Source organism: Winogradskyella schleiferi (assembly GCF_013394655.1).
GTDB classification, from domain to species: Bacteria; Bacteroidota; Bacteroidia; order Flavobacteriales; family Flavobacteriaceae; genus Winogradskyella; species Winogradskyella schleiferi.
Genome location: NZ_CP053351.1, coordinates 634,388 through 749,730, shown reverse-complemented (window position 1 = coordinate 749,730; position 115,343 = coordinate 634,388). Strand labels below are relative to the sequence as shown.

The following is a 115,343-nucleotide window of genomic DNA, read 5'->3' as shown; positions in this document are numbered from 1 at the left end:
TTCGACAACATTAACCAATCATAAGCTAACACTAGAAATAACGTCAAATCCGGCTTGGTATGCCGTTCAAGCTTTACCATATTTAATGGAATATCCTTATGACTGCAATGAGCAAACATTTTCACGTTATTATGCGAATGCTCTGGCGCAACATATTGTAAAATCGAATCCTAAAATTGAAGCGGTTTTTAAGCAATGGAAATCGACGGATGCTTTACTTTCTAATTTAGAAAAGAATCAAGAATTAAAATCATTATTGATTCAAGAAACGCCTTGGTTACGTAATGCTGAATCTGAAACGGAACAGAAAAAACGTATCGCTTTATTATTCGACCTTAATAAGATGACTAATGAATTGCAATCTGCTCTTAGAAAACTGCGAAACAATCAGCATAGTTCTGGCGCTTGGCCTTGGTTCAATGGCGGACGCGATAATCGATTTATCACACAGCATATCATTGCTGGTTTTGGGCATCTCAAACAACTAAATGTTAGACAAGACCCTGTTGAAGGCTTTTCTGAAAACCAAATGATTCAAAATGCATTACAATATTTAGATACCGAATTCGTACAAGAATATAAAGACCTCAGAAAGTACAATAAGAATGCAGATTTAAGCAAAGACCATCTATCGCATACGCAACTGCATTATTTATACACACGAAGTTTTTATCCCGAACATACGCCTTCTAAAGAAGTGAAAAAAATAATGGATTATTACCAAACACAGATTCAAAAGTATTGGTTAAGACGTTCATTATACGATAAAGGATTAATGGCATTGACCATGCACAGAATGGCTGATGCCAAAACAGCAGCTAAAATCGTAAACTCCCTAAAAGAAACCAGTATTACGTCTGAAGAACTAGGAATGTACTGGAAAAACAACACCAACTCTTGGTATTGGTACCAAGCACCAATTGAAACCCAAGCCTTGATGGTTGAAGTGTTTTCGGAAGTTGGTAATGTCATACAGAGCGACCTGTCCGAAGAAGCAAAAACGAAGGCGGAAGCGAATAATCTCAAAGACATCGACAACCTAAAAATCTGGTTGTTAAAGAATAAACAAACCAATAGTTGGAAAACAACCAAAGCAACTTCTGAAGCCGTTTACGCCTTGTTATTACAAGGAAGTGATTGGCTCAGCGTTACAGAACAAGTGGAAGTAAAAGTTGGCAATGAAACCATTTCGCCTTCGACATTAGATAACGTAAAAGTGGAAGCTGGAACAGGTTATTATAAAACCTCATGGAATGGTTCAGAAATTACACCAGAGAAAGCTGATGTTACCATCACTAAAACCATGCCTGCCGGCAGGCAGAAAGGTGGAGGCATTGCTTGGGGAGCCTTGTACTGGCAATATTTTGAAGATTTAGATAACATCACTTCGGCAGACACACCTTTAAAATTAAGCAAGAAACTATTCATAAAATCGAACACGGCTAATGGCGAAGAAATCACCGAAATCACTTCAAATTCAATATTAAAAGTTGGCGATTTAATTAGGGTTAGAATTGAATTGAGAACCGATAGAACCATGGAATTTGTACATCTTAAAGATATGCGAGCTGCAGGTTTAGAGCCTATAAATGTATTATCGCAATACAAATGGCAAGATGGTTTGGGCTATTACGAAAGTACCAAAGATGCAGCCACTAACTTTTTTATGGACTATTTACCAAAAGGGGTTTATGTTTTTGAATATGATTTACGCGTGAACAATGCAGGAGACATGAGCAATGGCATTAGCACCATTCAGAGTATGTATGCACCGGAATTTAGTAGTCATAGTGAGGGGATTCGAATTTCTGTAGATTGATTTATCTCTTGAAAAAAGAAATTATTCTCTAGAGGTAATTCTATAACTAAACACTGCAAATTTCTCGCAAAGGCGCAAAAGGAGCAAAGGATAAAGCAGACTAAAAAATGTAAACCTAAAAATTTGAAATTATTACGGTTTAATTTTCATTTTTTACTGAAAACTGAGACTGAGACTGAGAACTAAAATTTACATTCCAGTACGTATCGCCTCCACAGGATCCAATCTAGAGGCTTTCATTGCTGGTACAACTCCGGAAATCAGACCTATAATCGAGGAAATAAAAAATCCGAGAAACATATTTTGAGCAGATAGTACAAAAGTGAAATCTTCAGTAAGGTTACTTCCTATTATCGTGCCTATCCAAACTAAAAACAGACCTACTACACCGCCTACGATAGCCAAAATCACAGCTTCAAATAAAAATTGAAACAGGATAAATTTATTCTTTGCCCCTAATGATTTCTGAATCCCAATAAGATTGGTACGTTCTTTCACACTCACAAACATAATGTTGGCAATTCCAAAACCGCCTACCAATAAAGAAAAACCACTTATTATCCAACCAATTAAATTCAAACTGTCAATAATCGTATCTATCAAATCTTGTAATCCTGAAATAACACTAATAAAAAAAGTATCTATTTCGTCCGGTTTCAAACCTCTTTTAGTCCGCATTATTTGAACAACTTCAGCTTTTAAACCTGCAATATCAGCATCTTTTTCTGGTTTGATAATAACAATATATTTCATATTTGGATTATTATCACCATACCTATTCCTCACATAATTCGCAGGTAGAAAAATAGACACATCGTTACTATCGCCAAACAAACCTGAACCTTCTTTTTTAACCACACCAATGACCGTAAACTTCTGGCCGAAGAGCCTCACCTTTTTACCTATCGGCTCAAACTCTCCAAAAAGTGATTTAGCGATTTCCGATCCAATTACCACTACAGGCCGACCAGAATTAGATTCAGATTCATTGTAAAAACGACCTTTTTCAAATTCCAAAACTTGAATATCAGCAAATTCATGAGAGACCACTACGGTATTGACACTGCTTACCAATTCAGATTCATACCTAATATTTTCGCGCTTCACAAATAATTGTAATGCTACGTGTTCTGCTTCAGACAATGAAGCATCTAGAGTTTTGTATTCGTTATAAGTTATTTCATCAAAAGTCTCCCTTTGCCAACGTGGCACATCAGTTGGGCCAAACGGCATATTTGCCAAGTACATAGTATTACTATCTAAATTACTTAACTTACCTTGAATAGTTTGATCGAGAGAATCGACTGCTGCCAAAACAGCAATAATAGAAAATATACCAACCGTTACACCTAAAAGCGACAAGAATGTCCTGAGTTTATTAGTACGAAGCGCATTTAAAGCGAATGAAAAACTCTCTTTCAGTAAACGTAAATAGACCAGCATGCAAAGGTTGTTTTAAAACAATTTAAATATAGGACGTTTTCAACAATTTATTGTTACAAAAAACTTAAAGAAACTGGTTTCAGCACCAATAATTCTTTTTGAATATGCGTATTTTTGCACCATCAAAAACACAACACAACATTATGAGCAACAAAACCATTTCATCGGCACTAATATCGGTATTTAGTAAAGATGGATTAGCACCAATCGTTAAAAAATTAAACGACCTCAACGTTACCATTTATTCTACAGGTGGCACAGAAAAATTCATCAAGGATTTAGGAGTTGATGTCATACCAGTAGAAGACGTAACCTCTTATCCATCAATTCTTGGAGGCCGTGTAAAAACCTTGCATCCTAAAGTTTTTGGAGGTATTCTGAATCGTCAAAATCACGATGGCGATGTTGCTGAATTAAAAGAGTTCGACATTCCACAAATTGATGTAGTTATTGTGGATTTATATCCTTTTGAAAAAACTGTAGCTTCTGGAGCAAGCAACCAAGATATTATTGAAAAAATTGATATTGGAGGTATTTCCTTGATTAGAGCGGCCGCTAAAAATTATGCAGATGTAACTTGTGTCTCTTCGGTTGACGATTATGCTGAGTTTTTGGAATTATTGGAAACCAAAAATGGTGAAACTTCTGAAGCCGATAGAAAACAATTTGCTGCAAAAGCATTTAATGTATCATCGCATTACGATTCTGCAATATTTAATTACTTCAACAAGAATCATGAAATTCCTACTTTAAAAATTTCGGAAAACAATGGGAAAGTGTTGCGTTATGGCGAAAATCCACATCAAAAAGGGTTTTTCTTCGGAGATTTTGATGCCATTTTTACAAAACTTCATGGTAAGGAATTAAGCTATAATAACCTTTTGGATGTTGATGCCGCTGTTAATTTAATGCTGGAATTTAAAAACGACGCACCAACGTTTGCCGTTTTAAAACATAATAATGCTTGCGGTTTGGCTCAGCGCGACACGTTACACCAAGCTTACGTAGATGCCTTAGCTGGCGATCCAGTTTCAGCTTTTGGTGGCGTTTTAATAAGTAATTCCGAAATTGATTTGGCAACCGCTGAAGAAATACATAAACTATTCTGTGAAGTGGTTATCGCACCATCGTTTTCTGCTGAAGCATTAGAAGTTCTGAAAGGAAAGAAAAACAGAATCCTTTTAATCCTGAAAGATATAGAGATGCCAAAAACCAATGTAAGAAGTTGTTTAAATGGTGTTCTAGTTCAAGATAGAAATAACGTAACAGATACACTTGAAGGTTTAAAATCAGTTACAAAAACCACAGCATCTTCGAGTGAATTAGACGATTTAATTTTCGCTTCAAAAATTTGCAAACACACAAAATCCAATACCATTGTTTTAGCAAAGAACAAGCAATTGTGTGCCAGTGGCACAGGACAAACAAGTCGTGTTGATGCCTTAAACCAAGCGATTCACAAAGCGAAATCGTTCAATTTTGATTTAAATGGAGCCGTTATGGCGAGTGATGCATTTTTTCCATTTCCGGATTGTGTAGAAATTGCGGACAATGCTGGAATTACGGCTGTCATTCAACCTGGAGGTTCCATAAAAGATGAATTAAGTATTAATTATTGTAACGAGAATAATCTTGCGATGGTTTTTACAGGAACGCGTCATTTTAAACATTAAAATTAGATACTAGACCGCTTCACTTTTAGAAGCAAGAATCAAGACTTAATACGGAGTTTTTTTAAAATCAAATAAAAAACAAAAATAATCAATCAATAAACATCTTTAAATGTAGAAATAACGTATATTTTACTACTTTTACAGATAGTCTTAAAAAGAAGACTGAAATAACCCAAATAATTAAGAACAGCATATGGGATTTTTTGATTTCCTAACGGAAGAAATAGCCATAGATTTAGGAACCGCAAATACACTGATAATCCACAACGACAAGGTTGTTGTTGACAATCCATCGATAGTAGCAAGAGACCGCATTAGCGGAAAAATCATAGCCGTTGGTAAAGAAGCCAACATGATGCAAGGAAAAACGCACGAAAACATCAAAACCATTCGTCCATTAAAAGATGGCGTAATTGCAGATTTTGATGCTTCGGAGCAAATGATAAGCATGTTTATTAAAAACATTCCTGCGCTAAAGAAGAAATTCTTTAATCCTGCTTTGCGAATGGTCGTTTGTATTCCTTCTGGAATTACTGAAGTAGAAATGCGAGCGGTAAAAGAATCTTGTGAGCGTGTTAATGGTAAAGAGGTTTATTTAATCCATGAACCAATGGCAGCGGCAATAGGTATTGGAGTGGATATTATGCAACCAAAAGGAAACATGATTGTTGACATTGGAGGTGGTACTACCGAAATCGCCGTAATTGCTCTTGGTGGTATTGTTTGTGACAAATCTGTAAAAGTTGCAGGTGATGTATTTACAAATGATATTATCTATTACATGAGAACACAGCATAACTTATATGTTGGAGATAGAACAGCTGAAAAAATTAAAATCCAAATAGGAGCTGCAACTGAAGATTTAGAATTACCTCCAGAGGACATGAGTGTTCAAGGTCGTGATTTGTTAACGGGAAAACCGAAACAAGTTCAAATTTCGTTCCGTGAAATTGCTAAAGCTTTAGATAAATCCATTTTACGTATTGAAGATTCTGTAATGGAAACCTTATCGCAAACGCCTCCTGAATTAGCAGCAGATATTTATAACACCGGAATTTATTTAGCTGGTGGTGGATCTATGTTAAGAGGTTTAGATAAACGACTTTCCCAAAAAACAGATCTTCCCGTTTATATTGCTGAAGATCCATTAAGAGCTGTTGTAAGAGGTACAGGAATTGTACTTAAAAACTTACCTAAATACAAAAGCGTATTGATTAAATAAGCCGTAAATAATGCAACAAATTTTTAATTTTGTTATTAGAAACAAAACCTTTCTGTTGTTTTTATTGCTTTTTAGTATTGCCTTAGCTTTAACGATTCAATCGCATACTTATCACAGGAGTAAATTTATAAATTCCGCCAATTTTTTAACTGGTGGTGTTTATGGAACTATGAATTCCGTGGATCAATATTTTAATTTAAAAACGGAGAATGATATTCTCGCTAAAGAAAACAAACGTTTAAGAGAACAGCTCTTGAATATAAATACGACAGCAGATTCCTCGTATATCGACACAACATATTCCAAATCAAAATATCGAATTACAACGGCAGAAGTCTATAAAAATAGTTACTCGCTTACCAATAATTACCTTACACTAAACAAAGGTAAAAACGATAGTATAAAACGAGATTTTGGCGTTATGACTTCCAATGGAATTATTGGAATTATTGATAATACGTCCAAGAATTATGCAACGGTTTTATCTATTTTAAATACAAGAAGCCGCATCAATGCCAAAATAAAAGCCACCAACCATATTGGGTCTTTAAAGTGGAATGGCGAATCTCCAATCTATGTACAGCTTGAAGATGTTTCTCAATTTGCACCAGTAAAAGTTGGTGATACCATTCAAACAGGTGGCGAATCTTCAATTTTCCCAAAAGGTATTGGTATTGGAACTATTGATAGTTTTGAAACCGATATTGGTGGAGACACATATACCATTCAAGTGAAATTATTTAACGACATGACCAATGTAGGAACGGTTTATATCTTAGAAAATTTAGATAAAAACGAAATTCAAGATTTAGAAAACAGCACAGATGAATAGTGTTGCAGGTCTAAATATCGTTCGGTTTGTGTTACTACTTTTAGTACAAGTAATGATATGCAACCATATTGACTTATTTGGTTATATCAATCCCTATATTTATATCATATTTATTTTCCTATTTCCGATAAAGGAAGAACGACTTGTGTTGTTATTGGTTAGTTTTTTATTAGGTATGCTGGTGGATATGTTTTCCGATTCTGGAGGCGTCCATGCGGCAGCGGCAGTAAGTCTAGCCTATGCAAGACCAATTCTTCTAAAAAATTCGTTCGGTATGCAGTACGAGCATCAAAGTATAAAATTTCGTAACACTGATATGGGTAGTTTAATTACTTACATTTCATTGGGTACGGTAATTCATCATTTGGTATTGTTTTCATTAGAAATTTTTAACATTTCCAATATACTTTTAATCATTCAAAAAACGTTATTTTCTAGTATTTTCACTATAATACTTAGTGTATTGATTATAATTCTATTTAGCCGAAATAAAAAATGAGAAAATTATTACTCTTATCTACTGTAGTTCTTGTAGGTCTTGTTTTTATTGCGCGTCTATTTTACTTACAAGTTTACAACAGCTCAGCTTACGATATTTTTGAAGATACTGCGATTAGAAAAGTGTACAACTATCCTAAACGTGGTTATGTGTATGACAGGAATGGTAAACTTTTGGTTGCCAATCAACCGTCATATGATGTGATGGTCATTCCCAGGGAAGTTGTTCCTTTAGATTCATCACAAATAGATGAGTTCTGCAAATTATTGAAAATTACCACAGAAGACTACCATAAAAAATTAGCAAGAGCAACCAATTATTCGCCAAGACTACCGTCTCCTTTTGTGCCGCAGCTTTCAAAAACGGATTATGCGGTGCTTCAAGAGAAAATGCGAAAATTTGAAGGATTTTATATTCAAAAACGATCGCTTCGATCATACCAAACCAGTATTGGCGCAAATGTATTAGGCGATCTTGGCGAAGTTAATCGTAGAACTATTAAAAGTCAGCCTTATTACAAATTAGGCGATTTAATTGGTAAGCAAGGGGTTGAAAAAACTTACGAAGAGGTTTTGCGAGGGGTAAAAGGGATAAAATTTATTCAGAAAGATCGATTCAATAAAAATATCGGACCGTATAAAGATGGTGTCTTTGATACTTTACCTAAACCCGGAAAAGACATTACCTTAACTATTGATTCAGAACTTCAGGCCTATGGTGAATTATTAATGAGGCACAAACGCGGAGGTATGGTTGCCATAGATCCTCAAAGTGGTGAAATTTTAGCCATGGTCACTGGCCCAAGTTACAACCCTAATTTATTGGTTGGACGAGAGCGAAACAAAAATTTTTCTAGCTTATTCTTAGATAAAGTTAACAAACCCACTTTCGACAGAGGCTTACAGGCACAATATCCGCCAGGATCGCCATTCAAAGTTATAAATGCATTAATTGGTTTACAAGAAGGCGTGGTTGACACCCATGATAAGTTTACTTGTAGAATGGGCTACTATTATGGTAGTCAAAAATTAACGGGTTGCCACCATCATAGAAGTCCTGCAGATATGAATTTAGGCATTGCACAATCTTGTAACGCTTATTTTGTCAATGTCTACCGTCGTATCATTGACAAATATGACGATGCAGGAAAAGGCATGAACATTTGGGCAGATCATGCTAAAAGTTTTGGACTCGGCAACTTTTTGAATAACGATTTGTCCGTAGGACAACCAGGACGAATTCCTAATGGCGACTACTACGATAGAGCATACGGTGACAATCGTTGGGGTTCTACTTATATTGTCTCTAATGCCATTGGACAAGGCGAAGTCGAGGCTACACCAATCCAGTTAGCAAATATGGCTGCGGCTATTGGCAATCGTGGTTACTATTACACACCGCATATTATTAAAGATATTGAAGACGATACAATTCCGAAGAAATATAAAACACCAAAATATACAACCATAGATAAACGTCATTTTGAACCTGTGGTACAAGGGATGTTTGACGTTTACAATAAAGGAACTGCAGAATACCTACAAGTTCCAGGCATTGAAATCTGTGGAAAAACAGGTACTGCCGAAAACTTCGTAAAAATTGATAGTGTAAAAACCCAACTTACAGATCATTCTATTTTTGTGGCTTTTGCGCCTAAGGATAATCCAAGAATCGCCATTGCCGTTTTTGTAGAAAACGGTTATTGGGGAAGTCGGTTTGCCGGTAAAATGGCAAGTCTAATGATTGAAAAACACATTAAAGGAGAAATAACAAGAACCGACTTAGAACGATGGATTCTAACTCATAGCTTGGAAAATGAATATAAAAAACCGTATTCAGGCGAACCTTTTAAAATTAATGGTGAAACATCGCTTCAGGTTATTGAAAATTATGCCATCGAGGATGAATCCGGCAACATGATTCAAAATGAATCTGACCAGCAAAATTTTAAAAATTAATGTTGAGAGAAAATCATAGAGGTTTTAAATTCGATTGGATTACCATTGTACTATTTCTACTGTTAGTTGCTTTTGGTTATCTCAATATTTTATCAGCCTCTCATGTTGGCGAAGTCACAAGTTATTTTGATACCTCTCAATTATATGGCAAGCATTTAATTTTTGTTGGCCTAACCTTTGTCCTTATTGTACTTATTCTTTCTGTTGAAGCCAAATTTTATGAGCGATTTGCAAGTTTGATCTATTTAGTTGCCATGTTGGCATTGATTGGCTTATTCATTTTTGGAAAGGACGTTAATGGTGCACGCTCTTGGTATGGCATTGGCAGTATGACCATTCAACCGAGCGAATTTGCAAAGTTTGCTACAGCTTTGGCAGTTGCTAAATACGTCAGTGACCTTCAGACTAATATGACCACTATTAAGGATCAAATTAGAGTTGCTGCTATTATATTTATTCCTGCTTTATTGATTTTACTCCAGAATGACGCTGGAAGTACCATCGTATATTTAGCTTTTTTCTTTGTCTTTTATCGTGAAGGTTTGCAACAAATCTATTTGATTATTGCCTTATCATTAATCGTTCTCGCTGTTCTAGGTCTAAAATTTGGCGTAGTAATTACAGCATTAGTTGCTGCAGTTATTATCGCAAGTGTTTACTTTATGCGGAAGAAAAAGCGTGGATCTATACTGCAATATATAGCAGTTCTTTTAGTTTCTGTTTGCTTTGCTTATGGCGTGAAGCTCTTTTATGAACATGGTCTTAAAACCCATCAACAAAATAGAATTAGCCTTTGGTTACGTTTAGAAAAAGATCCTGCAAAACTAGAACGCATGAAAAAAGCGGAAGCCTACAATCTTATTCAATCGGAACAAGCCATTAGCTCTGGTGGTGTTTCAGGAAAAGGTTTTTTACAGGGCACAAGAACAACGGGAAAATTTGTACCAGAACAGCATACCGATTACATTTTTAGCACAGTAGGCGAAGAATGGGGGTTTTTAGGCACAAGCTTTGTAGTGCTCATATTTGTACTTCTTATTGTTCGGATTCTATATTTGGCCGAAGCCCAAAAGTCACAATTCAGTCGGGTTTACGGTTATGGCGTCGCTTCGATTTTGTTTATCCATTTTACCATTAATATTGGGATGGTCATGGGCTTGATTCCGACAGTTGGTATTCCATTACCGTTTTTTAGTTATGGTGGTTCAGGACTTTGGGGATTTACTATCTTACTGTTTATTTTTGTAAAATTGGATAGTAATAAGATTAACGAGTGGTAATGAATAGACTTAAGATCGCTTCGCTTTTAGAGGTTAGAGTATAGACTTCATTTTTTCGAAAAAATTCTGGTCTGCGTGCAACAGCATCCTGCAAGGTTTTATTTGTAACCTTGCAGGTTAGGAATTCCATAATTATTTTAAACTGGACAAACTAGCTTGAATCGTTTCAATCTTAGCTAAAGCATCTGCTTCTTTCTTTTTCTCGGAAGCCACGACTTGTTCTGGTGCACCAGCAACAAATCGTTCGTTAGATAATTTCTTTTGTACCGATTTCAAGAAACCTTCTGTATAATTTAATTCTTCAGTTAACTTTTTAATTTCAGCCTCCACATCAATACTGCCTTCCATAGGAATAAAATATTCGTTCGATTTTACTCTGAATGTTAATGCACCTTCAACAGCTTCTTTAACATATTCATAGCTTTCAAGGTGGCCTAATTTTGAAATAACCTCATCAAAGGTATTGGCAGCATTTTCATTATTTACAACCGAAAACCCAATAGCATCCTTAAACGCAATATTCTTTTGTTTTCTAATATTTCTAATTCCTGAAATAACTTCGGAAGCGAACTCAAATTCTGAAATCAAAGTTTCATTTATTGGTTTTGCTTCTGGCCATTTGGCTATTATTAAAGCGTCTTTAGGTGAGCGTTCTTTAATATATTGCCAAATATCTTCCGTTAAGAATGGCATAAATGGATGAACGATCTTTAAGTTATCTTCAAAAATCGACATTACCTTTTCATATGTTGTTCTGTCAATGGGTTGCTGGTAAGCTGGTTTTACCATTTCTAACATCCAACCACAAAAGTCATCATAAATTAACTTGTAAATAGACATTAAAGCGTCACTTAATCTGTATTTGCTAAAATGATCTTCTATTTCTACCAAAACGGATTGAAACTTGGCTTCGTACCATTCTATCGCTATTTTGCTAGAATTAGGCTGCTCAATATCTGCAACTTCCCATAGGTTGGTTAATTGAAAAGCATTCCAAATTTTATTTCCAAAACCTCTTCCTTGCTGGCAAAGTGCTTCATCAAACATTAAATCATTTCCAGCTGCAGAACTTAATAATAATCCTACTCTTACGCCATCTGCAGTATATTCTTCAATAAGTTTTAAAGCATCTGGTGAATTCCCTAAAGACTTAGACATTTTTCGTCTCTGTTTATCTCTAACTAATCCCGTTAAATAAACATTTTTAAATGGTTTTTCGTCTCTGTATTCGTAACCCGCAATAATCATACGTGCCACCCAAAAGAATAAAATATCTGGTCCAGTCACTAAATCGTTGGTAGGATAATAATACTTTATTTCCTCATTTTCAGGATTACGGATACCATCGAAAACACTCATTGGCCAAAGCCAAGATGAAAACCATGTGTCTAACGCATCAGAATCTTGGGTTAAGTCATCAGATGTCAATTGTTCGTTGTTTGAAGCTGTTCTTGCTAATTCTACTGCTTTTTCAATGGATTCCGCAACGACAAAATCTTCCTTCCCATCACCATAGAAGTACGCAGGAATCTGTTGTCCCCAAAGTAATTGACGTGAAATATTCCAATCACGAATATTCTCCATCCAGTGACGATAGGTGTTTTCAAATTTCTTTGGAAAAAGTTTTATATCTCCAGTTTTTAAAACGGCATCAATGGCTGGTTTTGCCAAATCTTCCATTTTCAAAAACCATTGGTCACTTAATCTTGGTTCGATTACGGCTTTTGTTCGTTCTGAAGTTCCTACTTTATTAATATGGTTTTCAGTCTTCACTAAAATACCTGCTTCTTCCAATTCTTTTACAATACCTTTTCTAACTACAAAACGGTCTTGTCCTTCGTAGTGCATCCCATAACTATTCAAACTTGCGTCGTCATTAAAAATATCAACGACTTCGAGTTTGTGTTTATCGCCTAAAACTTTATCATTTTCATCATGCGCAGGCGTAACTTTTAGGCAACCTGTACCAAACTCAACATCTACGTATTCATCTTCAATAATAGGCACAACTCTTCCACAAATAGGTACAATGGCTTTTTTGCCTCTTAAATGAGTAAAACGTTCATCGTTTGGATTGATACATATAGCAGTATCTCCAAATATGGTCTCAGGCCTAGTAGTAGCAATGGTTAATTTTTGATTACTTCCTTCAACCTTATATTCTAAATAATAGAGTAAACCTTGTTTTTCAACATGGATCACTTCTTCATCAGATAAGGTAGTTTTTGCTTCCGGATCCCAATTAACCATCCGGTAACCTCTGTAAATCAAGCCCTTGTTGTATAAATCCACAAATACCTTAATTACGGCTTCAGACATTTCGTCATCCATGGTGAATTTGGTTCTGTCCCAGTCACATGAACAACCCAATTTTTTAAGTTGTTCCAGGATAACGCCACCGTATTCTTCTGTCCATTCCCAAGCATGCTCTAAAAATTCCTCGCGTGATAAATCATTTTTATCAATACCTTCTGCTTTCAACTTTGCAACTACTTTCGCTTCCGTAGCAATGGAGGCATGATCTGTACCAGGCACCCAACACGCATTTTTCCCCAATAAACGAGCACGTCTAATCAATACATCTTGGATGGTATTGTTCAACATGTGTCCCATGTGCAAAACACCTGTGACGTTTGGAGGCGGAATTACAATGGTATAAGGCTCTCTCTCGTCTGGCGTAGAATGAAAGTAATTGTGCTGCATCCAATAGTCGTACCACTTATTTTCTACTGACGTTGCATTATATTTAGATGGAATTTCCATATTTTGGTATTGTTTTTGTAATGTAACTGACAAAAGTACTTATAATTCCTTTTTTGAAAAATTATTAGTGTAAGAATATAGGTTGTAAAACCATAAAATCTGTTAAATGGAATGTATTACGTCTAATAAATTTTGATGGGAACGAAAAAGTAACTAGTTTTGAATAATCAATTTTAAATTAAAAATGATGAAAAATTTAATTGCAGTTTTATTTGTAGGACTAATGAGTTTTGGTTCTTTTGCTCAAGAGAAAGTAGCAAAAATAGAGTTTAAAACCGATGTTATTGACTATGGTACTATTGAAAAAGGTGCTGATGGTGTTAGAACATTTGAGTTTACCAATACGGGTAATGCGCCTTTAGTTATCTCTAACGTAAAATCGACTTGCGGTTGTACAGTACCTAAGAAGCCAGATGGTCCAATTATGCCAGGCGAAACAGGTGAGATTGAAGTAAAGTACGATACTAAGCGTGTTAATCCAATTAGAAAAACAATTACTGTGTTTTCAAATGCTGAAACACCAACCGTAGCCTTAAAAATAAAAGGTTTAGTGGTTGATTCTAATAAGTCCAGTGTTTTAGAGAAGAAAGAAAAAAGTATGATTGAGCAATAGATCTCAGTACAACTTTATGATAATGATGAGCTCTCAATTTGAGGGCTTATTTTTTTCGAATACATTATCAAGACTAAATTTAAATGTTTTTTCTTCCCCTTCACGTTCTATGGTCATTCTAATCTTTTTCCCTGTTTTATCATAAAGGATGGTATTGATTTCAAACAATTTATAATTGTAAGCTGGTTTACCGTTTATAGTAATTAAAACATCCCCTTTTCGCAAACCTGAGACATATGCATTAGAAGACATTCTAATTTCAACAATCCTATAGACAGGTTTAAGGGACATTCTAAAATTTATGGAACGACTTATTTGAACGGAAATATCACCATCTGTATAACCAGTGTTTGGCGATTTTGTCTTAATTTCCTCTTTAACAAACATATTTCCGTTATACTCTAGAACAATACCACTATTATTATACGAAAACGGCTCTTTAAATAATTTATTCTTTTTTATATATAACTTCTTATTGGTATAATCAAAAAAGGTATTAAACCTTTTTAAAATACCTCCTCCTATACTACCATTTCTATCTCTGTAAACTTTAGCTATATCTAAGGACAACGAATCTGGAAACGCAACATTGGCACCAATCAAATCAAAAACATTTAGTTTAAAGTTATTCACTTTAGACCTTTTCCCATAAATGGAACCACTCAAGCCTTTCCCTAAGTAGTCGTCAAAAATTAGATTTGATTTGGGTTTTAATCCCATTTTCTCATTTTCAAACAACCACAACGCATCGCTACTACCTGTATCAATAAGTAGTTTAACAGGTGTTTCTATTGTATCAATAGTTACTTTAGCATCTAAATAAGATTTTTTATTATGAATATGAATTGGAAGCGTTTTCCATTTTTTTGAAGATTTTGGTTGAAAACTATTGGGTTTATGCAATCTAATATACTTTGAACTATATTTAATTTCTACTACAAATCCTTTAAATATATCGTAACCAATAAGGCCATGCACTAAAACTCCTAGTCTTGGAGTAAAATTAATATCACTATCAAAAACCACATACATATCTTGGTTAAACCCAACGGCATCTCCAAGTTTTAATCTATTTTGACTAGTCTTTATTGCTTTTAACTTACCGTCACCACCCAAACCATGTAGATAAAATGTTTTAGTTGCTTTTAAATCTAGCGAATCATTTTCAGATAAATTGAACAAAATCGGTTTACTAACTCCAGTATCTAAAACAAAAGACAACATTACACCATTTACTTCTAACGGTATAATCATTAAATTACTAGCCAGTTGAAAATCAATTTTTTCACTGCTATTTTCTTTCATTAGAAAATCGCTTTGAGCTTGCGTAATACAACAACATATACTAAAAAAAACTAAAATGATATGTCTACGAAATATTTTCAATGCTTTAAATATTTTCAAATAAGTTACGAATCTTTAGCAGACAATATATTTTAAATCCTCATTTTTAAATAAATTTTAAGACCTTAGCATTTTAAAAAATACAACAAATGCCAAAAATTTCAAACAAGGGTAACAACATGCCAGAATCGCCAATTAGAAAATTGGTACCATATGCTGAAGAAGCACATAAACAAGGCAAAAATATATATTATCTAAATATTGGTCAGCCAGATATAAAAACACCACAAGTGGCTCTCGATGCTATTAAAAATCAGAACCTTGAGACTATAGCCTATAGCCGATCTGAAGGTGCGGAAAGTTATAGAATAAAAATTGCTGAATATTATAAGCGTAATTCCATTAATGTAACCCACAATGACATCATTGTTACTACAGGAGGAAGTGAGGCGCTTTTATTCGCCTTTGGAAGTATTATGGACGAAGGTGATGAAATCATCATTCCTGAACCATTTTACGCCAATTATAATGGATTTTCGAATGCATCTGGCGTGAATGTGGTGCCTGTGATTTCTAAAATTGAGGATAACTTTGCATTACCTCCAATCGAAGAATTCGAAAAACTTATTACTCCAAAAACCAAAGCAATTTTAATTTGTAACCCAGGAAATCCCACTGGCTATTTATATTCTAAAGCCGAAATTAAGAAATTAGCAGCTATTGTAAAAAAACACGATTTGTTTTTAATTGCAGACGAAGTTTACAGGGAATTTATTTACGATGGCATTGAACATTACTCCATTTTGCAAGAACCTGGATTAGAAGAACATGCCATTGTCATCGATTCGGTCTCCAAACGTTACAGTATGTGTGGCGCACGAATTGGCTATTTGGTTTCTAAAAATAAAGCGGTCATAAAGACAGCTTTAAAATTTGCCCAAGCAAGATTGAGTCCTCCAACACTAGCACAAATTGCAAGTGAAGCGGCTTTAGAAACGCCGCAAAGTTATTTTGATGATGTAAAGGCAGAATACGTCAAACGTAGAAACACTCTTATTTCAGCATTGGAAAAAATTGAAGGTGTAAAAGTGGCCAAACCCAATGGTGCTTTTTACTGTATTGCAGAATTACCAGTAAAAAATTCAGATGATTTTGCCAAATGGCTATTAGAATCATTTGATTATAATAATGATACGGTCATGGTGGCTCCTGCGGCTGGCTTCTACTCCACACCTGGTGTTGGATTAAACCAAATACGTATTGCTTATGTCTTAAACGAAGAAAGTTTAAAAATTTCGGTAAAAATATTAGAAGAAGCTTTAAAAGTATATAAAGACTAATGACCATAATTAACCATGCCTCAATAAAACCGTTTAATACTTTTGGTATTGAGGCTAAAGCACAATCCTATTGTGATGTAACTTCCATTACAACCCTAAAAAGTCTTTTGAAGGAGTATCATGATAAGCCTCTATTTGTGTTAGGTGGCGGAAGCAATATGTTGTTAACTAAAGATATCGAGGCTTTGGTGCTTCATATTAATTTAAAAGGTATTGAAGTTGTTAGCGAAACAGAAAACACAGTTGTTATAAAGGCCATGGCAGGCGAAAACTGGCACAACTTTGTCCTTTGGTGTTTGCAGCACAACTATGGAGGTGTTGAAAATTTATCTTTAATTCCTGGCAATATTGGTACGGCGCCTATTCAGAATATTGGTGCTTACGGCGTGGAGTTGAAAGATATTTTTGTCAGTTGTGAAGCGATAAACATAGAAAATCAAGCTTTAAGAACGTTTTCTAAACCGGATTGTAATTTTGGGTATCGAGAATCTATCTTCAAACAAGATCTGAAGGGCCAATATATCATTACAAGTGTCAAACTTGAACTGACTAAAGCTAATCATCAGTTACGTACCAATTATGGTGTTATAAAAAACGAATTGGAATCCAATGGCATTGAAAACCCAACCATCCAAGATATTTCGGATGCCGTAATCGCCATTAGACAAAGTAAATTACCAGACCCAAAAGAGATTGGGAATAGTGGCAGTTTTTTTAAGAATCCAATAATTACGGTAGAAGAATTCCGAGAATTAGAGCGGAATTTCCCAGCCGTCCCTTCCTATAAATTATCAGAAGAAGCTGTCAAAGTACCTGCAGGTTGGCTTATTGAAAAGGCAGGTTTTAAAGGCAAGCGCTTTAAAGATTATGGTGTACACAATAAACAAGCCTTGGTTTTAGTTAATTACGGTAATGCCAATGGAAAAGAAATTTTTGAATTGGCGCAATTAATACAAAATACAGTAAAACGATTATTTAATATCACTATTGAAACTGAAGTTAATATCATATAAAACAAAAGTCACAATGTAGATTGTGACTTTTGTGTTTAGAACAATTTTTTTTTGAAAATGCTATTAATCAACCTCTTACGAAGATAAAACTATTCTAATATTTTATATTGAGCACCATTATATGGTGTATTTAAGTATATTTACGTTCACAATTCAATTTTGGACGTTTTAAAAATAAAAAAATAAGATTTTAACAGTTTGAGTATTACACCTACAGAACAAAAAATCATCGACTATCTTCAGAAGGGAGATAAACGTGCGCTAAATTTACTTTACGAAAATTATTCGAACAGTCTTTATGGTGTAATCTTAAAAATTACAGTCAATGAGGAAGTCGCACAGGATGCCTTACAGGAAACTTTTATTAAGGTATGGAAAAACGCTTCAAAATACGATGCCTCTAAGGCAAAACTCTTTACATGGCTCTTTCGTATTGCAAGAAATACAGCCATAGATAAACTACGGAGTTTTAATAATCGTTACCATAAAGAAATCCAAATTGATAATTCTAACGTATATATCTTACCAACTACAAATTTTAACCAAGATGTCATGGACATCAAAGAGCATGTTGGGAAACTAGAAGAAAAATATCAAATTGTGTTAGATGCTTTGTTTTTTCAAGGCATGACACAACAAGAAGCCAGCGACGAATTAGATATTCCACTTGGCACTATTAAATCTAGATTAAAAATAGGATTACGTGAACTTAAAAAAGTTTACAATCCATAAAATATTTGATCATGGAAAATAAATTACAAATCTTTTTAAAATCCAACCTACTTAATAAGTATCTGGTTGGAGACACATCTTTGGAAGAAACTAAAGAGGTGGAACACTTTATTTCTAAGTATCCAGAAGTTGCTCAAGCTTATGAAAAACTTCAGGAAAATTTAGAAATTGTCACAAAAGCAGGAGCTGTTGATGTACCAAACCATATTTTAAACGACATTTTAGAAGCCTTAGAAGACACTAATGACACTAAAGTGATTCAATTGGTACAGAAAAGAAAGACCTCCTGGTTTAGCATAGCTGCTAGTGCTGCCGCTGTATTATTTGCTGCAACATCGTTTATGCTTTATCAAAAAAATGTAGAGTTGAATAATGAAAATAATGTTGTCGTGGAAGAAATTTTTGATCTACGAAGCGATATTGAAAATAACAATTCTAAGTTAGACGAGTTATCTAAAGAACTATTAAAGCTTAACAATCCTGATGCTAAGAAATATGTTTTCAATGGCAACGAACGTGCGAAGGACTTAAAAACAGTAGCATACATTAATCCGGTTGAAAAAACGTCAATGATTGATGTCATTACATTACCTCAATTACCAAAAGAGCAGCAATATCAAATTTGGGCTGAGCTGCAAGACCGTATGGTTAATTTGGGTATTTTGGATGAATCTGATCGTAAGTTGAAACAAATTCCATATATGGAAGATGCATTGGCATTGAGTATTAAAATTGGTACAAAAGGCGACAATGCAAACGAAAATGATACTGAGGTTGCAGAAATTTCTTTAAAAGAAGAATAAGACTTTACTAAATACACATTTAATTAATCCAAAAAGAGGCGTAATAATTTATTATTGCGCCTCTTTCATTTAAGGTCTTTTCTGAAATCCTAATCTTTTGAAAACAAAGTTTTGTGAATTAAACCACCTGCAATTGCTCCTGCAATTGGTGCCACCCAAAATAACCAAACTTGCGATAAATATGAACCATCCGCGTATAAAGCCTGACTTAAAGAGCGTGCAGGATTTACAGATGTATTTGTAATAGGAATACTAATTAAGTGAATAAGCACCAAGGCCAAACCAATAGCAATTCCTGCAAAACCTTTAGGCGCTTTAGGATAAGTACTTCCTAAAATAACCAATAAAAAAAATGCTGTTAAAATAAACTCTGCAATTAACGCAGAAACCATACTATAACCATCTGGAGATAATTCGCCATAACCGTTTGCTGCAAAACCTCCAACGCCTTCATATCCAGATTTTCCTGATACAATAAGATATAATACACCTGCTGCCGCAATAGCACCAATCACTTGAGCAATAATATAACCTAGTAGGTCTTTTGCTTCAAATTGTCCACCAGCCCATAATCCAACGGAGACTGCAGGATTAAAATGCGCACCAGAAACATGGCCAACTGCGTAAGCCATTGTTAATACTGTCAGACCAAAAGCTAAAGCAACGCCTACAAATCCAATTCCTAAATCTGGAATTCCAGCAGCAAAAATAGCACTACCACAACCTCCAAATACAAGCCAAAACGTTCCGAAGAACTCTGCAAATAATTTTTTCATAATTGATTAATTAGTTAATAATAAATTGATTAATACCAATAAGACACAGAATCAATGAGTTAGGTCACAACAAAATTGATTAGAAAATAAATGTAAAAACATTATCTTTGCATTAAATTTTAGTGTTCAAATGAAATTACTATTACTTACATTGGGATTATTAGCTTTAGCGGTCGGAGGAATTGCTATAAAAATTTGGGCTAAAAAAGATGGTAAATTTGCAGGTACTTGTGCGAGCCAAAACCCAATGCTCAACAAAGAAGGAGAATCTTGTGGTTTTTGTGGAAAAACACCAGACCAATACAAAGACTGCAATGAACCTCAACATTCATAGACGTTAATGACACTTCCCATAATACTATTTTATGCATTTATTGCAGTTGTTAGTATTCAAATTATTTATTATCTGAGTTTTTTATTTTCTTTTGGCAGCAAAAGGGCGGAAACGCATTTAAAAAAACAAATACCAATTTCCGTAATTATCTGTGCTAAAAATGAAGCAGAAAATTTAAAGAAAAACCTTCCTTTCATATTAAATCAAGCTTATTCTAATTTCGAAATAGTATTGGTCAACGACAGTTCGTTTGATGATACCTTAGAGGTTATGAAGGATTTTTCATCCATACATAATAACGTCAAACTTGTTGATGTAAAAGTTAGCGAAGCATTTTGGGGAAATAAAAAATATGCACTTACACTGGGCATAAAAGCTTCCAAAAATGATTTCTTGGTTTTTACTGATGCCGATTGTGTACCTAACTCTGAACATTGGTTAGCCCATTTAAGTGGAAATTTCTCTAATGAAAAATCAATAATTTTGGGTTATGGCGCCTATGCCAAAAAGAAGTTTTCATTGTTAAACAAACTCATTCGTTTTGAGACTGTAATGACTGCTATGCAATATTTTTCCTATGCACAAGTGGGATTAACGTATATGGGAGTTGGTCGTAACCTGGCTTATAGAAAAGAATTGTTCTTTAACAATAGTGGCTTCAATAATCACATGTCTATAAAGTCTGGCGATGATGATCTATTCATTAACGAAGTAGCCAATGCATCAAACACAGCGTTGTGTTTTACAAAAGACAGTTTTACGGTTTCTGAGCCAAAATCCTCATTTAAAGCATGGATACTTCAAAAAAGAAGACATATTAGTACTGCTCCATTTTATAAAATGAAGCATAAACTTTTATTGGGTTTATTTTACACGACCCAATTATTATTTTGGATACTCGCAATTTCACTCTTAATTATAGGATTCACATGGTATTGGGTTGTGGCATTGATCAGCTTAAGGTTTATAATCCAATGGCTATGTTTCGGGTTTACAGCTAAAAAACTCGAAGAAACTGACCTCATTATTCTCACACCAATTTTAGAATTATTTTTAATTAGTTTACAATTAAGTATCTTTATTGCTAATCTAATATCTAAACCAAAACATTGGAAGTAAAAGACGCCATTAACAAAGCCATAAAAAAAGAACAAAGCGCGTTTAATTTTCTTCTCGATACTTTTTGGAACGATGTATATGCATTTCAGCTCAAACGAACACTGAACGAAAATGACGCTGAAGACATCACGATTCAAACATTTTCAAAAGCCTTTGACAAGATTGACACCTATAACGACGCTTATAAATTTAAGACGTGGCTGATTACGATTTCAAAAAATATTCATATTGATTTAATTCGAAAACAGAAAAAATTAATCAAAAACACTTCTAAAGATAATAATGATAATTTCTTTGATATCGTTGATGATTCACCAACACCTGAAGATAAAATTATTACTGAACAAAATCTCGCCAATCTTTTGCGAGATGTAAAAAAACTGAAACCACATTACCAAGAGGTGATCAATCTAAGATATTTTCAAGAATTGAGCTACAAGGAAATTTCCGAAGAACTTAATGAACCTATCAATAACGTGAAAGTGAAATTGTTGAGAGCCAAAAAACTATTGGCTGAAATTATTACGAAAGCTTGATCTTTTCATCTATAAATTAATCCATTCTTCATCAGTATTGAAAACAACTAATATTTCGTAATAGTCATACTGCATTTCAACAAACAAATTTCATTTTTTACTTTGTATCTTTGCTTTCAGAAATTAAAAACGGCATGGAAACCAAAGTAGCTTCAAATATTTTACCCGAACGTAAACCGAAATGGTTACGCGTAAAATTACCTACTGGAAAAAAATATACGGAACTTAGAACCTTAGTAGACAAGTACAAATTAAACACCATTTGCACCTCTGGAAGTTGTCCAAACATGGGAGAATGTTGGGGAGAAGGCACGGCAACTTTTATGATTTTAGGAAACGTCTGTACACGTTCTTGCGGATTTTGTGGCGTAAAAACAGGACGACCAGAAACGGTGGATTGGGACGAGCCAGAAAAAGTAGGACGTTCTATAAAATTGATGCAGATTAAACACGCTGTGTTAACAAGTGTAGATCGCGATGACCTGAAAGATATGGGAAGCATTATGTGGGCAGAAACCGTAAAAGCCGTAAGACGTATGAATCCTGAAACAACCCTTGAAACATTAATTCCAGATTTTCAAGGCATAGAAAAGCATATTGACCGAATTATAGATGTAGCACCAGAAGTCGTTTCACACAATATTGAAACCGTAAGACGTTTAACAAGAGAAGTTAGAATACAAGCCCAGTATGATCGCAGTATGGGCGTTTTAAAGTATTTAAAAGCTCAAGGACAGCGCAGAACCAAATCTGGAATTATGCTAGGACTTGGCGAAGAGCGCGAGGAAGTGATTGAAACCCTTCACGATTTAAGAGCGAATGACGTCGATGTGGTTACGATAGGCCAATATCTGCAACCAAGTAAAAAACACTTACCTGTGAAACAATTTATCAATCCAGACCAGTTTGATGAATACAAAGAAATTGGACTGGATTTAGGCTTCAGACATGTTGAAAGTAGTGCTTTAGTAAGGTCGTCTTACAAAGCCCAAAAACACATTAATTAATGATATCTGTTGCTATTAACGGCTTTGGCAGAATTGGTCGTCGTGTTTTCAGATTAGCATTATCTCATCCACAAATTCAAATTGTTGCCATCAATGATTTGGCTGATGCTAAAACTTTAAGTCATTTACTTAAATATGACAGCATTCATGGCGTCTTACAAGATTCCGTTTCTTATGATGAGAACCATATCATAGTGAATGGTGTTTCCATTCCTTTATATAGACAATCGCATCCAAAAAGTATTGATTGGTCTAAAACCCAACCCGATTTTGTTATAGAATCTACAGGAAAATTCAAAACAAGAGCAGAGCTTCAACACCATATCACTAATGGTGCTAAAAAGGTAATTCTGTCTGTTCCTGCTTTAGAAGATGATATTAAAACGATTGTTTTAGGTGTTAACGACACCATTTTGGATGGTACAGAAACGATTATATCCAATGCTTCCTGTACCACTAACAATGCAGCACCGATGATTGCGTTAATTAAAGCACATTTCGGCATAAAGCAAGCTTATATTACAACCATTCATTCCTATACTACAGATCAAAGTTTGCACGATCAACCGCATAAAGATCTAAGACGTGCAAGAGCTGCTGGTCAATCCATTGTGCCTACAACCACTGGTGCGGCTAAAGCACTTACTAAAATTTTCCCAGACCTCTCAGATGTTATTGGCGGTTGTGGTATTAGAGTTCCTGTTGCGAATGGGTCTTTAACGGATATTACAATCAATGTGAAAACGCCAACATCGATAGAAAAAGTGAATTCACTTTTTAAATATGCTGCCAAAAATGAATTAAAAGGTATTCTTGAATATACCGAAGATCCAATTGTATCCATTGATATTGTTGGGAATCCACACTCTTGTGTTTTTGATTCGCAGATGACTTCAGTAATCGGTAATATGGTAAAAATTGTAGGCTGGTACGATAACGAGACAGGTTATAGCTCAAGAATTTTAGATTTAATTTGCAATTAATCGGACAAATTACCACTTTTATCGAATAAATAATTATATTTGCTTTAATTAAATGGAGCTGAATGTCCCGAATCAAATATCACATATTTGTTTTTTTAGCATGTTTTTGTAGTCTTATTTTTGCGCAACAAGATGGCGTTGAGGATAAAGAGATGCTTACATTGAGACTAAATGAGCATCTCAATCAAGCTAAATTAGACAGCGAACGCGGTAATTATTATAATGCTTTAGACAACTTTGATAAAGCACTGGAAGTTGCTGAAAAAATTGATGACAAACCCAATCAAGGTAAAATTCACACTAAAATGGCTAAGGTTCAATTTTTAGTTGGAGAGGAGGACCAAGCCAATATTTCATTAACCAAAGCCATTCAGATTCAACGTAAAAATGATGATTACGCTAATCTCGCTATTACCTATAACATAAAAGGTGTTATTCACAGCACTAAGGAAGAATACGAAAATGCACTCGGCTATTTCAAATCAGCGAACAACCTTTTTGAACAAGAAGATTTAGAAGAATACACTTCTGAAGTTAGCCTGAATAAAGCCAAAGTATTTATCGCACAAGAACGCTATGAAGAAGCAAAAGCCCAGCTTGAAAAAACCATAATTGTTGCGAAAAAACACGACCAGGATCGTCGTCTAAGCAGTGCTTTGATAGAAAGCGGGAAAGTATATTGTGCTATAAATAATCCTGACATGGCGTTATCACAAACCGAAGAGGGTCTGTCTATAGCACAAACCAATAATATATTGGAAAATGTTAATGAAGCTTTCGTGACCTTAAGCGATATCCACGAAAAAAATGGAGATTATAAAAGGTCTTTTGAGTATATAAAAAAGCACATCCATTTATCCGATTCCATTTTAAACATTAAGCGAGAGAACTTGCCTCAAGGGATTTCTGGACTCTCGATTAATAAATACAAGGATGCCGAAAATGCCCAATTGAAAGCTCAAATTGATGAAGTAACCGCAGAAAGTGCGTTTACGAGAATTACAACCATCCTAAGTATCGCATTGATTACCATATTGTCCTTATTGACGTTATCGCTATATAAGAACAACAATATCAGGCTGAACACCAACACCATGCTTCATAAAAAGAACGATGAACTTATTGTCGCAAAAGAGAAAGCAGAATTGGCCTCTAAAACAAAAGCAAATTTCTTATCGACCGTAACCCATGAGCTGCGCACACCTTTATATGCGGTAACCGGACTTACAAATATGCTATTGGATGAAGACCCAAAGGAACATCAAATTCCACATTTGAAATCATTAAAGTTTTCTGGAGACTACCTGCTTACTTTTATTAACGATATCCTACAAATCAATAAAATTGAAGCTAATAAAGTTGAATTGGATCCAGAAAATTTCAACCTTAAAAATAAATTAGAAAATGTGATTTCGGCACTTAGCAATTCTGCAAAAGACCAAGACACAAAAATTCACTTTGATTATGAAAACGGATTGCCAGAAACATTTGTTGGCGACCAATTAAAGATTTCCCAAATCTTAATTAACTTACTTGGAAATGCTATTAAATTCACAAAAGATGGAGACATCTGGGTTAGAGCGTACAAAATTGACCAAAAGGACAATAAGTACAACCTTCGCTTTGAGATTGAAGATAATGGCATTGGTATTACAAAAGAAAAACAAGACCAAATGTTCGACAGTTTCTCCCAAGGCTCTGTCCAAATTAACCGTAAATATGGCGGAACTGGTCTAGGTCTTTCGATTGTAAAGGGATTAATTCAAATTCTAAAAGGTAAAATTTACTTAAAGAGTGAGCTTGGTAAAGGCTCAACGTTCTTTTTCGAAATTCCATTAGAATATGATGAAGACTCTGAAAAACCTGTAGTAGAAGAAGTTAAAAAAGTTAATAAGATGGAAAGTTTGGATTTAAGTAACGTTAAAATTCTTATTGTAGAAGACAACAAAATCAATCAAATGATCACTAAAAAGATTCTTAACAAAATGGATCTGTATTGTGATGTGGTTGATAATGGTGAAGCTGCAGTAGAACAAGTAAAAGAAGTGGCTTACGATGTTGTGTTAATGGACATCCATATGCCAGGAATCAGTGGATTAGAAGCCACAAAAATCATTAGAACCTTCGATAAAGATCTGACTATTTTTGCGTTGACCGCTGTAACCTTAGAAGACAAAATGCACGAGTTTGGTGAAGCTGGTTTTGATGATATTATATCCAAGCCATTCAAACAAGAGGATTTTGAAGATAAATTACATGCGGCACTTTCTGGAGAAAAAATAGTGTCTAGCTTCTTTAATTAACGAATGCTTTAACCGCAGCACCAAATTGTGCTGTTTTATCTATTTTGATTTGAATAGGTAAATAATACAATTTATCTTTTAACTCTTCATGATCCGACAAACGCACATAATCCTTTTCCGTCGTAATGAGCAATGATTTTGAAGCTAAGGTTTCAATATCCGAAATTCTAAAACTATAATGATCGCTATATTCCAAGTGATCGAATTCCAATTCTTTTTCCGCTAAGAAATCCACCAATGGCTTGGCATTGGCAATTCCTGTTACTAACGTAAACTTAGGAAGCTTGTTCAAATCCAATTCATCAAATGCAGATATTACATTAGGAGCATAATCCACATAGCTAAAAAATAGCTGTTGATGGTTTTTTAATTTTATTTTTGAAGCAATCTTTTGCTTTTCAACTTCAGAAATCGTTTTACTACATTTTGTAACCACAATCAAATTGGCTCGTTTGGCTCCAGAACGAGGTTCGCGTAAATTTCCAGTTGGTAAAACAATATCTTTATAATAGAGGTTATTATATGCGGTCAACAGAATATTAAATCCTGCTTTTACTTTTCTATGTTGAAAGGCATCATCTAACAAAATAACTTCGGGTTGTGGTGATAAACGCCTAAGTTCGGCAATACCATTTTGCCGATCGCCATCAACTGCAACGGTAAGTGCTTTAAATTTTCTATAAAACTGGAAAGGTTCGTCGCCAATGGTGTCTGCAGTCGCATTTTCATCCGCCAATATAAAACCTTGGGTTACTCTTTTATAACCTCTGCTTAATGTGGCGATATCTTTTTCGTCTTTTAAAAGTCGAATTAAATACTCAATCATCGGTGTTTTACCTGTGCCACCAGTACTGAGATTTCCAACACAGATTACAGGAAAATCATAAGATTTGGACGATTTAATTCCAGCATTATATAACCAATTCCGTAACCAAGTGATCACGTAATAAATCGGTACAATAGGAAACAATATGATTCTGATAAAGTTCACAACGACTAAATTATATTATTTTTGAACAAATATACACTTATGATCATACAAGACGTAATTAATCATTTGCACAACTTAGCGCCTTTGGCTTATGCTGAAGATTTTGACAATGTTGGTCTTTTAGTTGGCGATAAAAATGAGACCGTTTCCGGAATTCTGGTTACTTTGGACACACTTGAAGCCGTTGTAGATGAAGCTATTGAAAACAATTGCAACCTTATCGTAAGTTTCCATCCTATTATATTTTCAGGTTTAAAAAAGTTAACAGGAAAAACTTATGTGGAGCGTGTGGTCATAAAAGCGATAAAATATAATATTGCTATTTTTTCAATTCATACCGCTTTAGACAATGCGCTACAAGGTGTGAATTCTATCATATGCGACCAATTAGGGTTAACCAATAAGAAAATTTTAATTCCACAATCTGGAACCATTAAAAAGCTACAAACCTATGTTCCAAAACCAAATGCCGAAGCTTTGAGAACGGCTTTATTCGAAGCTGGTGCTGGAAGTATCGGTAATTACGAATCTTGTAGTTTTAATGTTGAAGGCAAAGGCACGTATTTAGGCAATGAAGATTCCAACCCTGTAATTGGACAAAAAGGGAAATTACATACCGAAGCTGAAACCGCTATTTCTGTCACTTTCAAAAAACATCTGGAATCAAAAGTCTTAAAAGCATTGTTCGACGCACATCCATATGAGGAAGTTGCTTATGAAATTTCAACTTTAGAAAATAACAATCAACATATTGGAATAGGCATGATTGGTGAACTTGAAAATGCCATGGAAACCGAAGATTGCCTTAAGCTAATTAAAACCAAAATGAATACGGAATGTATAAGACATTCAAAATCCTTAAATAAACCTATAAAACGAATTGCGGTATTAGGTGGCTCAGGTAGTTTTGCTATTTCTGCCGCAAAAGCCGCTAATGCTGACCTCTTGGTTACTGCAGATTTAAAATATCACGACTTTTTCAGTGCAGAAAATGCTATTGTTTTAGCCGATATTGGACATTATGAAAGCGAACAGTTCACAAAATCGTTTTTAGTAGACTATCTCTCGAAAAAAATTACTAATTTTGCAATCATTTTATCAAAGACAAATACAAATCCGATAAAGTATTTATAATTATGGCAAAAAAAGCTGAAGTTTCTGTTGAAGAGCGATTAAGAGCACTATATGATTTACAATTAATTGACTCTAGAGTAGATGAAATAAGAAATGTCAGAGGCGAGCTTCCTTTAGAAGTTAGAGATTTAGAAGACGAAGTTGAAGGACTTAACTTAAGAATGGAAAAGCTAAATGATAGCTTAACTATTATTGATGACGAGATTAAAGGAAAGAAAAACTTAATCGAAGAAGCCAAAAATTTAATCAAAAAATACAGTGAGCAGCAAAAGAATGTTAGAAATAACAGGGAATACAACTCATTGACTAAAGAAGTTGAATTTCAGGAACTGGAAATTCAATTAGCAGAAAAACACATTAAGGAATTTAAGGCGCAAATAGAGCAGAAAAAAGAAGTGATTTCTGAAACTAAAGACCGCTTAAAAGATCGTAATGCACATTTAAAGCATAAAAAAGGAGAACTTAACGAAATTTTGAAGGAAACTGAAAAAGAAGAGGAAGCCCTTTTAAGTAAGTCTGACGATTTTCAGAAAAAAATTGACGAGCGTTTAGTTAAGGCTTACCATAGAATTAGAAACAATGTTAAAAATGGTTTAGCTGTTGTTGCTATAGAACGTGGTGCTTCTGGAGGCTCTTTCTTTACGATTCCACCTCAAGTACAAGTAGAAATTGCGTCTCGTAAAAAAGTAATTACCGATGAGCATAGTGGTCGTATCTTAGTTGATGCAGCTTTAGCTGAAGAGGAAAAAACAAAAATGGAAAAATTATTTGCTAAATTGAGCAAATAAAAATTCAATACATCATAAATTCTGAGCCCTTGCAAATGCAAGGGCTTTTTTTATTTAAGATAAATTTAGAATAATTAGATTTAAGGTATTGTATCTTATTACGACTACAGGAAAAGAAAACTCAGGGTTTCAGTTGACGAGATCCTAAAAAAAATTCAGGATACAATGAAAAAGTTATTAAGCATTTTAGCCATTACCTTATTTTTTAGTTGCCATAACCAAGCACAGACCAACCCAGAACAACAAGCTGTTATAAACGCAGAACCTGTTGCTGTGCCTTTAAATGATGGAAAAGCAAAAGCCTATTTTGCAAGTGGCTGTTTTTGGTGCGTTGAAGCAATTTACGAAAGTGTAAAAGGCGTTGATGAAGTTATAAGCGGTTATTCAGGCGGACACACTAAAAATCCTACTTACGAATCCAGCAACACAGGCATAACAGGACATGCCGAAGCTGTAGAAGTCATTTACGATCCTGAAGTGGTCAATTTTAAGAGCTTAGTTGATGTGTATTTTGGTTCTCAAAATCCAACTCAAGTCAATGGTCAAGGTCCTGACAATGGTTCACAATACGGCTCTATTATTTTTTATCAAAACGATGAACAAAAGAAAATCATTGAAGATAAAAAAGCAGCTTTAGCCAAAGAATTGGATGCGACCATTGCTGCTGAAGTATATCCTTTTCAAAAGTTTTGGGTTGCAGAAGATTACCATCAAAATTATGAAAGACTGCATCCAAACCAAGGTTATATTAGAAATGTATCGGTTCCTAGATTGAATAGATTTAAAGCTAAGTTTCCTGAGTTGTTGAAAGAAGACGAAAAGCATTAAATTAGTTCGTTATCCTGCGAAGTTTCAAAACCTTGTAGGTAGTCCTGTTTTTCCTTCAAGACCTACGTGGTTTTTGAAACCTTTCAGGTCAAAGCCGAGTGGTTAAAGGGACTTCAATTTATTTGCCTTCAACTCAAAAATCATAGGAAACAATTGGTTCTTCATTTTATACATTCCTGATTCGGTTTTAATTAAATCCGGAAACACATCATAGGGACTTTCATCATATTCATTGAGATATTCAATTTGTAATCCCGCTTCAATAAGTGAATTTACAACTTCGCTCAAACCATGATTCCAGCCATATTCCTTACTTATCATTTTTGATGCTTGATTGGCATAAGTGCCTTCATATTCATCATAAATCACATCCTCTTGGTTATAATGGTATTTCATTTTGACTTTTCCATGCTCATAATCAAACATCCAAGCAATAGGATGAAACTCTACAATATAAAATGTACCACCAACTTTCAAGCGCTCTGAAATCATTTTTGCCCAAGGTTTCAAATCTGGTAACCAACCAATGGTTCCATAACTCGTAAATACAATATCGAAGGTTTCAGAAATATGTTTTGAGGTGTCTAAAACATTACAACAAATAAACTCAGCATCGCACTGTAATTCAGAATTTAATTGTTTCGCCAGCTTTATGCCTTCATCACTCAAATCCACACCAACGCACTTGGCTCCCAATCTACTCCAACTCAAGGTATCTTGACCAAAATGACATTGTAAATGCAACAATGACTTGCCTTTTACATTTCCTAATGCTTTTAATTCATAAGGCATCAATGAAGTTTTTCCAGTTTTAAAAGCCTCTAGATTATACATGTCACTTTGTGCATGTATAGCCACTTTTTTGTTCCAAGTGGCTTTATTAACTTCAAAATAATTAGCGTGATCTTCCATTTTATTCTAATTTAGTTCCTTCTCATCGTGATCCCAATAGCTATCGGGAAGTATGGGATTAAATTTGAACGTAATTTAAACAACTTTTTAATATGCAATCTTTATATATAAGTCTGATATGCCTTTTACTAGTTTCAGCATGTAAATCTGATAAGTCAGAAACAACAAAAACAATAATCACAGATAAATCCAAAGAATTAACTGTAGCTGAAAAAATTGCCTATTCGCATGGTTTTGAAAATTGGAAGAACGTTGAAGAAGTACAATTTACCTTTAAAGTCGATAGAGATACCATAAAAGGAAAAGGAAGATCTTGGGTCTGGAACCCAAAAGATGAGAAGGTACAAATGGAATCAGACGAAACTACGGTTGCTTATGTGAGAAACAAAATGGACAGTACGGACATCTCAACCGACAGTGCGTTTATCAATGACAAATTCTGGTTGTTAGTGCCCTTTCAATTGGTTTGGGATACCTCAGCAACCATTTCTGAATCCAAAAAAGCAGAAGCTCCAATTAGCAAAACTAATATGAACATGATAACGTTGACCTATCCAAAGGAAGGTGGCTACACACCTGGCGATGCTTATGACATTTTTTATGATAATGATTATATAATTAAAGAATGGGTTTTTAGAAAAGGAAATGCTGAAAAGCCAACTATGGTAACGACTTTCGAAAATTATAAAAATTACAATGGTATCAAAATCGCCACTGATCACAAAATGGAAGGTGGCAACTGGAATCTAAATTTTACAGATGTCAGTATTACTTTGGACGACGAGAAATAAGACCGTATTTTTACGACCTATAATGTAAGATTCACGTTTTAACTAAAACGTATAGCTTACATTTTCCGCCTTTTGGCGTCTATATATTCGAAGCACTTTATCTGTAAAGTTAGAGTGCTTTTTTTTGGTTATTAATGAAATTTTACAAAAATGTTTAAAGTTTTCGCATATCAACAGCTATGGTAAACGTAATCGAAGTCCCTACACCTACCTCGCTTTCCAGCTCTAACGTTCCACCAAGCATCTCAACATAAGCTTTTGAAATAGAAAGTCCTATTCCTGATCCATGAAGTCCTAATTTATTATCTATATCGACTTGATAAAAGGGATTAAAAATGGTCTCTTTTTTATCCTTAGGAATACCTGCTCCTGTATCCTTAATTTTGAATATAAGAAGAGAAGCACTGCTATTGAAACTACAAATGATGCTAATTTTATCACCGCTAGATGTGTATTTTACCGCATTTTTCAGCAAATGCTTTAACACATCAATTAATTTTTCGCTATCAGAAAAAATATGACTATGTTTTTCCTGAATGAAATTATTCAAAGTAAACTCAACGTTTTTTAATTCTGTTTCACTTAAAAACAAGTTATAAATAGCATTAATACTATTATTAACATTGAATACCGATGTTCTTACCTTCATCAGACCTGTTTCTATTTTAGAGATATTTAAAATATTAGTAATAACATCTAATAGCTCATTACCATTGCTTTCAATAATTTTCACAAATTCCTGATATTCTTCATCTTCAATATGGTACGATTTTAACAGTTCGGCACTTCCTAAAATCCCATACATCGGTGTTCTAATCTCATGACTCATATTAGTTAGAAATGCTGATTTTAAACTATCTGATTCCTCGGCTTGCTCTTTAGCGATGATAACATTTCTATGTTTTTCTAAAAGCTCATCTTGAAGTTGATTTTCTTTTAATAACGCGTTATGCATGCGATCTACTAAAAATGAAACTGATAATACGGTAAGCAAACCAAAAAGAATATTATTTATAAAAACAATAAATAATATTTCTATAGATGACACCGATAAAATCTGGAAATTTATCCACTCCAAATAAGCAATAAGCAATAGTAGTCCATAAAACACAGCCGAAATTAACACACAATTAATACCGGCTCTTTTACCACTATATAAGGTTATTAAAACACTTATCATAAAGAGCAAGATCGTACCGTTGCCATTAAGGCCTAAATCAATTATCAAAGCAAAAGATAGCAATATCAAATTGGCAGAAAATATAGTTTTCTTTGTTTTTAAATGCATTTTACGATTAAAAACTAAGAAAAACATGACCAAAATAGCAATAGTATCAATATAGAAAACAAACCATTTATCTAGAGCAATGGCTATGCTAGCACTCGGTATGTAAGATAATAAACTTAAAGCAAGCGTCAATATTAAAATAGAGGTAAACAGTTTATCTCTAAAATATGTTAAGTTCTCCCTATCAGTCTTAATGGTAAAACCGCTATACTCGTAATACCATTTGAGATAAGATTTCCATAATTTATTTAACATACAAAAAACAATTTTTGATTATAAAGTACGCAAAAAGATCTATTCAAAACTATTTAATTCTCATTTATTCTGGCATTATTTCTGAATTATTCGATTAACCGTAATTTCATATAAATATGCTATTTTTGTTACAAACCGAAAAACCTTTTATATTGTCCAATTATAAACCAGGTCTTGATTACGCAAAACAACTAGACCAATTAGACGAATTATCTCACTATAGAAACCAGTTTCATATTCCAAAGGATAAAAACGGAAATGAACTCATATACCTCTGTGGAAACTCATTGGGCTTGCAACCAAAATCAACCAAGTCATACATTAATCAAGAACTAGAAGATTGGGCTAACCTTGGTGTTGAAGGACATACAGACGCCAAAAACCCTTGGTTGCCTTATCATGAATTTTTAACAGAAGCTACAGCGAATTTAGTTGGCGCAAAACCCATTGAAGTCGTAACAATGAATTCATTAACTGCGAATCTTCATTTTATGATGGTTTCATTTTACAAACCAACTGAGAAGCACTATAAAATCCTGATTGAACATGATGCTTTTCCTTCCGATAAATATGCGGTAGAATCGCAATTAAGACATCATGGCTTTGATGACAAGGACGGTTTAATCCTTTGGGAACCTAGAAAAGACGAAGAATTATTACGCTATGAGGATTTAGAGTCTATTCTTGAAACACAAGGCCATGAGATTGCCCTCATTATGATTGGAGGTGTGAATTATTATACGGGTCAGTTTTTTGATTTGAAACGTATTACCGATCTTGGACACCGATACGATTGTAAAGTGGGTTTTGATTGCGCGCATGGTGCAGGAAATGTTAATTTAGACTTACACAACTCTGGAGCAGATTTTGCCGTTTGGTGCACTTATAAATATATGAATTCAGGGCCAGGGAGTTTATCTGGATGTTTTGTCCACGAAAGGCATGCTTACGATAAAAATCTCAACCGATTCACGGGTTGGTGGAGTCATAACAAGGCCACACGTTTTAATATGCGACATGAATTTGATGTGTTGCCAGGAGCCGAAGGGTGGCAATTGAGCAATCCACCTATTCTATCTATGGCTGCGATTAAAGCATCATTGGATATGTTCAATGACGTTGGGATTGAAAAACTGATAGAAAAATCGAAAAAACTAACCGGTTATTTTGAATATCTATTGAAAGGTTTGGGTGATGACACCATCCGAATCATCACACCGGAGAATCCTAATGAACGTGGTTGCCAATTATCGATTCAAGTGTTGAAAGCAGACAAATCATTACACGATAAATTAACTGAAGCAGGAGTGATAAGTGATTGGCGAGAACCAGACGTTATTAGATGTGCACCTGTACCTTTATATAATTCGTTTGAGGATGTTTATTTGATGGTTGATAGGTTAAAGCAAATCCTGAAAAAGCCTTCCCTACCCCTTCCTGAGAAAGGGCACTGAGAACGCAATTAATATTCTCGATTTTCAATACTTTTAAGATTCAAAAAGAACAACAGTCCCTTCCTTTAATTAATGGAACTAGCTTCTACAACATAAAAAATTATTAGTTTACGAAATGAATAATAACAAAATTACCCATAACAGTGAGAAAGTCTTCCCCATTGGGGAAGATTTAGAAGGGGCTCGGGCTCAAAACATACTAATAATTGGAGCAGGACTCTGCGGAAGCCTACTAGCACTAAGACTGGGCCAAAGAGGTTTTAACGTAAGCGTTTACGAAATGCGACCAGACTTGAGAACCACAGATATATCTGCTGGTCGTTCCATAAACCTGGCACTTTCAGACCGAGGAATCAAAGCTATGAAACTTGTCGGCATAGAAGACAAAGTGAAAGCATTATGCATTCCTATGAACGGTAGAATGCTTCACGATAAAGAAGGTAACACCTTTTTATCCAATTACAGCGGAAGGGACTACGAATACATCAATTCAATTTCCAGAGGCGAATTAAACGCTTTGTTATTGACCGAAGCCGAAAAGCACGACAATGTTACCATCCATTTTAACAAAAAATGTAAATCTGTTGATTTTGAAAAGACCACAGCATTATTCCAAGATCACGACTCCAAAGATGAATTTATAGAAGATGCAGATTGTATCATTGCCACCGATGGCGCAGGTTCTGCTCTACGAAAAAGTTACTATTTAGGCAAAAAATTCTTGTTCAGTTTTTCTCAAGATTTTTTAAGCCATGGTTATAAAGAACTAAGCATTCTTCCAACCGAATCTGGTGATTACAAGACCTACAAAAACGCCTTACATATTTGGCCAAGAAGTAGTTTTATGCTCATTGCCTTACCAAATTTAGATGGCAGTTTTACAGTTACTTTGTTTTTAAGTTTTGATGAAGGCGAATACAATTTCAATAATTTAACAACACCAGAATTGGTCACAGAATTCTTCCAAAAAGAATTTCCGGATGCCTTGGAAATAATGCCAAATCTTGTTAAAGATTTCTTTGAAAATCCGACAGCAGCTTTAGGCACCGTCAAATGTTCGCCTTGGCATTATAAAGGAAATACGCTTTTGATGGGAGATGCTGCTCACGCTATTGTGCCATTTTATGGTCAAGGCATGAACGCTTCGTTTGAAGATATTGTTGAATTCGATAAAGTCCTCGATCAAAATTTAGAAAGCCTACCTGACGGCGAGGCAGGTTGGGAAGCCACATTTAAAACTTACGAAAAAAACCGAAAAAATGATACCGATGCCATTGCCGATTTAGCGGTTGACAATTTCCATGAAATGAAAGGTCATGTATCCAATCCTATTTTTCAAGAAAAGCGAAAAATTGAAATGGCTTTAGAAAAAGAATTTCCAAATGAGTATGCATCAAAATATAGTTTGGTTACCTTTAATGAAAACATTGGTTATAGACATGCTATGCTCAAAGGTAGAGCACAAGACAAGGCTATTTTGAACATGTTAACTGACAAAATAATTTCATCAGAAGATGATTTAAAAGACATTTTAGAAAAAGTAAAAGCGGAAACTGAAGCAATTTTGGAAGATGATAGAATTGCTGGGCTCTAAAGCCTAACCTTTCCAAAGAAAGGGAACTAGGAGCATTTTAAATAAAATAATAATAACAAAATTCTCATTTCGCCCAAGTGAGAGTTCCTTCCCTTCCTGTGCTGAGCGCAGCCGAAGTATGGGAAGGCTAGGATGGGCTTTTTTCACATGAATAACGTAACACCAAGAGGAGCATATCCACACGTAAAACAAGTTGGCGATTTTATTTTCGTTTCAGGCACCAGTTCCCGAAGACCAGACAATTCTATTGCAGGCGTTGATATCATAGATGAAATGGGAACAAAACGTTTAAATGCCTATACACAGACCCAAGAAGTATTAAAAAATATTGAAAAAAACTTAGCCAAAGTTGGCGCAAGTTTAAAAGATGTGGTTGATGTCACTTCCTTTTTAGTAAATATGAATGACTTTGCAGATTACAATAAAGCTTATGCTGAGTTTTTCGAAAAAGAAACTGGACCAACAAGAACAACGGTTGCTGTACACCAATTGCCGCATCCTGATTTGGTGGTTGAGATAAAGGTTATAGCTTTTAAGAAAAAAGAATAAAGAAGCAGGAGCAAAGACGCATTAAGGTTGTATTTTGTAACTTGTTTAATTCTCAAAAGCCTTTAATGATAATATTATAAAACCTCACAAGCTTTTCAAACCTTTGAGGCCTAAAATAACTAAATATTCGTGAATTCGTGGCAATTATTCAAAACTACATAAACGGAAACTTCCATAATCCAATTAAAAATAATTGGATAGACAATTACAACCCTTCCAATGGAGAAGTGTACGGACAAATTCCTAATTCAACAAAAGAAGATGTTGAAAAAGCATACAGTGCTGCCAAATCAGCCTTTCCCTCTTGGCGCAAAACCACAATCGAAGAACGCAGTCGCATCTTAATTAAAATTTCAGAATTACTAGAAGCCAACTTAGACCGTTTAGCAGAAGCCGAAAGCAAAGACAACGGCAAACCTATCAATTTAGCAAAAGCAGTTGATATTCCTAGAGCTGCAAGTAATTTTCGTTTTTTCGGAAATGCTATTACCCAATTCGCTAGTGAAAGTCATGAAAGTGTAGGACAACAAGCTATCAATTATACCTTACGTCAACCGATTGGCGTCGTTGGTTGTATAAGCCCTTGGAACCTTCCACTCTATTTATTTACTTGGAAAATTGCGCCTGCGCTTGTTGCTGGAAATTGCGTAGTTGCAAAACCTAGCGAAGTCACACCAATGACGGCTTATTTATTAGGCGAAATTTGTAACGAAGCTGGTTTACCTAAAGGCGTATTGAATATCGTTCATGGATTAGGAACAACCACAGGGCACGCCATTATTGAACATCCAGATATTAAAGCAATTTCGTTTACAGGCGGGACAGCAACAGGTGCGCATATTGCAAAAGTCGCCGCACCAATGTTCAAAAAACTATCCTTGGAATTGGGTGGGAAAAACCCGAATATCATTTTTGCTGATTGCGATTATCAGGATATGTTAGCCACTACGGTACGTTCGTCATTTGCTAATCAAGGTCAGATTTGCTTATGTGGAAGCCGTATTTTTGTTGAAGCTTCTATTTATAATCAATTCAAAAAAGATTTTGTTGAAAAAGTAAAAGCGTTAAAAGTTGGACATCCTTCAAATGAAGATACGAATATAGGAGCATTAGTGTCCCAACCACATTTGGAAAAAGTAAAAGAATACATTCAAATCGCCAAAGACGAAAACGGCATTGTTTTATGCGGTGGAAATGAGGTCAAGATAAAAGGATACGAAAACGGTTATTACTTAGAACCTACTGTAATCGAAGTTCCTAATAATGAATGCCGAGTGAACCAAGAAGAAATTTTTGGACCAGTAGTGACTATTATGCCTTTCAAATCAGAAGATGACGTTTTAGAAATGGCAAACAAAGTAAAATACGGTTTATCCGCAACGCTTTGGACGAATGATTTAAAACGTACCATGAAAATGAGTAACGAACTACAAGCTGGCATAGTTTGGGTAAATACTTGGATGATGCGCGATTTAAGAACGCCTTTTGGTGGCGTAAAAGCATCTGGAGTTGGCAGAGAAGGTGGATTTGAAGCTTTGCGGTTTTTCACAGAAGCTAAGAATGTTTGTATAAAGTATTAATCCAATTCCTGCGAATGCAGGAATCTCATAAATTGAAAAGAAATTATTAATCATACGTTTTACTGAAATTTCTTCAGTGAGACTTAAAAAAGATTCCTGCCTTCGCAGGAAATATTATGGATTTACATCTAAACAACAAATACGCACTAGTCTGCGGAAGCACAGCAGGAATAGGAAAAGCAACAGCCATAGCATTGGCTCAAGAAGGTACAATAGTAACCTTAGTTGCTAGAAATGAGGACAAACTTATAGCAACATTAGCTGAATTGCCTCAACAAAGACAACACGATTATATTGTGGCTGATTTTTCAAATCCTGATGACTTAAAAACTAAAGTTTCAGATTATATATCAAAACATCATGGCTTTCATATTTTAGTTAATAATACTGGTGGCCCTGCAGGTGGTCCCATATTTTCCGCTAAAGTTGAAGAGTTTGAATCGGCTTTCACACAACATCTAAAATGCAATCATGTTTTGGCCCAAACCGTCGTACCATTTATGAAAGAAGAAGGTTATGGCAGAATTGTAAATGTTATTTCAACCTCTGTAAAACAGCCTTTAGATGGACTTGGAGTTAGCAATACCATTAGAGGGGCTGTCGCCAATTGGAGTAAGACTTTAGCAAATGAATTAGGGCAATTCGGGATAACGGTAAACAACGTTTTACCAGGAGCTACAGGAACAGAACGCTTAACGCAAATTATTAAAAATAAATCCGCTAAGTCTGGTCATACGGAAGAAGCATCTGCCAATGCCATGAAAAATGCCGTACCTGCTAAACGTTTTGCAAAACCTGAGGAACTCGCAGATGCCATTACATTTTTGGCTAGTGAACGTGCAAGCTATATCAACGGAATTAATCTTCCAGTTGATGGAGGAAGGACGAAGAGTTTGTAAAAAAAGCCCACCCTAGCCTTCTCATACTTCGGCTGCGCTCAGAACAGGAAGGGAAGGAACAATTACGTAAAAAATGTATTATATTTATAACAAATTAATTTTCTAATTAAACTCAAATTCCCGCACTGAGTTTTCCCCTTTTGGGGAAATAAAAGGGGCTTTTTATCATGAGCAAATTATATCCTCCCATAAATTTTAAAGAATGGATTGAAGACAACCGTCATTTACTAAAGCCACCCGTTGGCAATAAAGTGGTTTGGAAAGATGGTGATTTTATTGTTATGGTCGTTGGTGGACCTAACAGTAGAAAAGATTACCACTACAATGAAACGCCTGAATTTTTCTATCAGATCGAAGGAAATATGATTTTAAAAGTCATTGAAAATGGCGAACCTAAAGACATTCATATTAATGAAGGTGACATTTTCTTATTACCTCCTAAAGTTCCACATTCTCCGCAACGAGGCGCATATACCGTAGGGTTGGTTATTGAATATCCTAGAGAAAAAGGTGTAAAAGATGCCTTGGTTTGGTTCTGTGAGAATTGTACTACCAAACTCTATGAAGAAGATTTTACCGTAGAAAATATTGAAACCGATATGCCTGTAATTTTTGATAAATACTATGGCGACAAGGATAAACGCAAATGCCCTAATTGTGGAGCGGTAATGGAACCGCCGAAGAAGGTAAAAGTAGAGTAAAAGCTACTTCTAATTTCCCCAAAAGGGAAAAACGAAGCTCTAATTAAAAAAAAATAGGCTTTCGCAGACATGTCAAACGAGATGCTTTGACCTCGATTAGCATAACAACTATGAATTAAAAATCCTTATAATTCCCAAAAGGGAAATATTATAGATTAAACTATGAAAGACAACGCTAAGAGTTCTTCCCACTTGGGAAAGTCAGAAGGGGCTCGTAAACTAAGAATAAACGGCCATTCGCATCTTCTTCCCTATCCTGAAGAAATTCCTGAATTTATGAAAGATAAAGGAATTTTCTGGGTTGATAAAGATCGCAAATTCATGCTTCAGAAGGATTGGAACAGACCCATTACAGATTCTAGTTTTTTCTTGGATGAAAAATTAGCTTGGATGGAGCATTTTAAAATTGACCATGCGGTTGTTTTAAATTTATCTCAACTCTATGGAAATGGATTGCGCCTGGAAGAAATGAAACAAGCTTTGCGTTTTCAAAATGATTTTAATGCACGTATCCAACATGAAAATCCGAGCAAATTTACTTGTGGCTTTGTGGTTCATCCTGGTTTTGTCAGAGGCGCCTGTTGGGAAATTGAGCGCTGTGTAGAAGTCTTAGGTATGCAACTGTTATGTTTACCCACGCATTATATGGATACTATTGGGACATGGCGTTGTATTTTTGATGAAGAAAACGAACCTATTTTTGAATTGGCAGACAAGTATAATCTCGCTGTAGAAATTCATCCTTATGATGGTGAAAAATTTATAAAACTAGAAAATACCTCTTGGCGTTTTCACTTAATATGGATGTTGGCACAATGCGCAGATGCTTACCATTTTTTAACTTTAAATGGTTATTACGAAAAGTATAAAAACATGCGTGTTTGTTTTGCTCATGGTGGTCAATTAGCACAAATTAATTTAGGACGACGTATTCAAGGATTTGACGGACGCGCAGATCTGTTTGAAGGAAAAAGCCATCCAAGAAAAGCAGTTGGACATAAAAACATATTCTTTGACACCTTAGTACACGATACTGGCGGATTGGAATTACTGATTAGAAACCAAGGTTCCAAACAAGTCATAATGGGATTGGATGATCCCTATCCACTTGGTGAAATGGAAAGCGAAAAGCAATCGTCTTATCCTGGTAAAATTCTAGACCTCGCTGCTGAGCGAAACATAATAACAGAATCCGAACGTAATGCCATTTGGGAAGATAATGTTATTCAATGGTTATGTGGAGATGATGAAGCTGCCAAAGAAAAATTAATTTCTCGAATCACATCTTAAAACCTTTCTAACCAAATATTATTTCTATATTTAAAGTCAAATCAACTACTATAATTATGAAAAAAATTTGAGGTTACTTGGCTGTTATTGGTATTGCGCTAATCGTATTACCATACTTTGGACTAACTATTATGTTTTTGGGTAAGATTGATGAATTAGGAGTATCCGCAGCTTGGGCAATAAAAATAGGTCTTATTGTTTTAGGCGCTATTCTATTCTTCATGGGTAAATCTGCTGAAACGAAAGAAACAGAACTAGAATTGCCGAAAGAAAATACTGCAGAATAACATAAAATTCATTTTTTATAAATAATTGACAATATGCATTTCTTGCCTGAAGATTTAGACAACTATGTTATTGCACATTCTGAACAAGAACCAGAATTGTTGCAACAGTTGACTAGAGAAACCTACCAGAAAGTATTACAACCTATTATGCTCAGTGGACCATATCAAGGTCGTGTGTTAAGCATGATATCCAAATTGGTTCGTCCGAAATCAATTTTAGAATTAGGAACCTTTACCGGCTATTCTACATTGTGCTTAGCTGAAGGACTGGAAAAAAATGGAGCGTTGCACACTATTGATATCAATGAAGAATTAGTGAATTTTCAAAGAAAGTATTTTGATCAATCTAGTTTTGGAAAGCAAATTATTCAACACACAGGAAGTGCATTGGATATTATTCCTAAATTAAACTTAACATTCGATCTTGTCTTTATAGATGCTGACAAACCTAACTATTCTAATTACTTCCATTTAATAATTGAGAAATTGAATGAAGGTGGTATCATATTATCAGACAACGTGCTATGGCACGGAAAAGTTGTGGGACCCTTGGATGAAAAAGATAAATCCACTAAAGCCGTTTTAGATTACAATACGCTTCTTAAAAATGATGAACGCATTGAAACCGTTCTTTTACCCATAAGAGATGGCCTGACTATTAGCAGGAAAAAATAAAAACCAAATCAAATAGTTGAGATTATAAGGGATAAAATGAAAGAAATTCTACTTTCTTAAAAATCAGAAATCATTTGTTCCTTTTCAACGAGCCTGTAAAGTCTTCAAGATCGTCCTTTACTTTATTGATTTCATCTTGAATGTTTTTGGTAGTATCCTTATCAAGGATATTATTTTCCTTGGCACTTTTCGTTACCTCATTCTTAATATCATTGGTCGCATCTTTTATTTGACGCATCCCTTTACCTAAACCACGAGCAATTTCGGGCAATTTATCGGCACCAAAAACTAATACAACAATAAATAATACAAAGATTATTTCTGTGGCTCCTATGAATAATAATGTTAGTTGATGTATCACGATGCAAATATAAAGTGAGTTTATTAAATAATACCAATTCTAATTTAAAATAAAAAAAGCCGACTTAAAAAAAATCGGCTATATTATTATTGAACTTCCAAGTTTAATCTTTTATGTTACTCTTAAACCTATCAAATTGACTTTCCTTAACCTCTTTTGGCCACGAATTATTAGACGTATCTATATCGGCAGTTTCCAAATCAGGATCCACAACAATAGACACAATTTCCTTATCGCTCGCTATTGCTTTGCTAATTTCGTTATCGTTAAATCTCCAAACTTGAGCAGGATAAGTTTCTCTTCCTTTGGTGCCGTCCGCATAAGTAAATTCTACAATAATTGGCATTACTAATCCGCCTGGTTTATTAAAAGTAACTTGATAGAAATATTTCGGTGTCTTTAATTCCTTTTGCTCTTCTGGCGTAAAGTTATCCATAATATATTCTTTTACAGTCGGTAGATTGTCTATAGACTCTGCTTTTTTCATCGCTTCATCATAACCTTCTGTTCCCTCTTCAATAAAATACACTAAGCTGTTTGGTTCCCTATTGTTACGTTCTGCCAATAGTTTTCCATTTTCATTTGGTGTACCCGAAACTGCAAATTTCTTAACCTCTTTGATACCAATATCTACATAATCTGTGGTATAGAACCAACCTCTCCAATACCAATCTAAATCAACTGCAGATGCATCTTCCATAGTTCGGAAAAAATCTTCAGGTGTCGGGTGCTTAAACATCCAGCGTTGCGCATATTCCCTAAAAGAATAATCAAATAATTCACGACCCATTATGGTTTCCCTTAATATATTTAATGCTGTGGCTGGTTTGCCATACGCATTGTTACCAAACTGATAGGTATTTAAACCTTTGGTCATAATTGGCGCAATATAATCTTGATCACCTCCCATATATGGCACTATTTTATGTGCAGGACCTCGTCTTGATGGGTACATTTTATCATTTGGTGATAAAGCCGCAGGATACCATTCTGCAAAATCTTGCTCAGCAACGTATTGGGAAAACGTGTTTAAACCTTCGTCCATCCAAGTCCATTGACGTTCGTCACTATTGACGATCATTGGGAAAAAGTTATGTCCGACTTCATGTATAATAACACTGATCATTCCATATTTAGTTCTATCAGAATAATTGCCTTCCTTATCAGGACGACCAAAGTTGTAACATATCATTGGATATTCCATTCCCATTGGTGCGTGTACAGAAATCGCTTTGTGATAAGGATAATCAAAAGTCAATCTAGAATAGGATTTTAAGGTACTCGCGACGGCTTTTGTTGACCATTGCTCCCAAAGCGGGTTTCCTTCTTTAGAATATAAGGATACAGCCATAACATCTTTATCTCCAATTTTTACAGCCATCATATCCCATAAGAATTTACGAGAGGTCGCAAAACCAAAATCACGAACCATTTTCGCCGAAAGTTTCCATATTTTCTTGTCCTTACTTTTTGTTTTTTCTGTCACTTCAGCTTCGGCTTGGGTCACGATCATAACTGGTTCGTCATAAGATTTTTTTGCTTGCTTAAAACGCTTCATCATATCATTAGTAAATACCTCTTCCCTATTTACTAAATGTCCTGTTCCATCTAAAATATGATCTGCAGGTACAGTAATATTCACATCAAAATCTCCGAATGGCAAGGCAAATTCATCGCGTCCCCAAAACTGGGAATTTTGCCAACCTTCAACATCATTGTAAACTGCCATACGTGGATAAAACTGAGCCATGACGTAGATTCGGTTATCGTTTTCTTCGAAATATTCGTATCCAGAACGGCCGCCATCCCTAACATGGTCATTAATATTGTACCACCATTTTATTTGGAAAGAAAACTTTTCCTCAGATTTTAAAACCTGTGGCAATTCTACGCGCATCATAGTGCGATTTATCATATAAGGCAAATCCTTACCGTTCAAATCCTTCACGTGCTCTATATGAAAACCTCCATCAAACGATTCTTTTAAATACGATTTTACAGCACCAGAAGATGTCGTCAAAGGAGCAATACTAGAACTGCCAATTAACGGCGTTTTAGAATCCCTTGATCGCATATTCTGATCTAATTGTACCCAAAGGTAGTTTAAATCGTCTGGAGAATTATTAGTGTAAGTTATGGTTTCGTCTCCGTAAAGTTTTGCATTTACATCATCGATTTCAATATCCATTTTGTAATCTGCCTGTTGCTGATAATATCCTGGACCAGGCGCGCCTGAACCCGTCCTATACACATTTGGCGTGGCAAATTCATCATATAACTGTTTGAATTTGTTTTCATTAGTATGTCCTTGTTGACGCTCTGACTTTTGTTCATTTTGAGCATAAGCGCTAAAAGTTGTAAAAAGTAAAACGTACAAAAAGTATTTGATAATTTTCATATTAAATTTTTAATTTTTTTAAAAGAGGTGCCAAAAATAGGGATTTATGATGGTTTAGAAAGCTATTTATTTAAAGTTTAACATGCATGAATCGTTCTCTGGAACCAACAAAAAGCTCTTGTTTTTGTTCAAGAGTTTTAGGCGAACAATATTCTGCTGTTCTGAAAATGCATCGAATAATAATTGATTGGTCACTTCTATGGATTTTATTTCTGAAATATGCTCAATTTCAAGATAGCAATAGGTAATATCCTCCTTGTATTCCTTTCCCAGAAATTTGAAATTAACATTATTACCATTAACCTTAAATTTCAGTTTATCTGTCATATAGCGCTCCATATAGTTATCTATGACTTCATCATCACTATCTGGATCTAAGGTGATATTCTCATTATAGCGTTTGCGTAATAAGGTTTCAAAATCGTCTGTAAAAACCTGACTTATAATTTGAAGAGACTGTGCTTCTTTTGAATATTCAATCTGAGTAACACCGACATAATATTCGTGATTGTAAGTAGAAGACGTCAGAAAAGGAAGGCTTAAAAAAGCTATTATTAGGCTAATTGATTTCATGCTTATGATTGTAATTTCTTTCTGTGTTGCAATACACGTTCCAAAACTAATCTTTAGACACTGATTTTCTGTTTTCTTGGTAAACTTTTAACTTTGTCTGCATAAATTCAAGCAACTCAATGTCGTTGTTTTCGTTGCAGATAGTCAAGAATTCTTCATCTTCTTGACAAAACAAAAAGTATTCGTTGCGTAAATTTTCAGACAAAGTATCCTTTTCAAAAAGAAAGCTTTCATAATCACGTCTAAAACGTTCTACACAACGATCTCTATCATCTAATGCAACAATGGCTTTCAACTTTTTTGTGCGTCCGCTAATGGTATTTAACAATTTGTGGAGATTAACGCCACCACCCAAACCAATATAACCCATAGGACCTGCATCTGCATCATGTAGTTTCCGTTCGTTCTGAGTCAACGGTTTACCAGTATAGCCGGGAATACCCAAATCGTAAAAGTCAATTTCTGTTTTGGCATCTGAGTTTTCTATATCAGACTCAAGGCTTCCCGTTAAAATTTTACCGACAACAACTTCATTCAACTCGTTGATATTTTCTATAAGCTGTACATTAAACTGCCCTAATTCCATTATAGATGACGTAATCACAAATTCTTGTTTTTGATATTTTACGCCAGAAATTACTAATGTATCTTGGGTTTTTGCAGGTATGACAAAACTACCATCTTCATTAGAAATAGTATATTTTGCTGATGTTTTATTCTGAATATGAAGTCCCTCGACCTCATCATTGGCAACGAGCTGACCTTTAAGGTCCTTTGTTTGTGCCCTTGTAAGACTTAAGGATAGAAATGTAAAAATTAAAAAAAGCGTTTTAATCTTTTTCACTTGTCTTTTTTAAGAACGACTTACTCAGCTGAGAAATCCGTTCCAATAATTGCAACTCCTTATCTTCTTCAAATAAGCTATCGTCAACATCTTGTTTTTCAACATAATCGGCAAATGCTTCAACTTGATCTAAAGGAATATCAAAATTATTATGAATGTAGTTGATACTATAAGTGTCCAAAGCTTGCTTGAAAGGTGTTTTCCCCTGTAATTGTTTTTCCTTTTCAGTTTTAAATTTAATTTTCCCGAGGTTATTACCATTAATATTCACGACTTGTTTAAGCAAAAAGCCTGTAACATTGACCAAATCTAGCATATTCTCCATACTTGGATTATATTCCTTAAAGGCTAAGTTATCTGCTCGAGTTTTGTAATCAGCAGAAAACTCAAAATCTTCAATATGATCTAAACCAAAATATACATCATCTAGACTTACATTGTAAGTTCTAACATTTTCAAAATCTACATTTAAGTTACCTGTAAGGTCAAAGGGCAGAATGACTACTTCATCCAATTTATTGATTTCCTCAACCAAAATAACTGTTAAACGCCTAGACGACATAACTTTTTCTGAAATTACAACCGTAAAATCCTTAAATTGTAATGCACCAAACTGAATAACGTCATTTAGAGCGACATCAATTTTAAAATAACCATCCTTGTCTGTAATGGCACCTTTGTTGGACGATGAATTAAAAACCGTTACACCTTCTTTATCTTCTGTAGTAACAATAATTTTACCATTGATGGGAATTCTTTTTACATCTTGACTAAAAGCTGTCAAAGCAAAAACACTAAATATTAATAGGAGAAATTTTTTCATCGTGTTAAGTTTGGTTAGTTTTATAAATTTCGGATTTATATTTGTGATATCGTAAAAAAGGTCGCCAAATTTTTGTTAAATGGTTTTATTCCGAAATTTCTTATTAATTTAAGTTTTTAAATTTTCATTCAACCAGAGAATCTATTTTTTAACACAAAACAATCAAATTTTGAAATCAATTATAATCGCCAGCACTTCTACTATTCATGGAAGTGGTTATTTAGAATATTTGATGGATGAGCTAAAAGTTCATTTTAAATCTGCAGATGAAATTTTATTTATTCCATATGCCAGACCAGGAGGTATTTCGCATGAGGATTATACAAAAACAGCGTCTAAAGCTTTTAATTTCATAGGAAAATCGGTTAGAGGTATTCACGAATATGAAAATGCGGAAGATGCCATTCAAAATGCACAAGGTATTTTTGTCGGAGGTGGCAACACCTTTGTTTTGGTGACTCAACTGTATAAAAATCAAGTTTTATTACCAATTAAAAATGCGATTGAAAAAGGCACACCGTATTTAGGTACCAGTGCTGGCAGCAATATTTGTGGTTTAACCATGAATACCACTAACGATATGCCAATAGTTTACCCTCCAAGTTTTAAGACTTTAGGGCTGGTACCATTTAATATTAATCCACATTATTTAGATCCCATTGTTGGCAGTAAACATATGGGAGAAACCAGGGAAACGCGGATCAAAGAGTTTCATGCCTATAATTCACAGCCTGTGATTGGCTTACGTGAGGGAAGCTGGATTGAGGTGAAAGGAAATAAATTAACCCTAAAAGGGAAACTTGACGCAAGAATTTTTGAGTATAATAAAGTGCCTTATGAGTTAGGTACAAATTGCGACTTGGGATTTTTGAAATAGATTTACACGGAGTTGTGTAAAGAAAAGAAGACACGAATTTCCAAAACTGTTCAAATTACAATTTTTTCAGAAAATGGTAACCTAAAATATTATAACCTTCATTGTAATAGAACTTGTGAGACGGATTATTTTGCACATACGTATTTAACTCTATAGTATTACAGCCTTTTTTTTGAACATAATTTTGAATCCACTTCATGAATAGCTTTCCTAAACCTTTATTTCTATATTTTGGCATAATATACACATGGTCTAATTCCACAGAATTTCCACTGTAATGACGTGTACAAAACCATAAACCGGTTACTGCGATTAATTCGTTACCAATGAAGACACCAGCACATTCATAGTTTTGGTGTTTCATTTCGTTGAAACGAGACATGAGTAATTCCTTACTCACTTTGCCATCATTCAAGGCGAAAACCAGCGGAATAACTTGGTTTAGATCTTCATTTGATATTAATTTGAATCGATAGTTCATATTCATAATTGCAGAGCTAAAAATAATCATTTTTAAAGTTCTTCTAAATAATTGAACTGAATTACTTTCATCTTAAACCAGATAATTCTATAATAATTAAAAGGTCCCAAATCAAAAAACTATAAATGCAAAAAAGCATCTTAAAAGACGCTTTTTCTGACTACTAATTCAAATAATTGATTACTTCTAGTCTTTGACTCTTCTAAAACGCAATAAAAATTCCGCCGCATCTGTAGCATTGGTTTTCTCTGCATGTCTTAAAGCTGTGTAACCTTCGTCACATGGCTTATGTAGTTTGGAACCTGCCTTGATTAGAACTCTAATTACGTCCACACGATTAAACTTAGCTGCATAATGAATTGGCATCATACCGTTAGATTTGGCATTGACGTCCACGCCATTGTTCAATAACCGTTTGACTTCTTCCGTATCTCCAATGGCGACGGCTTTACATAAGGGACTAACCTCCTCGGGTTTCGCAATAACGATAGTTACTTCAGATGCTAAGATGTTGTTTGATGCATTTACGTTACAAATTGAAAAGCCCAATGCTAAGGCTAAAACTACTGCTGATTTTTTCATGATGAAAGATTTTAATTTTAATTGATTTGTTTTTTGATTATATAATAAAAGACGACATGGTTTTCAATATGTTACAGTAAAACATCTTTATAACATTTCTTTAACATTCAGTAGATTTTAATACTTAAATCTGGTTTTATACGAATTATGCATAAATTCGGGTATGATTTTTCAGATATAGAAAATAAAAACTTTGATTTTTTTCAGTTTACAAAATCGTAATAAGTTAGTAAGTGTTATCTTTGAATTCATAAAATATTCTCACATGGACAAGAAGGTTATTCTTATGATTTTAGATGGTTGGGGAAAATCACCTGACCCAAAAGTATCAGCAATAGATAATGCGCAGACACCATTTATTGATTCACTTTACACCAAATATCCAAGCGCAAGCTTAAGAACCGACGGTTTGCATGTAGGTTTACCCGAAGGGCAAATGGGAAACAGCGAAGTTGGCCATATGAATTTAGGAGCTGGTAGAATTGTATATCAAGATTTAGTGAAGATTAATCTGGCTGTAGAAAATAAAACGCTTCGTGAGGAGCCGGTTTTGAAAACCGCTTTCGAATATGCAAAAGCCAACAATAAAAACGTACATTTATTAGGTTTGGTCAGCGATGGTGGTGTCCATTCTCACATTAAACATCTTTTCGGATTATTAAATGCCACTCATGATTATGGATTAGAAAACGTCTTTGTACATGCCTTTACAGACGGTAGAGATGTAGATCCTAAATCTGGTTATGGTTTTATTTCTGATTTAAAAGATCATCTCAAAAAAACCTCAGGAAAATTAGCCACTATAACTGGACGTTATTATGCTATGGATAGAGACAAACGCTGGGAACGTGTAAAATTAGCTTATGATGCTTTGGTTAAAGGAGAAGGCGAAAAATCCCGAAATGTTTTGCACTCCATTCAAAATCATTATGAAAATGATATTACGGACGAATTTATAAAACCTATTATCACTGTTGATGAAGAGAACAATCCTGTAGCCACAATTAAAGACGACGATGTCGTCATATTTTTCAATTTTAGAACCGATCGTGGTCGTCAATTAACTGAAGCTTTATCCCAACGTGATTTTCATGAGCAAAATATGCATAAATTGAATCTTTATTACGTTACCATAACCAACTATGATGATAGTTTTGAAGGTATGAAGGTTGTTTTCAATAAAGATAATTTGTCTGAAACTTTAGGGGAAGTATTGGAAAAACACCACAAAAAACAAATTAGAATTGCAGAAACTGAGAAATATCCTCACGTCACATTCTTCTTTTCTGGCGGACAAGAAAAACCGTTTAATGGTGAAACCAGAATTTTAAGAAATTCTCCGAAAGTAGCAACTTATGATTTAAAACCAGAAATGAGCGCTTTTGAATTAACAGACGCTTTGGTTCCTGAACTCAAAAAAGGAGAGGTCGATTTTGTTTGCCTTAACTTTGCCAATGGCGATATGGTAGGTCATACAGGAGTGATGGAAGCTGCTATAAAGGCTTGTGAAGCTGTTGATACCTGCGTAAAAAAAGTTATTACAACGGCTTTAGAGAATGATTACACCACCATTTTAATAGCAGATCACGGCAATTGTGAAACAATGATAAATCCTGATGGTTCGCCAAATACGGCCCATACCACAAATCCGGTTCCGGTTATCTTAATAGACAAGGATTTGAAAGCGATAAAAGATGGCATTTTAGGTGATATTGCTCCAACCATTCTGAAATTAATGGGCATACCACAACCCAAGGCAATGACACAAGAAAGCCTTGTTTAGCAATAAATTTAATCTATAATGTTACAAATTCAAATTGGTGTGAACCTCATATTATTGTAACTTTGCGCCTCAATTGAAGAAAAATAGCATGAATTTTCAAAATAGATTAATAGTAGCCGTAGATTTCGATGGCACCATTGTAGAAGATGCCTATCCGAAAATTGGAAAAACACGTATTTTTGCTTTTGAAACTTTAAAAAGACTCCAAGCCGATGGTCATCGGCTTATTCTCTGGACCTACAGAAGTGGTGCTAAACTCCAAGAAGCTGTCGATTTTTGTAAAGACAATGGAATTGAGTTTTATGCTGTAAACGCTAGTTTTCCAGAGGAAATATTTGATGATACCAGAAGTCGAAAAATCCATGCTGATCTTTTTATAGACGACAGAAACATAGGAGGTATTTTAGGTTGGGGAGAAGTATATCAGTTGATTACGAAAGAAGAACCTAATATTCCTGCTCCCCAAAAAAAATGGTGGCCTTTTTAAAATCAAATACCGTCTAAAGCATTTCAAAATAAGCCTTATCAATACTTTCCCTATGATCTGGGTGTGCAATATTTACCAAAGCATTTACACGGTCTTTAATGGTTTTTCCATATAAATTAGCAATGCCATATTCTGTTACCACATAATGCACATGAGCTCTGGTTGTAACTACACCTGCTCCAGTTTTAAGAAATGGCACTATTCTACTTATGCCGTTTTTGGTGATAGACGGAAGCGCAATAATAGCCTTTCCTCCTTCACTTAAAGATGCGCCTCTTATGAAGTCCATTTGCCCACCTACACCAGAGTAAATATTGGAACCAATGGAATCTGCACAAACTTGTCCTGTGACATCTACTTCAATGGCCGAATTAATGGCCACCATCTTTGGATTCTGCTTGATATAAGCAGCATTATTTGTATAATTTGAAGCGCGCATTTCTACAAATGGATTATCATCAACGTAATCGTATAAGCGTTTAGAGCCCATTACAAAGGTGGAAAGTGCACGTCCACGATTAATCTTTTTGTAATTACCGTTTATAACATCGTTTAAAATTAAATCTATAACACCATCCGAAAACATCTCGGTATGTAACCCTAAATCTTTATGATTATTTAGACGCGACAGCACAGCATTTGGAATTGAACCAATGCCCATCTGCAACGTGCTTCTATCCTCTATTAAATCAGCCACATAATCGCCTATCTTACCTTCAATGTCATTAGGTTTCGCCATTTCATGAACGGGAATTTCCTCATCAACTTCTACAAAATAATCAATTTCAGAAATATGAATTATTCCTGCACCATGTGTTCTTGGCATTTGGGAATTAACCTGTGCTATTACCGTTTTTGCGTTATCAATGGCTGCTAAAGTTGCTTCAATTGAAACGCCGAGCGAACAATAACCATGACGGTCTGGAACAGAAACATGAATTAAAACGACATCGAGTTCCAAAATTCGTTGTTTAAATAATCGAGGTAATTCGCTTAAAAAAACCGGTGTGTAAGAGCCATTTCCTGCCTTTAATGTATGTCTTACATTTTTTCCAATAAAGAAGGAATTCACATGAAAACTATCTTTCAATTCTGGGTTGGCATAAGGTGCTTCACCTTCGGTGTGTAAATGACATACTTCGATGTTTCGTAATTCTTCATGTCTCGCAGACAAGGCTTTTACAAGGGTTTGTGGCGCAGCTGCTGCAGCCTGAATATAAACACGATCATTAGATTTTACGACTTTTAAGGCTTCTTCTGCCGTTACTGTTTTATACATAGTTAATCATTTAGACTACAAAATTATAACAGGAAACTTATTTAAAAACTGTTATTCATCATATTTTGAATAAAATTAAGATTATTTAATTACTTATCTTTGCCGCTCAATATTTTGAAAAATGATCATAGTTAAAACGGCAGAAGAAATTGAATTAATGCGCAAAAGTGCGCTCATCGTATCAAAAACTTTGGGCATGTTGGCCAAAGAAACAAAAGAAGGTGTAACAACGAACCATTTAGATACTATAGCAGAAGAATTTATAAGAGATCATGGTGCTTTACCAGGTTTTAAAGGGCTTTACGATTGTCCTTCAACATTGTTATGTAGTGTAAATGAAGCTGTGGTACATGGTTTACCTACTGATGTGCCATTAAAGGATGGAGATATTGTTTCGGTGGATTGTGGTGCATTAATGAATGGATTTTATGGTGATCATGCCTACACTTTTGAAATTGGTAACGTTGCAGAAGAAACTAAAAAACTAATACAGGTTACAAAAGAATCACTTTATGTAGGAATAGAACAACTGAAACTTGGTAATCGAGTTGGAGACGTTGGTTTCGCTATACAACATTATTGTGAAGCTGAAGGCTATGGTGTTGTAAGGGAGTTGGTTGGTCATGGTTTAGGAAGAAAAATGCACGAAGATCCAGAAATGCCAAACTACGGAAAACGTGGTCGTGGTAAAAAGTTTATTGAAGGCATGGTTGTGGCCATTGAGCCCATGATAAATTTAGGGACTCATAAAGTGAAACAACTTAAAGATGGTTGGACCATTGTGACCCAAGACGGAAAACCTAGTGTACATTTTGAGCACGATGTTGCTATTGTAGATGGGAAGCCAGAGATTCTTTCAACGTTTGCTTATGTGCATGAGGCTTTGGGGATTGTATCAGATGAGGAGGATGCTTTTCGGAAGGAATTATTGGGATTGTAAATTATTTTGACCCAGATTTCGGGAGTTTATTTGGAAATGAACTGATCTTTATGAAAATTTAAACTCGAATATAATTGGATTTTTATTTTTGACACGAATTTCACTAATTTTCACTAATCCTAGATGAACTAAAATAATTGCATTGACTAATCTAATCTATAAATACGAAGCCTATAAAATAATTGGAATATGTATGGAAGTCCATAACCAATTAGGTAAAGGATAGAATGAAGTGGTATATGCCGATGCATTGGAAATTGAATTCATCGATAACGGTATTGACTATTCGCGAGAGAAAAAGTTTGCTATTAGCTATAAAGGCAATATTTTACGGCATAAATACAAAGCAGACTTTATAATTGATGAGAAAATCATTTTAGAAATAAAGGCAATTGATTGTTTAGTTTCTGCACATATAAAACAAACATTGAATTACCTGGCAGTTTCAAAATTAAAGCTAGGACTATTAATTAACTTTGGAGAAGATAGTTTAAAATATAAAAGAATCGTTCTTTAATAATTCGTGCTAATTCGTGAAATTCGTGTCAAAAAAATTTTTCAAACTCATTCTGAATATTATACCTAGGCCTCTACTAATTCGGCTAAGCTATGTGGCGCGCCCTATACTAGAACTATTCTTAAAAGGAAATAACTATACAGATCCTATTGACGATAAAAGTTTCAGGAAGTTTTTACCTTATGGTTATGGGAAACAAAGACCAAACATTTTGTCACCATCAACACTCTCATTGGAGAGACATAGGTTACTTTGGTTATATTTAAAAGATGAAACCGATTTTTTTACGTCTGAAAAAAGTGTCCTTCATTTCGCACCAGAACAATGTTTTTTAAAACGTTTTAAAAAACTTAAAAATATTGATTACACTACAACCGATTTACTATCACCTATTGCTGATATAAAAGCAGATATTTGCGATTTGCCTTTTGAAGATCATAGTTATGATGTTATTCTTTGTAACCATGTGTTGGAACATATACCTGATGACACCAAAGCCATGAAAGAATTATACAGAGTAATGAAACCTGGTGGTTATGGCATTTTTCAAATTCCTCAAGATTTAAATCGTGCTGAAACTTTTGAAGATGATTCAATTACGGATAAAACCGAACGTGCTAAAATTTTTGGACAGTATGATCACGTTCGTGTTTATGGTCGTGATTATTTCGATAAGCTTCGGTCCATTGGTTTTAAGGTGGAAGAAGTTGATTATACAGCTCAACTTTCGGATTCTGAAATCGATAAATATCGTTTAGCAAAGGGCGAAATTATACCTGTTGTTTATAAATAAAAAAAAGCTGAACCAAATAAATAGGGTCCAACTTTATTTGAATAGTGATTAATAGCATTTATAGGACCCACAACTTTAATAGAGGTCACTCAAAAATTCGCTATTCCGGAAAATTATTTAAAGCTAAAGTTTTAAGTTCTTTAATTTCAGATTCATAGATAATGTAAACTTTTAATTCTGGATGTCTTTCTAAAAAACTTGAAACCCTATCAATTCCCATGGCCTGAAAAGCCGTTGCATAAGCATCTGCTGTCATACAATCTTTTGCAATAACAGAAACACTCAAAATATTGGTTTTCGAAGGATAACCTGTTTTGGTATTGATAATATGTGCATAACGATTTCCGTTGTCATCAATTTTAAATTTTCTGTAGGTTCCAGAGGTTGCCATACTTTCGTCCTTTAAACTAATCACTTTAGAATAGGATTGTTCGCCTTCAAAATTTGGGTCATCGATTCCAACTTTCCATTCCGATTTTTTTTCGAGATTAATTCCTCTAGCTCTTATTTCGCCTCCGATTTCTACTAAATAGTCTTGGCTATTTTTATTTTCTAAAAATTCGCCGATGACATCAACAGCATAACCTTTTGCGATGGCATTAAAGTCTAAATAGGACTCACCGCTCTTAACAATTTTACGATCTTTTAATCCCATTCTATTAAACCCTACTGATGTCATGAGACTATCAATCGCTGTGCTGTCTATATTAATTATTTTTCCTTCTGGCCCAAAATCCCATGCGTTTACCACAGCTCCAATAGTTGGATCAAACGCACCTTCGGTGGCTCTGTAAACCGTTTTAGAATTTTCAAAAACACGACTGAAATGGTCATCTACAACAATAGCTTCACCTCTATTTAATCTCGAAATTTTTGAATCAGGAATGTAGGTTGACATCGATTCATTAACCACATTAAAAAGGCTATCGAATTGTTTTTGATAGTTCGTATGGTCTACTGAATTATATTGAATATTATAAGCCGTACCGAAAACCGGACCAGATAATTTGATATTTTTCGGTTCGTTTTGGCAGGAAAAAATAATGACTATTAGAAATAGTAAGGTATAATGCTTCATAAATAAAACGAGGGCGTCTTCGTGAGGGCGAAGAACGTTGCAATCTCTTGATTTTTTTTGATATTAAAAGATTGACACGTCGTAAAAAAGCGCCTCACGTACTCAATCTCAATTTTTTTTTAATTCAAATTCATTTCTATAACCTGAATCCCATTATATTCAATAAGATATTCTTTATTCAAAAAAATTGGCAAATTCTCCCCATCTGGATTTCCTAATCCTACTCCAGCATACAATACTTTAGCGTCTTTTTCATAAGCGTGCTTTTTGAAGGTTTCCATCCAAACCACATCGTAGTTATTCGGATTTTCAGGTAAAATTACCGCTCTTACCACCACAAAATAATATTGGCTATTCTTATCGATACATACAAACTGAGGATGACGCTTAAGTTTACTATTGATGGCAATAAACTCGAAACCACGTGCTTCTAAATCTTTACCAACATGGTTCATAGCGAGATTGTGAATTTCTTGAGGTGTCAGAGGTTTGTCCATAGTAACTTCCCATTAAAATGGGAATCTTTTTTATTTCATACAAAGATAAAACCTTGAAGCGTATTTTCCGAATATAAGGGCATAATAAAAGGGCTGCTCAAATAATAATGACAGCCCTTTCCCCTTTGACTAATAGCAAAAAAATCTATCTATAATACTATCGAAACAAATTCAAAATGTGAGCAGAAAAAATTAAAATTATTTAAACCTTACAAATTTGGAACTTTTAAATGTATAGTTAGAAACTGGAACTAAAGCATCATCATCCAATTGATACCAAGGCGAGATACTATCGTCTTCAAGATTTTTAACCAAATGCACGCTTTGCGCTGGAGTATTACCTTGAAATAGTAGAAATAATTTTTCTCCATTCATATTAACAACCTCATCACAAATCATAACAATATGTCCTGGTGAACCACCCTTAATGAGCATATCGCCTATTTTTAAATCTTTAGCTTCAATTGATTCTAATTCATTATATAGGGATAATGTTCCCGAATACATGTAGATTAAATTGAGATATTTATAAAAATTTTCTTCGGAATGATTTTCAATAGCCGTTTTATGAAACGTTACTTTATTGCCTTTGATTTTTGGCCGGTAACCTTCAGCATATTTTGACCAAGAACAATAATGTCCTGAAGTAAAATTGAAACCAATGTCGTCTTTTCTATCGTTGTCCCAAAGGTATTCACTTCTAATTCTAATTAAGGCATCTGCACATTGTTGTAGTCCGTTTGTAGGTACTGGGATTTCCAAAATACCAATATGTCCGCCTTGCCAGAAATAGTTGGTATTATCATAATTGATAATTTTGCTTCCAAAAGTTTTTAACTTATAATTTCTGAGATAATCTTCAAAACTTCCTTTAGCATAATCCACACGTTTATAATCTTTTGGAACATTAACCCTCGTAGAAATCGTTAAGCTATCTTTATTGATAAGACTTGGTGTTTCCATTGCAGCAGCGACCTTATGAACCGTTTTTTTAATGGGTTTAAACTGGTATGCCAACCCTAAGAGCGATGCTAAAATCAAGACTAGGAGTAGGAATTTTTTCATATAAAAATAAAACGTAGAGGTAATCACTTATAGTATGCTCATGTTCTTTTAAAATGTGATTCTAACTTTTTTGTCGTCATGTAAAGAATTAAAAAAATGTATCTTATTAAGTAGCTTCAGACGAAATAAAATACAATCAACCATATATTTAACTATTATTTTAAATTAATTATAATCACACTGATAAGCTTTTTTTTACTACATTTATCAAGCTTCAAGTCTTTAAAATAATAATCTATTAGTAAAGACTTATGATTAAAAACACTCCTTCAATTATTGCACTACTGATAATTGTTTTATTTGGAAACCAACAAAGAACCGCTGCACAAAACACAAACAACAGTATTATAGATAGTCTTACCGTAGCTCTTGATCGTGCAGAAGATTCGGAAAAAAAGTTGGTAATTCTAAATGATCTCGTTGACATTGCCTTTCAAACAGATTTGAATTTAGCCAAAACCTACGCAAAAAAAGGTGTGTCGTTAGCCGAAAAAAGCAACGATGACAACTGGAAACCCAGATTTTATGAAATGCAAGGCCGTATGCATGCCAATTTGTTGGAGTTAGATTCTGCATCCCTAAATTTTGATAAAGCACTTAAAGGTTATACAGCTATTGATGATAAAAAAGGACAAGCCACAACTTATTTTAAAATCGGTTGGGTCCATAAACGTGAAGGCGATATTGAAGAAGCATTGAAAGTAGATTTAAAGGCACTAAACCTTATGGAAGTCATTGATGATAAGTTGGGAATTGCGGGTGCTTACAATAGAGTTTCAGAAGACTTAACCAGACAGGGCAGATATAAGGAAGCCTATGACTATGCCCTGAAAACGATTGTCTTGTGCGAAGAGAACAACCTACAAACTGAATTGGCTTATGCTTATACATCCGCTGGCGATACGCAAATAGCCATGGGAAACTATGACGCAGCTTATGAATACTACGACAAAGCATTGACTCTGGCAAAATCCTTGGATTTTACCATTTTCGATATTATAAATTTCTCTAACAATCGGGCAAACGCCCTGAAACGCAAAGGTGATTATAAGGCTGCAAAATCAGCTTATGAGCAAGCCTTGGAACAAGCAAAAAAAGTAGATTATGAAAATGCCATGTATGTCATTACCGGTAATCTTGGAGAAATAAATTTGCTTTTAGGCAATTACAAAGACGCCTTAAAGTTCCAACAACAAACGGTTGCCACTCAAGAGAACAAGGGTGATGTTTCAAATCTTACCGAAGGCTATCATCACTTAAGTACAATTTATGAGAAGTTAAATGATTATCCCAAGGCCTTGGAATTTCAGAAAAAAGCTTTAAAAATGCGGGATAGCACTGCGAAAATTGAAAGCGACAAAACCATGTCCAAATTAATGACACAGTTTGAAACTGGTAAGAAAGACCAAACGATTGAAGCACAAAACACTCAAATTGCCCAACAGCAAAAAACGCAACTACTATACCTTGCCATTGCCGGTATTTTAGCATTGAGTTTATTGGGTATGTTTTTAAGTATAAAAAGCATCCGCAAAAAACGTCGAGCATTACAGGTTTTAAATGCCGAACTGGACACCAAAAACAAACAGAACGAATTGTTGCTCAAGGAAATTCACCATCGGGTAAAAAACAATCTTGAGATGGTAAAGAGCCTCATTGCCTTACAATCGGCACAAATAGAGGATTCAGCTACAAAGGATGCTATGATTGCGAGTCAAAACCGTGTGCAATCTATGGGCATTATCCATCAAAAACTCTACCAAGGCACTAATCTGGGCGCTATAGAAATGAAGGACTATTTCGTAAATTTGAGCGATGGTATCCTTGATGCGTTTGATGCTGAGGATAAGATTAAAATAGAATTTGCTATGGACGAGCTGGAGTTGGATGTGGACACAGCCGTTCCTATTGGACTAATTGTAAACGAACTATTGACCAATGCCTTAAAATATGCATTTCCAAAAACCAATACTGGAAAAATATCCATTCAATTAGCTAAAAAAACTCACGACACCTTGCATTTGGAAGTTGCTGACAATGGCGTTGGAAAAGTGATAGGTTTGGCTCCAAAAGGAACTGGATTTGGCTCGCAACTCGTTCGATTGTTAACCCAACAACTGAATGGAACTATGCAAGAAAACAGTAAAGAAGGTACTACCGTTTCATTTGAATTCAAACATAAAAACGTCGCATAATGGAACCATCTGTAAAAATATTAATTGTAGAAGATGAGATGGTCATTGCCGCGAATATCTCACTTCAATTATCGTCTTTAGGCTATGATGTTGTTGGTATCATTCCTAGAGCTCAGGAAGCTTTAGCTTGCATCAAAACAGAGCGACCGGATATTGTATTGATGGATATTAACCTAAAAGGTGAACTTGATGGCATTGAAACGGTAAAGCTAATGCAAAAATCCTTTGACATTCCGGTTATATATTTAACCGCTAATGCAGACGACGCTCATTTTAATCGGGCGAAAGAAACACATCCTTATGCATTTATATCCAAACCCTTTAAAAAACTCGATTTGCAACGCGCCATTGAATTAACCGTTGAGCAGATACAACAAGACAAAACGGCATCCAATCTGAATTCAAAAGCAGAAAAATTAGCGCCTTTTATTTTAAGCAATTGCATTTTTGTACGCCATCATGAAAAAATGGTAAAAGTAGATATTAAGGACATTCACTATATTGAAGCAGAACGCAACTACTGCAGAATTTACTCCAAAGGCAAAGAATATCTATTGGTAATGACCTTGAAAGATATGGATGAAAAACTACCGAATCAGTATTTTTTAAGGGTACATCGCTCGTTCATTGTCAATCTTTCACAAATTGACGAAATAGCAACAAATCATATCGTTATTGCCAAAAAGGCTATTCCTGTTAGCAAATCATTAAAAGAGGAGATGCTGAATAGGTTGCATACCATTTAGATTTTTGCTCGGATAATTATATCCTAACCTTCGGACAGAATTTACACTCATTCGTCCTAACTCACTTTTTACTTTCAATGATTATCAGTTACTTAGGCAAAGAGTCAATTATAATTTGCTATTAATTAACCATTAATATAATTAACGAATATGATATGCTATAAACCACGTCGCTGATTCTTGGGTTCATTATTGGCTGGAATGGAAAGCAACCATGGCTGTCAATGGCAAGGAAATGCCATTCCATACACTTATAAATTGGTAGATGGAAAAATAGAAAGACAAGTTTTGTTATTACCATTCATCAGAGTTGGTATTAGAACTTTTAGTTATTGAGTCGGCCCAAAAGATATCAGATTCAATCGCAGAATAAATAGATAAACAGCAGTCAGCTATAATTTTTGTGTAGAGAGTTCTAGCGAAGGTAAATCAATCAATTTCAGGCTTTAGTATTTTAAAGTTTAATAAAACCAAATTACCGACTGCTTGTTTTATATAATATATCGCAGAAGATTTCTATTTCTGTACGAAGAGAAAAACAATGTCCAATCAAAACGGAGAACTATCTACATTTTTCTTGAACATTGGTTAACATATAACTACAATACCGTTGTCTCTTAAAAGAGCAAAAAATAGAATAAAATGAAAAAAGCAGGTATCATCGGTGGATCAGGGTTTATTGGTAGCCACATCACCAAATTGTTTTTAGAAAATAATTTTGAGGTAAAATCCTCAACAACAGACATTACCAATGAAAAAAAATACCAGCATCTCATGGCATTGGATAAATCTGAAAATTTGCACATTTGTGAGTTGGATGTATTGGACAAAGAGCAGATAAAACAATTTGTTTCAGATTGTGATATTGTAGTCCATAGTGGCACACCTTTTCAACTGGACTTTGAAGATGCCAAAACCGAGTTATTTGATCCAACCATAAAAGGGACCGAGAATTTTCTCGATGTTATCAATAACACAATAAGTGTAAAAAAGGTGGTTATTCTGGCGTCGGTTGCAGCTTTTAACACTAATTTCCCTTTACCAGCAGACGGGAAATCAGCTTCTGACAGGTTTAATGAAGACGACACGCCTTTTATAAGTGAAGAAAGTCATCCGTATGCCCAAGCCAAATTTATGGCCAATCAGACTGTCAATGCCTTTATAGAAAACCACCAAGATTTAGATTTGGAAATTGTGAGCGTTTCGCCCGTAATGGTTATGGGCAAATCGCTTTCAAACCGTGAAGATTCCACCTCTACAGGCATTCAATTTTTATTCAAGCATAAGATTGCGCCCAATCCATTTATTCAAATGTTTTATGACGAAGATATTGACATGGCCATAGTCAATGTTAAGGACGTTGCCATTGCTGTTTACAAAACCGCAATCATTACAGGTATACATGGAAAAAATTATTTATTGTCCAGTGAAACCTATCCCGTTTCAGACGTGTCGCTGATGCTTAATAAAAAACCTCCAAATCACGCACCCAAAGTGATTTATCAAAATCAATTGGCCAAACAACAGCTTGGAATTTCCTTTCAATCGGTGGAAAACACCTTGCAACAATACAATGCTTAAGTTTTGAATAATTCCGTTGATGTCAAATAGAATAAAATTAAATATTAATACTAATCCGTTCGCCATAAAGCGAACCCTAAAACCAAATATTATGAAAAAAATAGTAATTGTAGCCATGATGCTAAGTATGTTCATTAGCAACGCACAAAAAAAGAATGGTACCGTTTACATTGAGCATCCTGCTATCGATGCTGTTGAGGCATTCGTTGACGCTTCTGTTGCAGGAGATAAAGAGAAAATGGCGTCCTATCTAACAGACGATTTTAAAGCCTATAATGGGACTTCAAATCGTAAAAACGATGAAGGCATGGATAAGGAAGCCTTTCTCAACAATCAAATGGTGTATTTTAATCAGCTCGATTATTACGGCAGAGCTACCTATCCAGGTGCCTATCCTGATGCTATTGAATACAAAAAAAACAATACAAATGACGAGGTATGGGTACAGACTTGGGATGTATTAGAAGGCGTACAGAAAGATACAGGTGTAAAAATCGACGCAGCTGCCCATCGTTTATATACGCTAACCAAAGACAATAAAATTAAAATGATCATCAGTTATGGGAATGATACTGTTCTCAATGAAATCAGGTCTAGTTTTACAGATCGAAAAAATGGAACCATTTATAACCACCATGATAACATAAATACCATAAGAAAAGCTATGTATGCGTTTGAAAATGGCGACATTGAGAAATGTCTCAGTTATTATAGCGAAGATGCTAAATTTTCCGATATCAACACCACATTTGGAGAAACAAGCACTAAAACTGAAACAAGAGCCAATTGGAAACAATTTTTAGACACTTTTGAAATTGAAAGTATTGATATGATCGGTTATCCAGATTATCTAGAATATGAAATGGGTAATGGTCGTGAGGTGCTCTCTTGGTGGAATTTCCATTTAATCCGGAAATCTGACAAAAAGAAAATTGAAGTACCATTCCATTTTAGCAACGGCTTTGATGCTGATGGAAAAATTGTTTCCGAAATGGAATATTATAGCCAAACGTTATTAAATGCTAAATAAAAGATGACATTTATCTTAACAACCTTCTGAACATCCAACTCAAAAATGAACATAAAGCTAACTTTTATTTATAGAGGTTAGCTTTGTTTTATACTCAAGGTTAAAACTTAAACTTATATAATATCATGAAAACAAGCCTAATTTCAAAATTATCAATCTTATTCTTCTTAGTTTTTATATGGACTTTTACCATACAGAGTTGCGATCAAAAGTCAAAAGAGGCACCTAATGTCATTGAAAAAGAAATCACTATTAAAAATGAAAAACCAGAATACTTTTTACTACGTCCCGAAGTTGAAAAAGCGTATGGCTATTCGCACGCTGTAAAAATTGGAAATTCCATTAAAGTTTCTGGGGCCGTAAGTATGGATGATGAAGGCAACCCAACTGCTGTTGGAGATTTAGCACAACAGATGAAAAACTGCTATGCGGATTTAGAAAAAGTTTTGGCGCATTATGGTTGCACATTTAACGATGTTGTGAAAGAGGATGTGTTTACTACAGATATGTCAAAGTTTTTGGAAGCCGCTGGTTACCGAACCGAAATCTATAAAAACCACTTCCCATCAGGTACTTGGCTTGGTGTAAAGGAATTGGCGCTTCCAGAATTTATGATTGAAATTGAATTAGAAGTACATAAATCCAATTAAAAGTATCTACAAGCTTTAAACCACTATATATGAAAACCAACACTTTACTACTCATCGCCTTCATTTGCACCTTCTGTTCTTGCAATGAAAAAACCGAAAAAACAACTCACGCAAAGGAAACAAAATTATCCTATTTCGATTATTCCAACAGTGATGACCAAAACACAGGTGGCATAAAAATGATTCCCATCAAAACCGCTAAAGGTACATTCAAAGTTTGGACAAAACGAATGGGTAACAACCCTAAAATGAAAGTATTATTGCTACATGGTGGTCCAGGAGGCACTCACGAGTTTTTTGAAAATTTTGATGGCTATCTTCCAAATGAAGAAATAGAGTACATTTATTACGATCAGCTAGATTCCTATTATAGTGACAAACCCAACGATTCCACCTTATGGACTACGGAACATTTTGTTGAAGAAGTAGAACAGGTTAGAAAAGCTTTAAATCTCAACAAAGACAATTTTTATTTGCTTGGACAATCTTGGGGAGGCATACTCGCGATGGAATATGCTTTGAAATATCAGGATAATTTAAAAGGTTTGGTCATCGCTAATATGATGGCAAGCATCCCGGAATACGAAAAATATGCTGCTGAAGTTTTAGGTCCACAACTACCACCAGACGTTTTAAAAGAAATAAAAGCTATGGAGGCTGCGGAAGATTTTGACAATCCACGCTATTCCGGACTTGTAACGCAACATTATTACACCAAACATGTATTACGCAAACCCTTGGACGAATGGCCAGAGTTTATCAATCGTGCTTTTTCTCATCTCAACCCTAATATTTATATCTATATGCAAGGTTACAGCGAATTTGGTGTCACAGGAAATGCGACGTTGAAAGGTTGGGATGTTTCTGATAGATTGAAGGAATTTAAAATTCCAACTTTAATGATTGGTGGTACACACGACACGATGGATCCAAAATATATGGAATGGATGAGTACTGAGGTGCAAAACGGTAGAAGTTTAACCACAAATTCAGGTCATATTTCGCAATATGATGATCCTGAAGCGTATTTCTCTGGATTGATCCAATTTATACAGGATGTGGATGATGGCACTTTTTAATATTGAAAAGAATAAATAACCAAAACCAACCAACAAATGACAACAACTGCAACATCCTTAACACCATTAAAAGCAATCGAGCGTATTCAATCTTTAGATGTTATGCGTGGTATTGTACTTTTCGGAATTTTATTAATGAACATTAATGGTATGGCATTAGCACATGCCTATGAAGACCCAACAGTTTCCGGTGGTGCTAAAGGTTGGGATCTTTACACATGGATCACCACAAATATGCTTTTTGAAGGCACTATGCGTGCCTTGTTTTCACTATTATTTGGTGCAGGTATGTTTATTCTTTTAGACCGTTTGGAGAAGAAAGGTGCAGGTATCAAAGCCGCAGACATCTATTTTAGACGCTTAATGTGGCTGTTGGTTTTCGGACTCATTCATGCGTATTTAATTCTATGGGTTGGAGAAATTTTATTCAGTTATTCGCTCATGGGTTTTTTGGTATATTCTTTTAGAAATTTGGCTCCTAAAAAGTTAATCATTATAGCCATTTTACTATTTTCTGCAGGCACACTTTGGAATTATGGCGACTATAAATCTGACATCAAATTTATGGAAAAAGTCGAATTAGCTGCACAGTATAAAACGGAGGGTAAAGTACTTACTAACGACCTAAAAGAAGCCACCGCGAAATGGGAAGAACGCCAAAGGGAACGCTCGCCAGAAGCAATAGCTGAACATAACAAAAATATGCAAAGCGATTACTTTTCTGTTGTGGCCTTTTTAGCACCAATAAATATGCATTTTGGAAAATACTACCTCTACCGTTACGATGTGTGGGATATTTTGAGCATGATGCTTTTGGGTATTGCATTTTTTAAGTTAAGCATATTGTCTGCAGTAAAATCCTATCGTTTCTACGGTATTATGGTGTTGGTAGGCTATGGTATAGGATTGAGTGTAAATTTTTACGAAATACAAATGATTATGGATAGCAACTTTTCATTGTTGAGCTTTTCAAAATCTAACATCACATATGATCTAGGGCGTGTTGCTGTAGCTATGGGACATATTGGTGCCATTATGCTATTTTGTAAACTACCTGTTTTAGCATTATTGAAAAAATCACTTGGAGCGGTTGGTAAAATGGCACTGACCAATTATGTGATGCACTCCGTCTTTGCCCTGTTCTTATTTACTGGTGCAGGATTTGGTCTGTTCGGGGAATTTCAGCGTCACGAACTTTTGTATATCGTATTATCAATTTGGATTTTTCAGTTGATTGCAAGTCCTATTTGGTTACACTATTTTCAATTTGGTCCCTTAGAATGGTTATGGAGAAATCTTAGTTACAATAAAAGGCATCCTATTAATAAACCATAAAAATCATGACTAAATTAACCAACCAAAACCATTTAGAACCCATACAACAAAATCAGCGCATCCATTTTTTAGATGTACTTCGCGGCATTGCAATACAATGTATATTTATGGCGAACATTGTTTACTTCTCAGGACTTTTCTTTTTTTCAGAAAGTTATAGGGATCCAGCGTTCGTATTTCCTTCTGATAAAATTTTAGAATTTATTTCATTTTTATTAATTGATGGTAAATTCTACTCGATTTTTTCGCTACTGTTCGGTATAGGCTGCTTTGTGCAATATCATAAACTAAGTCGTCAAAACAAGCCTTTCGCTCCATTTTTTGTAAGACGGATGTTCTGGTTATTGGTCTTTGGGTTAATTCATTTAATTGGATTTTGGCTCGGTGATATTTTAACACTCTATGCGCTTTTAGGCTTTGCTATTATTCCTTTTATCAACGCTTCAGATAAGACATTATTAACGCTAGCTTCAATTCTCATTCTTCTACCTATTATAAATTGGTTGATTATTTCTTACTTTGGAATAAATTATCCCGATTTCTTTCATCAAAAAAGTATAGATTCATGGCAAAACTACGGCTATCCTCAAATAGAGTGGCAAGGTCAATTTTGGAATGATATTGAATTTGAATTAAAAAATAAAAATTGGTCTGATTTTTTTAAAATGAACTTTGGTAATTCTTGGACACGCCTGTCAATGATTCTCAAAGAAGGTCGGGTTTTTAAGGTTTTTGGAATTTTCCTCATCGGTATTTGGGCTGGACGTAAAATAATGAATGAAAACCTTTTACAAAATGTAATATTTCTAAAAAAAATAGCGCTTTACGGTTTACTTTTAGGTTTACCAATGAGTGGTTGGAGAGCCTATATTTTGTTTTTAGGTGAGCAAAATCAAATCAATAGTTTTCTTAACACCCTAAGCTATGCTTTGGGAACTGTACCAACCGCATTGGGTTATGCAGCATTGATTGCGCTGCTTTTTAGAAAAAAACCCAAGCTATTGATGTGGATTGCTCCTGCAGGAAAAATGGCTTTTACCAATTATATCTTACACACTGTTTTTGGCATAACCTTATTTTATGGTATTGGTTTTGGTTGGGCAGGTAAGTTGGGATTTACTATGTTAACACTTGTTGCCATAGTCTATTTTCTGCTTCAGGTTTTGTTTAGCACGTTCTACCTCAGTTATTTTAAATATGGTCCATTGGAATGGCTTTGGAGACAACTAACCTATGGCAAATTTTTGAAGATTAGAAAATCTTAAATAAAAATGATTTATGAAACAACAAGACGAAGGATTAAAACGAAAGATTGGTGTATTCGGTTTATCGGCTAATATCGTCAATATAATTATTGGGTCGGGTATTTTTGTGCTACCTGCAATTGTAGCCAGTTATTTAGGAGCATCTAGTATCATTGCTTATATTTTTTGTGGCTTATTAATGGCTATGGTTATGCTATGTTTTGCCGAAGCAGGAAGCAAAGTAACCGATACTGGTGGTCCTTATACGTACATTGAAACTGCATTAGGAGATTATGCAGGATTTATTGGCGGATTTTTTGCTGTTGGAAGTAATCTGTTTGCGGACGCCGCAGTTTCTAATGCTTTGGTAAATATTATTGCCTCGGCCTACCCAGTATTTGAAAACGGGTTACCGCGCTTTATATTCTTATTTATACTTTTTTACGGGCTTGTTTACGTCAATGTTATTGGTATAAAACAAGGTATAGGTTTAGTAAAGTTCAATACCATGGTTAAGCTAGTACCATTGATTTTATTAATTGCTATAGGTTTTAAGGATGTTTCTATAAGCAACTTGTATATTCAACATATGCCAAGCTTTAAAACATTAAGTGAAACGTCACTTATTTTATTTTTTGCTTTTCAAGGTTGTGAAACGGGAATTATTGTCGGTGGAGAAGTTGTGAACCCAAAACGCACAATCCCGAGAGCTATTTTAATAAGTATTACAATTGTTATTGTTGTTTATATCTTAATTCAGACTATTTCACAAGGTGTTTTAGGTGACGCCTTACCAAATTTTACATCGGCTCCACTTGCAGAAACCGCGCGAGTCGTTTTTGGCAACTTTGGATATCTACTATTAACTATTGGCGCTGTTATTTCTATGTTTGGATATATGAGTGGCACTATTCTTAACAGTCCAAGAATCGTTTATGCACTTGCCAGAGATAAAGTGATACCTATAAAGGCCCTTTCCAGAATTCACAAATCATTTGCTACACCACATATTGCCATAATTATTTATGCAACGATCGGTTTTATTCTTGCTGTTTCTGGCAGCTTTGAACAATTAGCGGTCATAGCTAGTAGCTCTATGTTATGTCTTTACTTAGGTGTCGCACTAGCTGTTATGAAGTTCCGTAAATCTAAAAAAGATTATGTTGGTGGATTTCAAATTCCAGGAGGTTGGACAGTTCCTATTTTAGCTATTATCATAATTTTATATGTTTTATCAAGTCTTCCAGTAAATGAGATTATTGGTACTATTTTATTTATCGTGATACTTACAATTCTTTTTATAATTATTAAAACTATGAAAAAGAAAGGCAGTGATTAAATTATTTAGAAATATCCGTAAAATCTTCTCAATGAAGGCAAAACCAAAAGATACTTCAAATACGCTATTGGTGAAATTATCCTTGTGGTTATTGGGATATTAATTGCTGTGAGCATCAATAATTGGAATCAAGAACGCCACTTGAAAAATGAAGAACAAAACATTGTAAGAAACATTCATAACGAATTTTTACAAAACCGAACCATCATCCAAATAACCCTTCAAGAATCTGGCAATTGTGCAAATATCCTTAAAACGCTGATGAACCTTGTTGATAAAGACGAAGCTGTTTTAAAAAAACAAAATATCGATAGTTTAATGTACTATGCATTTGACCCACCCATTTATCGCCCTTCAGAAAACACCATATCTGGGCTTATTCAATCGGGAAGATTTATTGCTGCATAATCAAGAATTGATAGATTTAATCTATGAATGGGTACGAACGATGAAATCCTTAACCGATAGGTCTGAAAGAGTTTTGATTAATATTGATAACGTCATACTTCCCTATTTTTCAAAAAATTATGCCTTAAAAGACAAGCACGTTTATGGCAATCTACAATGGAAAAACAAATCAAACCTTAAGGTGAATAAACTCTAGATTTTTCAAGATATTGAATTTGAGAACCTACTGGACGATTTCATATATAGAGTAATCGATTGCCAAAACAGGCTCATCGAGTTGGAGCTGAGCACCTCTAAAATTTTAAAGCAAACTGAATATGAATAAGATTTAAAAATCAAATCACAAAACTAAACCACTATTATCCAATTTGCATAATTTCAACTACATTTGAAACCAATGAAAACTAAAAAGATCACGGTTTTAAAACATCTGTTAATACTAGCCCTAGTACTTTCAAGTTGTAAAAACAAAACCCCCTTACCAGACCCTTTAGAAGCGGGTTGGAAAGGCGAAGCAGTCTGTGAGGTTTTGGAAGACGACAAAGAACTAAGAGTGCTTAAATGCACCTTTGAACCAGGAGTTGGCCACGAAAAACATTACCATAATCCACATGTTGGTTACACCATAGCTGGTGGAAAATTCAGAATAACGGATGTTACAGGAACACGAGAAGTGAACGTCCCAACAGGTTATATATTTAGTAAAGATTCCATTACCTCTCACGAAGTTTTAAATATTGGAGAAACAACCTCAGTTTATTTAATTATGGAATATAAATAGGCGCTTTCGTCCGCTAGAAATAATACAAATTTTTCAAGTTATTTCATTTTTTTGTATCTTTTATCTTGAAAAAGAAAATTCTACAGCTATGAAAACCTCAATTCGATTTGAAAAAGCCATCAACAAATTATACACCGCATTTCATAACAAGACCTTAAACCCAGACGATTGTAAGCAATGTGCCGTAGGAAATATCATGGACAACAAAGACAGTTGGAAACATTTAACAGATAGCCATGGCTCAACAAAATTGAATTATGTTGGATTGGTGCATCAAAATCTAGGTCGACGATTTAATGGATATTCGCCTATTGAATTACTGCAAATTGAAAGTGCTTTTCTAAAAGGTTGTGGTTATCATTTCAAAGCGCATAAACGCTTGTTTAAACCAGAAAACATAACTGATGCTCATCTATTTAATGGCTTAAGTGCAGTTGTATCCCAATTATGTCGATTTGATGGTATTAAAGATGTAATGGATTGCTCGGTTTTATTTGAATTTGACGATTCTACAAGTGAACTTGAATTGGTCTGAAAATAATATTTTAGAAACAAAAAAGCCAGCACTTTATGCAAGTACTGGCTTTATCTATGTCTAGTGATTCTCGATTATGAGATTCCTGCAGTCGCAGGAATATTATCCACCAAAGTCATCAAATCTAATATGCTCATCCGGAATTCCAAAATCCTCTCCCATTTTCTGAACGGCTTGGTTCATTAGTGGTGGACCACAAAAATATAATTCAATATCTTCAGGTGCTTCATGGTGTTTCAAATAGTTGTCTATCACACAATTGTGAATAAATCCAACAAAACCATCGCCTTCTTCGTCATTGATATCTTTTTTAACTTTCCAGTTATCACTCTCCAACGGTTCTGATAGTGCTAAGTAGAATTTAAAGTTTGGAAAATCCTTTTCTAATGCTCTAAAATAATGGATGTAAAACAATTCAGCTTTAGAACGTCCACCATACCAATAGGACACTTTACGTCCTGTCTTTAATGTTCTGAATAATTGATATATGTGCGAACGCATAGGTGCCATTCCGGCTCCACCACCAACGTATAACATTTCAGAATCGGACTCATTGATAAAGAATTCACCATAAGGTCCTGAAATCGTTACCCTATCGCCTTCTTTTTGGTTAAATATATAAGATGAAGCAATACCTGGATTAACATCCATCCAGCCGCCTTTAGCACGATCAAAAGGTGGTGTCGCCACACGAACATTAAGCATAATCCGTCTGCCTTCAGCAGGATAAGACGCCATGGAATACGCACGTTCAACAAGCTCGTCATTCTTCATCACTAGCGGCCATAAACCAAATTTTTCCCAATCGGCTTTAAATTTATCCGGTTCACCTGGATGATCTTCTGGATGTGCAGTGATATCCATGTCGGCATACTTTACTTCACACTCAGGAATCTCAATTTGAATATAACCTCCTGCTTTGTAGTTCATATCTTCTGGAATTTCCACAACAAATTCCTTAATAAAAGTCGCCACATTATAGTTTGAAACTACCGTCGCTTCCCATTTTTTAATACCAAATACTTCTTCAGGAATGGTGATTTCCATATCCTGTTTTACTTTTACTTGGCAAGATAAACGAGCTCCTTCTGCTAATTCTTTTCTTGAAAAGTGAGGTGTTTCTGTTGGTAGAGCTTCACCTCCACCTTCTAATACATGGCATTCGCATTGAATGCACGTTCCACCACCACCACAAGCCGATGGTAAGAAAATTTTATTACTCCCTAATGTAGATAATAAAGTCCCTCCAGAAGCGACTTCAATCTCACGTTCACCATTAATTTTAATCTTAACAGGACCAGATGGTGATAATTTTTGTTTTACGACAAGTAATAATGTTACCAATAATAACGTAACTACTAAAAATGCCGCAACCGTGGCGATAACTGTTCCTATTGTACTTGCTGCTAATATCATAATCTATATTACTGTTTATTGGTGCCTTCTTTTGTTTCTAAACTAAGATCTGTCTCTTTAATAGTGTTGGCTGTATCAGTTGTTGAAACCATACCAACTGTATCTTCTCTACTTTCTTCTGTCGCTTCATCTTCACCACCAGTAAGCATACCACCGAAACTCATAAATCCAATGGCCATTAATCCTGTGATAATAAATGTAATTCCAAGTCCTCTTAATGGTGCTGGTACGTTAGAATATCTAATTTTTTCTCTAATAGCTGCAATAGCAAGAATGGCAAGGAACCAACCAATTCCGGATGCAATGCCGTAATTTAAGGCTAAACCTAAAGTTTCAATTTCTCTAGATTGCATAAACAATGATCCACCCAAAATGGCACAGTTCACTGCAATTAATGGTAAAAATATACCAAGTGAGTTATATAATGAAGGTGAAAATTTTTCGACAATAATTTCTACCAATTGTACCATGGTCGCAATAGTGGCGATAAACATGATAAATGATAAAAAACTCAAATCATAATCCGCATACTCTTCACCCAACCACGTTAAGGCGCCTTCTTGCAATAAATATTGATCCAACAACCAGTTTAAAGGTACTGTAATCGCTAGTACGAAAATTACAGCAGCACCTAATCCAACAGCTGTTGATACTTTTTTAGATACCGCCAAGTAAGAACACATACCCAAAAAGTAAGCGAACACCATGTTATCTACAAATACTGATTTAAAAAATAATTCTATATGTTCCATATTCTTTTAGTTTTCAGTCTCAGTCTCAGTTTACAGTTATTTACTGTTTACTGCGACTGTAAACTGCATACTGATTAGTCTTCGATTAAATCTTTGTTTCTACTACGTTGTACCCAGATAATAATACCTACCACAATCAATGCCATAGGAGGCAATACCATAAAACCATTGTTCTCATAACCGATAGCATATAAACCTGTTTTTTCAACAGGATCACCAAGAACCTTAAATCCGAATAATGTTCCAGATCCTAATAGTTCTCTAAAAAATCCTACAATGATTAATATAACACCGTATCCTAATGCATTTCCAATACCGTCCAAGAATGATCTCCAAGTACCATTGGCCAAAGCAAAGGCTTCAAAGCGTCCCATGATGATACAGTTTGTAATAATTAATCCGATAAATACCGATAACTCTTTACTTAGCGTGTAAGCAAAAGCTTTTAATACTTGATCTACTATAATCACCAAAGTGGCCACAACTATAAGTTGCACAATAATTCTAATTTTTGATGGAATGATATTTCGCATTAATGAAATCACCACATTTCCAACTCCCATAACAAACATAACAGAAATCGCCATTACAATCGACGGCTTTAACTGTGCCGTAATTGCCAATGCAGAACAAATTCCCAAAACCTGAATGGTAATAGGGTTATTGTCCGCTAAGGGATCCATGATTAGTTTACTATCTTTTTTTGATAAAAGTCCCATATAATATTATTTTAAGGTCTTGAAATAAGGCATATACATTTTTATATCCTTGCTTAACATAACAGCAAGTCCGTCACCTGTGATTGTTGCACCTGCTAGAGCATCAATCTCTTGGTCGTCTTTTATTAGGTTTTTTGGATCGTTATTTCCTTTGGCCACAGATATTCCTTTAAAAACGCCACCATCTAAAAACTTCTCTCCAGTAAAATCGTCCATAAAGTAGCGCTGCTTAATTTCTGCGCCTAAACCAGGTGTTTCACCTTTATGATCAAAATAAACGCCTTGGATGGTCATGCTTTTATCTAAGGCAACAAAGCCCCAAATAGCATCCCAAAGTCCCTTTCCCCTTACAGGAACAATATAAACTTCTTTGCCATCCTTCTCACCGATAAAAATTGGAAGTCTTCTTTTGTAATCACCTTTTTTGGCTTTTGTTTCCTCCTTTTTAATATCAATAAGGTAAGCCTCATCATTTTCCTTTAACTCACCACCTTGAAAGACATATTGTTTCTTGATGTATTTTTTGAATTCTTCCTCCACATTGTCTGTTGAAATGAATTCAACATCATTGGCGCCTTCATTATTGTTTACACCTAATGCGTAAAGAATGTTCTGCTGTTTTTCAAATCTTTCGTTGGCCTTTACCATAGGTTTTAAACCTGAAGCCAAACCTGCCAATATAGCGCCAACTACCACAACCATAATGATTGAAAAGATGACTGTATAGCTATTTTTTTCTGTGTCTAATGCCATAATTATGCTGCTTTAACTTTTACACGCTTCATTCTACGTTTTACGTTTCCTTGAATTACATAATGATCAATAGTAGGTGCAAAAACATTCATTAATAAGATTGCTAAGAACACACCTTCTGGATAAGCAGGGTTGAACACTCGAATCATAATTGAAATAAATCCAATTAAGAAACCATAAATCCACTTCCCTTTATTGGTCTGCGAGGCTGTTACAGGGTCTGTTGCCATGTAAACGGCTCCAAACAAAATACTACCGATAATTAAGTGTTGCCAGAATGGAACACTCATTAACCCATAGAATTTACTTGTATCTCCAATCCAACCGGCTTCTACAACACCGTTGAAAATTAAGCCCATTACCATAGCTCCAATTAAGGTGCTTATAATAATTCGCCAGCTTCCTACCTTTGTGAAAATAAGAAATAGAGCACCTATAACAATCAGGAATTTTGAGGTTTCACCAACTGAACCTGGTATTATTCCCCAAAACATATCCATAAGGTCATAGCCCAAGGTTCCATTATTCTGTGCCAAACTACCTAATATGGTTTCTCCAGAAATGGCATCAGGTGTTCCTGCACGCTCTACAGCACCATGTACCCAAACCTTATCCCCTGACATCCATGTAGGATAGGCAAAGAATAAAAAGGCTCGAATGGTCAGTGCCGGATTCAAAATATTCATTCCTGTACCACCGAAAACTTCTTTTCCGATTATAACACCAAAAATAACGGCAACCGATAACATCCAAAGTGGAATGTCAACAGGAACAATTAAAGGCACTAACATCCCAGTAACTAAGTAACCTTCCTCAACTTCGTGTCCTTTAATAATTGCGAAAATAAATTCTACAGCTAAACCAACACCATAAGAAACAATTACCAACGGTAATACTTTCCAAAGACCGATAACTAAATTATCCCATGTCCAAAATGATGCGCCTAGAAATCCATCCGCAGATTCAATGACGCCAAGTGCTAAATAATGTTGATAACCAGCATTGAACATACCAAATATTAAACATGGCACCAAAGCCATGATTACGGTATTCATCGTACGCTTTAAATCATCTGCTGCCTTAATATGAGTTCCATTGTGAGTGGTCTCATTTGGCATATATAAAAACGTAAAAAGTGCATTGAAACCAGGTAGCCACTTTTTGTCTTTATTCTTTTCCTTAAAATTATGTAAATTTTGTTTTAAACCCATTATCCTATCTCTTTAAGCATTAAGTCTAATCCTTCTCTTATAATTTTTTGATGTGGTTGCTTAGACACACAAACAAATTCTGTTAATGCAAAATCCTCAGGAGCAACTTCGTACATTCCTAAAGCTTCCATTTCATCTAAATCTTGGTACATACAAGCTTTTAGAATTTGTAATGGATAAATGTCCAACGGAAATACTTCTTCATAATTTCCTGTTATAACAAAAGCACGATGTTCACCGTTAGTATTTGTATCTAAATCAAATTTCTTATTAGGATTTAACCATGAAAACGTTAGTGCTCTAGACGTAGAAACCTTATCAAAAACAGGCTTGTTCCATCCAAAAAACTCATAGTCATCGCCTTCAGGAATCACTGTGATAACATTACTGTAATAATCTAAATAGCCGTCTGGAGCTATTTGTTTGCCCGTCAATACATTTCCTGAAATAAAACGATCATTTCCGTCTCTTTCAACTCCATTGTCATAAACCATAGTAGCGATTTCAGAACCAATTTTAGTTCTAAAATATCTTGGCTTTTTAACTGAAGATCCTGCGAGTGCAATCACACGTTCTGCGTTGAACTTTCCTGTTAATAACAATTCACCAATAATTACTAAATCTTGAGCGTTGACCGTCCAAACTGTTTCTCCCTTATTAACAGGACTGACCTTATTAATCAGCGTACCTACATTACCAGATGGATGTGGCCCAGAAACTTTATGCGTCATAGCATTTTCTAGATTCGCTAAAGGCGAATTAGAGCTTTTGCCTACAGAGATATGAACGCCCCCTTCTGTTAATTTAGATAAAGCAGTAACTGCGGCTTGCAATTCTGCTTCTTTACCAGCTAAGGTAAAATCTAAATCCGCTGCCAGAGGTGCACTTGCATAACCAGAGATAAAAATAGCTTTTGGAGTGCTATCTGCTTTTGCAATTACATCATAAGGACGCTGTTTTATAAAAGCCCAACATCCCGTTGCTAACAAATGCGCTTTAATTTCTTCAGCATCAGAGGCTAAATCAAATTTTCCGTGATCTACAACAGCTTGTGTTTTGTCTGCTGTAATTTTGATAGCGTCTATGCGACGTCTTGGTCCACGCTGTACTTCCGTTACTTCACCAGAAACAGGAGAAACAAACTTCATTGCCTCATTGTCTTTGTTGTAAAATAAGGTTTCACCTGCTTTAACATGTGTACCTTCTTTTGCAATTAATTTCGGGATAATACTGTGGAAATCTTCAGGTTTTATAGAATAGAAATTACTTACAATAGCATTTTCAATCGCTTTCTCGGCTTCACCGACCAGCTTAATATCTAAACCCTTTTTAATTTTGATGTCTTTTGACATATACTAAAGATTAGTTAAGTTGAACACATTTTAATACCTAAAAAAGGACAATTAAAAACTTAAAATGAATTCTAAAAATCGGGCAAATTTACGAATTAATGCTTAATTATAAACCAATTTGAATTAACTTTTTTATTTGTAATGATTATAAATAACGCACTTGCTTTAAGGTACAGAATTTGATTATCTTTATGCTCTACAAAATCATAATAATGAAACAGCGTATTTTTAGCCTTCTTTTACTTTTAGTTTGTCCTACCATTTTATTGTCGCAAGTCGCAGTAGAACTCAACCCTCCAAATTTTATAAAAACAATTACCTTTAAGAGTAATACCACTCAAGGACAATTACCCGTTTTAAAATTAGGCGAATCTTTACAGCTGGAATTTGATGCTTTAAACGGAAACGAAGAAGATTTTTACTATGTTATTGAACATTTTAATTTTGATTGGACTCCTTCAACCTTAGTGAAATCTGAATATTTAAAAGGTTTAGACAATCAACGGATTTTGACTTATGAAAATTCGTTTAATACCTATCAGATCTATTCGCATTATACCTTACGAATACCAAATATACAAACACGTGCTTTATTGAAAAGTGGAAATTACATGATTTCCATTTATGATGATTATGATGAAATGATGTTCAGTAGAAAATTTATGATTTACGAAGATTTAGCAAATGTGGGCGTATCCGTAAAGCGTTCTCGAGATGTCAAGTTTATTGCCGAGAAGCAATCTGTGGATTTGGTAATAAACACTAATAACAACATGAATCTGAACAACCCTCTAGAAACCATTAAAACTGTTATCATTCAAAACAACAACCTCAACACAGCTATTTCAGATTTAAAACCACAATATACGTTGGGAAACGAACTTATTTATCGCTATAATGACAAATCAGCATTTTGGGGTGGAAATGAGTATCTTTTTTTTGAAAACAAAGATGTTAGAGCCGCCAATATTGGTGTTCAGTTTTTAGAACTGAAGGAGCTTTATCATAACTATTTATATACTAACATATCTAGAAAAAACAGACCCTATACCTATAATCCAGATATTAACGGGAATTTTCTGGTTACAGTAATAGACCGAGAGAATCCGGATGTTGAAGCAGATTATGTCAACGTTCATTTTTCATTATTACATGATGAATTCAAAGCTAAAGACGTTTATATCTATGGTAATTTTAATGCTTTTATGATTGAGCCCATTACTAAGATGTATTATAATACAGAAGCCAGGCGCTATGAAGCAATTTTAAAATTGAAACAAGGGTTCTACAACTATAAATATGTCGCCATCGATAAAGAAACAGGTGTGATAGACGAAGGTGCTATTAGCGGTAATTTCTGGGAAACAGAAAACAATTATAAAGTTTTGGTTTATTACAGGGATCTTGGAGCGCGCTTCGATCGTCTGATTGGTTTTGGAGAAGCGACATCAGTTAATATTTCCAATTAATACTGTAAGGGTTGCTCATAAAAATTAAACTAGTTTTATTCAACTTTCATTCCATTAAATCATTCATATAATGCAAAATGATATTGCCCTATTTTCTGAATTGTGCGACGAACTTTTCAAAGAAGAAACTACTCAACCCGTTGCGAAACCTGTCCCAACTTCAGAATTATACAAGCAAATTGATTTATCGCTTCAACCTGAAGGTATTATTGACAATCAATTAATAGTCATTTTAAAAGACCTTATAAAAAGCACACCAAAAACAGCTTCAACATCTTTTTTCAATCAATTATTTGGAGGAAGAATTGGCAAAGCAACATTGGGAGATTTGCTCGCTGTGATGTTCAATAACAGCATGTACACCTATAAAGTTGCTGGCCCACAGGTTGGCATTGAAAAACAAGTTCTAAAGAATATTTGCGCATTAGCAGGTTATACCGATGATAGCGATGGCACTTTGGCGCCTGGAGGATCCATGAGCAATATGATGGCGTTGATTATGGCGAGAGACCATAAAAATGAACACATAAGAGCAGAAGGTTTATCTAAGCCAATGACGTTATACACATCTGCGGCATCACATTACTCCATTTCAAAAAATGCGGCTTTAACAGGTATTGGCAAAAACCAAGTACGCTTAGTAAACACCAATTCAAAAGGCGAAATGCGCGTTGAACATTTAGAAGAACTGATTCTAAAAGATATTGGCAATGGCTTAACACCTTTCTTTGTAAATGCCACTGCAGGCACAACTGTTCTTGGTGCCTTTGATGATATTGAAGCGATTAGCAAGGTCTGCAAGACCAATAATTTATGGCTTCATGTGGATGGCGCTTATTGTGGAGGCGTAATTTTTAGCAACAGATTTAAACATTTAGTGCGTGGTTTGGAACTTTCGAATTCATTTAGTGTGAATGCGCACAAAATGTTGGGCACACCTTTGAGCTGTTCTGTAATTGTAACGCAACATAGAGATCAATTGCATCATTCGTTTTCTAACGAAGCGGATTATCTCTATCAAACCGATGGAGACGATTATAATCTAGGCAAAACCTCATTGCAATGCGGAAGACGAAATGATGCCTTAAAAATTTGGACTTTATGGAAATCTGTGGGCACACAAGGTCTAGAAAAAATTGTAGATAAACAGTTTGAAATGGCAGATATTGCTAGAGACTATATCAGAAATCATCAAGATTACACACTCTATAGTTTTGATGATTCCATTTCAGTTTGTTTCAATTATAAAGGTATTCCTGCTAATGAATTATGTACAGCATTGTACAAAAACTCAGAGCTTATGGTTGGCTATGGTACTTTTGAAAATGACGAATTTGTTCGAATGGTAACGATAAACAGCCTTTTGGAGAAAAAAGATATTATCAATTTCTTTAAAACTCTAGAGACCTTAGTTTCTAACGCTTTGTTAAATTTATCTACTTCTTAACGTTAGAAATAGGCCTTCTTTCAAAAATTATGCTATTTTAGCATACTCAAATCCCGATTCATGGTACAACAAGTTACAAGCGGAATCAAAATTTCCGTAGAAACCAATTTTGAAGGCACATTTTATAAAAATTATAAAGTGCATTTCGCCTTTGGTTATAAAGTAACTATTGAAAACCAAAGTAAAGATTCTGTGCAACTAAATTCCAGACATTGGAAAATCCTCGACGCGCTTAATAATGAAGAAATTATTGAAGGGGAAGGCGTCATTGGTAAAAAGCCAGTATTAAAACCAGGAGAATCACATACTTATAATTCCGGATGTTTGTTAACATCGCCTTTTGGAGCCATGCAAGGTCACTACAATATGGTCAACTTTACAAAAGCCAATAAGTTTAAGGTTTATATTCCTTCTTTTAAGCTGAGTGCACCTTTTGCACTCAACTAAGATTCATAATTTTTAGTGAATTCAAATCGATACCGTATTGCATTTTGTTCTATATGAAAAAATGAGCAATTTGAATAATGTACAAATTGATAGCTTGAATTAATATCAAATCCATCTGAATCAATTTCATAAATGCCATCACAGTCTATATTTCCATAAGGCGAAATGCGTCTAAATCGGAATTCAGTAGTACTATTTACATCATATATTTCAAACCACGCTCCGGCTCCAATTCCTTCCAACCATTGTGCATGTTGCGCCATTTCCTTGACAGGTTTTGGCTCTAAATTTCCAACTAAATTGGGCTCAAAATCTTTTAATTCATCTAAAAAACAACGTTTATTCTCAGCTCTTAAGGTCGATGTAAATTCTGTAATATGGCCAGATTCTGACACTTCATGAATCATGTGTTCAGTATTAGCAATAATCACATTACTAATTGTACTCGGCGTAAATCGTTTTGATTTAATTAAACGTTTCTTTTTCTCATTATCATTAATCGACGCAATTAAAGTATCGGTTACAAAACGCGAACAATTGCTTGCCTTTTTTATAAATGCACCATATCTTACTGGGTTTCCGTTCTGCAATTGTGTGATATAGTCTTTAGCCTTTTTATAATTTACAGCATCACAAACTGAACCAATCAGTTTACCTTCGCCATGAGTAAGATCAGGATTTGTAGCAAGAAAATTTAAAATTTCATTCAGATTGTTAATACGACCATCTTCAATTTTTGCTTTCAAGGGGAAGTCCAATTCATTATCTGTTATTTTTCCTCGAACTCGTCCATAACCTAGAGGGCAAGTGTATCTTCCAAAATCATAATAATCTAAATCTCCGGTTTCCTTATCTATTAGCACCAGAGCAGCATGACCAGCACGCACATAATTTTCGCAACCCACATTTATATACTTTAAATATGAGACTATACGCTCTTCAGATATTCTAACGATAGTATCAGGATAGGCAAGTGCTAAAATAAAAGCATCATTTTTGGGCATTTAAACAGGAGATTAATACATGACAAAAATAATAACATGAGTTTTATTTGCCACGAATACACGAATTTTAATTTGTGAAAAAGTTAACTCAAAATCAATATCCTGGATGCCTGTCGTTTTTGGAACAGACTGAAAGTCTGTTTTCATTTTTGAAATAGATAGTCAACTGTTTATTACACAATTTCCAAGAACGAAAGAATTCGTGATAATTCGTTATAATTCGTGAGATTTGTGGCGAAATATGATGAAGTTAAATTGAATTATTCTATAATAAATATTCCATCCAATATTACATCTAAATACCCATGGTTTACCACGAATTCTTCCCTTCGGGAAATTGACAAATAAAACACTTTCAATTTTTGTTATTTACTTCTAAAAAACGTCGAAATTTCGATTGGCAACTCACAAAAATTTAAAGCCTGAACTGTCTTAAACTTTATACAATTGGCTGCGAAACGTTATTTCTCATTCCCTTTTGTCTTTTTAAAACTCCGTAACTATACTATGCCGATATAAAAATTCTTCAATTGAGTAAAAAATCTTTATTTTTTCGCTTCAATCAAAAAACTTTAAATCAGTTCTCTAATCTTCACATAACTATAACGTTTGAAAGAAATAATCTCTTATAAAAATTGTAACTTTGCACTTTCAAATTTTAAACTAAAAAAATCAAATATATTATGGGAAAAGGATTCTTTAATGTACCTGTAGCAGTCAATGAACCTGTAAAATCTTATGCACCTGGTTCGCCAGAACGAAAAGAAGTTCTTGACACTTACAAATCAATGTTCAACAGTAAAGTTGAAGTCCCAATGTACATAAATGGTAAAGATGTAAAAACTGGAAACACCAGAACTATGTCTCCACCGCACGACCATCAGCACGTTGTGGGTGAATATCATTTGGCAGAACAGAAACATGTTGAAGAGGCAATTTCCACAGCATTAGAAGCACGCAAAGCTTGGTCGCAAATGCCATGGGAACAACGTGCTGGCGTATTTTTAAAAGCAGCTGAGTTAATTGCAGGTCCATATAGAGCAAAGATTAATGCGGCAACTATGCTTGCACAATCCAAAAATATTTATCAAGCTGAAATTGATGCGGCTTGTGAATTGATTGATTTCTTACGTTTCAATGTTCAGTTTATGTCGGACATTTATATGGAACAACCAGAAAGCACAAGTGATGCTTGGAACCGCGTTGAGTACAGACCACTTGAAGGGTTCACTTATGCAGTAACGCCTTTTAATTTTACAGCTATAGCCGGAAATTTACCGGCTTGTATGGCATTAATGGGTAATGTTGTGGTTTGGAAGCCAAGTGATAGCCAAGTATATTCTGCAAAAGTTATTATGGATATTTTTAAAGAAGCTGGTGTGCCAGATGGCGTTATCAATGTTGTTTTTGGTGATCCTAAAATGATTACAAATACGGTTTTAGCCAGCCCAGACTTTTCTGGTTTACATTTTACAGGTTCTACTCAAGTGTTTAAGGAATTATGGAAACAGATTGGAAACAATATCCATAACTATAAAACCTACCCAAGAATCGTGGGTGAAACTGGAGGAAAGGATTTTATCGTTGCTCACAAATCGGCAAATGCAAAGCAAGTAGCTACTGCAATTTCCCGTGGCGCATTTGAATTTCAAGGTCAAAAATGTAGTGCTGCATCTCGAGCTTATATACCTAAAGGTATTTGGGCTGACGTGAAAAAATATGTACTAGAGGATATTGAATCTTTCAAAATGGGCTCTCCTGAAGATATGGGCAATTTTATTACAGCCGTAATCCACGAAGGTTCTTTCGATAAATTGGCAAAGTATATTGACGAAGCAAAATCTGATAGTGATGCCGAAATCATTGCTGGTGGAAACTATGATAAATCTAAAGGTTATTTTATTGAACCTACTGTTATTGTAACGTCGAATCCAAAATACACAACAATGTGTACTGAATTGTTCGGTCCTGTAATTACGATATATGTTTATGAAGATGAGGATTATTCTGAAACTTTAAAACTAGTGGACGAAACGAGTGAATATGCCTTAACTGGAGCGATTTTATCAACTTGCCGTTACGCTGTTGAAGAAGCCACAAAAGCACTTCAAAATTCAGCGGGTAACTTCTATATTAATGACAAACCAACTGGAGCAGTTGTTGGTCAACAACCATTCGGTGGAGCAAGAGCATCTGGAACAAACGATAAAGCTGGTAGCGCCCAAAATTTATTGCGTTGGGTATCTCCAAGGTTAATCAAGGAAACTTTTGTAACGCCTACAGATTATAGATACCCGTTTTTGGGTTAAGACCCATTAAAATACTGAAAAACAAATCCTTAATTGCATTATGCTTTTAAGGATTTTTTTTGCGCTTTAAAGAAATGACCTTAAAAATATACCATCACTAAAGTAAACTTTGTATCTTTTCATTCTATTAATGTAAATTCTGCCGTTATGAAAAAAAATTACTTTGCTTTCCTTTTACTCTTACCGACACTCTTAATTGCCCAGACCACTTTCACATCTGCTATCACACCAGATTTATCGGCTTATGGAGAAGCTACCAACTATCCAGGCGAAGGAGAATATCAGATGTTTTTGAGTCCTGATGCTATTTTGGACAAACCAATTATTTTAGTCGATGGTTTTGATACTGGAGACACCAGAACCATTAATGGCATTTATAACCTATTGGATTTTGCTGGCACTTCTGGCACAGAAAACCTAGCAGACCAATTGCGTGCTCTCGGTTTTGATATTATCATCTTAAATTTTCCTGTGTATACAAGATCCGCAGACGCTGCCATTATTGATGGAGGTACCGATTTTATGGAGCGAAATGCCATGCTCTTAGTTGAGTTACTAAACATTGTTAACACGGCCAAAGCATCTAACAGTCCTGAACAAAATGTAATTATCGGTCCGAGTATGGGAGGTTTGATTTCACGATACGCCTTAAATTATATGGAAGCCAATGCCTTGGATGCAGACACCAGACTTTACATCTCTTTTGATGCACCACATCATGGCGCAAATGTACCAATTGGCCTTCAACATCAACTCAACTATTTAGCGTTTAACGATTTGAATCCTGTACCTGAAGTACAATCCATAATCACTACATTATTGAATTCTCCTGCCTCAAGGCAACTATTGATTGATCATTTTGAATCACATCTCGTCAGCGGAAGCCTGGTTGATTTTGACCCGAATTTAACGCTTCCAGAACCACATCCTTTTAGAACGCAATTTGAAAGTAATATTAACGGATTGGTCACTGGTGGATTCCCTCAAAATACGCGCAATGTTGCTATTATAAATGGCAGTGGCATTGGCAATCCTTATTTTGCCATTGGAGACAGCGGAACTATTGTTACGAACGGTTTTCCAATAGTAAGCACAGTGCTTCCTGTCACGGTGCCTAGTCCCTTTGGAGACGTCACAATTAATGTGGAAATTGATATTAATATGACACCTGCTGCAGGAGCTTCACAGCAAGTCAGCCGTTTTTTTGCACCTATCCCAATTTTTCCTGATGTTGAAGCTATAGCCAATTCTGGCACTACAAATTTTGATGGTGTGGATTCAGCTCCAGGTGGATTGTTTGATATTTCTGCTTTAACAGGTGGTATTTCTGGAGGAGGAGGTATTGGCGCCGACTTTTTAGCGGCATTGCAAATTGATAAGTTTAGCTATATACCTTCGGTAAGTGCTTTGGCTCTCGATATTACTGAGGAAGCTACAGGCGACGATATTAATTGGCACCACGATATAGACATCGCAGGTCGAAGCACCACCAATGACACTCCTTTTGCGAACACGTTTTTACCAGACGATAACGAACCGCATGTACAATTAACAGCGGCTAATGTGGCTTTTGCATTAAACGAAATTCTGAATCCTCCTTTAAGTGTTTCAAATAATGAATTCTTTACCGTTCAATTAGAAAAAAATCCTGTGATTGATGAATTGATTTTGAGTTCTAATGCTCATACCAATGTCAATATTAGTATTTCTGATTTAACTGGGAAAATGGTTTATAAATCCAATGCAGATTTAAATACTAGAACGATAATTCCTTTAAATCTAACCTCTGGATTTTATATTTTGAATGTTAAAGGAGATAATAATGAAACATTTACGACAAAATTTATAGTTAATAAATAAAGGCTTCAAAAATTAATAATATAAAAAACCTGAACGATTCAATTTGTTCAGGTTTTCTATTTATAAGTTAATATTTACAAATTTCTATTCATATGGCTTGTCATCACCGACATGAGCGTGCTGAGAATTTTTAGCCGTATTGTTCGAATCAACAACCATAGCTGCAATATTCAAGTTATCCATTACATATTCTGAAGGCACAGTAATGGTAAAAGATGTTATATATTCAGTTAATGCAGCTGTAACAGGAATTGGATCTCCCAAAACACTAGATAATGCGTTTCTCAGGGTTTCGTTATGCTCAAAATCTGGAATTGGATCTCCTGCATTAAAATACGGACTCGTGGTATCTGCATTGTAATAGTTGACTTGATCGTTAAGAATCCCATCTTCAAGCAAATATACCACAAGCTTATCGCCTTCAACAGACCCTTCTTCATATACCACATTTATCTGTACAGTCAGTTCGTTTCCAACTAATTCAGAATTTATAGCCAAAGCTAAATTAGTATCTAAACCAGCCATACTGGTAACTACACTATTAGGATGAGGCGTTTGCCACTCCATTGTTCTATTTACTTTAGCTGCAGGGAAACCTTCAATACCAAAAGCATCTTTTAGCAATTGTACTTGATCAAAATGCATAGGATCTGGAAAGCTGTTTGCCGTTTCGTGAATAGCGATAACGGTAATAAAATCCGTTTCCTCTTTTAAAGAGTTCAAAGCGCCTGCAACCCTTGGACAGAAACCACACCAGGTACCTGTGTAATCTTCAACTACTATCTTTCTTTTGGGTATAATAACACTAAACGACTCTGTATTTGTAGTCACTTCTACGCCATCATCCATATAAATGCCATAAACTTCGAAATCTCCAATAACACCAGATGCGAATACACTTCCTTCAATCGCCTCTCCATCAACATAAAATGTAGCTGAACTGGTTACATCCTCACCTACTTCATTTATAATTTTAAATGGAATTTCTTGATTGACCAATGACGCTTTTCTTACTAACTTATCAACATCTATTTGAGCCGTTGGTGATGTTAACGGCACGTTTTCTTCTGTTTTACTGCAGGAAACACTAATTAGTACAAGTAGTAAGAATAGTAACTTTGGCACTTTTTTTGAAATCATAGCAATTATATTGTTTTTTTGCTAAATTAATTAATTTTTAGTACATCACTACATTTGTAAATAATTTAACTAATATTGTGCAACAAAATCTCGAAATTTTATTATGACCCGAGCATGCTAAACTTGTTGTTATGAAAAATTGATTAATAGCGAACTGCATGTGACAGTTAATAAAACAATAAATATATACACATGAAAAACCTGATTTTAATGTTTTGCTTAAGTCTGTTTAGCTTTAGCACTATGGCTCAAAACGATCTTCCTAATCTCGATGTCACTTCTATCGATGGAAAAACGATAGCATTAACAGATGCTACCAATAAAGATGGGGTTACGATCATTTCCCTTTGGGCAACTTGGTGTGTACCTTGCTTAAAAGAGCTAGATGCCATTAACGACATCTATGATGAATGGCAAGAAGAAACTAATGTAGAACTCCTTGCGGTTTCAGTTGATGATAGCAGAACCGTTAAGCGTGTAAAATCTATGGTAAATGGCAAAGGCTGGGATTATACGGTTTTGTTAGACACCAACAATGATTTAAAACGCGCGCTAAATGCGTCAAGTATTCCACTTACCATTTTGGTAAAAAATAATAAAATTGTTTATGAACATTCCGGTTACAGTCCTGGTGCCGAATTAGAACTCTATGAAAAGATAAAGGAACTGTCTAAATAAACCTTCTACTCCCTCAACTATTTCTGCTAACAACCAATTACAATGAAAAAATTACTTTTTCTAACTGCTGTATTATTTCAAATTTATTTTAGTAACGCACAAGAGACTGGCTATTTTTATGGCGGCTTAGAATCCAATTCGCAATGGCTTCAAACGGACGAAGGCATTAATTTCCTGGCTCCAGAAGATCAGTTTAGAGCCAATAACTATATTCTTTTGAATTACAATCTTGGAAAATTTACGGCTGGAGTTCAATACGAATCTTATTTACCATCGGCATTATTAGGCTACGATCCAATCTATGACAACCAAAATAATGTAGCCACCTATTATTTTAATTATAAGGACGAAAGTTTAGACATCACAGGCGGCTATTTCTACGAACAGTTTGGTAGCGGTTTAATTCTTCGTTCTTGGGAAGACCGTCAATTGGGTCTAAACAATGCCTTCAAAGGATTAAATATAAAGTTTGATGCAACAAAAGACTTGAGTCTAAAAGCCGTGTTTGGAAAACAGCGCTATGGATTTGAAGAGTCCGAAGGCACCATTCAAGGTTTAGATGCCGATTTAAGCCTAAGCGGAGCCCTAGATATTGAATCTATTGACATACAACTTGGAGCCAGCTATGTGGGCAGAAACCAAGATACTAATGGTGTAGAGGCCATACCAACGACTGTTGGCGCTTATGGAGGACGATTAGATTTTATAATTGACAATTTTTATGCTGGCGTCGAAGCCATTATTAAAGATCCAGATGTTGTTGCAAATGAAGGACAGATAGCGTCTAACAAATTATATGACGGAACTGCCTTGCAAGTTAATGCTGGTTATGCACAAAAAGGATTAGGTATCAACGCCACTTTTAGACGTTTGGAAAATTTCAGTTTTTTCTCAGACCGTTTGGCTGAAGGAAATATTTTTAATCAACAAGTCATCAATTATGTACCTGGTCTCACCAAGCAACAAGATTATTTGCTGACCAATATTTACGTTTATAATCCACAACCAAGATTGATCATAGAATCGTTTGACCAACGTGCAGGTGAAGTAGGTACACAATTTGATTTGTATTATACCTTTAAAAAAGGATCTGCTTTAGGCGGAAGATATGGCACAAAGTTAGCCATGAACTTCTCTTATTGGGGAGGACTGGACGCTGAATACAATATTGAAAACAGATGGTACAAAGCTAAATTTATTGGTAAGGGACATCAATTATTTAGGGATTTCAATCTTGAAATAAAGAAGAAATGGTCTAAAGAATGGAGCTCTGTATTGACCTACCAAAATGTAATTGTTGATAAAGGTATTGTAGAAGGTGGCCCATTGGGCAACACATCTATTCTGGCAAATATAGGCGTTATAGAAACCACAAAACGATTCAACGACGGCAAAGCCTTGCGTATGGTTGCTCAGCATCTTTGGAGCGAAGACGATCGTAAAAATTGGGCTGCAGGCGTTTTAGAATACAACTTCAATACGCGTCTAGCGATTTACGCCGCAGACAACTGGAATTACGGCGGCATTGACAAAATACATTATTACAGTGTAGGCGGAAGTTACAGTAAAGGCAATACCAGATTAGGCATTAACTACGGCAGACAGCGTGGTGGACTTATTTGTATTGGTGGCGTTTGTAGATTTGTACCAGAAAATACAGGTCTTAGTGCCAATCTTACTGTTGCGTTTTAATTTTATCTGAAAAAAATGTATTTAAACGGTATTTAGGTCTAAATATCGTTTTTTTATGTGCCATATCTTTGTGATAAATAGTGATTTAGTTATCTTCAAACCGTTATTTATAACATTAACTTAACACAACTAACACTATGATTAAAAAAATTACTCTCGCATTTGCACTTTGTTTTGCTTTTACCCAAATCACTGCTGCGCAAACTTATTTTTCTGATGATTTCTCTTCTGGTAATTTAAGCAGTTGGACTTTAACCGATTCGGATAATGACACATCTAATTGGATGGTTAGAAACTATAGTGATGGAGTGCAAAATGAACATGCTTCCTCGGCATCTTGGAACCCAAATACTGAAGTTCCTTCTGGTGCGTTAAGTCCAGACAATTGGATGGTATCTCCAGCTATTGATTTAACAAGTGCTTCCGGAAATGTTTTTCTAGAATGGAAAGCTTATGGACAGGACCAAAGTTGGGCAAATGAAAATTATACGGTTTATGTAGGAACAGCATCAGATATTGCAACACTTGGAGCTTCCAGCACTACCTTTAACGAGATAGTCGGAACTTCAAATGGTTATGTAAGTAGAAATTTAGAAATAACCTCGTTTGTAGGACAAACAGTTTATATTGCATTCAGACACCACAACGTATCAGATCAATTTCGTTTGAATATTGATGATGTCACAGTAAAAACTATTGGAGATAATGATGCCGAATTGGTTAGCACAGAATTGCCAAGGTACGGTTTAGTAAATACTGACTATACCCTAAATCTGTTAGTCAATAATACTGGAGGTAACACTATAACTTCTCTTGAAGTGAGTTGGACAGACGGAACTTCAACCAATTCAGCTACAATAGCGACAAGCATAGCAGGTGGCGGCACGGCAACAGTTAGTCATCCAGATTTCATCAATTATGCTTCTACGGTAGAAACTAATATTGATGTTACGATTACTGCAGTAAACGGCGTAGCGGATTCAAATCCAACAAATAATTCGTTATCTGCAATGTTTAATACAATGACACAGTCAGGTACAAAAGCGGTATTTATTGAAGAAGCCACAGGTACATGGTGCGGTTTTTGTCCTAGAGGTGCTTTAGGCATGGATTACATGGCTTCTACATATCCTAATACGGTTGTTGCAGTTGCAGTACATAATTCAGATCCAATGGCAGTTGCAGCATATGATGCAGGTATCAACCAATATATTGGAGGTTATCCTAGTGGTGTAGTTGATCGCAAAATTGCCGATGTTGATCCCTCACAAGCGTCTTTGGAAGCAGCTTATGACACTCAAATTAACGAAGTTGTTCCTGTAGATCTTTCATCTGGCGCTACTCAAATAGGAAATACACTGAACATTACGGCAAACGCTTCATTTTACACCTCTTTTTCAGCTGCTAATTTTAGATTGGGAGTTATAATATCTGAAGATGGTGTAACAGGCACAGGAAGTGGTTATGCTCAGGTCAATTATTATTCAGGGGGAGGCTTAGGTTCAATGGGAGGTTATGAAAACTTACCTGATCCTGTACCTGCTGCGCAAATGGTCTATGATCATGTTGGTAGAGCCCTTTTAGGTGGATTCACTGGACAAGTAAACTCTGTACCTTCCGTTATTAATTCAGGGGATGTGGCTAGCTATGACTTTACATATACAATACCTGCTTCTAGTGAAGCTTCTAATATGCATATTGTTGTCGTATTAATTGACGCTACTGACGGAAGTATCGTTAGTGCACAACAAAGTTCAATTTCTGAAGCTTTAAGTGTGGAAGAGGTATCTGGAATTGATTCCATTAAATTGTATCCAAATCCTGCAACAGACAAAATTAATATTGCTCTTCAAAGTGGTAGCGGTGATTATAACATTTCAGTTACGGATATGTTAGGAAGAACCGTGATTAACACTAATTATGAAGGCATATTTGGAACACAAAATATAGAATTGCCTGTGTCGGAGTTAAACGCTGGGCATTACATTATAAGCATCAATGATGGTAATGCGTCATATAGTGCAAAATTTATAATAAACAATTAAAAAACAGAGTACTATATAATTAAGGGAAGCATGTTAAATTTGCTTCCCTTTTTTTATTAATTATAAAAATCCGTATCTTTGATTTCTATAATGCCAATTTTTTAACGCTCAATAAACTATATATGATGAAGAAAAAATTACTTTTAATGGGGTTTTCATTAGTCTGCCTTATTTCATTTGCTCAATTTGAATTGCGGGAAACTGACTCGGACCAACTAATCACAAATGGAGAAACTATTGCATTCTCTGAAACTGGTTCAAACTATGCTGCAGATTACAATTGGAAATTCAAAGTTATAAACACATCTGCTAACGATATTTATATGCGAATCTTTGTGGATAATATGACCAACACCGACGGAAACAACTATCAATTATGCTTTGCCGGTGTTTGTTTAAATAGTATTTCTACTGGAAGTGGTTATCCAAGTACACCAGCACTTATTGCTGCTGGCGCAACAAATGTTGCAGGCAATAGTTTATGGAATCAGCATGCCTCTGGTACAACCGATGCAATGAGTTGGACATTCAGATATCAAGCATTTGATGCAGCAGGTGCTGAAATTGGAACGCCTCTTATTATAAATTACAGTTTCGAACCTACTCTTGGTATTGAAGACTCTCAATTATCTGAAATTAAAGTTTACCCAACAAATGTTATAAACGAGCTTAATGTATCTTCTAATGAAGATTTAACTGCTAATTTTTACGATCTCTTAGGAAGAAATGTTAAACAAGCAACTACTGTTTCAGGTGGTGATACAATTGATATTTCAGATTTATCAGCTCAACCTTATATTATTCGTTTTACTAACGATGAAGGCGAATCTATTACTAAAAAAATAGTTAAGCAATAAACACTACCATTCTTATAATAACCAAACCGTCCCAATTATTCTTAGGACGGTTTTTTTTATTTCTCATTTTCATTATAAATCATTTATTTCAAACTTAGAACAACAACGTTGTTAGCACTAAATATCAAGCAATTATTAAAAATTAATAAGATTTTTCACGCAACCATTTCTGCTTTTTTGTATCTTACTTACAAATAGATATAATCAATCCATTATGAAAAAATTTCACTTCCCTCTAATTGTATTCCTCCTACTATTTTCTTTTTCTCATAGCAATGCACAAAACAGCTGTGCCGATGCCACATCTTTATGTGGTTCTTTTGGTGTCGTTTTCCCTAATACATCAGGCGATATTTTTGCTGAGACAGGACCTGATTATAATTGCCTAGGCTCACAGCCAAATCCTACCTGGTTTTATATTCCTATTGCCACAACTGGCGATGTAAATTTTCAGATTTCACAATTTACTAACATGGATGGTAGCGGACAGCAACTCGATGTAGATTTTATTGTTTGGGGACCTTTTGATAACACTACATGTGATCCTTTATACTTAAGTTTAGACAACGTTGTAGATTGTAGTTTCAGTGTCTCAGCAGTAGAAACTGTGGAAATGCCGAACGTACAACCCGGTGAAGTTTATATGCTTATGGTTACTAATTATAGTTCTATGGCCGGATTCATTGAAATGACGGAAACGACTAACACCAATTTCTTCGACACCGTTGATTGTACAGGTTTTACCCTCAACGCCTTTATAGATACTAATGGTAATGATATAAAAGATGATGATGAAGTAGATTTTCCATATGGTTCTATAAACTATACTGTAAATGATGGCGAAGAAGTGATTCTTGAAAATAACACAGGTAACTATTATATTTTTGAAAACGATATTAATAATAGTTACGACTTTGAATATATTATAGATTCAAGTTTCTCAAGTTATTACGCTGCCGGATCTGCAATAATCGACGATCAATATGTGATATCTGGCGAAATTACAAATTACGACATACCTATAGACGTTTTATCTCCTTACAATGATTTATCAATTAGTATTACGCCTTTAAACTCGCCTAATCCTGGATTTGATACTGACCAACGCATAACATTCAAAAATCTGGGAACATCACAAATACTAGCTGGTGTCATTACATATACTTTTGATGCCAATACAACATTTGTAAGTTCCTCTGATGTAAATACTACACAAACGGCTAACACACTAACCATATCGTTTGCAGACCTTGCTTCCTTTGAAACTAGAACGGTTGATATTACCTTAAATACACATACACCACCAGACGTCAACATTAATGATATTCTAACTTTTTCTGCAAACATCTCTTCTGACGGTATTAGCGATATTAATTCTGCTGACAATGATTTTGTTTTAGAAACCGTAGTCGTCGGTTCTTTTGATCCAAATGATAAACTAGAAGCTCACGCAGGTTCAATTGTCTATGATGACTTTACTACAGACAACTATCTTTACTACACTATAAGATTTCAAAATACAGGTACCGCAAGCGCAAAAGATGTGGTGATTAAAGATTTCTTAACGGATGAACTGGATGCTTCAACTTTGGTAATGCTGTCGTCAAGTCATTCTTACCAACTTAAAAAAATGGATCAAGATTTAGAATGGGAGTTCCGGAATATCAACTTAGTTGATAGCACCAATGACGAACCAAATAGCCATGGGTTTTTACAATTCAAAATTAAACCGACTGCTGGATATAATATAAACACGGTTTTTGAGAATACGGCTGAAATCTATTTTGATTTTAATGAGCCTATCATTACCAATACAAGTGTTACTTCATTTAGTGAAACCCTAAGTATTGATAATATAGATAGTGATTTATTTTCAATATATCCGAACCCAACAAATGGCACTATTTATATTGCATCTGAAAGTATCTTGCAAGAAATAAAGATCACTAATATGCTTGGGCAAACATTAATACTTAAAACACTAAACACGAATACCACTTCTATTGATCTAGAACCTTTTTCTAAAGGAAGTTATTTTATTTCGATTCAATCTGGAGAGAGAGAAATAACCAAACGCATTATTAAAAACTAATACATTGTAAGCCTTCACTTTTAAATTTGTTAAATGTGAAGGCTTTTTTTATATCCAAAAGACTCGAAATTTCGGAAATCTTAAGACTTGAATCATTCTTAAAGCGTATAAGTCAACCTAAAAGTCACAAATCGAGGCAAAATAAATGTTTCCGAACTATACACCGAAATATTATTGGAGCCATTGTTCACTTCTGAATCTATATCCAACAAGTTAGAAGCTCTTACTTCATATTCCCATTTAGCATCTCTATCTTTTCTGTAGGCCAAACTGGCATTCCAAGTTTGAAACGATTGTGAAGGTCCTACATCACTACTTTGATTGGTATAGGAATAATCAGTTTTGAAAGTTAGGGCATCCCAAATATAAGCGTCAAATTCTATTGATGGTGCACTAGTGATAAACTGAGTATCATTATCGCCTTGATTATTATTTCTAACACTATACTCATATCTTAAACTAACATTTGGTGCCTCTCTAAAATTGGTGCTGAGTTCTGGCCTATAGGTTTGTGAAAAACTTTCATTTACGGATCTTACACCTTGAACAAACTGATTGATTTTACTAAAACTATAGTTCGCTCTGATACTGGCTCTTAACTTCCCAAACGTTCGCTGAAAACGTCCGATAAAACTTAGGCTTTCATCCGCAAAATTAGAATTGAAATAACTACTAGTTCTAATCACATTATCAAAATTGGTCAAAGACCGAATCTGATCAATGTTTTTATTATAGTTTAATGTGGCAAAAACGTTGGTGTAGTTAAATAGGTTAAAACTAAAATAACTCAAGTTAAGATTGTGCGATAACGAATTCTGCAAGTTTGGTTCCCCGTATTGAATACTATTGTAATTATTCAATACTAAACCTTCTGCTAAACTAGTAACGTCTGTAAATGCATTTTTCATGTTATATCGAAAAATCAATCGTTCACTCTTTTTAAATTGAATTCGGGTTTCAAAATCGGGTAATATTCTAATGAAATTATCCTCGTAAGTTGTGCCAAACTGCGTGTTTTTATTACCATAGGCATGTACTGAAAATCCGGGTGTGAAGGTAAATTTTCCTGATTTCAATCTATAATGAACTCCGAGATACACATCACTAAAGTTATATTCGGTGTCATTTTCGTTTCGCAATACATCGCCTTCTTCATTGGTTAAACTTGCTACAGGATCAAACATTGAACCATCATCCAAAAACTGGAAAATATTTGAGTTGAATTTCTGGGTACTCAAAATGGTACCTAAAGTAAAGTTGATATTACTTTTTGAATTCAGAATATTGTAATAATCTAATTTGGCATCCAATTGACTTGATTTAATACGACGCTCTTGGTTCAAGTTATAACCGAACTGATCTCTATTTATACCTAAACCAAATGCTGTTTCATCAAAGGCATCCTCATTTGGTATGTCATCTTCTGGATCAAAACCATTTTCATTATTGGTAGGATCATTTTCTAAAATGGCATTATAAAATGGATCTTCGTCCTTTATTAAATGTTGTGCTTCAAAAGCAAAAATATTAGTCTCGTTTAAGGTGTAATAGTAATTTAAATTCTGATTAATACTATATGGTTTTGCTTCATCTAATTGATTCGTATTACCAACGACAGTAGAAAATTCATTCTGATTTTCAGAATCGCTCGAAATACGTGCAAGGATATCATAATCGAGCTGATTATTTGCATTGGGTTGGTATTTGGCGCTCAATTTTGCCAAACCTTGATTGGTAGCTTCTTTACCTGTTTGTACGGTTTCTTCATTTGGAATCCCTAAATCGGTATTTGTATAACGTACAAAACTTTCTTGCCGTGTTCTTAGTCTATTGGCATTATAAATTACAAATCCGCTAAGGTCTAACGACTTATTTGGTGCATAACTAAAGTTAAGCGCCCCTAATTTTGACTCGATAGTCTGGGCATCTCCAAGGTTAGTTAAACCACCCAACCCATTATTACCTAGATTAATACTCGTTCCACTATCGTTACTTGGCAATCGAAAACCACCACCAAAACTCCGAATATCTCTTCCTGTAAGTGCGACTTCGCCAGTATTATTGAGGTCGCCAATAACATTGATACTATATTTTGGACTGTAGTAAAACAATTTGGGCTGTACCAAATACAATTCGTCATTTGGAGAAGGCGCCACGCCGCCTCCTGCAGTAACATTTCCAAACCAAAAATTTTCCTTTCCTTCTTTCAATTTGATATTAATGGCCACATTATCCTGGTTGTTTTGTACGCCTTTTAACTGACCAACTTCCGAATAATTGCGCAACACCTGAACCTTATCCACGGCGTTTGAAGGTATATTTTTTGTCGCCAATTTAGAATCTCCGTCAAAGAAATCCTTACCATTGACCATGAGTTTATTGACTACCTGACCTTCGACCTCAATTTGACCATCGGCATTTATTTCCACTCCAGGTAATTTCTTCAAAACATCTTCAAGTTTTCGTTCCGTTCCGTTTTTAAAGGAATCCGCATTGTAGATTAAGGTATCTCCTTTTATAGTCACTGGCATTTCGTAGGTCAACTCTACGGCATCGAGCGCACTATCCGACATCATTTGAAAATCCTTGGTAATATCCGCTTCTTTCGTTTCAACAACTTCATCTACAGATTTTAAACCAATGTAGCTTATCTGAATATTGTACTGGCCATTTCTACCCAACGAAATAACATATTTTCCGTTGGCATCAGTAATGGCATAAGATTCTAAGCTATTCGATTCTTTATTAATGGCAATAACGTTGGCCAATTCTAAAGGTGTGCCAATACTGTCTTTAACGACACCTGTCATTTTAATTTGGCCAAAAGCACTACTTGCCACTATGAAACATAATAGCCCTAAAATTCTCTTCATAAGTTTAGATTATTTATTTTGGAATATAGTTCTTGGAATATGTAATTTAATTTCTTCCACGACCGCCTCTACCTCCGCGTCCACCATACATTTCGCGCATTTCTTCCATTTTTTTGGTGATAATCTCATTGTATTCTTCTTGCGTTACTTCTTCTCCTTTTTCAGGTTTTTCTATAGTTTCCTTGTCAGCAGGATTCAGGATAATCTTGGTACATAGAATGGTAGTTCTGTCCGCATTGACTTCTAAAATTAAACCAGGTAAACCCCAAAAATCATCTGGACCTTGATTTACTGGAATCTGGGGTGTGTACCATGCCACCACTTCAATGGTTTTTGGTACTTCTATTTCGCTCATAGGATCATCAGATTCAGAAAGCGCCACATCTCCAGATTGAATACTATCTTTTGCTGTTTTATCTTCCTTCTTGTCGTCTTCTTTATCCTTATCCCTTCCTCGTCTTCGCATACCTCTCCAGTCTAATTTGTCAACTTCTTTAGTTGCCGTAGCTTTAAAGCATGTATATTGACCTATTTTCTTGGTTTCAGTTCCCATTTTCCATTCTAGATTTTTAAGGTCGTCTTTAATTAAAAACTGCTTTCCAAAAAACTCTTGATCCTGGATAACTTCTTTCGTTTTTACATTCTTGTATTTTGGTCCTGCAGCAAAACTCGCTCCAAAGCCTCCAGACCATCCTCGACCGCCTGGTGCTTCTAACTTTTCATCTTCTTTGTATATGGATTCGGCTTGTGTAAACGTTAGGATATATTCTTTTTCCAAAAAGCTTTTCATACGTTCCATGATTTGCTTTTTACGCTCCGGATTCATATCGCGTCCACCGAACTCATCTAAATCCATGGTAGTTTTGGATTGGTAGTAGGCTTTTCCTTGGAAATCTTGTGCAAAAACGTTGAGACTTGCAAAAAGTATCGTAAAAAACAATATGATTTTTAGAGGTAATGTCTTCATCTTTTGTGTGCTTCTTTAAATTCAGTAACGAATTTAGTTAATCTTACATCTTGTAAGACTGCATAAAACAAGAAAAGTTAACGCCTAACCTGTTAAACTTGTGTTAAGGCTATCAATCACGTTTTCATAAATCCAAAAAATCACAACTACAACAATTCTATTGATAGTAATTGATTGCGAGAAAGGGAACAAATTTTAAAACATAAACTTTACAAGGAACTCAAACCAACTAAATACAATAAGAAAATTAATTAATTCGAGGTCAAAGAATAGTCTGTGTTACAATTTTCGTATTTTTCATGCATATTTCCCCGAAATCATGCAAAAGCTAGTTTATTTGTTTCTTTTTTTTAGTTCTTTATGCTTTTCACAAGAAAACACCCAACGCTACATTTCAGCAACTTTAAAAGATTCCATAAAAATTGATGCTAAGGCCGTTTTTGGAATTGATACCTTCGGAACCCTTTATTACGCTACCGAAAACAATTCCTTTCATAAAAAAACAAAGGATACCATTATTACCTATGCTAATTTTCAATTGGGAGACATCACATCTGCAAACATATTTAATCCCTTAAAAATAAATTTGTTTTATAAAGATTTTAATACGGTTGTGATTTTAGATAATCGCTTGGCTGAAATTTCAAAAATTGACTTTAATATCGTACAACCCTATAAAAATGTATCTTTTGTGTCTTCAGGTTATGACAATACATTGTGGCTTTTCAACCAAGATTTTCAGCATTTGGAACTTTACGATTATAAATCCAGAAAAATAAAACTGAAAACAATGCCAGTTCAGTCTCAGGTATTGGATTTGAAAAGCGACTATAATTATTGCTACTTACTGACCGAAAATTATCTTTATGTCTATAATTATTTTGGCAGTTTACTTCAAAAACTAAAAAACAAAGACTATGAAAGTTTGGCTTTTAATAAAGCACATTTACTTCTAAAATCCCCTGATAAACTCTATATTTTAGAGAAGAACGAATCTAAAATTCAACCTATTGAACATCCAAAAATGTTAATAAATCAGTTTTTGGTAACCAATGAATCGGTGTATATTTACGACGAAAAATTACTACGCCATTACCAACTAAAAATAGAATAGATTATGCATGTTGCTGTTGCAGGAAATATAGGAGCTGGAAAAACGACGCTCACAAAATTACTGGCCAAACACTTTAAGTGGGAAGCACAATTGGAAGACGTTGTTGACAATCCCTATTTAGATGATTTCTACAACCAAATGGAACGTTGGAGCTTCAATTTACAGGTCTATTTCTTAAACAGCAGATTCCGCCAGGTAAACCAAATTCACGATAGTGGAAAAGATATCATTCAAGATAGAACTATCTATGAAGATGCTCATATTTTTGCGCCGAACCTGCATGCCATGGGATTAATGACCAATCGCGATTTTGAGAATTATTCATCCTTATTTCAGTTAATGGAATCTTTTGTAAAAGGACCGGATTTATTGATTTACTTACGCAGTTCTATTCCTAATTTAGTCGCTCAAATCCATAAAAGAGGCCGTGATTATGAAAACACCATTAGCATTGATTATTTAAGCCGACTAAACGAACGTTACGAAGCTTGGATTTCTACTTACGACAAGGGTAATTTATTGATTATTGATGTAGATAATCTCGATTTTGTTGCCAATCCAGAGGACTTGGGAGATATCATCAATAGAATTGATGCACAAATCAACGGTCTGTTCTAAACCTTAGCTTTTACCTAACATATTTTCAATTTTATACACTTATTTTTGCGACCATGAATTATCCATAACTAGTTTTTGACGGTTATGGGATTGGTTATATGGATTCACCATGCCTGTACTGAGCGAAATCGAAGTATGACCATTGAAAAAACAATAAGCATAAATAAATGAAATTATACAATTCGAAATTATATCATCGTGATTTATCGTGGTTACGTTTTAACCATCGTGTGTTACAAGAAGTAAACGATAAGCGCAATCCTTTATATGAACGCATTAAGTTTCTAGCCATATTCTCTTCTAATCTCGATGAGTTTTTTAGGGTTAGAGTGTCTGATATCAGGCAAATAAAATCCATTGACAAAAAACTGCGAAAAAAACTCATAACAAAGCCCAATAAAGTTTTAAAAGAAATAAAAGTACAAGTACACCTACAACAGGAAGAATTTGGCAAAATCTTTAAAAATGAAATCATTCCCGACCTTAAAAAAGAAGGTATATACCTTATTGATTACCACGAGTTTTCTATGATGCAAGAAGAGATTGCCAATGCTTATTTTGAAAAGACTTTAAAACCACTTCTTAATCTTGAAACGACCTATCACACGCAACCAGATTCTATTTTTGTAGAAAATGAAGCCTCATATCTAACCACCCTAACTGGCGACACACTTCAACTGGTCAAAATTCCAGAAAGTGAACCTCGTTTTTTTTCATTTCCCTCAGAAAATGGAAAACACTACATCACTTTTATTGATGATATTTTAAAATATGGCCTAGGTAAGCGCCATAAGGATGATGATGTGCGGTATTATGCGCTTAAAATATCTCGTGATGCCGAATTGTATATCGAAGACGAATTCTCTGGTGATTTAATGAAAAAGATTAAGGAATCTCTACCAAAACGAGACAAAGGGCAACCAACGCGTGTTTTGATCGATAAGCGGATGCCCGAAGATTTTCAGAACGTACTAAAGAAGGCCTTAGATATTTACAATGCCGATTTGGTGCTAGGAGGCAGACATCACAATTTTAAGGATTTCTTTTCATTTCCAAATCCTACAGAAAAAGATTTAAATTTCAAGGAATTTACGCCGGTTCCACATCCAGTTTTATCTCAGTCGAAGTCTATTTTTGATACCATTGACCAAAAAGATCAATTGCTACACTATCCATATCAGGAATTTGAACCTGTTATAAATTTGGTAGAAACAGCTGCAGAAGATCCTTCTGTTACCACCATTAAAATGACATTGTACAGACTTGCAGAAACATCACGTCTAAATACGGCTATTGCCAAAGCTGCCAAAAACGGTAAGGAAGTTATTGTTTTTATTGAAGTAAAAGCACGCTTTGATGAACAAAACAATATTAAATGGGGAACTATTTTTGAAAAAAATGGAGCTACTGTAATCTATAGTTATCCAGATATTAAAGTCCATTCCAAAATACTCTATATAGAACGCCAAGTTGAGGGCAAAACAAAACGTTACGCCTATATTAGCACAGGAAATTTTAACGAAAAAACAGCTAAACTCTATACTGATTTTGGGTTAATGACAGCACATAAAAAAATTACCAAAGACCTTAAAAAAGTGTTTATGGTTCTGCAACGTGTTACCATTGTCCCTAAAACGAAACGCCTTTTGGTATCGCCATTTACTACTAGAATAACCTTGGAAAATTTAGTAAATAAGGAAATTGAAAATGCCAGAGAAGGAAAGGAAGCTTACATTATATTAAAAATGAACAGTCTCCAAGATGAATCCATGATAAATTTGCTCTATAAGGCCAATAATGCTGGTGTGATAATAAAATTAATAGTAAGAGGCATATGTAGTTTGGTGCCAGGCATAAAGAATCAAAGTGAACATATTAGAGTCATCAGTATATTAGATAGATTCTTAGAACATGGACGTGTTTATATTTTTGGGAATGGTGGAGACGAAAAAATGTATATCGGCTCGGCGGACTGGATGACACGGAATTTAAGTCATCGTATAGAGGTTCTGGCGCCTATTTTGGATGAAGATATCCATAAAACGTTACGACAATTAATCGATATCCAATTATCAGACAATGTTAAAGCTAGACTAATAGATGCTAAACAACAGAATGCTTACGTTGAGAATTCTAAAGAGAAAGTAAGGGCACAATATGCCACTTATGATTATTTTAAAAATTCAGGCGCTTAGTTCTTTCTATTTAACAAACCCATTTTCTCTAGCATGCGAAATGGCTTGCTTGCTACTTTCCACAAGCAAAATTGGCGTTGTTTTGTAATTTTCTACAATACCTTTAACCCGTAACATTCTCTTTTTATGTTTGACGCTGCGTAAATAAATGGCCAAAATCCGATCGGGAAATTCCTCTGCAATTTCAATGTAAATATCAGGATCGTGTTCTCCACTATCGCCAATAAGTATAAATGGCAATTTTGGATATGTTTTTAAAAGATTAAGAATCTCTTTTTGCTTTTGAGGTTTTTCATCTTGTGGTTTCTTTTTTAAAAAATTACTTAAGCTTCGTAATAAAATCGGACCTTTTGGAAAGTTATTTTGTTTTAAAAAAAGTTCTAAATAGCGGTATAAATTCCAAGGGCTATGACTGACGTAAAAAATGGGATTCGCGTTTTTACCAGAAGCTCCTCGGTGTAATCTGTGATAAAAATCCGCAGCACCTTCTAAAGGACTTCTATTTTTGGCATGTTTAAATATGGAATTATAAATGACTTTCCATTTTAAAGTAGAAACAACGCCTGTATGTAAAATAGTATCGTCAATATCACTTGCCACTCCAAATTTAGCTTTGGTGGATGGAATCAATATTTCACCAGGAAATCGATTGTCATTTTGAATGGTTCGTTTAATATTGACATCGCTATAAGACAATTCAAATGGCAACCAACCTTCATCGTTTGTCAATGCCTCTAAGTTTTCCAGATTTGCTTCCACTTTGTAATAGCCGTTATGGTCTGTGGTCCCCTTTAATACGGTGTTGTTTGGAAGTTTAATATTAATAGCCACATGTTTAATTTCATCCGTTTCAAAACGTTTCCAAGTATTTATAGCCAAGTGCCATATTTTCTGGGCTTCCAAATCAATAGATTCGTCTTCTAAGGCCCTTCCACGCGCATAAAAATGTGAATCCGTACCATAACCCTGAAAGGCAATAATTTGTAAGGGGTCTTTTTTGAACATATTTTAAAATTAGAAATACCAAGTGTCTGGCCAAAGCCACATAATCAATAAACCTGAAGCGATTATGATTCCGAACGAAATTACAATCCATTTTATAAGCTGTTTGGCTCCCAATACAATGGCCATAATACCTTTGAACAGCATATTGGATAAACCGGCTAATAATATTAATTTCCAGCCAAAATTCGCTTTTAGCGAACCTTCTTTTATTAATTGCGATAAAGATAAGGTAATGGCATCAACATCTGTTAATCCGCTCACAATTGCTACGATATAGAGTGCATTATTTCCAAATTTTTCTTTAGTAAAGGCCACAGCTAGTAATATGATTCCATATAATAATCCAAAAATCAAGGCGCTTTTGAACTGCGCAGGATTTTTGGGCTCTGGCATTTCCTCTACTGCTGACTCATCTTTATTGATGAAGTAAAACAACACCACACAGGTAAGAGCCATGATTACAATTACAGCGCCAATGGGAACAGCTATAACATTTAAGTGGTTTGGGATAACAACACCTACTTCAAACAAAACCCTAATAAAAGATACTGCTGAAGCCGTGGTAATCACAAAAACCGCCAATTTACTTATACTAGCTGCGTCAGCTGTTTTACGCGCATAACTTACAGTAGTGGCCGTACTACTTATTAAACCGCCCAAAATTCCATTGGATATAACACCTACTTTTTTCCCGAATAATTTATAAATAAAATAACCAAAAACACTAATTCCCACAATCAAGGTTATCATGAGCCAAATATTTCTTGGATTGATCACGTTGTAAGGCCCAAAATTTTCGTCGGGAAGAATCGGCAAAACCACTAAGGCAATACCTGCTAAGGTCATTATCGCAGATAAATCCTTTGGTTTTAATTTTTCAATAAAGTCATGAAGATGCTCCTTGATATGCAATAAAATAGCAATAGACGCTCCAATAATGACCGCAATAATTTGACTGCCTTCAACCAAATAAGCACCAACAGCAAACATTAATAACGCGGCAACTTCGGTGGTTTGACCAACGTCAGCATCATTCTTGTTTTTATTCTTAATCATATTTGCTATCATTAAGAATGCAGCAATGGAAAGTCCTAAAACAGGAAGAATAAAAGGATTATCATAAGCTCTAGACAAAAAACCAGCCATTACACCCAGAACCGTAATGAGCGTAAAGGTTCTTACACCAGCCATATCACTTTTGGGTGTCTCACGTTGCAAGCCAACTAACAAGCCCAATCCAAAAGCGATACCTAAAGTGGATAAATCGTCGTAATTCATAGGAAATAAATATACAGAAAAGTTCAAAACACGCATATCTTAAAAGCATTAAAAGTGAACTCATTTTGTTTTAGTACATGATAAAGATTATTGGTATGGTAAATTTTCAAATTCCCGAAGGGAAAGGAATTCGTGTTCATAATTTCGTTTCGGATGTATTGATTGGGGATTTATGATAAAGTACTTCGTTTTAACCTCTATGAATTTTGCCACGAATACACGAATTCACTAATTTATATTAAAACAAAAATGACAATCTATGTCACAAATGAAAACAGACCTATGGTCTGTTCCAATATTCTATAGACTGAAAGTCTATCACAAACTAAGATTCGTGTATTCGTGGCAAAAATTTATTTGCTTTTGTTTTTGTCATGTAATTTATCATTTTGTTTAAATTTTATTTCAAGACCTTTAATCCGCTGATAATTATAATTAATTTCGCAACATGATAAAAAGCTTTCAGATACGGATCAATCTTCAGCAAGAAAGACAAACAGATGGTTTGTTAAAAAAAGCGGCTCATGATTTGGGCGTAAAAACGTCTGAAATTTCTGGAATAAAAGTTTTAAGGAAATCAATTGATGCACGTAAGCAAACTATAATGTTTAATTACAAAGTTGAAGTTTATATCAATGAACCCATACCTGAAACTTCAGAATATCATTTTGATTATAAAGATGTGTCAAACGGTAAGCCGATTCATATCATAGGATTTGGGCCTGCTGGTATGTATGCCGCTTTACGTTGTATTGAATTGGGTTTTAAACCGATTGTTCTAGAACGCGGTAAAAATGTAAAAGACCGACGACGAGATTTAAAAGCGATCAATCAAGACCATATTGTTAACGAAGATTCCAACTATTGTTTTGGCGAAGGAGGTGCTGGAACGTATTCTGATGGTAAGCTTTACACCCGAAGTTTAAAACGAGGTGATGTTAGACGGATTTTTGAGAATTTGGTTTTCCACGGCGCCACAGACCAGATTTTAGTCGATGCGCATCCACATATTGGCACTAATAAATTACCAAAAGTCGTTCAGAATATTAGGGAAACCATTTTGAAATATGGTGGTGAAGTTCATTTTGAAACTCGTGTTACAGATTTTACTATTAAGAATAATAAAATTGTTGCCATTCAGCTTCAAGATGAAAATGAACTCGATGTTGAAAAAGTAATTTTGGCCACAGGGCATTCCGCAAGAGATGTATTCTATTTATTGAATGATAAAAAGATTAAGCTCGAAGCCAAGTCTTTTGCGATGGGAGTTCGAGTAGAACATCCTCAAGACATAATCGATGGGATTCAATACCATTGTGAGGGTGAGCCACGAGATGAATTATTACCAGCAGCATCCTATAGTTTAGTTGAGCAAATCAATAACAGAGGAGTGTATTCCTTTTGTATGTGTCCTGGCGGGTTTATAGTGCCTGCGGCAACCGCAAATGGAGAAGTGGTTGTAAATGGCATGTCGCCATCCAAACGAAATAATAAATTCGCTAATTCTGGAATTGTTACTGAAATCAATGCCGAAAAAGATTTATATAAATATGAACATTTTGGTGCCTTAAAAGCTTTAGAATATCAAAAAGACTTAGAACGCTTAGCTTTTACTTCTGGAGGAAGGCGTCAATCTGCACCAGCACAACGTTTGACGGATTTTGTTGAAGGTAAATTGTCCTCAAGTTTAAATGACACGTCATATCAACCCGGTTTAAAATCGGCTCCGTTACATTCCTTATTACCTAAAATAATTGGAGCACCGCTAAGAAAAGGGTTTAAGGCTTTTGGCGAAAAAATGAAAGGGTATTACACCGAGGAAGCTAATATCATAGGTGTAGAATCTCGAACATCTTCGCCTGTAAATATTCCGAGAACAGAAACTTTAGAGCATCCTGAAATCACTAACTTATTTCCTTGTGGTGAAGGCGGTGGCTATGCTGGTGGCATTGTTTCTGCGGCTATGGATGGAGAGCGTTGTGCTGAGGCGGCTTGTTCTTAGCGTTTTCAGTCGCAGTCCCCTTTGTCCTTCGGACATTTCCCTTAAGGGGAAAAGTAAGCAGTTGGCATTACAGCGTGTAAAGTAAGTAGTGCTAAAAAATAGCATAAAAATATGACCGAAAAAGAAAAAATGATTGCTGGCGAGTTATATTTAGCTTCAGATCCGCAATTATTAAAAGAGCGACAAGAAGCGCAACTTTTATTTCAGAAGTTTAATTCATTATCTGAATTAGATAAAGGTGAACGCCATAAATTAATAAATAATCTCATTGGTAAACTTGGAGAGGGTTCTATAATTGAACCTCTTTTTTTCTGCGATTATGGTTATAATATCATCGTCGGTAAAAATTGTTATATCAATTACGGTTGTTGCATTTTAGACGACACATTGGTATCTATTGGCGACAATTGTATGTTTGGGCCCAATGTTCAAATTTATACGGCCACACACCCTTTAGAATATAAAGCAAGGAATAGCGGAAAGGAGTTTTCAAAACCTATTTCAATTGGAAATAACGTTTGGGTTGGAGGCAATGCAACGCTATGTCCTGGCGTATCACTAGGCAACAATGTCGTGGTTGGTGCTGGAGCAGTGGTTACAAAAGACTTTCCTGATGATGTTTTAATCGCTGGAAATCTTGCGAAAATCATCAAAACGATAAATAATTAATTGTTATTTTTGCATCATAAAACTAAACCATAAATGAACGCATATATATTTCCAGGTCAAGGTGCTCAATTCTCAGGAATGGGATTAGACCTTTACGAAAATTCGCCTTTAGCACAAGAGCTATTTGAAAAAGCCAACGACATTTTAGGCTTTCCTATTACTGACATTATGTTTGAAGGTTCTGCTGAAGATTTAAAAGAAACGAAGGTGACGCAACCTGCTATCTTTTTACATTCGGTAATTTTAGCAAAAACACTTGGAGAAAGTTTTAAACCCGATATGGTTGCAGGACATTCCCTTGGAGAATTCTCTGCATTAGTAGCTGCTGGTGCCTTAACTTTTGAAGATGGTCTTAAACTAGTATCACAACGCGCACAAGCCATGCAAAAAGCTTGTGAACTGCAACCGAGTACTATGGCTGCGGTTTTAGGCTTAGCTGATGATATTGTCGAGAAAGTATGCAGTACAACTGAAGGTGTTGTGGTTGCAGCCAATTATAACTGTCCTGGTCAATTAGTAATTTCAGGAGAAGTTGAGGCTATCAATAAAGCCTGTGAATCTTTAAAAGATGCTGGTGCCAGACGCGCTTTGGTATTGCCTGTTGGAGGCGCATTTCACTCACCATTAATGGAACCTGCGCGCGAGGAATTAGCTGCTGCTATTGAAAATACAACATTTAGTAAACCAAATTGTCCGATATACCAGAACGTTACAGCTTCTGCAATTACAGATGAAAATGAAATTAAAGCCAATTTAATTTCACAACTAACTGCTCCTGTACGCTGGACACAATCCGTGCAACAAATGGTTGCTGACGGTGCATCTCATTTTACCGAAGTTGGACCTGGAAATGTTTTACAAGGTTTAGTTAAGAAAATACATAGAGACGCAGAAACAGCTTCAGCCACTTTTGAAACTAACGCCTAAATCTTACCTGATTTGAATAGAAATCTATTTATCACGCTACTTATCATATTTAACATTGCTATTGATCAAATTTCTAAAGTAATCGTTAGATCTACTATGGTTAAAGGCGGAAAAGGACAAATTAATGTTATAAAAGACTATTTCCAATTAATATGGGTGGAGAATAAAGGTGCATTCTTAGGTATGGGAAGTGATATGAATCCGACCTTGAGATTAATATTTTTGTTAATATTACCGACCATTGTTTTAGGCTATGTGATTTACTACATCATAAAAAACAAAGAATTAGATCGTTTAAGCCTTGTTGCATTTTGCTGCATCGTAGGAGGAGGTATAGCCAATGTATTTGACCGTATTGTTTTTGGACAAGTTACCGATTTCTTTTTTATAGACTTAGGAGGCGTATTTAGAACAGGTATCTTTAATGTTGCTGACCTTTCAGTAACCACAGGAATGGTAATGTTATTATTCAGTGGACTATTTAACAACAAGAAATCTAAAGAAGTAGTACAGGAATCTTAACGTGCCAATTGGCAATCTTCGCAATCTTTAACTTCGCCGTAATAGGTTTCTCTATACTTGTGAAGTGTTTTATATGGAAAACTTAAAAATTGCTTTTTGATATAGGTGACATTTGTTTGCAATGCACCCATTTTTTTAGTAAAACGCCCTTCAGTTTTAGTCTCTCTTTTAATACTAATCAATTTCATAATAGTCAATTATCATTCCATACAAAAAAACAAAGAATGGTGACCAAACCCAAAATATCCACGTTAAAACCTAGTTAACTCGTTTTAGTATTATCATATTGAAAATCAAAACTTAAAAATTTTAACATATTCGCAACATTTTCGCTAATAGTTAAATATACAATAATTGAATATTCGCTAAATTTTCATTATTTTTTATAGATAACACCATCTTTCATTACAAAAGTGACATTTTCCATGGTAGAAATTGAAGCCGTTGGGTCGTCCTTTACGGCTATAATATCAGCAATAAACTCAGGTTTAATTTGCCCAATTTTGTCTTCCATTTTCAATAGCATAGCATTGGTAATAGTTGCACTTTGAATAGCTTCCATTTCGGGCATCCCAGCTTCAACCATGTAACCAAATTCCTTTCCATTGTCGCCATGATAGAAAACCGCAGCATCAGTTCCAAAGGCAATTCCAACACCTGCTTTATAAGCTCTGCCAAACATTCCTTGAATTTTAGGACCAATATCCAACGCTTTAGGTACTATGATTTCCGGATAATAACCTGAAACCTTTGCTTTGTCGGAAACAAACTTTCCAGCGGTTATAGTTGGCACTAAATAGACATCGTGTTTTTTCATTAACTCCATGGTTTCGGCACTCATTAAAGTACCATGCTCAATAGTTTTTACGCCTCCTAAAATAGCACGTTGCATTCCTTCATCACCATGGGCATGGGCAGCGACATGAAAATCGTAATCTTTTGCTGTTTCGCAAATAGCTTTTATTTCTTCGACTGTAAATTGCGGGTTTTGTCCACTTTTTGCGACACTCAAAACACCTCCTGTTGCAGTGATTTTAATTAAATCTGCTCCATTTTTATAGCGTTGTCTTACTGCTTTTTTCGCATCCTCTACGCCATTGACCACACCTTCCTTTGGACCAGGATTCCCCATAATACTTCTTTTAGACCCATTGGTTGGGTCTGCGTGTCCTCCTGTTGTTGCTAGTGCTTTTTCAGCAGTAAATATTCTTGGACCTTCAATTGTGCCAGCATTAATAGCATTTCTCAAAGCCACATTAACTCCAGAACCTCCCAAATCCCTAACGGTTGTAAAGCCACTCATTAAAGTGATTTTGGCATATTTTACCGAATTAAAGGCAACATCAGCATCGTTTAGTGTGTATTTATTGAGATAAGATTTCGGACTGGTTTCGCCTTCAATATGTACATGCATATCTATTAAACCTGGCATTACGGTTTTAGACTTTAGATCAACAGTAATGTCTTCCGTATTGGTTGGGTTGATATAACCGTTGTCAAGCGAAATAATTCTATTGCCAGAGACCACGATGGTTTTCTCTTTTAAAACTTTGCCCGATTTGGTGTCAATTAATTTTCCGCAATGTAGATACGTATTTTGTGCTGTTAGTGTTATGGCACATAGCATTACTAAAATTCTGAGTAAAGTTTTCACGGATATTTTATTTAGTTATTTAGTTCTAATTTTCTGCTCCCATTTCCAAGCAGAATCCATGGCATCATCTAAGGTCAATTCCGTTTTCCAGCCTAACACATTATTCGCTTTTGAAGTTTCCGCATAAGCTGCAGTGATATCGCCTTCTCTTCTATCCACAATTTTGTAATTCAAAGCTTTTCCCGAAACGCGTTCAAAGGATTGAATGGCTTCCAAGACCGTACTTCCTGTCCCTGTTCCGAGATTAAAAAATTCAAAATTAGAATCATTTTTGCCTGATACCAAACGCTGTAAAGCGACAACATGCGCTTTTGCTAAATCCACCACGTGAATATAATCTCTAACACATGTTCCATCTGATGTTGGATAATCTCCGCCAAAAACAGACAGTTGCTCTCGCATACCAATTCCAGTTTGTGTAATGAAAGGCACTAAATTTTGAGGCACTCCAATGGGCAACTCTCCTATTTCTGTTGAAGGATGAGCTCCGATTGGATTAAAATATCGTAGGGCAATAGCTCTAACATCGCCATTAACCCTACAGGTATCCCTAATGATTTCTTCACCAATCTGCTTGGTATTTCCATAAGGTGATTCTGCAGGTTTTACAGGCGCATTTTCGGTTATTGGTAACTCATCGGCTTGTCCATAAACGGTACAAGAGGAACTGAAAATAAAATTCTTTTTGTTCAAACCCCTTAATTCCTGCAGCAAATACACCAATGTTGTGATGTTGTTTTCATAATACATCAATGGTTCTGCAACGCTTTCACCAACGGCTTTACTCGCTGCAAAATGGATGACTCCCACAATATCATTATGGCGCTTAAAAAAATCTTGAACGTCCTGTTTCACCCTTAAATCCAACTTTTCAAAATGAGGCTTTTTATTTGTGATGGCGGTGATACCGTCTAAAACCTCTATTGAAGAATTAGACAGATTATCTATAATTACGACTTCAAAGCCTTCGTTTTGTAATTCTACAACGGTATGCGACCCAATAAAGCCTAAACCTCCCGTAACCAATATTTTCATTTAGATTATTTATTTGAATTTATAAAATTTAAAACCGTAGAAGTGATAAAATCAATTTGCTCATCATCAAGTTCTGTATGCATTGGTAAAGAAATTACAGAATTCACCAATTCATTTGTAACCGTAAAATCAGCTTCATTGTAGCGGTCATCCGAATACGCTTTTTGTCTGTGCAATGGAATTGGATAATACACGCCACAAGGCACATTTTTTTCTTGTAAATGCGACACCAATGCATCACGATCGACATCTTTTAAGTTTAAAGTATATTGATGAAATACGTGACAATCGCATGTATCGCAAATACCTTGGCAAACATCTCTACCTGATGGAATAGTAATATTCGGGTGATTCTTAAACGCTTCATTATATTTTCTTGCAGTATGTCTTCTAGCAGCATTGTACTGATCTAAATGTGGTAATTTTGCATCTAATACGGCTGCTTGAATAGAATCCAATCGTGAATTTACGCCCACAACATCATGATGGTAACGCTCGTACATCCCATGATTTACAATCCCTCTAATTTTATGGGCCAAGTCATCATCGTTAGTAAAAATAGCACCTCCATCGCCATAACAACCTAAGTTTTTAGACGGAAAAAAAGAAGTCGAAGCGACATGACCTATGACGCCTGCTTTAGTTTTACTGCCGTCTTTATGTGTATAATTGGCTCCAATAGCTTGCGCATTATCTTCAATAACAAACAAATCGTGCGCTTTTGCCAATGCCATAATCTCGTCCATTTCTGCCGGTAAACCAAATAAATGAACGGGTACTATCGCTTTAGTTTTAGGCGTAAGCGCTTTTTTTATGGCCTCAACATCGATGTTGAAGGTTACAGGATCGACATCTACTAAAACAGGCGTTAATTGCAGCAAAGCTATGACCTCAACAGTGGCCGCAAATGTAAAATCTGCCGTAATGACTTCATCTCCAGGTTTTAAGTCTAAACCCATCATAGCGATTTGCAAAGCATCTGTTCCATTGGCACATGGAATTACATTTCTAACCCCTAAATAATCTTCAAGATTTTTTTGAAATTGATGCACTTTAGGTCCATTAATAAATGCTGCATTTTCCATCACTTCTGCAATTGAAGGATCTACAACATCTTTTATTTTTGCGTATTGACTCTGTAGGTCAACCATTTGAATTTTTTTCATCGTAATGCCCATTAAAATGGGAATCTATTTAATTAAACTTTCAACTGTAGCGAAAATACGAAATTGTAATGGCTAGGACAATACAATTAATTGAAAGAACTGTATTTTAGCACAAATCTTTGTTTTTGAAAGGACTCTATTCCATAGGAATTTACATCGCCAGTTTTGTTATAAAAATTGTGGCTTTATTCAATTCTAAATTGAAGCAAGGCGTCGTAGGCAGAAAAAACACTTTTTCAAAACTTGAAAATACCATTAATCCAAATGATAAAACCTTTTGGTTCCATTGCGCGTCTTTGGGCGAATATGAGCAAGGCTTACCTGTTTTTGAAGCCTTAAAAATTAAGCATCCTGAACATAAAGTGGTGCTTTCCTTTTTTTCACCTTCTGGTTATGAGGTTCGGAAAAACGCGAAAATCGCCGATGTTGTAGTTTACCTTCCTTTGGATACATCATCAAATGCCAAACAGTTTCTAGATCTTGTGAATCCAGATTATATTCTGTTTGTGAAATATGAAATTTGGCCAAATTTTTTACATGAAATAAAAAAACGTGATTTAAAAGCGATTTTGATTTCGGCCGTTTTTAGAAAAGACCAAGCTTTTTTTAATTGGTATGGAAGCTATGCAAAGTCGGCTTTGTTTGGCTTCAATCATATTTTTACACAAGATGACAACTCTAAAAATTTACTTGAAAGCGTCAATTACAATTCGGTTTCCGTTTCGGGTGACACACGATTTGATCGGGTTTCAAATCAATTAAAAATTGATAATTCTGTCTCTTTTATTGAAAAATTTAAAGACCAAAAGTTATGTGTGGTCTTCGGAAGCACTTGGCCAGAGGATGATAAATTATATCTTGATTTTATTAATACCAATTCAAATCCTGATGTAAAATTTGTGATTGCACCACACAACATAAAATCGAATTATGTGACTTCGCTTAAATCGCAATTGAACGAAAAAACTATTTGTTATTCGGAATTAACTAGAAATGAAAACTTATCAACTTATAAGGTGTTTATCTTGGACACCATTGGTTATTTAAGTAAAGTTTATAGTTATGCTGATATTGCTTATGTTGGTGGCGCAGCTGGTTCAACTGGATTGCATAATATATTAGAACCTGCCGTTTTTGGTGTTCCGATTTTGATTGGAAAAAACTATGGAAAATTTCCTGAAGCTAAGTCGCTTATTGAATTAGGTGGCGTTACTAGTTTGGCGAGTTCATCAGCTGTTAATTCAACTTTACAGGCATTTATTAAAGACGAAGTTTTAAGAAAACAACAAGGCGAGGTAACTAAATCATTTATTGAATCCAATACAGGAGCCGTTCTTAAGATTTTGGATTATATAAAAGTATAGTTTTTTAATTAAAAATGAAGAACCAAGCGTTCCTTAAGTTAAGATGCTATTGTTCGAAACGTTAAATTTATTCTAGGTGTGTTCACTTTTTTGGTGGGTGGCAAACGATGTAGCCAATGAGCTTGTGTTTCTGCTTTCATAACCAATAAACTTCCTCTTTCTAGTAAAACAGAAACATTTTGCTTGGTATCTCTATGTTTAAAGGAAAATTTTCGTTCGGCTCCAAAACTCAAGGAAGCAATGGCTCCATTTTTTTTCAAATCCTTTTCGCCATCACTATGCCAAGACATACCTTCTTCTCCACTATTGTATAAATTGAGTAAACATGAATTAAATGTTTCATCTGATTTTTGTTCTACCAGTTCTTTGAGTTCCAGAAGCTCCTTATTCCAGGGTAAAGCAGATTTTGTAGTTTTCGAATACGTGTAATCAAATGGCTGATCACCATACCAAGCTACTTTTCGTTTTGTGATGATCAGTTTCCCGAAAATGATGGCTTTATCGTTTTCCCAATTGATGTCTTGCAGTAATTTCTCGTAATAATCTTGTGCTCTTTCAATAGACATTATCGGACCATAATAGTTTACTTCGCCATCAAACGGTAAAAGGTTAGATCCTATTTCTGAATTAAATAAGTCCATTTTTAAAATAATTTCAACATTACTTTTCTATTTCTTAACTAGGCTAAAAACCTGAATCATCATATCACTTTTCAAACGTAAAAAATAGACTCCAGTACTCAATGAAGACATATTGATTGTATTATCCGATTGTAATTTCACAGAAATTGAATTTCCTAAAACATCCATGAGATGAACAGAATTAAACGCTACTTCAGATTCAATCTGAATGCTTTCAACAAATGGATTTGGAAAAAAACGAATTTTCGATAAGCTATTCTCCGTAACAGTTAATGATGAACATTCAGGGTTTATACTTTCAACTGAAGTAAAAACACCGTTATCAATAGACCAATCTCTCCAATCACCACCACTGCCTGTTTCCCAATCGGACAAATCGAAATAATTAACGCCACTTTCTGTTCCTGGAACTTTGTAAACTTTGATAGCTTCTCCATTTCTATCCCAAGTTAAGGGCGAACCTGAAACACAAGTTTCTGGTTGAAAATCTGAGGCACAATTGGCTTGTAAGAAATACGCAAACTCATCATATGCTGGATATTCACCATAAACATAGGCTTTTCCATCTGGCTCAACGCAAACTGCTGTGTATTCATTGCAAGCAATTCCGAACGAACGTGTTGTATTATCTGTTGCTATTCTGGCTAACATAACGCTATGTCTTGCTCTTCTATCTGGATCATCGTAATGTGAATCCGTGATGACATTATTCAAATAGGGAATACTCAAAAAATCATTATAACCAAGCGTCATTCTTGAATGATAAGGGTCGTTTAAAGCCTGTGCATTTGTTACGGTTCCATTTTGTGCTGTAAAATAAGAACCGCCTAAAATTGCTAATCCTGCGCTAGTTCCTCCAATAACGCCTTGTTTAGAATTCACATAATTGTTAAGGGCATCTTCCATGGCAATATCCTTAAAATAACTGACATAGTCGTACTGATCGCCGCCTGCAAACCATATCGCTTCCGCATTGGCCACTTTCTCAAGAACATAAGGATCATTAGCTCCAGCAGAATTATGAATCACAAAAGTGGTTACCGAATTGACCGTTACGCCCAAATCCGTATAGAAATAATCGTTATAACCATCGCTTCCTGATGTTCTAAGAACAACGACATCACCTCCACTGGCTTTATTTAAAAACCAAATCATGGCATCATGCTGTTCTGTAGCTCCACCCATTAAACAAACACCTTGCTGGTGGTCAGTTGAAATATCTGTTGTGCTTCCCGTTTGATATTCTGTATAGTTTTGAGCAAAACAGATTTGCAAACTCAGTAAGCCTAATAAGGTAATTCTTTTCATATTCCTGTTGAACATTTATAATTTTGAATTCACTAATCTATACATTAAAACTG

105 protein-coding genes (2 of these 105 running past the window's edge) are annotated in these 115,343 nt (G+C 35.0%); 68 read left to right on the top strand and 37 right to left on the bottom strand.

Annotated elements, in window-relative coordinates; translation table 11 throughout:
- Window positions 1-1,819 carry the final stretch of an alpha-2-macroglobulin family protein gene (locus tag HM990_RS03255; RefSeq protein WP_178987568.1) on the top strand. It extends 4,355 nt beyond the left edge of the window, so the window shows 1,819 of its 6,174 coding nt (coding positions 4,356-6,174); the start codon falls outside the window, past its left edge; its stop codon occupies window positions 1,817-1,819.
- Window positions 1,820-2,008: 189 nt separating this feature from the next.
- On the opposite strand, the gene HM990_RS03250 is transcribed toward HM990_RS03255, so the two are convergent.
- Window positions 2,009-3,262 (bottom strand): ABC transporter permease, encoded by a 1,254-nt coding sequence (locus HM990_RS03250; RefSeq protein WP_178987567.1) that lies wholly within the window; start codon window positions 3,260-3,262, stop codon window positions 2,009-2,011.
- Window positions 3,263-3,405: 143 nt separating this feature from the next.
- Between HM990_RS03250 and purH the strand changes: the two genes are divergently transcribed.
- The 6 genes from purH (at window position 3,406) to rodA (ending at window position 10,726) form a co-directional block, all read left to right on the top strand.
- Window positions 3,406-4,935: a bifunctional phosphoribosylaminoimidazolecarboxamide formyltransferase/IMP cyclohydrolase gene (purH, locus tag HM990_RS03245; RefSeq protein ID WP_178987566.1), complete on the top strand. Its 1,530-nt coding sequence runs from the start codon at window positions 3,406-3,408 to the stop codon at window positions 4,933-4,935.
- A gap of 193 nt (window positions 4,936-5,128) precedes the next feature.
- Entirely contained in the window at window positions 5,129-6,157 is a 1,029-nt protein-coding gene (locus tag HM990_RS03240) for a rod shape-determining protein (protein WP_092444594.1), read from the top strand.
- 10 nt (window positions 6,158-6,167) lie between these two features.
- Window positions 6,168-6,989, top strand: coding sequence for a rod shape-determining protein MreC (gene mreC, locus HM990_RS03235; RefSeq protein WP_178987565.1), 822 nt, complete (start codon window positions 6,168-6,170; stop codon window positions 6,987-6,989).
- Window positions 6,982-7,488, top strand: coding sequence for a rod shape-determining protein MreD (locus tag HM990_RS03230; RefSeq protein WP_178987564.1), 507 nt, complete (start codon window positions 6,982-6,984; stop codon window positions 7,486-7,488). Before mreC ends, HM990_RS03230 begins: the two co-directional genes overlap by 8 nt.
- Complete coding sequence (locus HM990_RS03225; protein ID WP_178987563.1) at window positions 7,485-9,446, top strand: peptidoglycan D,D-transpeptidase FtsI family protein; 1,962 nt, start codon at window positions 7,485-7,487, stop codon at window positions 9,444-9,446. The genes HM990_RS03230 and HM990_RS03225 overlap by 4 nt, the downstream gene beginning before the upstream one ends.
- Complete coding sequence (gene rodA / locus HM990_RS03220) at window positions 9,446-10,726, top strand: rod shape-determining protein RodA (protein WP_178987562.1); 1,281 nt, start codon at window positions 9,446-9,448, stop codon at window positions 10,724-10,726. Before HM990_RS03225 ends, rodA begins: the two co-directional genes overlap by 1 nt.
- 132 nt (window positions 10,727-10,858) lie before the next feature.
- On the opposite strand, the gene HM990_RS03215 is transcribed toward rodA, so the two are convergent.
- Window positions 10,859-13,489, bottom strand: a complete 2,631-nt coding sequence (locus tag HM990_RS03215; RefSeq protein WP_178987561.1) for a valine--tRNA ligase — start codon at window positions 13,487-13,489, stop codon at window positions 10,859-10,861.
- A 187-nt stretch (window positions 13,490-13,676) separates the two neighbouring features.
- On the opposite strand from HM990_RS03215, the gene HM990_RS03210 reads away from it, so the two are divergent.
- Window positions 13,677-14,102 carry a DUF1573 domain-containing protein gene (locus HM990_RS03210; protein ID WP_178991806.1) on the top strand — a complete coding sequence of 142 codons (426 nt, stop codon included), beginning with the start codon at window positions 13,677-13,679 and terminating at the stop codon, window positions 14,100-14,102.
- Window positions 14,103-14,135: 33 nt separating this feature from the next.
- On the opposite strand, the gene HM990_RS03205 is transcribed toward HM990_RS03210, so the two are convergent.
- Window positions 14,136-15,407, bottom strand: coding sequence for a retropepsin-like aspartic protease (locus HM990_RS03205; RefSeq protein ID WP_178987560.1), 1,272 nt, complete (start codon window positions 15,405-15,407; stop codon window positions 14,136-14,138).
- Window positions 15,408-15,595: 188 nt separating this feature from the next.
- Here HM990_RS03205 and HM990_RS03200 point away from each other — a divergent pair, with 188 nt between their 5' ends.
- From HM990_RS03200 to HM990_RS03185, 4 genes are all read left to right on the top strand, one after another.
- Complete coding sequence (locus HM990_RS03200; RefSeq protein WP_178987559.1) at window positions 15,596-16,786, top strand: pyridoxal phosphate-dependent aminotransferase; 1,191 nt, start codon at window positions 15,596-15,598, stop codon at window positions 16,784-16,786.
- Window positions 16,786-17,799, top strand: a complete 1,014-nt coding sequence (gene murB, locus HM990_RS03195) for a UDP-N-acetylmuramate dehydrogenase (protein WP_178987558.1) — start codon at window positions 16,786-16,788, stop codon at window positions 17,797-17,799. Before HM990_RS03200 ends, murB begins: the two co-directional genes overlap by 1 nt.
- 198 nt (window positions 17,800-17,997) lie before the next feature.
- Window positions 17,998-18,531: an RNA polymerase sigma factor gene (locus tag HM990_RS03190; protein WP_178987557.1), complete on the top strand. Its 534-nt coding sequence runs from the start codon at window positions 17,998-18,000 to the stop codon at window positions 18,529-18,531.
- An 11-nt stretch (window positions 18,532-18,542) separates the two neighbouring features.
- On the top strand, window positions 18,543-19,334 hold the full coding sequence (locus HM990_RS03185) for an anti-sigma factor (RefSeq protein ID WP_178987556.1): 792 nt from the start codon (window positions 18,543-18,545) through the stop codon (window positions 19,332-19,334).
- Window positions 19,335-19,423: 89 nt separating this feature from the next.
- On the opposite strand, the gene aqpZ is transcribed toward HM990_RS03185, so the two are convergent.
- Window positions 19,424-20,110, bottom strand: coding sequence for an aquaporin Z (aqpZ, locus tag HM990_RS03180; protein ID WP_178987555.1), 687 nt, complete (start codon window positions 20,108-20,110; stop codon window positions 19,424-19,426).
- Between the two features lie 130 nt (window positions 20,111-20,240).
- On the opposite strand from aqpZ, the gene HM990_RS03175 reads away from it, so the two are divergent.
- The 6 genes from HM990_RS03175 (at window position 20,241) to HM990_RS03150 (ending at window position 26,392) form a co-directional block, all read left to right on the top strand.
- Window positions 20,241-20,444 carry a membrane or secreted protein gene (locus HM990_RS03175; RefSeq protein ID WP_178987554.1) on the top strand — a complete coding sequence of 68 codons (204 nt, stop codon included), beginning with the start codon at window positions 20,241-20,243 and terminating at the stop codon, window positions 20,442-20,444.
- Window positions 20,445-20,450: 6 nt separating this feature from the next.
- Entirely contained in the window at window positions 20,451-21,563 is a 1,113-nt protein-coding gene (locus HM990_RS03170) for a glycosyltransferase (RefSeq protein WP_178987553.1), read from the top strand.
- On the top strand, window positions 21,554-22,099 hold the full coding sequence (locus HM990_RS03165; RefSeq protein ID WP_178987552.1) for an RNA polymerase sigma factor: 546 nt from the start codon (window positions 21,554-21,556) through the stop codon (window positions 22,097-22,099). The genes HM990_RS03170 and HM990_RS03165 overlap by 10 nt, the downstream gene beginning before the upstream one ends.
- Window positions 22,100-22,233: 134 nt before the next feature.
- Window positions 22,234-23,106 carry a lipoyl synthase gene (lipA, locus tag HM990_RS03160; protein ID WP_178987551.1) on the top strand — a complete coding sequence of 291 codons (873 nt, stop codon included), beginning with the start codon at window positions 22,234-22,236 and terminating at the stop codon, window positions 23,104-23,106.
- Entirely contained in the window at window positions 23,106-24,089 is a 984-nt protein-coding gene (gap, locus tag HM990_RS03155; protein ID WP_178987550.1) for a type I glyceraldehyde-3-phosphate dehydrogenase, read from the top strand. The genes lipA and gap overlap by 1 nt, the downstream gene beginning before the upstream one ends.
- 62 nt (window positions 24,090-24,151) lie before the next feature.
- Window positions 24,152-26,392, top strand: a complete 2,241-nt coding sequence (locus HM990_RS03150) for a tetratricopeptide repeat-containing hybrid sensor histidine kinase/response regulator (protein WP_178987549.1) — start codon at window positions 24,152-24,154, stop codon at window positions 26,390-26,392.
- On the opposite strand, the gene lpxK is transcribed toward HM990_RS03150, so the two are convergent.
- A complete protein-coding gene (gene lpxK / locus HM990_RS03145; RefSeq protein WP_178987548.1) occupies window positions 26,385-27,383 on the bottom strand; it encodes a tetraacyldisaccharide 4'-kinase in 999 nt (332 codons plus the stop codon). The two genes, HM990_RS03150 and lpxK, sit on opposite strands and share 8 nt — an antisense overlap.
- A gap of 39 nt (window positions 27,384-27,422) precedes the next feature.
- Here lpxK and HM990_RS03140 point away from each other — a divergent pair, with 39 nt between their 5' ends.
- The 3 genes from HM990_RS03140 to msrA all read left to right on the top strand — a co-directional run bounded on the left by HM990_RS03140 (window position 27,423) and on the right by msrA (window position 30,133).
- A complete protein-coding gene (locus HM990_RS03140; protein WP_178987547.1) occupies window positions 27,423-28,517 on the top strand; it encodes a Nif3-like dinuclear metal center hexameric protein in 1,095 nt (364 codons plus the stop codon).
- Between the two features lie 2 nt (window positions 28,518-28,519).
- Window positions 28,520-29,305 (top strand): zinc ribbon domain-containing protein, encoded by a 786-nt coding sequence (locus HM990_RS03135; RefSeq protein WP_178987546.1) that lies wholly within the window; start codon window positions 28,520-28,522, stop codon window positions 29,303-29,305.
- 165 nt (window positions 29,306-29,470) lie between these two features.
- Complete coding sequence (gene msrA, locus HM990_RS03130) at window positions 29,471-30,133, top strand: peptide-methionine (S)-S-oxide reductase MsrA (protein ID WP_178987545.1); 663 nt, start codon at window positions 29,471-29,473, stop codon at window positions 30,131-30,133.
- Between the two features lie 102 nt (window positions 30,134-30,235).
- Here msrA and HM990_RS03125 read toward each other — a convergent pair whose 3' ends face one another.
- Window positions 30,236-31,045, bottom strand: coding sequence for a class I SAM-dependent methyltransferase (locus HM990_RS03125; RefSeq protein WP_178987544.1), 810 nt, complete (start codon window positions 31,043-31,045; stop codon window positions 30,236-30,238).
- 92 nt (window positions 31,046-31,137) lie between these two features.
- Here HM990_RS03125 and HM990_RS03120 point away from each other — a divergent pair, with 92 nt between their 5' ends.
- Window positions 31,138-31,836, top strand: coding sequence for a hypothetical protein (locus tag HM990_RS03120; RefSeq protein ID WP_178987543.1), 699 nt, complete (start codon window positions 31,138-31,140; stop codon window positions 31,834-31,836).
- A gap of 154 nt (window positions 31,837-31,990) precedes the next feature.
- Here HM990_RS03120 and HM990_RS03115 read toward each other — a convergent pair whose 3' ends face one another.
- Window positions 31,991-33,379: a sensor histidine kinase gene (locus HM990_RS03115; protein WP_178987542.1), complete on the bottom strand. Its 1,389-nt coding sequence runs from the start codon at window positions 33,377-33,379 to the stop codon at window positions 31,991-31,993.
- Window positions 33,380-33,531: 152 nt separating this feature from the next.
- Here HM990_RS03115 and kynU point away from each other — a divergent pair, with 152 nt between their 5' ends.
- The 9 genes from kynU to HM990_RS03070 all read left to right on the top strand — a co-directional run bounded on the left by kynU (window position 33,532) and on the right by HM990_RS03070 (window position 42,408).
- Window positions 33,532-34,833, top strand: coding sequence for a kynureninase (gene kynU / locus HM990_RS03110; protein WP_178987541.1), 1,302 nt, complete (start codon window positions 33,532-33,534; stop codon window positions 34,831-34,833).
- A gap of 115 nt (window positions 34,834-34,948) precedes the next feature.
- Window positions 34,949-36,427 (top strand): FAD-dependent oxidoreductase, encoded by a 1,479-nt coding sequence (locus HM990_RS03105; protein WP_178987540.1) that lies wholly within the window; start codon window positions 34,949-34,951, stop codon window positions 36,425-36,427.
- 147 nt (window positions 36,428-36,574) lie between these two features.
- Complete coding sequence (locus HM990_RS03100; protein WP_178987539.1) at window positions 36,575-36,976, top strand: RidA family protein; 402 nt, start codon at window positions 36,575-36,577, stop codon at window positions 36,974-36,976.
- A 137-nt stretch (window positions 36,977-37,113) separates the two neighbouring features.
- Window positions 37,114-38,556: an aldehyde dehydrogenase gene (locus HM990_RS03095; protein WP_178987538.1), complete on the top strand. Its 1,443-nt coding sequence runs from the start codon at window positions 37,114-37,116 to the stop codon at window positions 38,554-38,556.
- A 116-nt stretch (window positions 38,557-38,672) separates the two neighbouring features.
- Entirely contained in the window at window positions 38,673-39,455 is a 783-nt protein-coding gene (locus HM990_RS03090; protein ID WP_178987537.1) for an SDR family oxidoreductase, read from the top strand.
- Window positions 39,456-39,622: 167 nt separating this feature from the next.
- A complete protein-coding gene (locus HM990_RS03085) occupies window positions 39,623-40,156 on the top strand; it encodes a 3-hydroxyanthranilate 3,4-dioxygenase (RefSeq protein ID WP_178987536.1) in 534 nt (177 codons plus the stop codon).
- 162 nt (window positions 40,157-40,318) lie between these two features.
- Window positions 40,319-41,446 (top strand): amidohydrolase family protein, encoded by a 1,128-nt coding sequence (locus tag HM990_RS03080; RefSeq protein WP_178987535.1) that lies wholly within the window; start codon window positions 40,319-40,321, stop codon window positions 41,444-41,446.
- Window positions 41,447-41,523: 77 nt separating this feature from the next.
- Window positions 41,524-41,733 (top strand): hypothetical protein, encoded by a 210-nt coding sequence (locus HM990_RS03075; RefSeq protein WP_178987534.1) that lies wholly within the window; start codon window positions 41,524-41,526, stop codon window positions 41,731-41,733.
- A gap of 33 nt (window positions 41,734-41,766) precedes the next feature.
- Window positions 41,767-42,408, top strand: coding sequence for an O-methyltransferase (locus HM990_RS03070; protein WP_178987533.1), 642 nt, complete (start codon window positions 41,767-41,769; stop codon window positions 42,406-42,408).
- 70 nt (window positions 42,409-42,478) lie between these two features.
- Here HM990_RS03070 and HM990_RS03065 read toward each other — a convergent pair whose 3' ends face one another.
- From HM990_RS03065 to HM990_RS03045, 5 genes are all read right to left on the bottom strand, one after another.
- A complete protein-coding gene (locus HM990_RS03065; RefSeq protein WP_178987532.1) occupies window positions 42,479-42,769 on the bottom strand; it encodes a Sec-independent protein translocase subunit TatA/TatB in 291 nt (96 codons plus the stop codon).
- 103 nt (window positions 42,770-42,872) lie between these two features.
- Window positions 42,873-45,167 (bottom strand): M1 family metallopeptidase, encoded by a 2,295-nt coding sequence (locus tag HM990_RS03060; protein WP_178987531.1) that lies wholly within the window; start codon window positions 45,165-45,167, stop codon window positions 42,873-42,875.
- Between the two features lie 66 nt (window positions 45,168-45,233).
- A complete protein-coding gene (locus HM990_RS03055; protein WP_178987530.1) occupies window positions 45,234-45,740 on the bottom strand; it encodes a DUF6702 family protein in 507 nt (168 codons plus the stop codon).
- A gap of 46 nt (window positions 45,741-45,786) precedes the next feature.
- The gene (locus HM990_RS03050) at window positions 45,787-46,584 is read right to left on the bottom strand and encodes a carboxypeptidase-like regulatory domain-containing protein (RefSeq protein ID WP_178987529.1); all 798 of its coding nucleotides are present in this window, start codon (window positions 46,582-46,584) and stop codon (window positions 45,787-45,789) included.
- Complete coding sequence (locus HM990_RS03045; protein WP_178987528.1) at window positions 46,571-47,407, bottom strand: carboxypeptidase-like regulatory domain-containing protein; 837 nt, start codon at window positions 47,405-47,407, stop codon at window positions 46,571-46,573. Before HM990_RS03045 ends, HM990_RS03050 begins: the two co-directional genes overlap by 14 nt.
- 169 nt (window positions 47,408-47,576) lie before the next feature.
- Between HM990_RS03045 and pepE the strand changes: the two genes are divergently transcribed.
- Window positions 47,577-48,284 (top strand): dipeptidase PepE, encoded by a 708-nt coding sequence (gene pepE / locus HM990_RS03040; protein WP_178987527.1) that lies wholly within the window; start codon window positions 47,577-47,579, stop codon window positions 48,282-48,284.
- A gap of 55 nt (window positions 48,285-48,339) precedes the next feature.
- Here pepE and HM990_RS03035 read toward each other — a convergent pair whose 3' ends face one another.
- Together HM990_RS03035 and HM990_RS03030 are read right to left on the bottom strand one after the other, a co-directional pair.
- Window positions 48,340-48,795, bottom strand: coding sequence for a GNAT family N-acetyltransferase (locus HM990_RS03035; RefSeq protein WP_229719354.1), 456 nt, complete (start codon window positions 48,793-48,795; stop codon window positions 48,340-48,342).
- A gap of 156 nt (window positions 48,796-48,951) precedes the next feature.
- The gene (locus tag HM990_RS03030) at window positions 48,952-49,347 is read right to left on the bottom strand and encodes an ankyrin repeat domain-containing protein (protein ID WP_178987526.1); all 396 of its coding nucleotides are present in this window, start codon (window positions 49,345-49,347) and stop codon (window positions 48,952-48,954) included.
- A gap of 265 nt (window positions 49,348-49,612) precedes the next feature.
- Here HM990_RS03030 and gpmI point away from each other — a divergent pair, with 265 nt between their 5' ends.
- On the top strand, window positions 49,613-51,130 hold the full coding sequence (gpmI, locus tag HM990_RS03025) for a 2,3-bisphosphoglycerate-independent phosphoglycerate mutase (protein ID WP_178987525.1): 1,518 nt from the start codon (window positions 49,613-49,615) through the stop codon (window positions 51,128-51,130).
- A gap of 88 nt (window positions 51,131-51,218) precedes the next feature.
- The gene (locus HM990_RS03020; RefSeq protein WP_178987524.1) at window positions 51,219-51,617 is read left to right on the top strand and encodes a BT0820 family HAD-type phosphatase; all 399 of its coding nucleotides are present in this window, start codon (window positions 51,219-51,221) and stop codon (window positions 51,615-51,617) included.
- A 13-nt stretch (window positions 51,618-51,630) separates the two neighbouring features.
- On the opposite strand, the gene HM990_RS03015 is transcribed toward HM990_RS03020, so the two are convergent.
- Window positions 51,631-52,896, bottom strand: coding sequence for an acetyl-CoA hydrolase/transferase family protein (locus HM990_RS03015; RefSeq protein WP_178987523.1), 1,266 nt, complete (start codon window positions 52,894-52,896; stop codon window positions 51,631-51,633).
- A gap of 121 nt (window positions 52,897-53,017) precedes the next feature.
- Here HM990_RS03015 and map point away from each other — a divergent pair, with 121 nt between their 5' ends.
- From map to HM990_RS03000, 3 genes are all read left to right on the top strand, one after another.
- Window positions 53,018-53,836: a type I methionyl aminopeptidase gene (map, locus tag HM990_RS03010; protein WP_178987522.1), complete on the top strand. Its 819-nt coding sequence runs from the start codon at window positions 53,018-53,020 to the stop codon at window positions 53,834-53,836.
- A gap of 232 nt (window positions 53,837-54,068) precedes the next feature.
- On the top strand, window positions 54,069-54,353 hold the full coding sequence (locus tag HM990_RS03005) for a GxxExxY protein (protein ID WP_317166921.1): 285 nt from the start codon (window positions 54,069-54,071) through the stop codon (window positions 54,351-54,353).
- Window positions 54,354-54,378: 25 nt separating this feature from the next.
- Entirely contained in the window at window positions 54,379-55,146 is a 768-nt protein-coding gene (locus HM990_RS03000) for a class I SAM-dependent methyltransferase (RefSeq protein WP_178987521.1), read from the top strand.
- 100 nt (window positions 55,147-55,246) lie between these two features.
- Here HM990_RS03000 and HM990_RS02995 read toward each other — a convergent pair whose 3' ends face one another.
- The 3 genes from HM990_RS02995 to HM990_RS02985 all read right to left on the bottom strand — a co-directional run bounded on the left by HM990_RS02995 (window position 55,247) and on the right by HM990_RS02985 (window position 57,786).
- Window positions 55,247-56,224 carry an FAD:protein FMN transferase gene (locus HM990_RS02995; protein ID WP_178987520.1) on the bottom strand — a complete coding sequence of 326 codons (978 nt, stop codon included), beginning with the start codon at window positions 56,222-56,224 and terminating at the stop codon, window positions 55,247-55,249.
- A 119-nt stretch (window positions 56,225-56,343) separates the two neighbouring features.
- The gene (locus tag HM990_RS02990) at window positions 56,344-56,721 is read right to left on the bottom strand and encodes a Na(+)-translocating NADH-quinone reductase subunit F (protein ID WP_178987519.1); all 378 of its coding nucleotides are present in this window, start codon (window positions 56,719-56,721) and stop codon (window positions 56,344-56,346) included.
- Window positions 56,722-56,919: 198 nt separating this feature from the next.
- Window positions 56,920-57,786 (bottom strand): DUF4846 domain-containing protein, encoded by an 867-nt coding sequence (locus tag HM990_RS02985; protein WP_178987518.1) that lies wholly within the window; start codon window positions 57,784-57,786, stop codon window positions 56,920-56,922.
- A gap of 251 nt (window positions 57,787-58,037) precedes the next feature.
- Here HM990_RS02985 and HM990_RS02980 point away from each other — a divergent pair, with 251 nt between their 5' ends.
- From HM990_RS02980 to HM990_RS02920, 13 genes are all read left to right on the top strand, one after another.
- Window positions 58,038-59,981, top strand: coding sequence for a tetratricopeptide repeat-containing sensor histidine kinase (locus tag HM990_RS02980; protein ID WP_178987517.1), 1,944 nt, complete (start codon window positions 58,038-58,040; stop codon window positions 59,979-59,981).
- Window positions 59,981-60,727 (top strand): LytR/AlgR family response regulator transcription factor, encoded by a 747-nt coding sequence (locus tag HM990_RS02975; protein ID WP_178987516.1) that lies wholly within the window; start codon window positions 59,981-59,983, stop codon window positions 60,725-60,727. The genes HM990_RS02980 and HM990_RS02975 overlap by 1 nt, the downstream gene beginning before the upstream one ends.
- 180 nt (window positions 60,728-60,907) lie before the next feature.
- Window positions 60,908-61,063: a hypothetical protein gene (locus HM990_RS02970; RefSeq protein ID WP_178987515.1), complete on the top strand. Its 156-nt coding sequence runs from the start codon at window positions 60,908-60,910 to the stop codon at window positions 61,061-61,063.
- Window positions 61,064-61,369: 306 nt separating this feature from the next.
- Window positions 61,370-62,308 carry an NAD-dependent epimerase/dehydratase family protein gene (locus tag HM990_RS02965; protein WP_178987514.1) on the top strand — a complete coding sequence of 313 codons (939 nt, stop codon included), beginning with the start codon at window positions 61,370-61,372 and terminating at the stop codon, window positions 62,306-62,308.
- 91 nt (window positions 62,309-62,399) lie between these two features.
- Window positions 62,400-63,338 (top strand): nuclear transport factor 2 family protein, encoded by a 939-nt coding sequence (locus HM990_RS02960; RefSeq protein WP_178987513.1) that lies wholly within the window; start codon window positions 62,400-62,402, stop codon window positions 63,336-63,338.
- A gap of 125 nt (window positions 63,339-63,463) precedes the next feature.
- Window positions 63,464-63,988 carry a RidA family protein gene (locus HM990_RS02955; RefSeq protein ID WP_178987512.1) on the top strand — a complete coding sequence of 175 codons (525 nt, stop codon included), beginning with the start codon at window positions 63,464-63,466 and terminating at the stop codon, window positions 63,986-63,988.
- A gap of 29 nt (window positions 63,989-64,017) precedes the next feature.
- Window positions 64,018-65,067, top strand: coding sequence for a proline iminopeptidase-family hydrolase (locus tag HM990_RS02950; protein ID WP_178987511.1), 1,050 nt, complete (start codon window positions 64,018-64,020; stop codon window positions 65,065-65,067).
- Between the two features lie 36 nt (window positions 65,068-65,103).
- Window positions 65,104-66,402, top strand: coding sequence for a DUF418 domain-containing protein (locus HM990_RS02945; RefSeq protein WP_178987510.1), 1,299 nt, complete (start codon window positions 65,104-65,106; stop codon window positions 66,400-66,402).
- A 5-nt stretch (window positions 66,403-66,407) separates the two neighbouring features.
- Window positions 66,408-67,667, top strand: a complete 1,260-nt coding sequence (locus HM990_RS02940) for a DUF418 domain-containing protein (RefSeq protein WP_178987509.1) — start codon at window positions 66,408-66,410, stop codon at window positions 67,665-67,667.
- Between the two features lie 13 nt (window positions 67,668-67,680).
- Window positions 67,681-68,985 (top strand): APC family permease, encoded by a 1,305-nt coding sequence (locus HM990_RS02935; RefSeq protein WP_178987508.1) that lies wholly within the window; start codon window positions 67,681-67,683, stop codon window positions 68,983-68,985.
- A gap of 108 nt (window positions 68,986-69,093) precedes the next feature.
- Complete coding sequence (locus HM990_RS02930) at window positions 69,094-69,393, top strand: hypothetical protein (RefSeq protein ID WP_178987507.1); 300 nt, start codon at window positions 69,094-69,096, stop codon at window positions 69,391-69,393.
- A gap of 397 nt (window positions 69,394-69,790) precedes the next feature.
- Window positions 69,791-70,174, top strand: coding sequence for a cupin domain-containing protein (locus HM990_RS02925; RefSeq protein WP_178987506.1), 384 nt, complete (start codon window positions 69,791-69,793; stop codon window positions 70,172-70,174).
- An 88-nt stretch (window positions 70,175-70,262) separates the two neighbouring features.
- The gene (locus tag HM990_RS02920) at window positions 70,263-70,709 is read left to right on the top strand and encodes a Na(+)-translocating NADH-quinone reductase subunit F (protein WP_178987505.1); all 447 of its coding nucleotides are present in this window, start codon (window positions 70,263-70,265) and stop codon (window positions 70,707-70,709) included.
- Window positions 70,710-70,811: 102 nt separating this feature from the next.
- Here the strand turns inward: HM990_RS02920 and nqrF are convergent, their stop codons facing one another.
- The 6 genes from nqrF to HM990_RS02890 all read right to left on the bottom strand — a co-directional run bounded on the left by nqrF (window position 70,812) and on the right by HM990_RS02890 (window position 76,912).
- Window positions 70,812-72,125, bottom strand: coding sequence for an NADH:ubiquinone reductase (Na(+)-transporting) subunit F (nqrF, locus tag HM990_RS02915; protein WP_178987504.1), 1,314 nt, complete (start codon window positions 72,123-72,125; stop codon window positions 70,812-70,814).
- Window positions 72,126-72,133: 8 nt separating this feature from the next.
- Window positions 72,134-72,877, bottom strand: coding sequence for an NADH:ubiquinone reductase (Na(+)-transporting) subunit E (gene nqrE / locus HM990_RS02910; RefSeq protein ID WP_229719353.1), 744 nt, complete (start codon window positions 72,875-72,877; stop codon window positions 72,134-72,136).
- 74 nt (window positions 72,878-72,951) lie between these two features.
- Complete coding sequence (locus HM990_RS02905; protein ID WP_178987503.1) at window positions 72,952-73,596, bottom strand: NADH:ubiquinone reductase (Na(+)-transporting) subunit D; 645 nt, start codon at window positions 73,594-73,596, stop codon at window positions 72,952-72,954.
- A 6-nt stretch (window positions 73,597-73,602) separates the two neighbouring features.
- Window positions 73,603-74,349, bottom strand: a complete 747-nt coding sequence (locus tag HM990_RS02900; RefSeq protein WP_178987502.1) for a Na(+)-translocating NADH-quinone reductase subunit C — start codon at window positions 74,347-74,349, stop codon at window positions 73,603-73,605.
- A gap of 2 nt (window positions 74,350-74,351) precedes the next feature.
- Window positions 74,352-75,560: an NADH:ubiquinone reductase (Na(+)-transporting) subunit B gene (locus HM990_RS02895; protein WP_178987501.1), complete on the bottom strand. Its 1,209-nt coding sequence runs from the start codon at window positions 75,558-75,560 to the stop codon at window positions 74,352-74,354.
- On the bottom strand, window positions 75,560-76,912 hold the full coding sequence (locus tag HM990_RS02890) for a Na(+)-translocating NADH-quinone reductase subunit A (protein ID WP_178987500.1): 1,353 nt from the start codon (window positions 76,910-76,912) through the stop codon (window positions 75,560-75,562). Before HM990_RS02890 ends, HM990_RS02895 begins: the two co-directional genes overlap by 1 nt.
- A gap of 212 nt (window positions 76,913-77,124) precedes the next feature.
- Here HM990_RS02890 and HM990_RS02885 point away from each other — a divergent pair, with 212 nt between their 5' ends.
- The 3 genes from HM990_RS02885 (at window position 77,125) to apaG (ending at window position 80,275) form a co-directional block, all read left to right on the top strand.
- On the top strand, window positions 77,125-78,381 hold the full coding sequence (locus tag HM990_RS02885; RefSeq protein WP_178987499.1) for a type IX secretion system plug protein: 1,257 nt from the start codon (window positions 77,125-77,127) through the stop codon (window positions 78,379-78,381).
- A gap of 70 nt (window positions 78,382-78,451) precedes the next feature.
- Window positions 78,452-79,828 carry a pyridoxal phosphate-dependent decarboxylase family protein gene (locus HM990_RS02880; RefSeq protein ID WP_178987498.1) on the top strand — a complete coding sequence of 459 codons (1,377 nt, stop codon included), beginning with the start codon at window positions 78,452-78,454 and terminating at the stop codon, window positions 79,826-79,828.
- Between the two features lie 60 nt (window positions 79,829-79,888).
- Window positions 79,889-80,275, top strand: a complete 387-nt coding sequence (gene apaG, locus HM990_RS02875) for a Co2+/Mg2+ efflux protein ApaG (protein ID WP_178987497.1) — start codon at window positions 79,889-79,891, stop codon at window positions 80,273-80,275.
- Here apaG and HM990_RS02870 read toward each other — a convergent pair.
- Window positions 80,272-81,279, bottom strand: a complete 1,008-nt coding sequence (locus tag HM990_RS02870) for a DUF6695 family protein (RefSeq protein ID WP_178987496.1) — start codon at window positions 81,277-81,279, stop codon at window positions 80,272-80,274. The two genes, apaG and HM990_RS02870, sit on opposite strands and share 4 nt — an antisense overlap.
- A gap of 683 nt (window positions 81,280-81,962) precedes the next feature.
- On the opposite strand from HM990_RS02870, the gene pruA reads away from it, so the two are divergent.
- Window positions 81,963-83,588 (top strand): L-glutamate gamma-semialdehyde dehydrogenase, encoded by a 1,626-nt coding sequence (gene pruA, locus HM990_RS02865; RefSeq protein WP_178987495.1) that lies wholly within the window; start codon window positions 81,963-81,965, stop codon window positions 83,586-83,588.
- 147 nt (window positions 83,589-83,735) lie between these two features.
- Window positions 83,736-85,448: a T9SS type A sorting domain-containing protein gene (locus HM990_RS02860; protein WP_178987494.1), complete on the top strand. Its 1,713-nt coding sequence runs from the start codon at window positions 83,736-83,738 to the stop codon at window positions 85,446-85,448.
- Window positions 85,449-85,532: 84 nt separating this feature from the next.
- Here HM990_RS02860 and HM990_RS02855 read toward each other — a convergent pair whose 3' ends face one another.
- A complete protein-coding gene (locus tag HM990_RS02855) occupies window positions 85,533-86,588 on the bottom strand; it encodes an Omp28-related outer membrane protein (RefSeq protein ID WP_178987493.1) in 1,056 nt (351 codons plus the stop codon).
- 192 nt (window positions 86,589-86,780) lie between these two features.
- On the opposite strand from HM990_RS02855, the gene HM990_RS02850 reads away from it, so the two are divergent.
- The 5 genes from HM990_RS02850 to HM990_RS02830 all read left to right on the top strand — a co-directional run bounded on the left by HM990_RS02850 (window position 86,781) and on the right by HM990_RS02830 (window position 93,952).
- Window positions 86,781-87,266, top strand: a complete 486-nt coding sequence (locus HM990_RS02850) for a TlpA family protein disulfide reductase (RefSeq protein WP_178987492.1) — start codon at window positions 86,781-86,783, stop codon at window positions 87,264-87,266.
- Window positions 87,267-87,308: 42 nt separating this feature from the next.
- Window positions 87,309-88,958, top strand: coding sequence for a DUF6029 family protein (locus tag HM990_RS02845; RefSeq protein WP_178987491.1), 1,650 nt, complete (start codon window positions 87,309-87,311; stop codon window positions 88,956-88,958).
- Window positions 88,959-89,095: 137 nt separating this feature from the next.
- Entirely contained in the window at window positions 89,096-91,003 is a 1,908-nt protein-coding gene (locus HM990_RS02840) for a T9SS-dependent choice-of-anchor J family protein (RefSeq protein WP_178987490.1), read from the top strand.
- A 122-nt stretch (window positions 91,004-91,125) separates the two neighbouring features.
- On the top strand, window positions 91,126-91,860 hold the full coding sequence (locus tag HM990_RS02835) for a T9SS type A sorting domain-containing protein (protein WP_178987489.1): 735 nt from the start codon (window positions 91,126-91,128) through the stop codon (window positions 91,858-91,860).
- A 214-nt stretch (window positions 91,861-92,074) separates the two neighbouring features.
- On the top strand, window positions 92,075-93,952 hold the full coding sequence (locus HM990_RS02830; protein ID WP_178987488.1) for a T9SS type A sorting domain-containing protein: 1,878 nt from the start codon (window positions 92,075-92,077) through the stop codon (window positions 93,950-93,952).
- Window positions 93,953-94,050: 98 nt separating this feature from the next.
- On the opposite strand, the gene HM990_RS02825 is transcribed toward HM990_RS02830, so the two are convergent.
- Together HM990_RS02825 and HM990_RS02820 are read right to left on the bottom strand one after the other, a co-directional pair.
- Window positions 94,051-96,825 carry a TonB-dependent receptor gene (locus HM990_RS02825; protein WP_178987487.1) on the bottom strand — a complete coding sequence of 925 codons (2,775 nt, stop codon included), beginning with the start codon at window positions 96,823-96,825 and terminating at the stop codon, window positions 94,051-94,053.
- A gap of 46 nt (window positions 96,826-96,871) precedes the next feature.
- Window positions 96,872-97,792 (bottom strand): GLPGLI family protein, encoded by a 921-nt coding sequence (locus tag HM990_RS02820; protein ID WP_178987486.1) that lies wholly within the window; start codon window positions 97,790-97,792, stop codon window positions 96,872-96,874.
- Window positions 97,793-98,111: 319 nt separating this feature from the next.
- On the opposite strand from HM990_RS02820, the gene HM990_RS02815 reads away from it, so the two are divergent.
- The 3 genes from HM990_RS02815 (at window position 98,112) to ppk1 (ending at window position 101,719) form a co-directional block, all read left to right on the top strand.
- Window positions 98,112-98,906, top strand: a complete 795-nt coding sequence (locus HM990_RS02815; protein ID WP_178987485.1) for a hypothetical protein — start codon at window positions 98,112-98,114, stop codon at window positions 98,904-98,906.
- Window positions 98,907-98,909: 3 nt separating this feature from the next.
- A complete protein-coding gene (locus tag HM990_RS02810) occupies window positions 98,910-99,524 on the top strand; it encodes a deoxynucleoside kinase (protein WP_178987484.1) in 615 nt (204 codons plus the stop codon).
- Window positions 99,525-99,691: 167 nt separating this feature from the next.
- Window positions 99,692-101,719 (top strand): polyphosphate kinase 1, encoded by a 2,028-nt coding sequence (gene ppk1 / locus HM990_RS02805; RefSeq protein ID WP_178987483.1) that lies wholly within the window; start codon window positions 99,692-99,694, stop codon window positions 101,717-101,719.
- 6 nt (window positions 101,720-101,725) lie between these two features.
- Here ppk1 and HM990_RS02800 read toward each other — a convergent pair whose 3' ends face one another.
- Window positions 101,726-102,724 carry an App1 family protein gene (locus tag HM990_RS02800; RefSeq protein ID WP_178987482.1) on the bottom strand — a complete coding sequence of 333 codons (999 nt, stop codon included), beginning with the start codon at window positions 102,722-102,724 and terminating at the stop codon, window positions 101,726-101,728.
- A 9-nt stretch (window positions 102,725-102,733) separates the two neighbouring features.
- On the bottom strand, window positions 102,734-104,002 hold the full coding sequence (locus HM990_RS02795) for an MgtC/SapB family protein (protein WP_178987481.1): 1,269 nt from the start codon (window positions 104,000-104,002) through the stop codon (window positions 102,734-102,736).
- 448 nt (window positions 104,003-104,450) lie between these two features.
- Here HM990_RS02795 and HM990_RS02790 point away from each other — a divergent pair, with 448 nt between their 5' ends.
- The 4 genes from HM990_RS02790 (at window position 104,451) to lspA (ending at window position 108,122) form a co-directional block, all read left to right on the top strand.
- Window positions 104,451-106,004, top strand: a complete 1,554-nt coding sequence (locus HM990_RS02790) for an NAD(P)/FAD-dependent oxidoreductase (RefSeq protein ID WP_178987480.1) — start codon at window positions 104,451-104,453, stop codon at window positions 106,002-106,004.
- 111 nt (window positions 106,005-106,115) lie between these two features.
- Window positions 106,116-106,673 (top strand): sugar O-acetyltransferase, encoded by a 558-nt coding sequence (locus HM990_RS02785; RefSeq protein ID WP_178987479.1) that lies wholly within the window; start codon window positions 106,116-106,118, stop codon window positions 106,671-106,673.
- A gap of 33 nt (window positions 106,674-106,706) precedes the next feature.
- Window positions 106,707-107,600, top strand: coding sequence for an ACP S-malonyltransferase (fabD, locus tag HM990_RS02780; RefSeq protein WP_178987478.1), 894 nt, complete (start codon window positions 106,707-106,709; stop codon window positions 107,598-107,600).
- A 12-nt stretch (window positions 107,601-107,612) separates the two neighbouring features.
- On the top strand, window positions 107,613-108,122 hold the full coding sequence (gene lspA, locus HM990_RS02775) for a signal peptidase II (RefSeq protein WP_178987477.1): 510 nt from the start codon (window positions 107,613-107,615) through the stop codon (window positions 108,120-108,122).
- Here lspA and HM990_RS02770 read toward each other — a convergent pair.
- From HM990_RS02770 to HM990_RS02755, 4 genes are all read right to left on the bottom strand, one after another.
- Window positions 108,119-108,310, bottom strand: a complete 192-nt coding sequence (locus tag HM990_RS02770) for a hypothetical protein (RefSeq protein ID WP_178987476.1) — start codon at window positions 108,308-108,310, stop codon at window positions 108,119-108,121. The two genes, lspA and HM990_RS02770, sit on opposite strands and share 4 nt — an antisense overlap.
- 188 nt (window positions 108,311-108,498) lie before the next feature.
- Window positions 108,499-109,776, bottom strand: coding sequence for a metal-dependent hydrolase family protein (locus tag HM990_RS02765; protein ID WP_394351741.1), 1,278 nt, complete (start codon window positions 109,774-109,776; stop codon window positions 108,499-108,501).
- Between the two features lie 15 nt (window positions 109,777-109,791).
- Window positions 109,792-110,811, bottom strand: a complete 1,020-nt coding sequence (gene galE / locus HM990_RS02760; protein WP_178987475.1) for a UDP-glucose 4-epimerase GalE — start codon at window positions 110,809-110,811, stop codon at window positions 109,792-109,794.
- 5 nt (window positions 110,812-110,816) lie between these two features.
- Window positions 110,817-111,977, bottom strand: a complete 1,161-nt coding sequence (locus HM990_RS02755) for a DegT/DnrJ/EryC1/StrS family aminotransferase (RefSeq protein ID WP_178987474.1) — start codon at window positions 111,975-111,977, stop codon at window positions 110,817-110,819.
- 125 nt (window positions 111,978-112,102) lie between these two features.
- On the opposite strand from HM990_RS02755, the gene HM990_RS02750 reads away from it, so the two are divergent.
- The gene (locus HM990_RS02750) at window positions 112,103-113,341 is read left to right on the top strand and encodes a 3-deoxy-D-manno-octulosonic acid transferase (protein WP_178987473.1); all 1,239 of its coding nucleotides are present in this window, start codon (window positions 112,103-112,105) and stop codon (window positions 113,339-113,341) included.
- 38 nt (window positions 113,342-113,379) lie between these two features.
- Here the strand turns inward: HM990_RS02750 and HM990_RS02745 are convergent, their stop codons facing one another.
- The 3 genes in view from HM990_RS02745 to HM990_RS02735 are tightly spaced (at most 27 nt apart) and all read right to left on the bottom strand, a layout consistent with a single transcriptional unit that may run on beyond the window.
- On the bottom strand, window positions 113,380-113,982 hold the full coding sequence (locus HM990_RS02745; protein WP_178987472.1) for an alpha-ketoglutarate-dependent dioxygenase AlkB family protein: 603 nt from the start codon (window positions 113,980-113,982) through the stop codon (window positions 113,380-113,382).
- Window positions 113,983-114,009: 27 nt separating this feature from the next.
- Window positions 114,010-115,290 (bottom strand): T9SS type A sorting domain-containing protein, encoded by a 1,281-nt coding sequence (locus tag HM990_RS02740; protein ID WP_178987471.1) that lies wholly within the window; start codon window positions 115,288-115,290, stop codon window positions 114,010-114,012.
- Between the two features lie 15 nt (window positions 115,291-115,305).
- Window positions 115,306-115,343, bottom strand: the 3' end of a protein-coding gene (locus HM990_RS02735; RefSeq protein WP_178987470.1) for a M20/M25/M40 family metallo-hydrolase. It continues 1,285 nt past the right edge of the window; the window shows 38 of its 1,323 coding nt (coding positions 1,286-1,323); its start codon lies beyond the right edge, outside the window; its stop codon occupies window positions 115,306-115,308.

Bases quoted from the DNA above. Each gene is read 5' to 3' on its own strand.
- HM990_RS03250 (WP_178987567.1), bottom strand. From the start codon at position 3,262: ATGCTGGTCTATTTACGTTTACTGAAAGAGAGTTTTTCATTCGCTTTA.
- purH (WP_178987566.1), top strand. From the start codon at position 3,406: ATGAGCAACAAAACCATTTCATCGGCACTAATATCGGTATTTAGTAAA.
- HM990_RS03240 (WP_092444594.1), top strand. From the start codon at position 5,129: ATGGGATTTTTTGATTTCCTAACGGAAGAAATAGCCATAGATTTAGGA.
- mreC (WP_178987565.1), top strand. From the start codon at position 6,168: ATGCAACAAATTTTTAATTTTGTTATTAGAAACAAAACCTTTCTGTTG.
- HM990_RS03230 (WP_178987564.1), top strand. From the start codon at position 6,982: ATGAATAGTGTTGCAGGTCTAAATATCGTTCGGTTTGTGTTACTACTT.
- HM990_RS03225 (WP_178987563.1), top strand. From the start codon at position 7,485: ATGAGAAAATTATTACTCTTATCTACTGTAGTTCTTGTAGGTCTTGTT.
- rodA (WP_178987562.1), top strand. From the start codon at position 9,446: ATGTTGAGAGAAAATCATAGAGGTTTTAAATTCGATTGGATTACCATT.
- HM990_RS03215 (WP_178987561.1), bottom strand. From the start codon at position 13,489: ATGGAAATTCCATCTAAATATAATGCAACGTCAGTAGAAAATAAGTGG.
- HM990_RS03210 (WP_178991806.1), top strand. From the start codon at position 13,677: ATGAAAAATTTAATTGCAGTTTTATTTGTAGGACTAATGAGTTTTGGT.
- HM990_RS03205 (WP_178987560.1), bottom strand. From the start codon at position 15,407: ATGAAAGAAAATAGCAGTGAAAAAATTGATTTTCAACTGGCTAGTAAT.
- HM990_RS03200 (WP_178987559.1), top strand. From the start codon at position 15,596: ATGCCAAAAATTTCAAACAAGGGTAACAACATGCCAGAATCGCCAATT.
- murB (WP_178987558.1), top strand. From the start codon at position 16,786: ATGACCATAATTAACCATGCCTCAATAAAACCGTTTAATACTTTTGGT.
- HM990_RS03185 (WP_178987556.1), top strand. From the start codon at position 18,543: ATGGAAAATAAATTACAAATCTTTTTAAAATCCAACCTACTTAATAAG.
- aqpZ (WP_178987555.1), bottom strand. From the start codon at position 20,110: ATGAAAAAATTATTTGCAGAGTTCTTCGGAACGTTTTGGCTTGTATTT.
- HM990_RS03175 (WP_178987554.1), top strand. From the start codon at position 20,241: ATGAAATTACTATTACTTACATTGGGATTATTAGCTTTAGCGGTCGGA.
- HM990_RS03170 (WP_178987553.1), top strand. From the start codon at position 20,451: ATGACACTTCCCATAATACTATTTTATGCATTTATTGCAGTTGTTAGT.
- lipA (WP_178987551.1), top strand. From the start codon at position 22,234: ATGGAAACCAAAGTAGCTTCAAATATTTTACCCGAACGTAAACCGAAA.
- gap (WP_178987550.1), top strand. From the start codon at position 23,106: ATGATATCTGTTGCTATTAACGGCTTTGGCAGAATTGGTCGTCGTGTT.
- HM990_RS03150 (WP_178987549.1), top strand. From the start codon at position 24,152: ATGTCCCGAATCAAATATCACATATTTGTTTTTTTAGCATGTTTTTGT.
- HM990_RS03140 (WP_178987547.1), top strand. From the start codon at position 27,423: ATGATCATACAAGACGTAATTAATCATTTGCACAACTTAGCGCCTTTG.
- HM990_RS03135 (WP_178987546.1), top strand. From the start codon at position 28,520: ATGGCAAAAAAAGCTGAAGTTTCTGTTGAAGAGCGATTAAGAGCACTA.
- msrA (WP_178987545.1), top strand. From the start codon at position 29,471: ATGAAAAAGTTATTAAGCATTTTAGCCATTACCTTATTTTTTAGTTGC.
- HM990_RS03125 (WP_178987544.1), bottom strand. From the start codon at position 31,045: ATGGAAGATCACGCTAATTATTTTGAAGTTAATAAAGCCACTTGGAAC.
- HM990_RS03120 (WP_178987543.1), top strand. From the start codon at position 31,138: ATGCAATCTTTATATATAAGTCTGATATGCCTTTTACTAGTTTCAGCA.
- HM990_RS03115 (WP_178987542.1), bottom strand. From the start codon at position 33,379: ATGTTAAATAAATTATGGAAATCTTATCTCAAATGGTATTACGAGTAT.
- HM990_RS03105 (WP_178987540.1), top strand. From the start codon at position 34,949: ATGAATAATAACAAAATTACCCATAACAGTGAGAAAGTCTTCCCCATT.
- HM990_RS03100 (WP_178987539.1), top strand. From the start codon at position 36,575: ATGAATAACGTAACACCAAGAGGAGCATATCCACACGTAAAACAAGTT.
- HM990_RS03090 (WP_178987537.1), top strand. From the start codon at position 38,673: ATGGATTTACATCTAAACAACAAATACGCACTAGTCTGCGGAAGCACA.
- HM990_RS03085 (WP_178987536.1), top strand. From the start codon at position 39,623: ATGAGCAAATTATATCCTCCCATAAATTTTAAAGAATGGATTGAAGAC.
- HM990_RS03080 (WP_178987535.1), top strand. From the start codon at position 40,319: ATGAAAGACAACGCTAAGAGTTCTTCCCACTTGGGAAAGTCAGAAGGG.
- HM990_RS03070 (WP_178987533.1), top strand. From the start codon at position 41,767: ATGCATTTCTTGCCTGAAGATTTAGACAACTATGTTATTGCACATTCT.
- HM990_RS03060 (WP_178987531.1), bottom strand. From the start codon at position 45,167: ATGAAAATTATCAAATACTTTTTGTACGTTTTACTTTTTACAACTTTT.
- HM990_RS03055 (WP_178987530.1), bottom strand. From the start codon at position 45,740: ATGAAATCAATTAGCCTAATAATAGCTTTTTTAAGCCTTCCTTTTCTG.
- HM990_RS03045 (WP_178987528.1), bottom strand. From the start codon at position 47,407: ATGAAAAAATTTCTCCTATTAATATTTAGTGTTTTTGCTTTGACAGCT.
- HM990_RS03035 (WP_229719354.1), bottom strand. From the start codon at position 48,795: ATGATTATTTTTAGCTCTGCAATTATGAATATGAACTATCGATTCAAA.
- HM990_RS03030 (WP_178987526.1), bottom strand. From the start codon at position 49,347: ATGAAAAAATCAGCAGTAGTTTTAGCCTTAGCATTGGGCTTTTCAATT.
- gpmI (WP_178987525.1), top strand. From the start codon at position 49,613: ATGGACAAGAAGGTTATTCTTATGATTTTAGATGGTTGGGGAAAATCA.
- HM990_RS03020 (WP_178987524.1), top strand. From the start codon at position 51,219: ATGAATTTTCAAAATAGATTAATAGTAGCCGTAGATTTCGATGGCACC.
- HM990_RS03015 (WP_178987523.1), bottom strand. From the start codon at position 52,896: ATGTATAAAACAGTAACGGCAGAAGAAGCCTTAAAAGTCGTAAAATCT.
- map (WP_178987522.1), top strand. From the start codon at position 53,018: ATGATCATAGTTAAAACGGCAGAAGAAATTGAATTAATGCGCAAAAGT.
- HM990_RS02995 (WP_178987520.1), bottom strand. From the start codon at position 56,224: ATGAAGCATTATACCTTACTATTTCTAATAGTCATTATTTTTTCCTGC.
- HM990_RS02990 (WP_178987519.1), bottom strand. From the start codon at position 56,721: ATGGACAAACCTCTGACACCTCAAGAAATTCACAATCTCGCTATGAAC.
- HM990_RS02985 (WP_178987518.1), bottom strand. From the start codon at position 57,786: ATGAAAAAATTCCTACTCCTAGTCTTGATTTTAGCATCGCTCTTAGGG.
- HM990_RS02980 (WP_178987517.1), top strand. From the start codon at position 58,038: ATGATTAAAAACACTCCTTCAATTATTGCACTACTGATAATTGTTTTA.
- HM990_RS02975 (WP_178987516.1), top strand. From the start codon at position 59,981: ATGGAACCATCTGTAAAAATATTAATTGTAGAAGATGAGATGGTCATT.
- HM990_RS02965 (WP_178987514.1), top strand. From the start codon at position 61,370: ATGAAAAAAGCAGGTATCATCGGTGGATCAGGGTTTATTGGTAGCCAC.
- HM990_RS02960 (WP_178987513.1), top strand. From the start codon at position 62,400: ATGAAAAAAATAGTAATTGTAGCCATGATGCTAAGTATGTTCATTAGC.
- HM990_RS02955 (WP_178987512.1), top strand. From the start codon at position 63,464: ATGAAAACAAGCCTAATTTCAAAATTATCAATCTTATTCTTCTTAGTT.
- HM990_RS02950 (WP_178987511.1), top strand. From the start codon at position 64,018: ATGAAAACCAACACTTTACTACTCATCGCCTTCATTTGCACCTTCTGT.
- HM990_RS02945 (WP_178987510.1), top strand. From the start codon at position 65,104: ATGACAACAACTGCAACATCCTTAACACCATTAAAAGCAATCGAGCGT.
- HM990_RS02940 (WP_178987509.1), top strand. From the start codon at position 66,408: ATGACTAAATTAACCAACCAAAACCATTTAGAACCCATACAACAAAAT.
- HM990_RS02935 (WP_178987508.1), top strand. From the start codon at position 67,681: ATGAAACAACAAGACGAAGGATTAAAACGAAAGATTGGTGTATTCGGT.
- HM990_RS02925 (WP_178987506.1), top strand. From the start codon at position 69,791: ATGAAAACTAAAAAGATCACGGTTTTAAAACATCTGTTAATACTAGCC.
- HM990_RS02920 (WP_178987505.1), top strand. From the start codon at position 70,263: ATGAAAACCTCAATTCGATTTGAAAAAGCCATCAACAAATTATACACC.
- nqrF (WP_178987504.1), bottom strand. From the start codon at position 72,125: ATGATATTAGCAGCAAGTACAATAGGAACAGTTATCGCCACGGTTGCG.
- nqrE (WP_229719353.1), bottom strand. From the start codon at position 72,877: ATGGAACATATAGAATTATTTTTTAAATCAGTATTTGTAGATAACATG.
- HM990_RS02905 (WP_178987503.1), bottom strand. From the start codon at position 73,596: ATGGGACTTTTATCAAAAAAAGATAGTAAACTAATCATGGATCCCTTA.
- HM990_RS02900 (WP_178987502.1), bottom strand. From the start codon at position 74,349: ATGGCATTAGACACAGAAAAAAATAGCTATACAGTCATCTTTTCAATC.
- HM990_RS02895 (WP_178987501.1), bottom strand. From the start codon at position 75,560: ATGGGTTTAAAACAAAATTTACATAATTTTAAGGAAAAGAATAAAGAC.
- HM990_RS02890 (WP_178987500.1), bottom strand. From the start codon at position 76,912: ATGTCAAAAGACATCAAAATTAAAAAGGGTTTAGATATTAAGCTGGTC.
- HM990_RS02885 (WP_178987499.1), top strand. From the start codon at position 77,125: ATGAAACAGCGTATTTTTAGCCTTCTTTTACTTTTAGTTTGTCCTACC.
- HM990_RS02880 (WP_178987498.1), top strand. From the start codon at position 78,452: ATGCAAAATGATATTGCCCTATTTTCTGAATTGTGCGACGAACTTTTC.
- apaG (WP_178987497.1), top strand. From the start codon at position 79,889: ATGGTACAACAAGTTACAAGCGGAATCAAAATTTCCGTAGAAACCAAT.
- HM990_RS02870 (WP_178987496.1), bottom strand. From the start codon at position 81,279: ATGCCCAAAAATGATGCTTTTATTTTAGCACTTGCCTATCCTGATACT.
- pruA (WP_178987495.1), top strand. From the start codon at position 81,963: ATGGGAAAAGGATTCTTTAATGTACCTGTAGCAGTCAATGAACCTGTA.
- HM990_RS02860 (WP_178987494.1), top strand. From the start codon at position 83,736: ATGAAAAAAAATTACTTTGCTTTCCTTTTACTCTTACCGACACTCTTA.
- HM990_RS02855 (WP_178987493.1), bottom strand. From the start codon at position 86,588: ATGATTTCAAAAAAAGTGCCAAAGTTACTATTCTTACTACTTGTACTA.
- HM990_RS02850 (WP_178987492.1), top strand. From the start codon at position 86,781: ATGAAAAACCTGATTTTAATGTTTTGCTTAAGTCTGTTTAGCTTTAGC.
- HM990_RS02845 (WP_178987491.1), top strand. From the start codon at position 87,309: ATGAAAAAATTACTTTTTCTAACTGCTGTATTATTTCAAATTTATTTT.
- HM990_RS02840 (WP_178987490.1), top strand. From the start codon at position 89,096: ATGATTAAAAAAATTACTCTCGCATTTGCACTTTGTTTTGCTTTTACC.
- HM990_RS02835 (WP_178987489.1), top strand. From the start codon at position 91,126: ATGATGAAGAAAAAATTACTTTTAATGGGGTTTTCATTAGTCTGCCTT.
- HM990_RS02830 (WP_178987488.1), top strand. From the start codon at position 92,075: ATGAAAAAATTTCACTTCCCTCTAATTGTATTCCTCCTACTATTTTCT.
- HM990_RS02825 (WP_178987487.1), bottom strand. From the start codon at position 96,825: ATGAAGAGAATTTTAGGGCTATTATGTTTCATAGTGGCAAGTAGTGCT.
- HM990_RS02820 (WP_178987486.1), bottom strand. From the start codon at position 97,792: ATGAAGACATTACCTCTAAAAATCATATTGTTTTTTACGATACTTTTT.
- HM990_RS02815 (WP_178987485.1), top strand. From the start codon at position 98,112: ATGCAAAAGCTAGTTTATTTGTTTCTTTTTTTTAGTTCTTTATGCTTT.
- HM990_RS02810 (WP_178987484.1), top strand. From the start codon at position 98,910: ATGCATGTTGCTGTTGCAGGAAATATAGGAGCTGGAAAAACGACGCTC.
- ppk1 (WP_178987483.1), top strand. From the start codon at position 99,692: ATGAAATTATACAATTCGAAATTATATCATCGTGATTTATCGTGGTTA.
- HM990_RS02800 (WP_178987482.1), bottom strand. From the start codon at position 102,724: ATGTTCAAAAAAGACCCCTTACAAATTATTGCCTTTCAGGGTTATGGT.
- HM990_RS02795 (WP_178987481.1), bottom strand. From the start codon at position 104,002: ATGAATTACGACGATTTATCCACTTTAGGTATCGCTTTTGGATTGGGC.
- HM990_RS02790 (WP_178987480.1), top strand. From the start codon at position 104,451: ATGATAAAAAGCTTTCAGATACGGATCAATCTTCAGCAAGAAAGACAA.
- HM990_RS02785 (WP_178987479.1), top strand. From the start codon at position 106,116: ATGACCGAAAAAGAAAAAATGATTGCTGGCGAGTTATATTTAGCTTCA.
- fabD (WP_178987478.1), top strand. From the start codon at position 106,707: ATGAACGCATATATATTTCCAGGTCAAGGTGCTCAATTCTCAGGAATG.
- HM990_RS02770 (WP_178987476.1), bottom strand. From the start codon at position 108,310: ATGAAATTGATTAGTATTAAAAGAGAGACTAAAACTGAAGGGCGTTTT.
- galE (WP_178987475.1), bottom strand. From the start codon at position 110,811: ATGAAAATATTGGTTACGGGAGGTTTAGGCTTTATTGGGTCGCATACC.
- HM990_RS02755 (WP_178987474.1), bottom strand. From the start codon at position 111,977: ATGAAAAAAATTCAAATGGTTGACCTACAGAGTCAATACGCAAAAATA.
- HM990_RS02745 (WP_178987472.1), bottom strand. From the start codon at position 113,982: ATGGACTTATTTAATTCAGAAATAGGATCTAACCTTTTACCGTTTGAT.
- HM990_RS02740 (WP_178987471.1), bottom strand. From the start codon at position 115,290: ATGAAAAGAATTACCTTATTAGGCTTACTGAGTTTGCAAATCTGTTTT.